Origin of the sequence: Gordonia sp. 135 (genome assembly GCF_009720185.1) — a bacterium.
Lineage (GTDB): Bacteria > Actinomycetota > Actinomycetes > Mycobacteriales > Mycobacteriaceae > Gordonia > Gordonia alkanivorans.
In genome coordinates this window covers 4,882,441-4,996,063 of record NZ_CP046257.1, presented here as the reverse complement: position 1 = coordinate 4,996,063, position 113,623 = coordinate 4,882,441, and the positions used below count along the sequence as shown (strand labels likewise).

108 protein-coding genes and 1 pseudogene (2 of these 109 running past the window's edge) are annotated in these 113,623 nt (G+C 67.2%); 55 read left to right on the top strand and 54 right to left on the bottom strand.

Annotation, left to right across the window (positions count from 1 at the left end):
- Positions 1-346, bottom strand: the 5' portion of a protein-coding gene (locus GKZ92_RS22600; RefSeq protein ID WP_035753923.1) for an alkyl/aryl-sulfatase. The gene continues 1,454 nt to the left of window position 1, outside the view; the window shows 346 of its 1,800 coding nt (coding positions 1-346); its start codon is at positions 344-346; its stop codon lies beyond the left edge, outside the window.
- A gap of 165 nt (positions 347-511) precedes the next feature.
- Positions 512-844 (bottom strand): TfoX/Sxy family protein, encoded by a 333-nt coding sequence (locus GKZ92_RS22595; RefSeq protein WP_006361133.1) that lies wholly within the window; start codon positions 842-844, stop codon positions 512-514.
- Positions 845-916: 72 nt separating this feature from the next.
- On the opposite strand from GKZ92_RS22595, the gene GKZ92_RS22590 reads away from it, so the two are divergent.
- Both GKZ92_RS22590 and GKZ92_RS22585 read left to right on the top strand, forming a co-directional pair.
- Positions 917-2,107: an acyl-CoA dehydrogenase family protein gene (locus GKZ92_RS22590; RefSeq protein ID WP_006361132.1), complete on the top strand. Its 1,191-nt coding sequence runs from the start codon at positions 917-919 to the stop codon at positions 2,105-2,107.
- A 120-nt stretch (positions 2,108-2,227) separates the two neighbouring features.
- Positions 2,228-3,469: an amidohydrolase gene (locus tag GKZ92_RS22585; protein ID WP_006361131.1), complete on the top strand. Its 1,242-nt coding sequence runs from the start codon at positions 2,228-2,230 to the stop codon at positions 3,467-3,469.
- 42 nt (positions 3,470-3,511) lie between these two features.
- Here the strand turns inward: GKZ92_RS22585 and GKZ92_RS22580 are convergent, their stop codons facing one another.
- A complete protein-coding gene (locus GKZ92_RS22580; RefSeq protein WP_075862915.1) occupies positions 3,512-4,363 on the bottom strand; it encodes an RDD family protein in 852 nt (283 codons plus the stop codon).
- A gap of 144 nt (positions 4,364-4,507) precedes the next feature.
- Between GKZ92_RS22580 and GKZ92_RS22575 the strand changes: the two genes are divergently transcribed.
- Positions 4,508-5,500 (top strand): stage II sporulation protein M, encoded by a 993-nt coding sequence (locus tag GKZ92_RS22575; RefSeq protein WP_006361129.1) that lies wholly within the window; start codon positions 4,508-4,510, stop codon positions 5,498-5,500.
- A 38-nt stretch (positions 5,501-5,538) separates the two neighbouring features.
- Positions 5,539-5,814, top strand: a complete 276-nt coding sequence (locus GKZ92_RS22570) for a hypothetical protein (protein WP_006361128.1) — start codon at positions 5,539-5,541, stop codon at positions 5,812-5,814.
- 4 nt (positions 5,815-5,818) lie between these two features.
- Here the strand turns inward: GKZ92_RS22570 and GKZ92_RS22565 are convergent, their stop codons facing one another.
- From GKZ92_RS22565 to GKZ92_RS22550, 4 genes are read right to left on the bottom strand one after another with little or no spacing between them, the layout of a single operon-like run.
- The gene (locus GKZ92_RS22565) at positions 5,819-7,111 is read right to left on the bottom strand and encodes a DUF58 domain-containing protein (protein ID WP_006361127.1); all 1,293 of its coding nucleotides are present in this window, start codon (positions 7,109-7,111) and stop codon (positions 5,819-5,821) included.
- A complete protein-coding gene (locus GKZ92_RS22560; protein ID WP_006361126.1) occupies positions 7,111-8,151 on the bottom strand; it encodes an AAA family ATPase in 1,041 nt (346 codons plus the stop codon). Before GKZ92_RS22560 ends, GKZ92_RS22565 begins: the two co-directional genes overlap by 1 nt.
- Positions 8,148-9,416 carry a DUF4350 domain-containing protein gene (locus GKZ92_RS22555; RefSeq protein ID WP_230461862.1) on the bottom strand — a complete coding sequence of 423 codons (1,269 nt, stop codon included), beginning with the start codon at positions 9,414-9,416 and terminating at the stop codon, positions 8,148-8,150. The genes GKZ92_RS22560 and GKZ92_RS22555 overlap by 4 nt, the downstream gene beginning before the upstream one ends.
- A complete protein-coding gene (locus GKZ92_RS22550; RefSeq protein WP_155225661.1) occupies positions 9,413-10,090 on the bottom strand; it encodes a DUF4129 domain-containing protein in 678 nt (225 codons plus the stop codon). Before GKZ92_RS22550 ends, GKZ92_RS22555 begins: the two co-directional genes overlap by 4 nt.
- 175 nt (positions 10,091-10,265) lie before the next feature.
- Between GKZ92_RS22550 and GKZ92_RS22545 the strand changes: the two genes are divergently transcribed.
- A complete protein-coding gene (locus GKZ92_RS22545) occupies positions 10,266-10,655 on the top strand; it encodes a nuclear transport factor 2 family protein (RefSeq protein WP_035753928.1) in 390 nt (129 codons plus the stop codon).
- Between the two features lie 15 nt (positions 10,656-10,670).
- On the opposite strand, the gene GKZ92_RS22540 is transcribed toward GKZ92_RS22545, so the two are convergent.
- Positions 10,671-11,351 (bottom strand): SDR family oxidoreductase, encoded by a 681-nt coding sequence (locus GKZ92_RS22540; protein WP_155225660.1) that lies wholly within the window; start codon positions 11,349-11,351, stop codon positions 10,671-10,673.
- A 150-nt stretch (positions 11,352-11,501) separates the two neighbouring features.
- On the opposite strand from GKZ92_RS22540, the gene ggh reads away from it, so the two are divergent.
- The 15 genes from ggh to GKZ92_RS22465 all read left to right on the top strand — a co-directional run bounded on the left by ggh (position 11,502) and on the right by GKZ92_RS22465 (position 27,124).
- Positions 11,502-12,842 carry a glucosylglycerate hydrolase gene (ggh, locus tag GKZ92_RS22535; protein ID WP_006361121.1) on the top strand — a complete coding sequence of 447 codons (1,341 nt, stop codon included), beginning with the start codon at positions 11,502-11,504 and terminating at the stop codon, positions 12,840-12,842.
- Positions 12,843-12,933: 91 nt separating this feature from the next.
- The gene (locus GKZ92_RS22530) at positions 12,934-13,269 is read left to right on the top strand and encodes a hypothetical protein (RefSeq protein WP_035753930.1); all 336 of its coding nucleotides are present in this window, start codon (positions 12,934-12,936) and stop codon (positions 13,267-13,269) included.
- A gap of 292 nt (positions 13,270-13,561) precedes the next feature.
- Positions 13,562-13,945, top strand: a complete 384-nt coding sequence (locus GKZ92_RS22525; RefSeq protein WP_006361119.1) for a cupin domain-containing protein — start codon at positions 13,562-13,564, stop codon at positions 13,943-13,945.
- Positions 13,946-13,954: 9 nt separating this feature from the next.
- Positions 13,955-14,512: a dimethylamine monooxygenase subunit DmmA family protein gene (locus GKZ92_RS22520; RefSeq protein WP_035753932.1), complete on the top strand. Its 558-nt coding sequence runs from the start codon at positions 13,955-13,957 to the stop codon at positions 14,510-14,512.
- Positions 14,509-15,522, top strand: a complete 1,014-nt coding sequence (locus tag GKZ92_RS22515; RefSeq protein WP_155225659.1) for a PDR/VanB family oxidoreductase — start codon at positions 14,509-14,511, stop codon at positions 15,520-15,522. The genes GKZ92_RS22520 and GKZ92_RS22515 overlap by 4 nt, the downstream gene beginning before the upstream one ends.
- A complete protein-coding gene (locus tag GKZ92_RS22510) occupies positions 15,519-17,048 on the top strand; it encodes a heme-dependent oxidative N-demethylase family protein (protein WP_155225658.1) in 1,530 nt (509 codons plus the stop codon). The genes GKZ92_RS22515 and GKZ92_RS22510 overlap by 4 nt, the downstream gene beginning before the upstream one ends.
- Complete coding sequence (locus tag GKZ92_RS22505; protein ID WP_155225657.1) at positions 17,045-18,034, top strand: PDR/VanB family oxidoreductase; 990 nt, start codon at positions 17,045-17,047, stop codon at positions 18,032-18,034. The genes GKZ92_RS22510 and GKZ92_RS22505 overlap by 4 nt, the downstream gene beginning before the upstream one ends.
- On the top strand, positions 18,031-19,056 hold the full coding sequence (locus GKZ92_RS22500) for a heme-dependent oxidative N-demethylase family protein (protein ID WP_006361114.1): 1,026 nt from the start codon (positions 18,031-18,033) through the stop codon (positions 19,054-19,056). The genes GKZ92_RS22505 and GKZ92_RS22500 overlap by 4 nt, the downstream gene beginning before the upstream one ends.
- Before the next feature lie 61 nt (positions 19,057-19,117).
- Positions 19,118-20,479: an ammonium transporter gene (locus GKZ92_RS22495; RefSeq protein ID WP_075862919.1), complete on the top strand. Its 1,362-nt coding sequence runs from the start codon at positions 19,118-19,120 to the stop codon at positions 20,477-20,479.
- A 216-nt stretch (positions 20,480-20,695) separates the two neighbouring features.
- The gene (gene glnT, locus GKZ92_RS22490; RefSeq protein WP_155225656.1) at positions 20,696-22,057 is read left to right on the top strand and encodes a type III glutamate--ammonia ligase; all 1,362 of its coding nucleotides are present in this window, start codon (positions 20,696-20,698) and stop codon (positions 22,055-22,057) included.
- 67 nt (positions 22,058-22,124) lie between these two features.
- Positions 22,125-23,021, top strand: a complete 897-nt coding sequence (locus GKZ92_RS22485) for a glutamine amidotransferase (protein WP_006361111.1) — start codon at positions 22,125-22,127, stop codon at positions 23,019-23,021.
- The gene (locus GKZ92_RS22480) at positions 23,009-23,791 is read left to right on the top strand and encodes a protein glxC (protein WP_155225655.1); all 783 of its coding nucleotides are present in this window, start codon (positions 23,009-23,011) and stop codon (positions 23,789-23,791) included. Before GKZ92_RS22485 ends, GKZ92_RS22480 begins: the two co-directional genes overlap by 13 nt.
- 39 nt (positions 23,792-23,830) lie before the next feature.
- Positions 23,831-25,189 (top strand): FMN-binding glutamate synthase family protein, encoded by a 1,359-nt coding sequence (locus GKZ92_RS22475; RefSeq protein WP_042376065.1) that lies wholly within the window; start codon positions 23,831-23,833, stop codon positions 25,187-25,189.
- The gene (locus tag GKZ92_RS22470; protein ID WP_155225654.1) at positions 25,186-26,382 is read left to right on the top strand and encodes an NAD(P)/FAD-dependent oxidoreductase; all 1,197 of its coding nucleotides are present in this window, start codon (positions 25,186-25,188) and stop codon (positions 26,380-26,382) included. The genes GKZ92_RS22475 and GKZ92_RS22470 overlap by 4 nt, the downstream gene beginning before the upstream one ends.
- 49 nt (positions 26,383-26,431) lie before the next feature.
- A complete protein-coding gene (locus tag GKZ92_RS22465; RefSeq protein WP_155225653.1) occupies positions 26,432-27,124 on the top strand; it encodes a helix-turn-helix domain-containing protein in 693 nt (230 codons plus the stop codon).
- Here the strand turns inward: GKZ92_RS22465 and GKZ92_RS22460 are convergent.
- From GKZ92_RS22460 to GKZ92_RS22445, 4 genes are all read right to left on the bottom strand, one after another.
- Entirely contained in the window at positions 27,113-27,823 is a 711-nt protein-coding gene (locus tag GKZ92_RS22460) for an EthD domain-containing protein (protein ID WP_155225652.1), read from the bottom strand. The genes GKZ92_RS22465 and GKZ92_RS22460 overlap by 12 nt on opposite strands.
- 35 nt (positions 27,824-27,858) lie before the next feature.
- Positions 27,859-29,127: an MFS transporter gene (locus tag GKZ92_RS22455; RefSeq protein ID WP_155225651.1), complete on the bottom strand. Its 1,269-nt coding sequence runs from the start codon at positions 29,125-29,127 to the stop codon at positions 27,859-27,861.
- 47 nt (positions 29,128-29,174) lie between these two features.
- Complete coding sequence (locus tag GKZ92_RS22450; RefSeq protein ID WP_035753943.1) at positions 29,175-29,639, bottom strand: MarR family winged helix-turn-helix transcriptional regulator; 465 nt, start codon at positions 29,637-29,639, stop codon at positions 29,175-29,177.
- 70 nt (positions 29,640-29,709) lie between these two features.
- The gene (locus tag GKZ92_RS22445) at positions 29,710-31,791 is read right to left on the bottom strand and encodes a PhoX family protein (RefSeq protein WP_155225650.1); all 2,082 of its coding nucleotides are present in this window, start codon (positions 31,789-31,791) and stop codon (positions 29,710-29,712) included.
- 231 nt (positions 31,792-32,022) lie between these two features.
- Here GKZ92_RS22445 and GKZ92_RS22440 point away from each other — a divergent pair, with 231 nt between their 5' ends.
- The gene (locus GKZ92_RS22440; RefSeq protein WP_035754036.1) at positions 32,023-33,015 is read left to right on the top strand and encodes an IS481 family transposase; all 993 of its coding nucleotides are present in this window, start codon (positions 32,023-32,025) and stop codon (positions 33,013-33,015) included.
- Here the strand turns inward: GKZ92_RS22440 and GKZ92_RS22435 are convergent.
- A complete protein-coding gene (locus GKZ92_RS22435) occupies positions 33,012-35,072 on the bottom strand; it encodes a TPM domain-containing protein (RefSeq protein ID WP_155225649.1) in 2,061 nt (686 codons plus the stop codon). The two genes, GKZ92_RS22440 and GKZ92_RS22435, sit on opposite strands and share 4 nt — an antisense overlap.
- Positions 35,073-35,148: 76 nt before the next feature.
- Positions 35,149-35,940, bottom strand: coding sequence for an LLM class F420-dependent oxidoreductase (locus GKZ92_RS22430; protein ID WP_035753946.1), 792 nt, complete (start codon positions 35,938-35,940; stop codon positions 35,149-35,151).
- A 156-nt stretch (positions 35,941-36,096) separates the two neighbouring features.
- On the opposite strand from GKZ92_RS22430, the gene GKZ92_RS22425 reads away from it, so the two are divergent.
- Positions 36,097-37,257: a MalY/PatB family protein gene (locus GKZ92_RS22425; RefSeq protein WP_230461861.1), complete on the top strand. Its 1,161-nt coding sequence runs from the start codon at positions 36,097-36,099 to the stop codon at positions 37,255-37,257.
- A 50-nt stretch (positions 37,258-37,307) separates the two neighbouring features.
- Entirely contained in the window at positions 37,308-37,901 is a 594-nt protein-coding gene (locus GKZ92_RS22420; protein ID WP_006361099.1) for a class I SAM-dependent methyltransferase, read from the top strand.
- Between the two features lie 12 nt (positions 37,902-37,913).
- Here GKZ92_RS22420 and GKZ92_RS22415 read toward each other — a convergent pair whose 3' ends face one another.
- A complete protein-coding gene (locus GKZ92_RS22415) occupies positions 37,914-38,768 on the bottom strand; it encodes an SGNH/GDSL hydrolase family protein (RefSeq protein WP_035753948.1) in 855 nt (284 codons plus the stop codon).
- 229 nt (positions 38,769-38,997) lie between these two features.
- Here GKZ92_RS22415 and GKZ92_RS22410 point away from each other — a divergent pair, with 229 nt between their 5' ends.
- On the top strand, positions 38,998-39,597 hold the full coding sequence (locus GKZ92_RS22410; RefSeq protein WP_035754037.1) for a hypothetical protein: 600 nt from the start codon (positions 38,998-39,000) through the stop codon (positions 39,595-39,597).
- Positions 39,598-39,620: 23 nt separating this feature from the next.
- Here GKZ92_RS22410 and GKZ92_RS22405 read toward each other — a convergent pair whose 3' ends face one another.
- Genes GKZ92_RS22405 through GKZ92_RS22395 form a run of 3 tightly spaced genes read right to left on the bottom strand, consistent with a single transcriptional unit; the run spans position 39,621 to position 43,031 of the window.
- Positions 39,621-40,973, bottom strand: coding sequence for a hypothetical protein (locus GKZ92_RS22405; RefSeq protein ID WP_035753950.1), 1,353 nt, complete (start codon positions 40,971-40,973; stop codon positions 39,621-39,623).
- The gene (locus GKZ92_RS22400; protein ID WP_035753952.1) at positions 40,945-41,199 is read right to left on the bottom strand and encodes a hypothetical protein; all 255 of its coding nucleotides are present in this window, start codon (positions 41,197-41,199) and stop codon (positions 40,945-40,947) included. Before GKZ92_RS22400 ends, GKZ92_RS22405 begins: the two co-directional genes overlap by 29 nt.
- Positions 41,196-43,031 carry a hypothetical protein gene (locus GKZ92_RS22395; RefSeq protein WP_035753953.1) on the bottom strand — a complete coding sequence of 612 codons (1,836 nt, stop codon included), beginning with the start codon at positions 43,029-43,031 and terminating at the stop codon, positions 41,196-41,198. Before GKZ92_RS22395 ends, GKZ92_RS22400 begins: the two co-directional genes overlap by 4 nt.
- Before the next feature lie 134 nt (positions 43,032-43,165).
- On the opposite strand from GKZ92_RS22395, the gene GKZ92_RS22390 reads away from it, so the two are divergent.
- Complete coding sequence (locus GKZ92_RS22390; protein WP_035753955.1) at positions 43,166-43,612, top strand: MarR family winged helix-turn-helix transcriptional regulator; 447 nt, start codon at positions 43,166-43,168, stop codon at positions 43,610-43,612.
- A 39-nt stretch (positions 43,613-43,651) separates the two neighbouring features.
- The gene (locus tag GKZ92_RS22385) at positions 43,652-44,074 is read left to right on the top strand and encodes an organic hydroperoxide resistance protein (RefSeq protein WP_155225647.1); all 423 of its coding nucleotides are present in this window, start codon (positions 43,652-43,654) and stop codon (positions 44,072-44,074) included.
- A 37-nt stretch (positions 44,075-44,111) separates the two neighbouring features.
- Here the strand turns inward: GKZ92_RS22385 and ilvD are convergent, their stop codons facing one another.
- Together ilvD and GKZ92_RS22375 are read right to left on the bottom strand one after the other, a co-directional pair.
- On the bottom strand, positions 44,112-45,827 hold the full coding sequence (gene ilvD, locus GKZ92_RS22380) for a dihydroxy-acid dehydratase (RefSeq protein WP_035754038.1): 1,716 nt from the start codon (positions 45,825-45,827) through the stop codon (positions 44,112-44,114).
- 97 nt (positions 45,828-45,924) lie between these two features.
- Positions 45,925-47,433 (bottom strand): acyl-CoA synthetase, encoded by a 1,509-nt coding sequence (locus GKZ92_RS22375; protein WP_035754040.1) that lies wholly within the window; start codon positions 47,431-47,433, stop codon positions 45,925-45,927.
- A 130-nt stretch (positions 47,434-47,563) separates the two neighbouring features.
- On the opposite strand from GKZ92_RS22375, the gene GKZ92_RS22370 reads away from it, so the two are divergent.
- The 7 genes from GKZ92_RS22370 to GKZ92_RS22340 all read left to right on the top strand — a co-directional run bounded on the left by GKZ92_RS22370 (position 47,564) and on the right by GKZ92_RS22340 (position 55,438).
- The gene (locus tag GKZ92_RS22370) at positions 47,564-48,001 is read left to right on the top strand and encodes a DUF309 domain-containing protein (protein ID WP_075863116.1); all 438 of its coding nucleotides are present in this window, start codon (positions 47,564-47,566) and stop codon (positions 47,999-48,001) included.
- A 66-nt stretch (positions 48,002-48,067) separates the two neighbouring features.
- Positions 48,068-49,276, top strand: a complete 1,209-nt coding sequence (gene dinB, locus GKZ92_RS22365; protein ID WP_035753959.1) for a DNA polymerase IV — start codon at positions 48,068-48,070, stop codon at positions 49,274-49,276.
- A 182-nt stretch (positions 49,277-49,458) separates the two neighbouring features.
- Positions 49,459-50,895, top strand: coding sequence for a CitMHS family transporter (locus GKZ92_RS22360; protein ID WP_035753961.1), 1,437 nt, complete (start codon positions 49,459-49,461; stop codon positions 50,893-50,895).
- Positions 50,896-50,949: 54 nt separating this feature from the next.
- Positions 50,950-52,602, top strand: a complete 1,653-nt coding sequence (locus GKZ92_RS22355) for an ATP-binding protein (RefSeq protein ID WP_035753962.1) — start codon at positions 50,950-50,952, stop codon at positions 52,600-52,602.
- Positions 52,602-53,270, top strand: a complete 669-nt coding sequence (locus tag GKZ92_RS22350; RefSeq protein ID WP_035753963.1) for a response regulator — start codon at positions 52,602-52,604, stop codon at positions 53,268-53,270. The genes GKZ92_RS22355 and GKZ92_RS22350 overlap by 1 nt, the downstream gene beginning before the upstream one ends.
- Positions 53,271-53,327: 57 nt before the next feature.
- On the top strand, positions 53,328-54,629 hold the full coding sequence (locus GKZ92_RS22345; protein WP_006361084.1) for a TrpB-like pyridoxal phosphate-dependent enzyme: 1,302 nt from the start codon (positions 53,328-53,330) through the stop codon (positions 54,627-54,629).
- A gap of 2 nt (positions 54,630-54,631) precedes the next feature.
- Positions 54,632-55,438 (top strand): DUF429 domain-containing protein, encoded by an 807-nt coding sequence (locus GKZ92_RS22340; protein ID WP_006361083.1) that lies wholly within the window; start codon positions 54,632-54,634, stop codon positions 55,436-55,438.
- On the opposite strand, the gene GKZ92_RS22335 is transcribed toward GKZ92_RS22340, so the two are convergent.
- Positions 55,365-55,949, bottom strand: coding sequence for a GNAT family N-acetyltransferase (locus GKZ92_RS22335; RefSeq protein ID WP_035754043.1), 585 nt, complete (start codon positions 55,947-55,949; stop codon positions 55,365-55,367). The two genes, GKZ92_RS22340 and GKZ92_RS22335, sit on opposite strands and share 74 nt — an antisense overlap.
- Positions 55,950-56,006: 57 nt before the next feature.
- Positions 56,007-56,621, bottom strand: a complete 615-nt coding sequence (locus GKZ92_RS22330; protein WP_006361081.1) for a TetR/AcrR family transcriptional regulator — start codon at positions 56,619-56,621, stop codon at positions 56,007-56,009.
- Between the two features lie 206 nt (positions 56,622-56,827).
- Here GKZ92_RS22330 and GKZ92_RS22325 point away from each other — a divergent pair, with 206 nt between their 5' ends.
- From GKZ92_RS22325 to GKZ92_RS22315, 3 genes are all read left to right on the top strand, one after another.
- Positions 56,828-57,937, top strand: a complete 1,110-nt coding sequence (locus GKZ92_RS22325; RefSeq protein ID WP_042376035.1) for a homogentisate 1,2-dioxygenase — start codon at positions 56,828-56,830, stop codon at positions 57,935-57,937.
- A complete protein-coding gene (locus GKZ92_RS22320; RefSeq protein WP_035753969.1) occupies positions 57,934-59,121 on the top strand; it encodes an alpha/beta fold hydrolase in 1,188 nt (395 codons plus the stop codon). Before GKZ92_RS22325 ends, GKZ92_RS22320 begins: the two co-directional genes overlap by 4 nt.
- 199 nt (positions 59,122-59,320) lie before the next feature.
- A complete protein-coding gene (locus GKZ92_RS22315) occupies positions 59,321-60,172 on the top strand; it encodes a type IV toxin-antitoxin system AbiEi family antitoxin domain-containing protein (protein ID WP_042376033.1) in 852 nt (283 codons plus the stop codon).
- 126 nt (positions 60,173-60,298) lie between these two features.
- Here the strand turns inward: GKZ92_RS22315 and GKZ92_RS22310 are convergent, their stop codons facing one another.
- The 4 genes and pseudogenes from GKZ92_RS22310 to GKZ92_RS22295 form a co-directional block, all read right to left on the bottom strand.
- Positions 60,299-61,690 (bottom strand): acyl-CoA synthetase, encoded by a 1,392-nt coding sequence (locus GKZ92_RS22310; protein WP_042376031.1) that lies wholly within the window; start codon positions 61,688-61,690, stop codon positions 60,299-60,301.
- Between the two features lie 57 nt (positions 61,691-61,747).
- Positions 61,748-62,365: pseudogene (locus GKZ92_RS22305) on the bottom strand (SRPBCC family protein).
- Positions 62,362-62,880: a hypothetical protein gene (locus GKZ92_RS22300; RefSeq protein WP_006361075.1), complete on the bottom strand. Its 519-nt coding sequence runs from the start codon at positions 62,878-62,880 to the stop codon at positions 62,362-62,364. Before GKZ92_RS22300 ends, GKZ92_RS22305 begins: the two are co-directional and overlap by 4 nt.
- Positions 62,881-62,943: 63 nt before the next feature.
- On the bottom strand, positions 62,944-63,630 hold the full coding sequence (locus GKZ92_RS22295; RefSeq protein WP_006361074.1) for a helix-turn-helix transcriptional regulator: 687 nt from the start codon (positions 63,628-63,630) through the stop codon (positions 62,944-62,946).
- Positions 63,631-63,910: 280 nt separating this feature from the next.
- Here GKZ92_RS22295 and GKZ92_RS22290 point away from each other — a divergent pair, with 280 nt between their 5' ends.
- Positions 63,911-64,654, top strand: coding sequence for a response regulator (locus GKZ92_RS22290; RefSeq protein ID WP_035753974.1), 744 nt, complete (start codon positions 63,911-63,913; stop codon positions 64,652-64,654).
- Here the strand turns inward: GKZ92_RS22290 and GKZ92_RS22285 are convergent.
- From GKZ92_RS22285 to GKZ92_RS22265, 5 genes are read right to left on the bottom strand one after another with little or no spacing between them, the layout of a single operon-like run.
- The gene (locus tag GKZ92_RS22285; RefSeq protein WP_155225646.1) at positions 64,599-65,471 is read right to left on the bottom strand and encodes an HAD family hydrolase; all 873 of its coding nucleotides are present in this window, start codon (positions 65,469-65,471) and stop codon (positions 64,599-64,601) included. The genes GKZ92_RS22290 and GKZ92_RS22285 overlap by 56 nt on opposite strands.
- The gene (locus tag GKZ92_RS22280; RefSeq protein ID WP_006361071.1) at positions 65,468-66,586 is read right to left on the bottom strand and encodes a cysteine protease StiP family protein; all 1,119 of its coding nucleotides are present in this window, start codon (positions 66,584-66,586) and stop codon (positions 65,468-65,470) included. Before GKZ92_RS22280 ends, GKZ92_RS22285 begins: the two co-directional genes overlap by 4 nt.
- Positions 66,583-67,896 carry a phosphoribosyltransferase family protein gene (locus GKZ92_RS22275; protein ID WP_042376024.1) on the bottom strand — a complete coding sequence of 438 codons (1,314 nt, stop codon included), beginning with the start codon at positions 67,894-67,896 and terminating at the stop codon, positions 66,583-66,585. The genes GKZ92_RS22280 and GKZ92_RS22275 overlap by 4 nt, the downstream gene beginning before the upstream one ends.
- On the bottom strand, positions 67,893-69,143 hold the full coding sequence (locus GKZ92_RS22270; protein WP_006361069.1) for an HpcH/HpaI aldolase/citrate lyase family protein: 1,251 nt from the start codon (positions 69,141-69,143) through the stop codon (positions 67,893-67,895). The genes GKZ92_RS22275 and GKZ92_RS22270 overlap by 4 nt, the downstream gene beginning before the upstream one ends.
- Entirely contained in the window at positions 69,140-70,252 is a 1,113-nt protein-coding gene (locus tag GKZ92_RS22265; protein WP_042376022.1) for a hypothetical protein, read from the bottom strand. Before GKZ92_RS22265 ends, GKZ92_RS22270 begins: the two co-directional genes overlap by 4 nt.
- Positions 70,253-70,521: 269 nt before the next feature.
- Here GKZ92_RS22265 and GKZ92_RS22260 point away from each other — a divergent pair, with 269 nt between their 5' ends.
- From GKZ92_RS22260 to GKZ92_RS22250, 3 genes are read left to right on the top strand one after another with little or no spacing between them, the layout of a single operon-like run.
- Positions 70,522-71,142, top strand: a complete 621-nt coding sequence (locus GKZ92_RS22260; RefSeq protein WP_042376020.1) for an AIM24 family protein — start codon at positions 70,522-70,524, stop codon at positions 71,140-71,142.
- A 14-nt stretch (positions 71,143-71,156) separates the two neighbouring features.
- Positions 71,157-71,876 carry an AIM24 family protein gene (locus GKZ92_RS22255; RefSeq protein WP_006361066.1) on the top strand — a complete coding sequence of 240 codons (720 nt, stop codon included), beginning with the start codon at positions 71,157-71,159 and terminating at the stop codon, positions 71,874-71,876.
- Positions 71,873-72,637, top strand: coding sequence for an AIM24 family protein (locus GKZ92_RS22250; protein ID WP_075863123.1), 765 nt, complete (start codon positions 71,873-71,875; stop codon positions 72,635-72,637). The genes GKZ92_RS22255 and GKZ92_RS22250 overlap by 4 nt, the downstream gene beginning before the upstream one ends.
- Positions 72,638-72,713: 76 nt before the next feature.
- Here GKZ92_RS22250 and GKZ92_RS22245 read toward each other — a convergent pair whose 3' ends face one another.
- Together GKZ92_RS22245 and GKZ92_RS22240 are read right to left on the bottom strand one after the other, a co-directional pair.
- Positions 72,714-73,868 carry a DUF475 domain-containing protein gene (locus tag GKZ92_RS22245; RefSeq protein ID WP_035753981.1) on the bottom strand — a complete coding sequence of 385 codons (1,155 nt, stop codon included), beginning with the start codon at positions 73,866-73,868 and terminating at the stop codon, positions 72,714-72,716.
- Positions 73,869-74,013: 145 nt separating this feature from the next.
- Positions 74,014-74,589 (bottom strand): TerD family protein, encoded by a 576-nt coding sequence (locus GKZ92_RS22240; protein WP_035753983.1) that lies wholly within the window; start codon positions 74,587-74,589, stop codon positions 74,014-74,016.
- Between the two features lie 339 nt (positions 74,590-74,928).
- Between GKZ92_RS22240 and GKZ92_RS22235 the strand changes: the two genes are divergently transcribed.
- Positions 74,929-76,938, top strand: coding sequence for an aconitate hydratase (locus GKZ92_RS22235; RefSeq protein ID WP_035753985.1), 2,010 nt, complete (start codon positions 74,929-74,931; stop codon positions 76,936-76,938).
- 3 nt (positions 76,939-76,941) lie between these two features.
- Here GKZ92_RS22235 and GKZ92_RS22230 read toward each other — a convergent pair whose 3' ends face one another.
- From GKZ92_RS22230 to GKZ92_RS22220, 3 genes are all read right to left on the bottom strand, one after another.
- The gene (locus GKZ92_RS22230) at positions 76,942-77,367 is read right to left on the bottom strand and encodes a hypothetical protein (protein ID WP_035754045.1); all 426 of its coding nucleotides are present in this window, start codon (positions 77,365-77,367) and stop codon (positions 76,942-76,944) included.
- Positions 77,368-77,542: 175 nt separating this feature from the next.
- On the bottom strand, positions 77,543-78,634 hold the full coding sequence (locus GKZ92_RS22225; protein WP_006361047.1) for an inositol-3-phosphate synthase: 1,092 nt from the start codon (positions 78,632-78,634) through the stop codon (positions 77,543-77,545).
- A gap of 57 nt (positions 78,635-78,691) precedes the next feature.
- On the bottom strand, positions 78,692-79,405 hold the full coding sequence (locus GKZ92_RS22220; protein ID WP_035753986.1) for a PadR family transcriptional regulator: 714 nt from the start codon (positions 79,403-79,405) through the stop codon (positions 78,692-78,694).
- 225 nt (positions 79,406-79,630) lie between these two features.
- Between GKZ92_RS22220 and GKZ92_RS22215 the strand changes: the two genes are divergently transcribed.
- From GKZ92_RS22215 to GKZ92_RS22195, 5 genes are all read left to right on the top strand, one after another.
- A complete protein-coding gene (locus GKZ92_RS22215; RefSeq protein ID WP_006361045.1) occupies positions 79,631-80,023 on the top strand; it encodes a DUF5318 family protein in 393 nt (130 codons plus the stop codon).
- A 129-nt stretch (positions 80,024-80,152) separates the two neighbouring features.
- On the top strand, positions 80,153-82,513 hold the full coding sequence (locus GKZ92_RS22210) for a transglycosylase domain-containing protein (RefSeq protein ID WP_035753989.1): 2,361 nt from the start codon (positions 80,153-80,155) through the stop codon (positions 82,511-82,513).
- On the top strand, positions 82,473-84,125 hold the full coding sequence (locus tag GKZ92_RS22205; RefSeq protein ID WP_187346490.1) for a glycosyltransferase family 87 protein: 1,653 nt from the start codon (positions 82,473-82,475) through the stop codon (positions 84,123-84,125). Before GKZ92_RS22210 ends, GKZ92_RS22205 begins: the two co-directional genes overlap by 41 nt.
- 74 nt (positions 84,126-84,199) lie before the next feature.
- Positions 84,200-85,141 (top strand): 8-oxoguanine DNA glycosylase OGG fold protein, encoded by a 942-nt coding sequence (locus GKZ92_RS22200; protein ID WP_155225645.1) that lies wholly within the window; start codon positions 84,200-84,202, stop codon positions 85,139-85,141.
- Positions 85,142-85,177: 36 nt separating this feature from the next.
- The gene (locus tag GKZ92_RS22195; RefSeq protein ID WP_035753990.1) at positions 85,178-85,621 is read left to right on the top strand and encodes a hypothetical protein; all 444 of its coding nucleotides are present in this window, start codon (positions 85,178-85,180) and stop codon (positions 85,619-85,621) included.
- Here the strand turns inward: GKZ92_RS22195 and GKZ92_RS22190 are convergent.
- Together GKZ92_RS22190 and GKZ92_RS22185 are read right to left on the bottom strand one after the other, a co-directional pair.
- Positions 85,601-86,182, bottom strand: coding sequence for a GNAT family N-acetyltransferase (locus GKZ92_RS22190; RefSeq protein ID WP_035754048.1), 582 nt, complete (start codon positions 86,180-86,182; stop codon positions 85,601-85,603). The two genes, GKZ92_RS22195 and GKZ92_RS22190, sit on opposite strands and share 21 nt — an antisense overlap.
- A 1-nt stretch (position 86,183) precedes the next feature.
- Positions 86,184-87,641 (bottom strand): membrane protein, encoded by a 1,458-nt coding sequence (locus GKZ92_RS22185; RefSeq protein ID WP_042376071.1) that lies wholly within the window; start codon positions 87,639-87,641, stop codon positions 86,184-86,186.
- A 122-nt stretch (positions 87,642-87,763) separates the two neighbouring features.
- On the opposite strand from GKZ92_RS22185, the gene GKZ92_RS22180 reads away from it, so the two are divergent.
- From GKZ92_RS22180 to rplI, 5 genes are all read left to right on the top strand, one after another.
- A complete protein-coding gene (locus tag GKZ92_RS22180) occupies positions 87,764-88,216 on the top strand; it encodes a hypothetical protein (protein ID WP_006361037.1) in 453 nt (150 codons plus the stop codon).
- A 132-nt stretch (positions 88,217-88,348) separates the two neighbouring features.
- Positions 88,349-88,630 carry a 30S ribosomal protein S6 gene (gene rpsF / locus GKZ92_RS22175; protein WP_004020660.1) on the top strand — a complete coding sequence of 94 codons (282 nt, stop codon included), beginning with the start codon at positions 88,349-88,351 and terminating at the stop codon, positions 88,628-88,630.
- Between the two features lie 116 nt (positions 88,631-88,746).
- Positions 88,747-89,271, top strand: a complete 525-nt coding sequence (locus GKZ92_RS22170; RefSeq protein ID WP_035753991.1) for a single-stranded DNA-binding protein — start codon at positions 88,747-88,749, stop codon at positions 89,269-89,271.
- Between the two features lie 65 nt (positions 89,272-89,336).
- Positions 89,337-89,594 carry a 30S ribosomal protein S18 gene (rpsR, locus tag GKZ92_RS22165; RefSeq protein WP_006361034.1) on the top strand — a complete coding sequence of 86 codons (258 nt, stop codon included), beginning with the start codon at positions 89,337-89,339 and terminating at the stop codon, positions 89,592-89,594.
- A 19-nt stretch (positions 89,595-89,613) separates the two neighbouring features.
- Positions 89,614-90,069, top strand: a complete 456-nt coding sequence (gene rplI / locus GKZ92_RS22160) for a 50S ribosomal protein L9 (protein WP_006361033.1) — start codon at positions 89,614-89,616, stop codon at positions 90,067-90,069.
- 70 nt (positions 90,070-90,139) lie between these two features.
- Here the strand turns inward: rplI and GKZ92_RS22155 are convergent, their stop codons facing one another.
- On the bottom strand, positions 90,140-90,805 hold the full coding sequence (locus tag GKZ92_RS22155; RefSeq protein WP_035754051.1) for a hypothetical protein: 666 nt from the start codon (positions 90,803-90,805) through the stop codon (positions 90,140-90,142).
- 574 nt (positions 90,806-91,379) lie between these two features.
- Between GKZ92_RS22155 and dnaB the strand changes: the two genes are divergently transcribed.
- Positions 91,380-93,632 (top strand): replicative DNA helicase, encoded by a 2,253-nt coding sequence (gene dnaB / locus GKZ92_RS22150; protein ID WP_035753992.1) that lies wholly within the window; start codon positions 91,380-91,382, stop codon positions 93,630-93,632.
- Between the two features lie 20 nt (positions 93,633-93,652).
- On the opposite strand, the gene GKZ92_RS22145 is transcribed toward dnaB, so the two are convergent.
- Positions 93,653-94,177: a hypothetical protein gene (locus GKZ92_RS22145; RefSeq protein ID WP_035753993.1), complete on the bottom strand. Its 525-nt coding sequence runs from the start codon at positions 94,175-94,177 to the stop codon at positions 93,653-93,655.
- A 253-nt stretch (positions 94,178-94,430) separates the two neighbouring features.
- On the opposite strand from GKZ92_RS22145, the gene GKZ92_RS22140 reads away from it, so the two are divergent.
- A complete protein-coding gene (locus tag GKZ92_RS22140) occupies positions 94,431-95,741 on the top strand; it encodes an MFS transporter (protein ID WP_035753994.1) in 1,311 nt (436 codons plus the stop codon).
- Positions 95,742-95,873: 132 nt separating this feature from the next.
- Positions 95,874-97,205, top strand: a complete 1,332-nt coding sequence (locus GKZ92_RS22135) for a hypothetical protein (RefSeq protein WP_035753995.1) — start codon at positions 95,874-95,876, stop codon at positions 97,203-97,205.
- Positions 97,206-97,227: 22 nt separating this feature from the next.
- On the opposite strand, the gene GKZ92_RS22130 is transcribed toward GKZ92_RS22135, so the two are convergent.
- The 10 genes from GKZ92_RS22130 to GKZ92_RS22085 are packed head-to-tail and all read right to left on the bottom strand — an operon-like array spanning position 97,228 to position 110,040.
- Complete coding sequence (locus tag GKZ92_RS22130) at positions 97,228-98,424, bottom strand: Wadjet anti-phage system protein JetD domain-containing protein (protein ID WP_035753996.1); 1,197 nt, start codon at positions 98,422-98,424, stop codon at positions 97,228-97,230.
- Positions 98,421-101,816: an ATP-binding protein gene (locus GKZ92_RS22125; protein ID WP_155225644.1), complete on the bottom strand. Its 3,396-nt coding sequence runs from the start codon at positions 101,814-101,816 to the stop codon at positions 98,421-98,423. Before GKZ92_RS22125 ends, GKZ92_RS22130 begins: the two co-directional genes overlap by 4 nt.
- The gene (locus GKZ92_RS22120) at positions 101,813-102,400 is read right to left on the bottom strand and encodes a DUF4194 domain-containing protein (protein WP_035753998.1); all 588 of its coding nucleotides are present in this window, start codon (positions 102,398-102,400) and stop codon (positions 101,813-101,815) included. The genes GKZ92_RS22125 and GKZ92_RS22120 overlap by 4 nt, the downstream gene beginning before the upstream one ends.
- Positions 102,397-103,839, bottom strand: a complete 1,443-nt coding sequence (locus GKZ92_RS22115; protein WP_035753999.1) for a DUF3375 domain-containing protein — start codon at positions 103,837-103,839, stop codon at positions 102,397-102,399. The genes GKZ92_RS22120 and GKZ92_RS22115 overlap by 4 nt, the downstream gene beginning before the upstream one ends.
- A gap of 40 nt (positions 103,840-103,879) precedes the next feature.
- Positions 103,880-104,278, bottom strand: a complete 399-nt coding sequence (locus tag GKZ92_RS22110) for a type II toxin-antitoxin system VapC family toxin (RefSeq protein ID WP_035754001.1) — start codon at positions 104,276-104,278, stop codon at positions 103,880-103,882.
- Positions 104,275-104,508 carry a type II toxin-antitoxin system Phd/YefM family antitoxin gene (locus tag GKZ92_RS22105; protein WP_035754052.1) on the bottom strand — a complete coding sequence of 78 codons (234 nt, stop codon included), beginning with the start codon at positions 104,506-104,508 and terminating at the stop codon, positions 104,275-104,277. Before GKZ92_RS22105 ends, GKZ92_RS22110 begins: the two co-directional genes overlap by 4 nt.
- A 55-nt stretch (positions 104,509-104,563) precedes the next feature.
- Positions 104,564-104,764: a hypothetical protein gene (locus GKZ92_RS22100; RefSeq protein ID WP_155225643.1), complete on the bottom strand. Its 201-nt coding sequence runs from the start codon at positions 104,762-104,764 to the stop codon at positions 104,564-104,566.
- Between the two features lie 31 nt (positions 104,765-104,795).
- Positions 104,796-106,250, bottom strand: a complete 1,455-nt coding sequence (locus GKZ92_RS22095) for a wax ester/triacylglycerol synthase domain-containing protein (RefSeq protein WP_035754002.1) — start codon at positions 106,248-106,250, stop codon at positions 104,796-104,798.
- Between the two features lie 2 nt (positions 106,251-106,252).
- A complete protein-coding gene (locus GKZ92_RS22090; protein WP_035754003.1) occupies positions 106,253-107,740 on the bottom strand; it encodes an HAD-IB family hydrolase in 1,488 nt (495 codons plus the stop codon).
- Complete coding sequence (locus GKZ92_RS22085; protein WP_035754004.1) at positions 107,737-110,040, bottom strand: glycerol-3-phosphate 1-O-acyltransferase; 2,304 nt, start codon at positions 110,038-110,040, stop codon at positions 107,737-107,739. The genes GKZ92_RS22090 and GKZ92_RS22085 overlap by 4 nt, the downstream gene beginning before the upstream one ends.
- 222 nt (positions 110,041-110,262) lie before the next feature.
- Between GKZ92_RS22085 and GKZ92_RS22080 the strand changes: the two genes are divergently transcribed.
- Positions 110,263-110,904, top strand: coding sequence for a trypsin-like peptidase domain-containing protein (locus GKZ92_RS22080; protein WP_155225642.1), 642 nt, complete (start codon positions 110,263-110,265; stop codon positions 110,902-110,904).
- A 100-nt stretch (positions 110,905-111,004) separates the two neighbouring features.
- Here GKZ92_RS22080 and GKZ92_RS22075 read toward each other — a convergent pair whose 3' ends face one another.
- From GKZ92_RS22075 to GKZ92_RS22060, 4 genes are all read right to left on the bottom strand, one after another.
- Positions 111,005-111,208 carry a cold-shock protein gene (locus GKZ92_RS22075; RefSeq protein WP_005193773.1) on the bottom strand — a complete coding sequence of 68 codons (204 nt, stop codon included), beginning with the start codon at positions 111,206-111,208 and terminating at the stop codon, positions 111,005-111,007.
- Between the two features lie 180 nt (positions 111,209-111,388).
- Positions 111,389-112,636 (bottom strand): NAD(P)/FAD-dependent oxidoreductase, encoded by a 1,248-nt coding sequence (locus GKZ92_RS22070; RefSeq protein ID WP_155225641.1) that lies wholly within the window; start codon positions 112,634-112,636, stop codon positions 111,389-111,391.
- Positions 112,633-112,953: a 2Fe-2S iron-sulfur cluster-binding protein gene (locus GKZ92_RS22065; protein ID WP_035754009.1), complete on the bottom strand. Its 321-nt coding sequence runs from the start codon at positions 112,951-112,953 to the stop codon at positions 112,633-112,635. The genes GKZ92_RS22070 and GKZ92_RS22065 overlap by 4 nt, the downstream gene beginning before the upstream one ends.
- Positions 112,954-112,998: 45 nt before the next feature.
- On the bottom strand, positions 112,999-113,623 hold the final stretch of the coding sequence (locus GKZ92_RS22060; RefSeq protein ID WP_155225640.1) for a glutamine synthetase family protein. It continues 866 nt past the right edge of the window; only the last 625 of its 1,491 coding nucleotides appear in the window; its start codon lies off the right edge, out of view; the stop codon is at positions 112,999-113,001.

Below are 113,623 nucleotides of genomic sequence, written 5' to 3'. Positions count from 1 at the left end.
GGTAGAGGGCGAGGCCGGCCGCTGCACATTCCGACGAGACCAGGGGGTCGATCACCACCACACCGGTGTCCCCTTCGACCATCGTCATGTTCGACAGGTCGTACCCACGGATCTGATAGATACCGGCGGTCACCTCGAACAACCCGTGCACTGACGTCAGCTGGGCCTGCCGCCACAGACTGGGGTTGACGGTGTCGGGGCAGTCGCCGACGGTCGCCTCCGCGAAACCCGCGGCGTCGTAGACCACTCGGCCGTCGCCGCCGTGAACGACGGCCGGGTCGAGTACCCCGATCAGACCGCGGGTGGCATTGTCGAAGTCGGTCTGGTCGGAGAAATCGGCAGACATCGGGACTCCTCCACCGGCAGGCCCGCGGGCTGCGCGGCTCAGATCGATGTTCGGTTCCCGACGCCATCACGTTCGAATCGCAATCACGAGTATCTCGCACCGGGTGCCCGGAACGTGGGGGTTCGTCAATGCCCGGCTGACGCCCGTCGCCGCCGAGCTCCCGTCTCACTTCGGCGGGAGCCTCCTGGCGTAGTCGGCACCGATGGTCACCCAGCGCGTCAGCTGCCGATCGGACGCGATCCCATCCTCGAAGACGCGCAGCCAGCCGAGTGTCTCGCGCGCCGACATGTGCATCGGCGCGGTGTGCGGGTATTCGAGCAGGGTGCTGGTCTCCTCGGGCGGCACGCGGACCATGATCCCGCCCTTGCCGCTCACGGTGACGGCCATGTTGCCGTTGATCAGGAAGGCCAGGCCGCCGAACATCGGGACCTCGTCCACGCCGACCTCCGCCGCGAGCAGCGCGCGGATGCGGAAGGCGAGTTCCTCGTCGTAAGCCACGTCTCCAGGCTATTCGGCGGGTGTGACGGGGAAAGACTTGGCAACTAACTTACCGAGCAGTAAGGTCATGCCATGGCGATCAACCTGGAGCTCCCGAAGAAGTTCGATTCGACGGTCGAGCGCACCCATCTGGCTGCCGAGCACATCTTCCGGCCGATCTCACGCAAGTACGACAAGGCCGAGCACGAATACCCCACGGAACTCGACGACCTGGCGAAGCTCGCCAAGCAGGGACGCGGGTCGGAGAAGGCGGCCGACTCGTCGAGCAGCGACGACGGACCGTCGGTCAACGGCGCCAACATGCGCGGCCTGATCTCCGCACTCGAGATGAGCTGGGGCGACGTGGGCCTGCTGCTCTCGATCCCGGGCCAGGGACTCGGCAACGCCGCCATCGCGGCCGTCGCCAACCCCGAACAGCTCGAGAAGTTCTCCGACGTCTGGGCGGCGATGGCCATCACCGAGCCCAGTTTCGGGTCGGACTCCGCGGCGGTGTCGACGACGGCAACCCGCGACGGCGACGACTACCTCATCAACGGCGAGAAGATCTTCGTGACCGCCGGTTCGCGTGCTGATCACGTCGTCGTGTGGGCGACCATCGACAAGAGTGTGGGCCGCGCGGCCATCAAGAGTTTCGTCGTCCCGATGACCACCGAGGGCGTGACGGTCGCCCGCCTCGAGCACAAGCTCGGCATCAAGGCCTCCGACACGGCCGTGATCCGTTTCGAGAACGCCCGCGTCCCCGCCGAGAATCTGCTCGGTTCGCCGGAGATCGACACCAAGAAGGCCTTCGGCGGGGTCATGCAGACCTTCGACAACACCCGTCCCGTCGTCGCGGCCATGGCGATCGGCCTGGGCCGCGCCGCCCTCGAGGAGCTCCGCCGGATGCTCGACGAGGCCGGCCACGAGATCGACTACGACCGGCCGGCAGCCGCCCAGCATGCGACCGTCGCCGAATTCATCCGCCTCGAATCGGAGTGGGAGGCCTCGTGGCTGCACACGCTGCGGGCCGCCTGGATGGCCGACAACGCCCAGCCGAACTCCACCGAGGCCTCGATGTCGAAGGCCAAGGCGGGGCGCACGGTCACCGAGATCACCAACAAGGCCGTGGAAATCGGTGCGACAGCAGGCTTCTCGGAGACCTCCCTCCTCGAGAAGTGGGCACGTGACTCGAAGATCCTCGACATCTTCGAGGGCACTCAGCAGATCCAGCAGCTGATCATCGCCCGCCGCGTTCTGGGAAAGTCCAGCACCGACCTGAAGTGAGGTGTTGGGCAGTCCTACGACGCTCGGGTTCCCAAAGCGGCACGGACGAGAACAACTGCGTGTGACGATGGAGGCTGGGCCGGCATTCGGTCCGGACGACTCCCGTCGGAAGGTCCTGACATGACCGCACCTGCAGGCATTCGCATCGATCCCTCGTTGGAGGACCTCTACAAAGACCTTCACCGACACCCGGAGCTCGGCTTTCAGGAGCACCGCACCGCCGGTCTGGTGGGCGATCGGCTCCGAGCGTCGGGGTTCGACGTGACCACCGGTGTCGGCAGGACCGGTGTGGTCGGTGTCCTGCGTAATGGTGACGGTCCGACGATCGCGATGCGCGCGGACATGGATGCCCTACCCGTCCGCGAGGACACCGGGCTCGACTACGCCAGCACCGTCACGGCCACCGACGACACGGGTAAGACGGTTCCGGTCGCACACGCCTGCGGCCACGATCTGCACACGACATGCCTGCTGGGCGCGGCGGACATCCTCGCCTCCGCTACGTCGGAATGGTCGGGCACGGTTGTCCTGGTGTTCCAGCCCGCCGAGGAGCTGGGTGCCGGCGCGCAGGCGATGGTCGACGACGGCTTGTGGGACCGTTTTCCCAAGCCCGACGTCGTGCTCGGTCAGCATGTCTCACCGCTGCCGGCCGGCAAGATCGCCGGACACCCGGGAGCTTCGTACGCCGGGTCGGATTCACTGCGGGTGAAGCTGGTGGGCCGGGGTGCACACGGCTCGATGCCCGAGGCCTCGGTGGATCCCATCGTGCTGGCCGCGGCCACGGTGCTGAGGCTGCAGACCATCATCTCGCGGGAGATCCCGAGTACCGCAACCGCGGTGCTCACCGTCGGATCGATCCACGCGGGTGACGCCGCGAATGTGATTCCGGGTGAGGCCGAGATCCAGCTGAACATCCGCAGCTACAACGAGACCGTGCGCGGCAAGATCCTCGACAGCGTCGAGCGCATCGTGCGTGGCGAGGCGGCGGCGTCGGGCGCGCCGGACGAGCCGACGATCACCGAGATCGAACGCTTTCCCGTGGTCACCAACGACCCGGACGCGCTGCGCACGACCCTGGATGCCTTCACGGACTGGTTGGGTGCGTCCAACATCCTCGACCCGGGGGCAGGTGCGGGAAGTGAGGACGTAGGCATCCTGGCCACGAGTTGTGGTGCACCTCTTTCGTACTGGCTGCTGGGCGGAGCCGATCCTTCTCTGTTCACCACCGGCGACCTGACGGACCCGGCGCTGCTGAAAGTGCCGTCGAACCACTCTCCGCATTACGCTCCGGTGATCGATCCGACGCTGGGTACGGGAGTACGGGCGCTGGTCGTCGCGGCTCGTACCTGGTTGGGCCGCTAGCCGTCTCGGTGACGAGAGGCTGAGGCAACCGGCCCGCTCGGCTCAGCGCAACAACCGTTCCCGTAGCCGTGCCTCGCGTTCCAGGCGTTCGGTATCCCGACGTCGACGTTCGGCCATGATCGCGCACAGCACGTCTTCGAACGGTGCATCCCGCGGCGGAGCAGGTGCCACGAACGGAGCGACGGCGAAGACCAGTCGGCGCGCGGCGACCGCGCGGGGCTCGGGTTTCATGCCATGTCGACCGTTGAGGAACTGGCGGATGACGACGGCGAGCTCGTCGGGAATGGCCGCGATATCCGCAGACACCGCCCACGTGGCGAGTCCGGCGGGCATCTCGATGGGATGCTGCTCCTCGATGCGGTGGCGGTCGCGGATCACATAGGTCCCGGCGAGGAGATCACCGAGACGCTTGTTCTTTCGAGAGATGGCCGCGCTGATGACCGCGGGTAGACCCAGGCAGGCGTACATCTCGACGAACCCGACGAGCGCTCGGGTCAGCGACTGCCGAAAACCGGTGGGCCCGGCGTCGTCTCGCACGGTGCGTAGCCCGACCACCAGATGGCCGACGGTCTTGCCGCGGGTGAGTGTCTCGGTGACGGTCGGTAGGGCGATCACGCTGACGATGGGCAGCAACGTGCTGACGGTGCCCCGCCACGCGTCGTTCAGGTCACCGGTCACCGTGTAGGACAGCCACCAGAGGAGCAGCCACAGAGCGATCCCCAGCGCGACGTCGAGCATCCCCGAGAGAATCCGGTAGCCAAGACCGCCCGGCGGTAGTGCGAGCGCGACCGCCTCACCGGAGACGAGGTCGTTGCGGCCGACGCCGACGGTGGCCGACACACCGCCACCCCAGACGGTCGGCGGCGGCCCGACCGGGACCGGCGCACCCGCCATCACCGGAGGTCGTGGTGGCAACGATCCGGGCGGCACCGCCTCACCATACGACGCCGACTGCGGTCCGCGCGGTGTGAGCACACGCCACGACGCCCGTCGAATGACACGCTCTGCACCGGCTCGGATGCCGGTTACGCTGGCGGAGTGGATCTCGACGCCTATGTGTCCGCGCATCGCGCGACGTGGGAACGACTCGACACGCTGTCGCGCCGACGTCGGCTGACCGGAGCCGAGGCCGACGAGATCATCGACACCTATCAGCGCGTGGCCACCCACCTTTCGGTGATCCGCTCCTCGGCCCCCGACGCCTCGCTCGTCGCGTATCTGTCGGCGTTGTTGGCGCGGGCCCGCGGTCGGGCGTCGGGCACTCGGGTGAGTACCTGGTCGACGTTCATCGACTTCTTCGCCATCTCCTTCCCCGCCGCGCTGTACCGGATGCGGTGGTGGTGGCTGACCGTGATGGGTGTCTGCCTGCTCGCAGCCGCCGTCATGACCTGGTGGGTTCTGGAGCACCCGCGCATCGAGAGTTCCTTCGCCTCTCCGCAGGAGATCGAGCGTCTCGTCACCAACGACTTCGAGAGCTACTACAGCGAATACGAGGCGACCTCGTTCGCGGCGCGTGTGTGGACCAACAACTTCTGGCTCGCCGCGATGTGCATCGTCGTCGGCATCTTCGGCCTGCCGGTGATCTGGATGCTCTACACCAACATCCTGAACCTGGTGGTCATCGCCTCGATCATGATCCGGCACGGCCGCGGCGACCTGTTCTTCGGGCTACTCCTCCCACACGGCATGCTCGAGCTCACCTGCCTGTTCGTCGCCGCGGGGGTCGGCCTGCGGATCTTCTGGTCGTGGGTGTCACCCGGGAACCGAACGCGCGCAGCCGCTCTCGGTGAGGAGGGGCGGGCCGCGATCGGCGTGGCCCTGGGACTCGTCGTCGTGTTGCTGATCTGCGGCGTCATCGAGGCCTTCGTGACCCCCTCTCCCCTTCCGACCTGGGCGCGTGTCGGGATCGGTGTGACCGCCTGGCTGCTGTTCATGGCCTATGTCTTCGTCGCGGGACGTCGTGCGCACGAGTCCGGTGAAACCGGCGACCTCGCCGAGCTGGATCGAGGCCTCACCGCGCCCACCGTGTAGGAATGGACGGAGTGCATCCACCCGAGAGGAACACCCGAATGGCCAAGAACGACAAGTCCCTGGACGCGGTCTCGCTGATCGGCGGAGGTCTCGCCGCGGTCGGTCTGACGCACTTCGTCAAGCCGGAGCTGTTCGCCCCGATCACCGCGCCGGTGTTCCCCGAGGACACCACCACCTGGACCTACCGGAACGGGGCGTGCGAGACCGCGATCGGCGTCGCGCTGGTGTCTCCCCGTACCCGCCGGCTCGGCCTGGCCGGACTCGCCGGCTACCTGGGCTTCCTCGGCTACCGCGCGGTGCAGGCCAAGAGCTGACCGCCTAGAGCAACCCGCGCGACTTGAGCAGCAGATAGTGATCGGCGAGCCGCGCGGGGAGCTTGTCCGGCGGTGCGTCCACCACGTCGACGCCGAGTCGGCCGACGGCGGTGGCCGTCCGATTCCGCAGGGTGACGGTCCGGGCCGCGGCCGCCGCGTCGTAGACGGTCGCCGGATCCTCCCGGGCCGAGATCATCTCTTCCAGTGCGGGATCCGCAACGGATCCGATGACCACCTTGTAGTGCTGCGCGAGAACCGACAGCGGCGGCAGCAGTGACTCCTCGACGGCGGCCGGCTCCAGCGGGGTCAGCAACACCAGCAGGGCGCGCTGACGGCCGATCTTCGCGACCTCCGCCCCGAGCATCGGCCAATCGGCCTCCAGCAGAGCCGGTTCGAGGTTCGCCATCGCAGAGACCAGGCTGTTGAGCAGCGTCGTCCGGCCCACCCCGACCACTCGTCGGTGAACGCGTCGGTCACCTGCGATGAGGTCGACGCGGTCGCCCGCATGCGACGCCAGCGCGGCGAGCAGTAGAGCAGCGTCCATCGCCGCGTCGAGGCGTGGGACGTCGCCGACGCGACCGGCCGAGGTGCGCGACGTGTCGAGCACGATGACGATGTGACGATCCTTCTCCGGCTGCCAGGTACGCACGACGGTCGAACGGCGTCGTGCTGTCGCCCGCCAGTCGATGCTGCGGACGTCGTCTCCTTCGACGTAGTCCCTCAGCGAGTCGAATTCGGTTCCCTGTCCGCGTATCCGGACCGCGGACCGGCCGTCGAGCTGACGCAGGTGGGCGAGCCGGGAGGGCAGCAGTCGCCGTGAACCGAACGGCGGGAGCGCCCGGACCCGACCGGGTAGCGGCACACCGCGTTGCCGTCCGGCGAGTCCGAGGGGGCCGAGCCGACGAACCGTCATCCGCACCGCGAGCCGGTCGCCACGGCGCGTCGGGGTGAGAGTGGTGGTCACAGTGCGTGCTTCGCCGGGGGGCACGGTGAGCCGATGCTCGTCGTCGGTGGCACCGGCCGACGGCTGCCAGCAGTCGCGCAGGACGCCGCGGAACGTGCTGCTTCCGTTGTTGGTGACCGCGACCGAACACGAGGTGGTCTCGCCGAGCCGGACCGGACCGGGCGCCGACCGTGCCAGGGTCACGGTCTTCGTCGACCCGGCGAGCGCGAGGTCGAGGCACATCAGGAGCACGCAGAACAGGACCCACAGCACCGGGACGGCATAGTTCGGCCATACCAGGATCGGCACTGCGCCGAGCAGCACCAGGATCAGGAACCGGCCGGTGAGGAACATCAGCGCGGGACGGGAACCGAGTTGACGGCGGCGTCGAGGACCGAGCTCACGGACACGCCTTCGAGTTCGGCCTCCGGACGCAGCGACAACCGGTGCGCCAGCGTCGACTGTGCCAGCGCCTGCACGTCATCCGGGGTCACGAAGTCACGTCCGTTGAGCCATGCCCAGGCCCGGCTGGTCCCGAGCAATGCCGTCGCGCCGCGCGGGCTGACGCCGAGGGCCAGGGACGGTGAGAACCGTGTCGCGCGGGCGATGTCGACGATGTAGGCGGCCACCTGCGGGGCGACGCCGACGCAACGGACCTGCTCGATGCCGGCCTCGACGTCGGCGGCTGAGGCGACCGGTCGGAGCCCCGCCGCGGCGAGATTGCGCGGATCGAACCCGGCGGCATGCCGGGTGAGAACGGTGATCTCGTCCTCGCGGGGCGGCAGCGGCAGCGTCACCTTGAGCAGGAAGCGATCGAGCTGGGCCTCCGGCAGCGGGTAGGTCCCCTCGTATTCGACGGGGTTCTGCGTCGCCGCCACCAGGAAGGGGCTGGGCAGCGGACGGCCGACGCCGTCGACGGTCACCTGCCGTTCTTCCATCGCCTCGAGCAACGACGCCTGCGTCTTCGGCGGGGTGCGGTTGATCTCGTCGGCCAGCAGGAGATTGGTGAAGACCGGGCCTTCGCGGAAGGTGAATTGGGAACTGGCGGCGTCGAACACGAGTGAACCGGTCACGTCGCCGGGCATCAGGTCGGGGGTGAACTGGACGCGTTTGGTCTCGACGTCGAGCGCGGCCGCGACCGATCTGACGAGGAGTGTCTTCGCGACACCGGGTACGCCTTCGAGCAGGACGTGCCCGCGGCACAGCAGTGCGATGAGGATGCCTGCGACCGCCTGATCCTGTCCGACAACCGCTTTGGCGACCTCGGCACGTACCGCACCGAGTGCGTCGCGCGCAGTGTTCGACGACGGGGCGGGGCCGCCGTGCGGATTCTGCGGCGGTGCTGCGATCTCGAACGGACCGGGGCCGAAGGTGCGGGATGGATCGACGGTCATGGCGTTTGTCGGACTTCCTTGTCGAGGGCGGTCAGTTCGCTGGTGAAGAGGACGAGGCCGGTGTCGGTGGTGGGGAGCGGTCCGGCGAGCAGGGCCCGCACCCGGGCTAGGTCCCGGCCGGTGACGGACACGACTGTGGTGATGATGGCGTGCACCGCGGGGTCGGCGGTTTCCTCATGCGCCACCATCGATTCCCATCCGGGTATGGCCAGTTCGTCGGTGGCCTTCCCGGCGTCGTACGGCAGGCCGAGATACGACGCGAGTGAGGCCAGCGTGTGGATGCGCAGAGCGGCGGCGGACCGGGCATCCGCGCGGGCCTTGTGGTACATCCGACCCCGTGCCTGGGTGGTCTCGATCGCCTTGACGACCGCCGGCAGCGGCTCGGTGACCAGCGCGCCGAACCGGCGACCCCGCCACAGCATGAGGGCCAGAACCGCGAACGCGGCCAGCACGATCAGCGGCCCGATCGCCGCCGGGACGTCGGATTCCTCGTTCTCGGACGGCACCTCGTCGGTGACGAACGGTACGTACCAGAGGATGTCGTCGGCATTGGCGAAGAGCCGGGTCGTCACGCCGGCGTTGTCGCGGAGCGCGAGGTTCTCGTTGAGCAGCATGTCGCCGCTCACGACCACGATCTCCGGACGGCCGGCGGCGGCCGGAAGGTACAGCACATTCGACGCGGCGCCGGTGGTGAAGCACGACGTCGTACCCGGTGCGGAGGTGCTGTAACCGAGCGTGCCGCCCGTGATGGTGTCGTCGGGGGCGATCTCGCCGGTCGTGCAGCGGGCGGGCACCCCGGTCGGGGCGCCGCCGAACTCGAGCCGAACGGGCAGTCCGAGAAGCGACAGCGCGTAGTCCTGCGGCGCGATCAGGATCACCCGGTGCGCCTCGGAGACCCGGTCGAGGAACTGTTGCGCCGTACCCGGGTTGAACGCACCCACCGACGACACGACGACCGTCGTGTTGCTGCCGGGGCGCGGTGCGTCGGTGAACTCGTCCAGGCCGCGAGCCTGTCGGAGGTCGCCGCTATGCTCGTCGACGATCTGAGCCAAGGCGCGGGCGCCCTGGGGTCGGGGGTTGTCGGGGTCGTAACTCACACCCGGCCCGGGCTCCGCCCCGAACACGGTCAGCGCGGATACCCCGAGCAGGCCGATCGCGCCGACCACGACGACGACCAGAACCACCACGAGCACCCAGATCCACCGCGGTGTGCCGCGCTTCGGCGGGGACAGCGCGATCGACGGGGCACGGGTAGTCGTGGTCATCGGGGCACCGCCAGTCGACGCGGACCTGAGGTGTCCGCCGCGGCCGGTTGGGCGGACGACACCGCACGCTCCAGATCGAGCACCGCACGCGCCGACCCGGCGGCCGCATGTCGGTCGCCATAGGCGATCGCGTCGAACAGATCAGCGGCGCGGCGCAGTTCGACGCCGTGGTCGGCGAACCGGAGTGCCAGTTCGGCGGCCACCTCGTGCGCGGTGAGAGACGGCTCGTCGGCGAGCAGACCCCGTTCGATGGCGCGGCGGGCGAGGGCACGGACGGCGTGGATCACGCTGCCGTCGTAGTCGCCTGCGGTGTATCGGTCCTCGGCCACGGCCCGGAGTTCCTTCGCCGAGCGCGTACCGGGCAGCACCACTTTGGCCGCGGTGGTGTCGGCCGTTGTCGGGGCCCGCGGGATGCGTCGAACCCGGCGGGTCACGAGCACGGCGAGGCCCACGACCAGAAGGATCGCGAGCACGATGACGATCGCCCGGATCGTGTCCGAACCACCGAACAGGTCGAGGACGTTGTCGGCGATCCATTCCCACACGCCGTCGCTGAACTCGTCCCACCACGACGGTTCCGGCGGCTGGTAGACGTCCTTCGACAGCTCGTCCTCGGCCCAGCGTCGGGCCTGCTCGTTGCCGGGGTCCAGAGGAGCAGCCAGGATCGGGGTCACGGATACCGGCCTTTCCGTGCTGCTGGGACTCGTCGTTTCACGGACTAGACGCCCGAGGAGACTCTTGCGGCGAACGTATCAAAGAACCCTGTGCAGGCACCGGAAACATCCACCGGTCGACGGACGCGCGTGCTACGGTGCGGAACTAGAACACGTTCCAATTTCTGGAGGATTCATGACCGTGGAGCAAGCCGACCTCGCCGACAAGATCGACGCGGCGGTCGACGCCTACGTCGAGCTGCTGAACACCGGGACCGCCGAACAGATCGCCGACCTCTACGCGCCCGACGCGACGGTCGAGGACCCGATCGGCGCCGACATCCGCAACACCCGCGAACAGCTCGTCGAGTTCTACTCGGTGATCACCGGCATGGACGAGCGCACCGCCACCCTCAAGTGGAAGAAAGTCGCCGGCGACACCGCGGTCTTCGAGTTCACCCTCGTCACCAAGACCGCGGGTCTCGCCTTCGAGATCACCCCGGTCGACATCATGGTCTTCAACGCCGACGGCAAGGTGTCGTCGATGCGCGCGGTCTGGCGGCCGGAGGATCTGACGCAGCTCTGACTCCGCTCTGAGCTGCTACCCACGCCCCGTCGGCCGCAGCACGATGTCCTGTGGATGGGCGTCGGCCGGGGTCTCGACGGCGTGCACGACGGCGGCCGCGACCGATTCCGGGCGCAGGAACTGCGAGGCGTCGTAGTCGCGACCCTCGATGGCGACCAGCTCGCGCTGCATGTCGGTGTCGATGCGTCCGGGGTAGACGGATGTGACCCGGAGCGTCGGCTCTTCGGCGCGTAGGGAGTCGGCGAGTGCGCGCAGGCCGAACTTGCTTGCCGCATAGGGCGCCCAGCGCGGCTTGGCCGACCGGCCGGCTCCGGAGTTCACGAAGACGACGTGCCCTTCTGCCTGCCGCAGCGCCGGCAGGAGGAGCCGCGTCAGTTCGGCGACCGCCACGAGGTTCACCTCGAGTACGTGATGCCATTCCTCGACGGGGGTGTCCGAGACGTGTTCGAGACTGCTGCCGACGCCGGCATTGTGGACCAGCACGTCGAGTTCGTTGATGGTCTCCACCGCGGCGGCAACCTCGTCGTAGTCGGTCAGTTCGACGGCGAAGGTGCTCGCGCCGTCGAGTTCGGTGGCGAGGTGGTCGAGTTCGGGTGAGGGACGGCCGCCCAGCAACAGGTCATGCGTGGGGGCCAGCTGTCGGGCGATCTGTGCGCCGAGGCCGCGACTGGCCCCGGTGATCAATGCGGTGGGCACTCTGCCAACCCTACTGCGGCGACCCGGATGCCGAAATCGTCATGCCCACCCTCCGTCGGCCCGGTGACGACGACCGAGGCGAGTGAGGACGCCGCGTATCGAGGCCGCCTCGATGAGCAGACGTGCGCGCCGGGGGGCACAATCGTCGGCGTGGCCAGGTACGGATTCACCCCAACGCAGCTGTCGGCACGTGCCGCTTATCTGCTGCGCGGCAACGACCTGGGCACCATGACCAGTGCGGCACCCAAGCTGTACCCGCACATGTGGAGCTGGGACGCCGCGTTCGTCACCGTCGGTCTCGCGCCGCTGTCCGTCGAGCGTGCGGTGATCGAGATGGACACCCTGCTGTCGGCCCAGTGGCGCAACGGCATGATCCCGCACATCGTGTTCGCCAACGGCCGTGACGGATACTTCCCCGGCCCGTCCCGCTGGGAGTGCGCACGACTGGCCGAGTGCGCCCCCGACTTCCCGGACACCTCGGGCATCACTCAGCCGCCGGTCCACGCGATCGCGGTGCAGCGCATTCTCGACCACTCCCGACGTCACGGTCGTACGACGCGGGCGGTGGCCAATGAGTTCATCGACCGCCGCTGGAGTTCGCTGGTGCGGTGGCATCGCTGGCTGGCCCACGCCCGGGATCCGATGGGACGCGGCCGGATCACCATCTTCCACGGCTGGGAATCCGGCATGGACAACTCGCCGCGCTGGGACTCTGCGTATGCGAATGTCGTTCCCGGACTAGACCTTCCGCCGTACCAGCGTGCCGATCTCGATCACGTCACCGACCTGTCGATGCGGCCCACCGACCTCGAGTACGACCGGTACATCTGGCTCGTCGAGCAGATGAAGCGTGCGAACTACGACGACGAGTTGTTGCCGAAGGTCATGAGTTTCGCCGTCGAGGACGTCTTCGTCAGCGCGATCTTCGCCGTCGCCTGCGACGTGCTCGCGACGATCGGCGAGGACTATTCCAAGCCGCTGGCCGACGTTCGCGATCTGCGCGCCTGGGCCGACCGGTTCCGTTCCGGCGTGGTCGCCGCGGCCAACGACCGTAACGGTGCCGCAAGGGATTTCGATCTGCGGGCGAACTCCTGGATCACCACCGAGACCATCGCCGCGTTCGCTCCGCTCATCTGCGGCGGGCTCCCCCGTGAGCGGGAACGCGCGCTGCTCCGGCTGTTCGAGGGCCCGCGCTTCTGCGGACATCCCGACCTTCGGTACGCCGTCCCACCGTCGACGTCGCCGATCTCGGCTGACTTCCGACCCCGCGAGTACTGGCGTGGTCCGGTGTGGCCGGTCATGACCTGGCTGTTCAGTTGGGCGTTCGCGCGTCGGGGCTGGACCGAGCGTTCGGCGCGGCTCCGCGAGGAGGGTCTGCGTCAGGCCACCGACGGCTCGTTCGCGGAGTACTACGAGCCCTTCACCGGCGAGCCTCTCGGCAGCATGCAGCAGAGCTGGACCGCGGCGTCGGTGCTGGACTGGCTCGACTGAGAGTGTCGTTCCGACTACCTGGGAGGTAGTGGCTTCCGCGCGTTCGGGGGCGGAGTCTGGAGTCATCGCAATCCGTCTCAGGAGGTGTCCGATGACCACGGAGAAGACCACTCACCGGAACCGGCGACCCCCACTGGGTGCGATGCCTACCGCCTCGACGCCGCGGTGGCTGGTGGCCGTGGCGCGATGCGACCGTGCGCTTTCGTCGTGGTTCATCGGGGCGGGCTTCTTCTTCGCGCCGATCCTGCTGATCCTCGACCCCTGGCCGATCGCGGTCGCCGTCGCCTGGACCGTGATCTCGCTGGCGGGACTGTGGCTCGGACTGCTCGGTGCGTTCATGGCCGCCGGACTCGCGCGCGTGTTGCGCGCCGGCGACGTGATCCCCGACGAGTTCTGGGTCGGGCTGCTCGACTATCGCCGTCAGTAGGCGCTGCGACTCTCGCTCACCCCCTCCGTTCCCGCTCACCCGATACGTTTGAGCGGGAACGGATTACGTGAGCCGATCTCACGCCGAACCTCCGACGAGGCTCCGCACCGCTTGACGTACGCCCCGTAGCACACCATTACAGAGCCGTCACACTCCGGAAACACACCACTTGTTTCATAACAGGGGACGGCGTCCACTACGAAGAGTCACCACGAACCCCCGGGTGGCACGAGGACGCCGACCACGTACCCGACGAGCGCATTCGCGCCCGAGTGAGACATGGAGGAGCATCGTGACGATCGAGAGTGCCAAGGCGTTGGAGTTCCGCGTGACCAGCGATGGTTTCAAGAATCTTCCGAAGATGCCGGAGGCGGAGTACCCGGGCACCGAGGGATTCATCGGTGACGTCTACGAGAACCCGGACGGCAGCCCGATGTGCAGCGGGTACTTCGAACTCCGCCACACCGACGAGCCGCTCTACTACGAATACGAGTACGACGAGATGAAGGTCGTTCTCGAGGGCGAGTTCCTCTTGGAGAACAAGGAAACCGGGCAGAAGACGGTCGCCAAGGCCAAGGACGCGATCTTCTTCCCGAAGGGATCGAAGATCTACTTCAGCACACCGGACTATGCGCTCGCCTTCTACACCGGTCTGCGCGACGCCACTCTCCTCTGATCGCTGACGATGTCGCAGATCACGTACTCCAGCGTGCCGGCGTGGGCACGACCTGGTGACCTGGTCGAGACGACGACCCCCACGCCGACCGGTAGTTCCTACCTGCTGGTCGGTGTCGGGGACGTCGCCGACGCACTGGGCCGCTGGGAAGCCGACCTCCCTCCGCTGGTCACCACTCGAATCCACGGCGACGCCGACACCGCCGCCGACCTGCTCGCCGGAGCGCTCGCCGAGGCCACCGTCGGGGTCCGGGTCTGGATCGTCGCCGACGCCGGTGCGGCACTGCGGTTGCGCGCCGTCGCCGTGAACGCCGGACTCGAGGACGACGAGATCGAAGTCATGACAACCGATTCCGACGGCCAGGCCGAGGCCGACGTGTTCTGTTCGCACTGCCGGTCGGTCACCCGCGTCCGAGCGGTGATCGATGACGTCATCCCGTGCGCCGGATGTCGTCGCGACCTGCTGGTGTACCACCACGTGTCCCGTCGAACGGGGCAGTACCTGGGCTTCATGGTCGACGCCGAGACCGCCCAACCCCTGTCCACCGGTGAGGAGGTCCAACTGTGAGCATCACCGTCGCAGCAGAACCCGATTCGGCCGGCGCCGCCGCCGAGTCGACGAGCCGCGTCGACCGGATGCCCACGATGCAGCTCGTCGTGACCGCGATCGACTCCACCGTCACCGGCATCCGCAGCATCACGCTCGCCGACCCCGACGGTCGGGCCCTCCCCGGCTTCGTCCCCGGCAGTCACCTGGTGGTCCACGCCGGCTCGAACACCAACGCCTACAGCTTGACCGGCGACGGCACCCATCCCACGAACTACTCGATCTCGGTCCTCGAGGTCGACGACGGCAACGGCGGGTCCCGCTGGCTGCACAACGAACTCGCTGTCGGCGACACGCTGACCGTCGGACTCCCCCGAAGCGCCTTCGCGCCGATCGCCCGCGCCCGCAAACACCTGCTGGTCGCCGGCGGGATCGGGATCACTCCCATGGTGTCCCACCTGCGCGCAGCCGTGCGCTGGGGCCGGGACGTGCAGTTGCTCTATGTCTTCCGTGAGGAAGCCGCGGCCCACCTGGCCGACGTCACGGCGCTCGCCCGGGCTCGCGCCGAACTGTTCACCGACCGTGTCTCGTTCACCGGGCGCCTCGACGAAGCGCTTCGTACCCAGCCGGTCGGCACCCACCTGTACGTCTGCGGACCGTCGTCCATGATCGATTCCGTCGTGGCGGCCGCCGCAGCAGCCGGATGGCCCGACTCCCGAATCCACTTCGAACGCTTCGGCATCGATGCACTCGACGCCGGTGACCCGTTCCGCGTCGAGCTCACCGAATCCGGCCGGAGCATCGATGTCCCGTCGGGGACGAGCATGCTCGCGGCCCTGGAAGAGGCGGGCGTCGAGGTCCCGAATCTGTGCCGTCAGGGCGTGTGCGGCGAATGTCGCATCCCCCTGTCCGGCGGATCACCCATCCACCGCGATCTCTACCTCAGCGCCGAGGAGAAGTCCGCCGGTGACGCCATCATGCCGTGCGTCTCGCGCGCCGCCGGCGGCTGCACCCTGGAGGTTCCCCTGTGACAAGCACACTCGACAACACAACCGCCGAGACCGCGGCCGACCTGGTCGCCGGCTTCCCGTTCCCGTTCCTCGAGGACCGGTACCGCTACAGCACCAACGTCGAACCGGCCGAGCAACCCGTCACGACGCCCGCGGGTCAGTGGGGCACCGCGGTCGTCGACATCGACTCCGAGTACCGCGCCGAACTCGACCAGCGTGCGGTGACCCTCGCCGCCGATCCGACCCGCCACGCCGTACTCCCCCACATGGTGCCCGCCGCGTGGGATGCGATGTTCACCCTCATGCGCGAACTCGACGCCGCGTACCCGGAGCAGATGCAGCTCCGCTCGACCGGACCCGACGAATGGTTGTGGCGCAACGACATCCTCGGCATCGAACAGCACTTCCGCTACGGCGACGCCACCACCCTGCCCGACGAACCACTGCGCTACATCACCTCTCAGGTCCAGGAGGACATCGCGCTCCTCGACCAGCGCAACGACCAGCTCTTCGTCGACGCCGGGGTGGTCACCTTCGCCGCCGACTGGAGCTTCGGCTTCGACGTCGGGATGAGCTTCCTCGAGATCCACGGGCCCGTCCCGCGGGTGCGCAAGGAAGGCGTCATCACCCGGGCGCACGAGTTCCTCAAGCGTCTTCAGCCGCACCAGCCCTACCGGCGGACCAACTGGACACTCACCATCGACCGCCGCCTCGATGTCTCGACCGAGATCTACCCCGAGTGGGGCCCCGACCGCGAGAGTATCCAGCTCGTCGACGACGCCGAGTTCGGACGCCGCGTCCACCTACGCGTGGAGGTGCAACATCTCATCCGGCTCCCGGATTCGGGAGCGGTCATGTTCCTGATCCGCACCTACATGCTGCCTCTGGAGCAGCTGGCCACCGTCGATCCGTGGCGGCGTCGTGCCGCCGAGGTCCTGGCCGAATTGCCCGAGGACATGGCCGATTACAAGGGCATCATCAAGTACCGGGACCGCGCCGCCCAGTGGTTGCGCGACGCCGCGCCCACTCCGCCGGCGCCGACCGGCCCGGGCCTGCCGGTCTGGCCGGCCACTCCCCCGGCGGTCGACACCACCGGGGCGGCCTTCCTCGTGGTCGCCGTCGGCGATCACGCCGAGACCGCACACGTGTCACGCAACTGGGTCGCGGCGGCCGAGGCCGTCGGAGCCACCCGGCTGCTCGTGCTCGACACGCTCACCGACGAGCAGGATCGTGCGTCCCTGCACGACGCCCTCGACGAAGCGCTCACCGGCACGCGCATTCTCATCACCGGCGGCCAGTACGACGTGATGACCGCGCTGGCCATCGCGCGCGAGGCCGGGGCCGTACCCGCCGAACTGTCCTCCCATGTCGTCCACCTCCGCGACCTGCCGCTCTACTGTGCGCACTGCCGCAACACCTTCCGCGTCGAGGGTCGTGCCGGCGGGACAGCCACCTGTCCCGGTTGCGCCCGCGATCTGGAGATCCACGAACACCATTCACCGACGATGGGCAGCTTCCTGGCATCGGCTGCGGGAGGTGATGCATGACGGCGGCAGCCATCCCCGCACACCTGCACCCGGGCTATGCGACGTCGACACGGCCCATGCGCGTCGTCGCCGTCCGGCAGCTGACCGCGGACATCACGCACTTCCGGTTCGCGCCGCTCGCCGACACCCCGCAGGTCCTGACGCCCTACCAGCCGGGCAGCCATCTCATCATCACCGCCGGTGAGCACCGCAACGCCTACTCGCTCGTCGACGACGGCATGTACCCCAACACCTACGGCATCTCGGTTCTACGACGCGGTGCCGGCGGGGGGTCGGACTGGTTGCACGACAACCTCTCCGAGGACGCCGTCGTCGAGGTGGAGGGGCCCCGGTCGATGTTCGCACCCGTCCTCGACCAGCGGGGAGCACTGCTGGTGGCCGGCGGTATCGGCGTCACACCGGTCCTGTCGCACGCACGGGCACTGGCACGCGAGGGGCTTCGCGCAGACATCGTCTACTCCTTCCGACCCGGCAGCGGAGCGCACCTCGACGATCTCCGTGCGCTCGCCGAGCAGCCGAACATCACCCTGCACGAGGTGTCCGGAGTCGAGGCCACGGCGGAACTGATCGCCGACAGGTTCCGGTCGCAGCCGCTGGGGACCCACGCCTACGCGTGCGGACCGGCAGCCCTGCTCGACACCTATCAAGAACTCGCTGCTCAGACCGGATGGCCCACGGCGCGAGTCCATCTCGAGAGATTCGCCGCGCCGGAGCAGGAGCCCGGTGACCCGTTCACCGTGACGCTGTCCTCGACCGGGGACCGGATCGACGTCCCGGCCGGGGTGTCCCTACTCCAACGACTACTCGACAGTGGTGTCGAGGTGCCCAACCTGTGCCGCCAGGGCGTGTGCGGCGAATGCCGAATCCCTGTGCGCGGAGGCATCATCGAGCATCGCGACCTCGTCCTGTCCGACGAGGAGAAGGCTCTCGGTGATGCGATGCTGTGCTGTGTATCCCGGGGGCAGAACATCGAGGTGGACCTGTGACCACAGAAGCGATCCCGACCGAATCCGCAGAGCTGTTCCTCAACCAGCCGGTGGATCATCTCGGTAATCTGCCGTGGCCGTTCCCGGACGACCTCGAGGAGTTCTCCTACAGCGTCAACGTCGAACCCGCCCGCATCCCCCGACGCACCCGTGGTGGTGAATGGGGTAGGCATCTGGTCGATCTCGGTGGCGCGGAGTACCCGGAGATGATGGCCGAACGCCGTCGGATTCTCGACAACGACCCCTCACGGGTGCGGGTCCGTGCCGGCATGGAGATCGCGTGCTGGGATCTGCTGCTCTACTACCTGCGCGATCTCAGCATCTCCTACCCCGGCCTCATGCACCTCGACGAACACGGCGACGGTCGGTTTCACTGGCGCAACGAGATCCTCGGCACCGACCAGGGATTCGTGCTCGGCGACCCCGAGTCCCTGCCCTACGGGCCGATGGAGTTCCTGGCGCGGGAGGTACCCGACGACCTCCTTCTCGTCACCGAACGCGACGGGCACCTGTACTTCGACGCCGGTGTGGTGACCTTTGCGGCGGCGTGGTCGGTGTCCTTCGATGTGGGCATGGACATGTACGAGATCCATGCCCCGGTCCCGCGCATGCTCCGCGAGGGCATCGTCGCCCGCGCCGAGCAGTTCCTGCGCAGGCTACCGGCAGATCAGGTGTACCGCAGGGTGAACTGGACTCTGTCGGCGTCGGATTCGCACAAGCTCGACGTCAGTCTCGAGGAGCTGCCGGCCTGGGCCGCTGACGTCCCGGGCATGGTCGCCGACGGCGATTTCGCCAGGGCACGCCTGCGAATCGAGCTGGAACACTTCGTCCGGTTGCCGATGTCGGGTGCCGTGACGTTCAATATCCGGACATTCATGGCCTCGCTGGAGGACGTGAAACGAATACCCGAGTGGGCCAGTCAGTTGGCGACCGTCATCGAGACACTCGGTGAGGACATCGCCGCCTACAAGGGATTCCTCGACTATCGCGACAGTGTCGTCGCATATCTACGCGGTCAATGACGCCCGTGAGCTGCTGGTGTAAGTAACCCGGACCTCAAGTCTCCGAACCGAAAGATCGCCCATGGAACCGATACTCGCGGCTAACGCCGACCTGGCCTGGATGCTGGCGGCCTTCGTCTTCGTCCTGTTGATGTTCCCCGGCCTCGCCTTCTTCTACGGCGGCATGGTCGGCTCTAAGAACGTCCTGAACATCATGTCGATGGTCATCTCGACCCTCGGCATCACCGCCGTGCTCTACGTCGTCATCGGCTACGGACTCGTGTCCGGGCCGTCGGTGGGCGGGTGGGGCCTCATCGGCAACCCGACCGACTTCATCGGCCTGACCAACTGGCTGACGGACGACGCCTCCGGTGCGACCCAGACGCTGTACTTCGCGGCGTGGTTCATCCTGTTCGCGGCCATCACCATCGCCATCGTGGCCAGTGGTGCCGCCGGCCGCATGAAGTTCTCCGGGTGGCTCGTCTTCGCACCGATCTGGCTGCTCGTGGTGTACTTCCCCGTGGCCCACTGGGTGTTCTCGGCCGATGTCGACGACAACTACAAGGGCGGCTTCCTGCTCAACAAGGTCGAGATCGTCGACTACGCCGGCGGAACCGCGGTCCACATGAACTCCGGTGTCGCAGCGCTCGCGCTGGCCGTCGTGCTCGGTGCCCGGAAGCGTCGCATGGAGCGACCGCACAACGTCCCGATGACCATGCTGGGCGGCGGCATCCTGTTCTTCGGCTGGTTCGGCTTCAACGGCAGCTGCGCGCTCGGCGCGAACTTCCTGGCCCAGTCGGTCATCCTCAACACGCTGCTCGCCGGGTCCGCGGGCATGATCGGCTTCGCGATCATCGAGAAGTGGCGTGAAGGCCATGTCACCTCGCTGGGCATCATCACCGGTGTGGTCGCAGGTCTGGTCGGCATCACCCCGGCAGCCAGCAGTATGGCCCCGCTCGGTGCACTCCTCGTCGGCATCTTCGCCGCCGCGGTCGTCGCCTTCCTGCTGAGCTTCAAGAGCAGGCTGAAGATCGACGAGACGCTCGACGCCTTCGCCGTTCACGGTATCGGCGGCATCGTCGGCACCCTCTGCATCGTCCTGTTCGCGACCGAGGCGGCGCCCGCTGGCGTCCAGGGCGTCCTGTTCGGTGGTCCGGTCGACATCATCTGGCGTGAACTCGCCGGTATCGCGATCACCTGCACCTACTCGTTCGTGATGACCTGGCTCATCGCGAAGGGCCTCGACAAGCTGATCGGGCTGCGCGTCGACGAGGAGACCGAGATGGTCGGCCTCGACACCGTCCTGCACGCCGAGACCGCTTACGAGATCCCCAGCGCGAGTGTGGGTCACCCGGGTGGCGGCCTCGCCTCCCTCTCGCCGGCGGCAGCTGCCGAATCGGTGGAGAGGTCGATGCCCGCCTCGACTCCACCCGCACAGGTCTGACCGCGCGGGGACAGTGAACAACGGCCCGGGGCCCACCGTGAGAACGGTGTGCCCCGGGCCTTTTTCGTCCCGTCACACGAGGCGCCGAAACGACACCGACCGCTCATCGGGCGGAAACAGCGGCGAAACAATCGATCGGTCTACTAACGGTAGACATTGATTCACGCGAGTGGACAACCCGACAAGCAACACCTACAGTCGACCCCGGAGCGCATCATGACCACCACCAACGCAGCCCCCGACACCAGTACCCTCGCCGAGCTGTGTGCGGCGACCGAAACCAAGTTCATCCTCGCCATGTTCGTCGACCTTCGCGGAAAGCCGTGCGCCAAGCTGGTTCCGGTCGAGGCGGTCGACGAACTCGCCACGGAGGGAGTAGGTTTCGCCGGCTACGCGGTCGGTGCCATCGGCCAGGAGCCAAAGGACCCCGACCTCATCGCGATCCCCGACGTCAGCTCCTTCCTCCCGATCCCGTTCATCAAGGAAGGCCTCGCCGTCGTCCAGTGCGATCCGCACGTCGAGGGCAAGCCGTGGCCGTTCGCCCCGCGCAACATCCTCAAGACCCTCATCGCACAGACCGCCGACGCCGGCTTCGAGCCCTGGGTGGGGGCCGAGGTCGAGTACTTCCTGCTCAAGCGTGCCGACGACGGTTCGCTCGTCACCGCCGATTCCGCAGACGACTCCGACCAGCCCTGCTACGACGTCCGTGGCCTCACCCGGATGTACGAACACCTCACCGCGGTGTCCACTGCCATGAACCAGTTGGGCTGGAGCAACTACGCCAACGACCACGAGGACGGCAACGGACAGTTCGAGCAGAACTTCAAGTACGCCGACGCGCTCACCACCGCGGACCGGGTCGTCACTCTCCGCTACCTCCTCTCGGCCATGGCCGCGGAGAAGGGCATGATCGCCACCTTCATGCCGAAGCCGTTCGCCGACCGCACCGGCTCCGGACTCCACTTCCACCTCTCGCTCACCAAGGGCGGCGAGCCGGTGTTCCCGCAGGTCAGCGAAGACGATCGCGGACTCGGCCTCTCCGACACCGCCTATGGGTTCATCGGCGGCATCCTCGAGCATGCGCCGGCGCTGCAGGCCGTCATCGCACCGACTGTCAACTCCTACAAGCGAACCGGCGCGACCGCCACCCGTTCGGGAGCGTCCTGGGCGCCGCGCAAGGCCACCTACGGCGGCAACGACCGGACCCACTACATCCGCGTTCCCGACGACCAGCGCGTGGAACTCCGCGGCGGTGACGGATCGGCTAACCCGTATCTGGCCACGGCCGCGCTGCTCGGTGCCGGCCTCGACGGCATCAAGCGAAGCCTCGACCCCGGCGCCGTCGGCGGAGCGCCCAGCCACATCGCCGAACTGCCCCTCACCCTGCTGCACGCGGTCGAGGCCTTCGAGGCCGACGCCGTCGTCGCGGGCGCGCTCGACGCCGCACTCCCCCAGGACTGGCCCGAAGACCAGGGCAAGGTGTCGACCTACTTCTCCGGCCTCAAGCGCGAGGAGTTCTTCAACTGGCACGCCGCGGTCTCCCCATGGGAAGTCGACCAGTACCTCACCGCCTTCTGACGCGGCCGACCCGGCCGCGCGGACCGAACCACAACCCCAACTCCCCTTCGACGTAAAGGATTCGACAATGTGCGGAATCGTCGGATTGCATCTGCGTAATCCCGATCTTCATCCCCGACTCGGCGCCATGCTCGCCGAGATGCTCGGCGAGATGCAGGATCGAGGTGCGGATTCGGCCGGTATCGCGGTCTACGGCAACCCCGAGTGGGCGCCGCCCGGCCACGGCTGCGTCTCGCTGCTTGAACTCGACGTCCTGCCCGACGAGGTCTCGTCGACCCTCGGTGCAGCACTCGGCGTATCCGTCGCCGCCCAGCTCGTCGACGCCACTCTGGTCGCGTCGGCCCCGGTCGGTGCCGAAGAACTTCTCGGCGCGGCCCGTGCCGCCTACCCGGACGCGCTCGTCGCCGGCTTCGGCTCGGATCTCACCGTCCTCAAGGGTGTCGGCGCGCCGCGTGACCTCACCGAATCCTGGGGGCTGGCAAACGCTTCCGGCTGGCAGGGCGTCGGCCACACCCGTATGGCCACGGAGTCGGCCGTGACCCCGTCGGGCGCACATCCGTACGCCGTCGGCCCGGAGCAGTGTCTCGTGCACAACGGCTCCTTCGCCAACCACGCCACCATCCGGCGCGAATTACGCGCCGAGGGAGTGGAATTCGACAGCGAGAACGACACCGAGGTCGGCGCACGCTTCGTCGCCCACCAGCTCGCCGCCGGCAGGGACGTCGAGACCGCGCTCAAAGAGGTGTGCGCCACCTTCGACGGCTTCTACACCCTGGTGGTCTCCAACCGGGACTCCTTCGCCGTCGTCCGTGATGCCATCGCCTGCAAGCCCGCCGTGATCGCCGAGACCGACGACTGGGTCGCGATCGCCAGTGAGTACCGCGCCCTCGCCAAGCTGCCCGGCGTCGAGAACGCCCGCATCTGGGAGCCCGAGCCGGAGGTGGTCTACGCATGGACGCGGTGACTCTCGAACAACCGGGGACACTCGGACAACCCGAGGCCCTCGGCCACTCCACCTACTCCCCCACCGGCACAGCGAAAGCGGAGACGATGAGCCCCAATCACCACTTCGACCTCGCGAACACCCCACTGCGAGAAATAAACTCGGCCCTTCACGGGGACATCTCCGGGGAGATCGTCATCGACAACCCGGCCGGCGCGCACAGCGTCGCGGCCGGCGTCAACGCCCCGGTCAAGATCACCGTCGACGGACACGTCGGCTACTACGCCGCCGGTATGAACCAGCAGGCCGAGGTCACCATCAACGGCAACGCCGGCACCGGTGTCGCCGAGAACATGATGAGCGGCAGCGTGATCGTCAAGGGCAACGCCTCGCAGTCGGCGGGTGCCACCGCGCACGGCGGGCTCCTCGTCGTCGAGGGCGACGCGGCCGCGCGCTGCGGGATCTCGATGAAGGGCGTCGACATCGTGATCGGCGGCAACGTCGGACACAACAGCGCGTTCATGGCGCAGGCCGGCCGCCTGGTCATCCGCGGCAACGCCGGCGACGGACTCGGCGACTCCATCTACGAGACCCGCATCTACGTCCGCGGCGAGGTCGCCTCCCTCGGTGCCGACTGCATCGCCAAGCCGATGCGCGAGGAGCACCTCGAGGAGCTCACCGGCCTGCTCAAGGCCGCCGGCTACGGCGACGACGACCTGACCGCCTACACCCGCTACGGATCGGCCCGCGAGCTCTACCACTTCAAGGTGGACAACGCCTCCGCGTACTGAGCCGTCCCTTCGCGCCACACCACCGAAAGAGACATCACCATGACCGAGAATCTCAGCGTCGAGCAGCGCGGACTCCGTGAATCCGCCACCTACGACCGCACCACCATCGCCGCCATCCAGCGGGCGGCCGAGACCGGTATCTACGACATCCGCGGCTGGGGCGCCAAGCGCAAGCTGCCGCACTTCGACGACCTGCTCTTCCTGGGTGCCTCGATGTCGCGTTACCCGCTCGAGGGTTACCGCGAACGCTGCGACACCGACGTCGTCCTGGGTGGCCGCAACGCGAAGTACCCGCTGCATCTGTCGACCCCGGTCACGATCGCGGGCATGAGTTTCGGCGCGCTGTCGGCCGGCGCCAAGGAGGCACTGGGTCGAGGGGCGTCGGAGGTCGGCACGTCGACCACCACAGGCGACGGCGGCATGACTCCGGAGGAACGCGGTCAGTCCAAGCACCTGGTCTACCAGTACCTGCCCTCGCGCTATGGCATGAACCCCGACGATCTGCGCAAGGCCGACGCCATCGAGGTGGTCCTCGGTCAGGGCGCCAAGCCGGGCGGCGGCGGAATGCTGCTGGGGCAGAAGATCTCCGAGCGCGTAGCGGGTATGCGCACGCTCCCCCAGGGCATCGACCAGCGCAGCGCCTGCCGGCATCCGGACTGGACCGGTCCCGATGACCTCGCCATCAAGATCAACGAGCTGCGCGAGATCACCGACTGGGAGAAGCCGATCTACGTCAAGGTCGGCGCCAGCCGAACCTACTACGACGTGAAGCTGGCCGTTCACTCCGGCGCCGACGTCGTCGTGGTCGACGGCATGCAGGGCGGTACCGCCGCCACTCAGGAAGTGTTCATCGAGCACGTCGGCATCCCCACCCTCGCCGCGATCCCGCAGGCGGTTCAGGCACTGCAGGAGTTGGGTGTCCACCGCCGGGCGGGAGTAGGGGCGGGCCGTGACGCAGTACAGCTGATCGTGTCCGGCGGCATCCGCAACGGTGCCGATGTCGCCAAGGCGATGGCCCTCGGCGCCGACGCGGTAGCCATCGGCACCGCCGCTCTGATCGCGTTGGGCGACAACGATCCCCGCTACGCCGAAGAGTACGAGGCGTTGGGTTCGGCGGCCGGTTACTACGACGACTTCCAGGACGGTCGTGACCCGGCCGGCATCAGCACGCAGGATCCGGAGCTCGCAGCGCGCTTCGACCCGGTGCTCGGGGGCAAGCGTCTCGCCAACTTCCTGCGGGTCATGACGATGGAGGCCCAGACCATCGCCCGTGCCTGCGGAAAGGCGCATCTCCAGCATCTCGAGCCCGAGGACCTCGTCGCCATCACGATCGAGGCCGCGGCGATGGCGCGGGTCCCGATGGCCGGCACCAACTGGATTCCGGGGAGTGGGCTGTGAGCGAGCAGGATTCGACCGCATCGGTCGTCATCATCGGCGGCGGACTCGAAGGCGCCGCAACCGCATGGGCACTCGGTCAGCGCGGCATCACCGATGTGGTGGTCTGCGAACGCGACACCGTCGGCGGCGGGATGACCGGCAAGTCGTCGGGCATCGTCCGCTGCCACTACGGCGTCAGTTCGCTCGCCGCGATGGCCGCGGTGGGACTCGAGGTCTTCGAGAAGGCCGAGGAGATCTTCGGGACCGACATCGGTTTCCGGCAGACCGGATATGTCGTCGGCGTCGGCGAGGCGAACCTCGAGAACCTGCGCAAAAGCCTTGCGGCGCAGCGTGAGGTGGGCGTGCAGACCGAGGAGATCGACGTCGCCGAGGTCGCCCGGATGTGGCCGACGGCCGATCTCGAGCCGTTTGCGGCGTTCGGCTGGGAGGAGCGCGGCGGTTACGGCGACGCCTACCAGACCGCTCAGGCCTTCGCCGCCGCCGCACGTGCCACCGGCATCAGGATCCGGCAGGGCACGACGGTCACCGAGCTCATCGTGGACGGGGACCGGGTCACCGGCGTCCGCCTGGGCGACGGGTCGACGATCTCCGCCGACACCGTCGTCGTCGCGACCGGTGTGTGGTCCAAGCCGTTCCTCGCGCCGCACGGCATCGATGTCCCGATCTCGGTCCATCGTGAACAGATCGTGATGATCCATCCCGGCGAGGATCTCGGCGCGGTGCCGGTGTTCTCCGACCTCGTGTCCCTGCAGTACGTCCGACCGGACGTGCGTGGCGAAATCCTGTTCGGCAACAGCGATCTCAAAGAGCTGCAGATCGCCGATCCGGACAGCTACAGCAACCGGGTCGACAGCGACTTCGTCGACCTGACCGTCGACAAGGTCGGCACCCGGTTCCCCGGCTTCACCGAACCGGCGATCACCAGCAGCTACGCCGGTTGCTACGACGTGACACCGGACTGGAATCCGATCATCTCGCGAGGACCGTTCGACGGCCTGGTGCTGGCGGTCGGTTTCAGTGGTCACGGGTTCAAGATCTCGCCGGCGGTGGGGCGGCTCGTCGCCGATCTGGTGGTCGACGGACGCAGTTCGGACCCCCGGATCCCCGAGTCGGACTTCCGTTTCTCCCGGTTCGCGGAGGGAGACCCGCTGAAGACGAGGTTCCCCTACGTGGGAGCAGGGGAGATGCGCTGAGCGTTCCGGAGCGGTGGGCGGGGGCAACCCGACGAGAGGACGCGAGAACATGTGTCAACTGACAGTGAACGAGCTGGCTCACTATGCTGGCGAGGTGACCGACGACCCTTTGATCCGGAACCAGTCTGGCATCGCACGGGAACGCCCCGTCGACCAGTCGGTCGAGGAACTCGAGCTCGAGACCGCGATCGCGCACAACGTGCGTCGGCTGCGTCGTCAGCAGGGATTGTCGGTGGGCGACATGGCGACCCGCGTCGGGATCTCCAAGGCGATGCTGTCGAAGATCGAGAACGCGCAGACCTCCTGCAGTCTCAGCACTCTGGCCCGCCTGGCCAACGGCTTCGACGTCTCGGTCACGTCGTTGTTCCGCGGTGCGGAGATGGAGCGGTCGGCCGTCTTCGTGAAGTCGGGGGAGGGCAACGAGATCGTCCGTGAGGGTTCGCGTGAGGGCCACGAGTACGAGTTGCTCGGATCGCTTCGCGGAGAACACAAACGGCTCGAGTGTTTGCTCGTGACGCTGACCGAGAAGTCGGTGACCCAGCCGCTGTTCCAGCACGCTGGTACCGAATTCCTGTATGTCCTCGAGGGCGTGATGGACTACGCGCACAGCCGTTCGGTGTACCGGATGCATCCCGGCGACGCGTTGCAGCTCGACGGAGAAGGCGCGCACGGGCCGGTCGAACTCGTCGAACTGCCCGTGCGCTTCCTGTCCGTCATCGCGTTCCCGGATTCAGCCGTCTGAGGCCACCCCGGCGGAGAGATCGAAACGTAGGAGATCGAAGTCGTAGCGGGAGGTCGGGACCACGTCGAGGTGTCGGTCCGCACCGAAACGTGCGACGCTGGTGAGCATCCGGGTCATTCGACGTTCCAGTTCGGCCTGGTCGCCGTTGCTGCCGTAGAAGGCGTGGATGTCGGAGACAGCCGCCATGGGGAACAGCTCCTCGACGATCGCGTCGACGGGCGGCGGGTCGTCGGTGAGTGGACGCTCGACGATGTTCTGGACGTAGCCGAACGTGGCCTGGGTGTCGATCGCGACCCGGGTGTGGTCCTCGAGCCAGCGTCGCAACCATTCGTCGCGGTCCAGTTCGACGGGGCGTCGTAGGAAAGCGATGTTCGACAGCGCGTTGATGCGCGTTCCGTCGGCAGGGAGCTCCGGGTCGAGGGGAGCGCGGGCGGTGACCTCCCACGCCGCCGGGCGCCCCTCGACGCTCTGGATCACCGCGGGAAGGACGGCGTCGACATCCTCGGCCCAGTACGTCACCACCGCGTCGATCGGCGGATCGAGCTCGTCGATCCGCATCGCGCCGGAGACCCGGTCGTCGGCGATGTTGAGCTGGACGCGCACGGCACCGGCTGCTGCACATCGTGTGACCAGACCGTCGGCACCGTCGCGCGTCAGCCCGCCGTCGCGCACCGCCACGATCACCTTCGAATACGTCATCAGGCGGACGGTACCGGGACGAACCGGTGTTCGGGTCAGAACTCCTCGACGCCGACCAGCGCGGCGGTGTCGTCGATCTCGTCGTCGTCGGTTGCCTTGATGAGGGCGACGGCGCCCAGCGCGGCGACGCAGTAGGCGGTCGCGAACCACCAGGGCGCGGCGTCGGAACCGAACCACTTGGCGAGGTACGCCACGAGCACCGCGGCGATCGCGGCCCCCATCCAGCGGAGGAAGCTGAAGCCCGCGCTGGACACCGAGCGCGGGGTGTCCGTCCCGCCGGAGGACATGGCAAGGTCGGTGAAGAGCGTGTTCAGTACACCGGACGGCAGGCCGGAGAGGACGACGGCGAGCCCGATGAGCCACACCTGATCGCTGACCGTGCCGATGCCGGCCAGCACCATGATCGAACCGTAGGCGAAGATCGCCACCAGCACACCGGCCTTCTCACCCAGGGCTTTCGCCAGCGCGGGTGCCACGAAGACACCCGCAAGCGCGGTGAGCAGACCCCACCCGAAGAAGATGAGACCGGCGTGGATCGGGCGGAGCCCCATCGCGATCGGCGCCCACGCGATGACGGTGAACAGTGCACCGGTGTAGAAGGCGGAACCGATGCCCGAGATCGTCAGGGCGCGATTGCGGAGGGCCTTCAGCGGATCGACGATCCGCACCCGGTCACGGGTGATGCGAGGTGAGTCGGCGGGGAGCATGACCGCGCACAGGATGGCACCGAAGAGCATGAGCAGTGCGGTTCCGCCGAACGGCGCGCGCCAGGTCCATTCGCCGAGTGTCGCCCCGAGCAACGGTCCGACCGCCAGACCGAGGCCGAGTGCGGCCTCGTACATCATGATCGCGCCCTGTCGGCCGCCCACGGCGGACGAGACGATGAATGCCAGTGCGGTCGCGAGGAACAGTGCGTTGCCGAGACCCCAGAGCACACGGAGGGCGATCAGTTGGTCGATGTCACCGGCGAAGGCGGACAGACCGGCGGCGACGACGATTAGCGAGAGTCCCACCGTGAGCGTGCGCTTGGGGCCGAAACGGTATGCGGCCCACCCAGTCAGGAGCATCGCCAGGCACTGCACACCCACATACACGCCGAACAGCAGGGTGACCTTTTCGGCCGGCGCCTCGAGCGCTTCGGCGATGCTGTGCAGGATCGGGTCCACGAGGCCGATGCCCATGAAGGCGATCGTGGCGGCGAAGGCGGTGATCCACACGGTACGGGGTTGCTCGCGGAACGTGGTGAGCAGTGACTTCTCCGATGTGGCGGTCCCGGTGGTCGGGGTGTTCTCGGTGACTGTCATGGGGTCCTTCTCGATCGCTGGCTGATGACGTGTCCGGCCCGCGGACGTCAGGTCGCGTTCGTCGGTTGCGTCGGGGTCTCGTCGAGTCGGTCGCGCAGTGCCTGGAGAGCCGGGCCGGCGGCGGCGAGAGCGGCCCGGTCTTCGTCGTTCAGTGCGGCGAGCGCACTGGTGAGGACGACGTCGCGCTCCTCGCGGATCTGCGACACGAGGGCGCGGCCGTGGTCGGTCAACCCGACCAGGACCGCGCGTCGATCCTCCGGGTCGGGTCTGCGTTCGACGAGCTCGTGTCTGGTGAGGCCGTCGATCACCGACGTCGCTGTCGGCATACGGATGGACTCGCGATCGGCGAGTTCACCCATCCGCATCCACCCGTCGTCGGCGAGGACGTTGAGGGCCGAGGTCTGCGCCGCGGTGAGCTCGACCCTTGGTGCGCGTCGGCGAAGCGCCAGGTAGAGCCTGGTGATCGTCGGACGCAGCGTCAGGGCGAGCTGCGCGGGATCGGAAGCGGACACGTTTAGAAACTCTAATACTTAGAGTTTCGAAGTAACATCTCGTCAGGGTGTGACGCTGCTGACACGCGCGTCAGACGCCGATCGGGCTCCCACCGTCGCGCCAGACCGCGACCACCGACGGCCGCGGTTGGGAGTTCCCGCCGTCGGGCCAGTGCGATGCCGGATTGTCCGCGGAATGGTCGTCGAGTTCTCCGGGATGCTGCACCGCGATCAGGATGCGGCTGCTGTCGATGACCGGACCGCACGTCTCGGCGCCCTTGGGGACGGTCAGGAACTGCTTGGTCTCGCCCCGACGGTCCCCGTCGAGCGCGACCGCGAACAGGCCGTCGTTGGAGTCGAGGGCGTTGCCGTCGGTGGAGATCCACAGGTTGCCGTGCGGGTCGAAGGCGACGTTGTCGGGGCAGGAGATCGGGCTGACCCGGGTCTTGTCGAAACCGCCGTAGTAGGTGTCGGCGGCGGCGGGGTCGCCGCAGACGAGCAGCAGTTCCCAGGTGAACTCCGTGCCGGTGTGGTCGTCGGTGATCTCGAGGATCTGACCGTTCTTGTTCTCGTTGCGGGGGTTGACGAGATCGGCGGCGGCCTTGCCGTCGGTGCCGCGGTCGCTGTTGTTGGTGAGGGCGCAGTACACCTTGCCGGTCTTCGGGTTCGGTTCGATGTCCTCGGGACGGTCCATCTTGGTGGCACCGGCGGCGTCGGCCGCCTCGCGGGTGAACACCGCGACCTCGGCCGGTGACATGCCGGTGATGTACGAACGGGCCGTGCCGTCGGCATTGACGGTGAGCAGGGGCTTCCACGACCCCTTGCCCGCGAACTTGCCTGCCGCAGGCAGTGCGCCGGAACCGTCGACGGGTTCGCCGGTGAACGTCGCGACGTACAGGGTCCCCTCGTCGAGAATGCGCATGTTGTGTTCGCGCGCGGTCCTCGACAGTCCGCTCTTGATCCTTCGACTCGACACGAACTTGTAGATGTACTCGAACTTCTCGTCGTCACCGCTGTAGGCGACCACGGTGCCCTCGCCGGGACCACTGCCGACGACGTAGATGTTGGCCGACTCGTGCTTGAACCGCCCCATTGAACTGTGTTTGACGGGAACGGCTTTCGGATCGTGTGGATCGACTTCGACGATGTAGCCGAAGCGGTTGGCCTCGTTGGGCTCGACGGCCAGGTCGAAGCGTTTGTCGAAGCGACCCCAGTGGTGTTCGTCGGCGTCGTCCTCGAAGGTGTAGCGCGCGAGACGTCCGGCCGTCTTCGGGTCGGTCACCGTGCTCGCGTTGCCGAAGTAACCGTTGAAGTTCTCTTCGCCCGAGAGCATGGTGCCCCACGGGGTGAGCCCGCCGGAGCAGTTGGCGATCGTACCCAGGACGGTGGTGCCGGCGGGATCGGCGCTCGTCTTCACGAACTCGGTGCCTGCGGCGGGACCGGTCAGGCGGAACGGACTCGACGCGGTGAGGCGCTGGTTACGCGGTCCGACAACGGTTGTGAGCGCGCCGGAACCGGGCTGGGCGGCCACCTCGACCACGGCGATGCCGACGGAGGCCATCGCGATGCGGGCCTGCTGTTCGGTGGGTTGCCCGTCCTGGTATCCCGTGAACATGAACGGTTCGGTGGGGTACTCCAGATTGGCGACGAGGTAGAAGTGGTCGGGCACGCCGTCGACCGGGATGAGCCCGGCGAAGTCGTTGTTGAAGCCGAACTGCCCGGCCTGGGCCTCGGGGGTCTGATTGGCGAAGTCGAACTCCGGGGCGCCGGGCAGGACGGGGTCGCCCCAGCGGATGACCACCTCCTGCCGATATCCGTCGGGGATCACCACCGCGTCTTCGGTGTTGGCCGGGACGGCCGCGAACTTCATGCCCGGCAGCGCATCTCCGGTGGCAGATCCGGTCGTCGAGGTGCCGTTTCCCGAGCCGCTCTCGCCGCAGGCCGCGAGCACCGATGCCGCTCCGCCCGCGACGGCCGTACCCGCCGACGTCTTGAGGACGCTCCGCCGCGAGACCGCGGTACGCACGACGTCGCGGAAGTACGCGTTGTCGCTGCGGTTTCCGGGATCGTGACGGCAGGCATCGCCGCATTTGTAGCGACACGTCACCTGGGCGCGAGAGGAACGGCCGGCGTCGTGACCGGTGGAGGTGAACAGCGGCAACTGGATTCGCACTCGCAGGACGCTAGGCGGCGCGAGCGAACCGGTGGAGACCCGGATGTGAACGGGAACCCAACGTGCGGTGGCCGTCCGCCGGCCGAGCTCTGTCGAAGCCGCTAGGTGTACTGCCCAGGCAGGTTGGTTGAGGGATTGCGACGACACGCGGTAGTGGGTCGTTGAACAGCGAAGGTCTCCCGTCGTGAAGTGGAGCTGCTACGACACACACTTCACAACCGGGAGACCTTCGTGGTTCACGCTAACGCACCTTTGACCCCCAAGGGCCGACTACTGCTGGCCCGTCGCATCGTCGATGACGGCTGGCCCATCGTCAGGGCAGCCGAACACTTCAACGTTTCGTGGCCGACCGCCAAACGCTGGGCCACTCGCTATGTCGAGATGGGCCCAGAGGGCATGTACGACCGCTCGAGTCGTCCTCATCGCAGTCCGAACCGCACCCCCGAGCCGATCAAACGCAAGATCGTGGCCCTGCGGTGGCGTCAGCGCCTCTCACCCCAGGCGATCGGCTCCCGACTGTCGATGCCGGCCTCGACCGTGCACGCGGTGCTGGTCCGATGCCGGCTCAACCGGCTCTCCCACATCGACATCCGCACTGGGGAAGTGATCCGCCGCTACGAGCACCCTCATCCGGGCTCGATGATCCACGTCGACGTCAAGAAACTCGGCAACATCCCCGTCGGTGGCGGCTGGCGGTTCGTCGGACGCGCCAAAGGACGCAAGAATCGGCAGGCCACGCCGGGAACCCGCCGGAGCAAGCACCACAACGAACTACTCGGACATGCCTTCGTGCACACCGTCATCGACGATCACTCTCGCGTCGCCTATGCCGAGATCCATGACGACGAAACCGCTGTCACCGCAGCCGGAGTCCTTCAGCGAGCCGTGGGCTGGTTCGCGGCCCGCGGCGTCACTGTCGAACGAGTCTTGTCCGACAACGGTGGCTGCTACCGCTCAGCGTTGTGGAAGCGCACCTGCACCGAGCTCGGAGTCACGGCGAAGTACACACGCCCCTACCGGCCGCAAACCAACGGCAAGATCGAACGGTTCCACCGGACCATGGCCGCCGAATGGGCTTTCGCCCGGCACTACCGGTCCGAACAAGCCCGACGCGCAGCGTTGCCAGGATGGTTGCACACCTACAATCACCACCGGCAACACTCCGCCATCGGCCGGAACGTTCCCTTCAGCCGCTTGACCAACGTCCCTGGGCAGTACAGCTAGAACCGTCCGCCCGTACCGATGCGGCCCGACGACCCGGAGCCGCCGAACGAGCCGGGGCTGCGTCCGCCGCTGCTGAACCCGCCACCGAACCCGCCGGGGTATCCGCCTCGGTATCCACCTCGCCCGCCGCTGATGGTGCCGCGCAGGAAGCTGTCGACGAGGATGCCGCCGAGGACGGCTCCGGCGGTCGAGGAGCCGCCCGAACGCGGCTGCTGCGACTGCTGCCAGTTCACGACGTCACCCTGGGCGGCCATCAGCGCCTGGTCGGCGAGAGCGCCGGACCGGCGTGCCGTCGAGGTGGCGGCGACCGGGTCGGCTCCGGCGGCCTCCTGGGCGGACCGGAGAAGTCGCTGGGCCTCGGCAAGACGTGTCCGGGCGGTGGACTGGACGGCGCCGCGTCGGGTGCCGATGAAGTCCGACGCCGAGGTCACCTTCGCGGTCGCCGACTCGAGGGCCGCGGTCAACACCTGTGCGCGACGGGTGCGTTCGGCCGCGGAATCCCGCGCGGCGTCGAGCGCGTCGTCGAGATCGGCGTCCGCGTCGGCCAGTGCGGTGAACGTTCCCAGCGGGTCGGCGTCGAAGCCGGTGCGGGCCGCGTCGAGCGCGGTTCGCGCGGCCGCCGCGGCAGTCGCCAGCGCGGGTCCGCCATCGGCGGTCAGTGAGGCGGCCTCGGCGAGCTCGCCCTCCACCTCCTCGATCAGCGCGGGCATACGGGACTGTGCGGCCGCGATGTTCGCGTCGGCGTGGTCGATCGCGTCGAGGAGCACGGTGGCCTGCTCGATGGACCCCTCGGCCGATCGGATCGCCGCGACCGCGGGACCCTGCTGCCCGACCGGTGCGGCACTCGCAGCACGACCCTGATCGGCGGTCGCCTCGGCGAAATCGATCTGCTGCCGGGCGAGTTCGACGTTCGGCAGGATCGATGCGAGCGTCTGCTCGCCGTGCTTCTCGGTCAACTCGGTGAGCTGCTGCGTGGCCGGGTCGAGGCGTGCGCGCAAGCCGATCAGCTGCTGGGTGATCGCGTCGAAGCGGGTGTCCGCGTTGATCAGCAGGTTGCGCATCGCATCGAAGGCCTCGACCTGGTCGTCGAGCGCGGCGTCGGCCTCGGTGCACGCGGTGATGATCTCGACGAGCATCCCGCGGCGTTCGTCGTCGGTCTCCGGGACGTTGTCGTCGAGCCGCTGCCGGGTGGTGAAGGACTGCGCGAGACCGCGTCTCGCCCGCTCGAGCGCCTTCGTGAACGGTGCGGTCTCGGCCGGCCCGAACTCGTCGACGGCCAGCCGCAGTTCCTCTTCGCTGGTGCGGATGGCGTTGTCGAGATCGGTGAGGACCTCGCGGGACCACGGATCCAGTACGTCGAGTGGCTGCTCCGCGAGTTGGTCGACGGTCAGTTCCTGCTCGCGAAGCGCTTCCACGCTGCCGTCGATCCGACGCTGCTTGCGCCGTCGCGAATAGAGGTACGCGCCGCCACCGCCGATCACCACGGCTCCGCCGACGACACCGGCGGTGATGACCCCGGTGTAGCTGGGGTCGAGGGCATTCGAGAGCCCGTTGATGGCGCCCAGCCCGGCCTGCGCCCAGTTGCCCTCGCGAAGCTGCGGGACGACGTCGTTGGTGGCGACGTCATCGAGGGTCGACTGGTCGAGTCCGCCGATGCTGTCCGGAGCGAACATGCGGTAGGCGCGGTCCTCGGTCGCGACGGCCAGCAGCGCGTCGCGGTCGCCGAGTTCGCTGGCGATGGCGGTCTGGTCGGCCCACTGTTCGCTGGTGAGGCCGTCGAAGCTGCGAACGTACACGATCCACATCTGTATGTCGTGCTCGTTGTACAGCTCGTCGAGGGCGTTCTCGAGCTCGGTCCGCTGCTCCGGGGTGATCACCTCGGCCGAGTCGACGACATAGGTGGGCAGGCGCGTGGGCGGCTCGGCGGCGGCCGTGCCGGCTCCGACGCTCAGCAGCAGGGTCATGCCGAGCGCGAGACCGACGGCTCCGAGAGCTGCCGAGACGCGGCGTGTCACGACATGCCCCCACCCACCACGAAACGCAGGTTCCCGATGCATGATCACAAATCTAACCAGCCGCCGCATTCGGGTGAGTGTATGTCCGTCCTTGACCTCGATCGGTACCGGCACGTGCTCAGCGTCGAGCGTCGCGCCACCGGCACAGGGCCTCGACGGCGGTGAGGTCGTAGTCGGGGCCCGTCACGCCGACGGTGAGCAGACTGATGCCCTCATCGGCCAGCGAGTCGGCACCGCGGAGCATGGCGTCGACGTCGCCGTCGAACTGCACCGCCGACGACCGTTCGATGGTCTCCGGATCGCGTCCCACCGCGGCGCAGTGCTCGGCGAGGACCTTCGACTTGTGGCGGTACTGCTCGACGTCGTTGAAGCCGTGCCAGGCGTCGGCATGCTCGGCGATGTAGCGCAACGTCTTCTTCTCGCCGCTGCCGCCGACGAGGATCGGGATGTCACGGGTGGGTGCGGGATTCAGCTTGCCCAGACGCGACTTGATGCGCGGCAGTGCCGCCCCGAAGTCGTTGAGGCGCGAGCCGACGGTGCCGAACTCATAGCCGTACTCGTCGTAGTCCTTCTGGAACCAGCCGGCGCCGACACCGAGGATCAGACGGCCGCCGCTGATGTGGTCGACGGTGCGGGCCATGTCGGCGAGCAACTCCGGATTGCGGTAGGAGTTGCAGGTCACCAGCGCGCCGATCTCCACCCGCGACGTCTGTTCCGCCCACGCACCGAGCATCGTCCAGCACTCGAAATGTTCACCCTCCGGAGCACCGTAGAGGGGGTAGAAGTGATCCCAGTTGAAGGCGACGTCGACGCCCGCATCCTCGGCGCGACGGACCGCGTCCCGGATCAGGCCGTACTCGGGGGCGTGCTGGGGCTGGATCTGGACACCGATACGAAGAGGAAAGGCCATGGCGACCAGTCTGCCTGGTTACGGCGTCGGCGTCGACGTCTTATGGTCCCGCGCTCCCTGAGGAGGCCCGGAGCTTGGGGGCTGACGTGTCCTCTGCTCCCTGAGGAGGCCCGGAGCTTGCGGAGGGCCGTCTCGAAGGGTGGTACCAAAGAGCCTGTGACACCCAGGCCCGCCGCTCCGTCCCTCGATGAACTCCGACGCCGCACCAGCTCGAAGTGGTCGACCCACCCCGACGACGTCCTGCCACTGTTCATCGCGGAGATGGACTACCAGCTCGCACCGGTGGTCGCGGAGGCGATGATCGACCGCATCCGGGCGTCCGATGTCGGTTACGCCGGCGACTCGGGCGGTGTGGGAACGGCTTTCGCAGGTTTCGCCGAGTGGCGGTGGGACTGGCAGCTGAGCGCCGACGACGTCACGCTGACCACCGACGTGAGCGTCGTGATCGTCGAGTCGTTGCGGACGGCGATACGTCCGGGCGACGGTGTCATCCTGATGCCGCCGGTGTATCCACCGTTCTTCGAGCTCATCCCGGAGGCCGGCGGAACCGTCGTGGAGGTGCCGCTGCTCGACGACCCGGGGTGGCGGATGGATCTCCACGGCATCGAGACAGCGCTGAAGGCGGGTGCGCGGGCAGTCTTGTTGTGTCACCCGCACAATCCGGTGGGTCTGGTCCACGACGCATCCGATCTCGCGCGGCTGGCCGAGCTCGCGGCGTCGTACGGTGCGACGGTCGTGAGCGACGAGATCCACGCGCCGCTGGTCCATCCCGGGGTGGGATTCGTCCCGTTCCCCGCGGTGAGCGACGCCGCGCGCGAGGTGGGCATCGCTGCGCATTCGGCCAGCAAGGCGTTCAACCTCGCCGGCGCCAAGTGTGCGCTGATGGTCGCCACCTCCGATGCGACCCGGGCGATCGTCGCACGTCAGCCCGACGAGGTGCAGTACCGCACCCCCATCCTCGGCCGCGCCGCGACCGAGGCCGCCTTCGCTCACGGCGACGAGTGGCTCGACGCCATCCTCGAGGTAATCGGCGAGAGTCTCGATCTGCTGGATCACCTTCTGGCAAAGCATCTTCCGGGTGTCGGCTATACCCGACCGAGTGCGTCGTACCTGTCGTGGCTCGACTTCCGCGACGCCGGGCTCGGCGATAACCCGGGCCTCCCGATCCTCGAACACGGCCGCGTCGCGCTGCACTACGGGCCCGCGTTCGGTTCGCAGGGCAACGGCTTCGCGCGGTTGAACGTCGCGTGTTCGCCGGAGGTGCTGACCGAGGCGATCCGACGGATCGCGCGCGTCGTCGACAACCCGCCCGACTGATAGCGGCGAAACCGCGCCTGCTGCCGCGGCCAACTGCTATGAATCTCCGAATGGACAACGAGCGGGCCGCAGAATGGGATGAGCGATACGGCAATGCCGAGCGGCTGTGGACCGCGGACGTCAACCCCGCGCTGATCATCGAGGCGAACGACCTGACGCCGACCACCGCGCTCGACGTCGGGTCGGGGGAGGGCGCCGACGCCCGCTGGCTGGCGAAACGCGGCTGGGAGGTGACCGCTGTCGACATCTCACAGGTGGCGCTCGACCGGGCACGCGAGATCAGTGGCGAACTGCCGATCACGTGGACACGCGCCGATCTCGTCGTCGATCCAGTCCCCGGTGCCGATTACGGTCTCGTCGCGCTGCACTACTTCCCGATCCTCGTCGAGGAGCTCGAGGTCGCGCGGAAGCTCGTCGACGCTGTCGGCCCGGGAGGTTCGCTGCTCGTCGTCGCGCATGCACCGGAGGGCGTGCGAGCGCACGGGTTCGAGCCGGACGATTACGTGCAGCCGGGCGGTTTCGCCGAACTCCTCGGCGACGGTTGGGAGATCGTCACCGACGAGACGCGTGAGCGGGGCAAAGCCGCAGGCCGCGGTCATCACACGCACGACATGGTGTTCCGGGCTCGACGAGCCGGCCGGTAGCGGGCGCGCGGGTCAGTCGAGGGCGGCGAGTACCGCTTTCGCAACCTGCTGATGCCCCTTGGCGTTCGGATGTAGCCGCAGTGCGCCAACGGGATTCGTGTACGGTTCGACCCACCTCGTGGACTGGGACTTGCAGGAATCGTGCCCGACGCTGGGGCCGTACGTGTCGACGAACGCGACGCCGGCCAGCTGGGCCTGAGTCTTCAGCATGGTGTTCAGCTCGACTTCGAGACGGTCGAGGAAGGCGGTGTCCTCGGCGGAGAACGGGTTTCGTCCGGGGCAGTTGCCCTGTTGCGGGTAGACCGCCGGATAGCCGACGACCAGGATCCGCGCGGCCGGGGCTCGGTCTTTGATCCCTGCGATGGCGGTGGCGATCTTCGCGGCCGACAGTTGGATCTCGGCCGAGTACCGACCGAGGGTGCGGGCTTCACAGGGCGCGAGTTGTGAGCCGCCCGAAGCAGTCTGCGAGCAGTCGGCGATGCTGCCCGAGTAGACGTTGCCGTCGTTGTAACCGATCTGCATGGTGACGACATCGGTCGTCGAGCTCAGGCCGTCGAACTGTGGCGGTTGGCCGGCGGTTTGGCTCGTCGTGAGGTGTCGGGTCTGGGCGCCACCACAACTCATGTCCCTGAGTCGGTAGCCCTCCTCCTCGGCGACCAGACGCGGGAAGTTGTTGGTGGACCGTCCACAGCCGCTCGGCGATCCCGGAACCGAAGAGGGAATACCGACGCCTGCCGAGAACGACGCCCCGAGCGCCACGTACTCGGTCGGATCGTCGGCGACCGCAACCGCGGTTGCCCCCGCTATCAGTCCGGCAGCGGAGGCCAACGCCAGGGCTAGTGTTGTTGCTCGACGATGTAGACGCATGGGTCGAGAGTGTCCGCCTGTGTACTCGAGTGAACTCGCGGTGACTGCTTCGTGAGGGAACCGAGATGTCCTCGACATCAAGCGACTCGGACATTGTCCCTTGATCAGACGTAATCGCTGAACACCGCACGTGTCGCTTCCCTTTCGACTTACGGTGACGTCGGCGCAGGGGGATCAAAACCGACAAACGTGCCTGCGCCTTTCGGGAGGGCTCATGAGGAAATCATCGATGCGCGCTCTGTGCGCGGCTGTGCTGGCGACTGGCGTGGCGGCCGGTGGAATTACCGGTGCCGGAACAGCATCCGCCGCTCCGGGCGGACTGACACTGCAAGGGGTCTCCAACGGAGACTGTACGGCTACCATCAAGATCACCAACTACACGAATTCCACTTATTTCCAGCCGGACTGGTGGTTCGAGCAGGAGAACGACCCGGCCATGGTGAACGCGACGAGCATTCCGGCCGAGATGTCCGCCCCGTGGCGTGAGGTGTCGGGTATCCCATGGCCGATTGCGCGGTGGGTCGGAGATTCACCGGCGTTGACCTCGGGTCTCGGTCCGGGAGTTCCGAGTTGGGGGAATGGCAATCCGTACAATCGGAACGCCCAACCCGACGGTTTCGTCACCGAGCGGACGATCGACCTCAAGACGGTGACCGGCGCGCCCGAACCCTCGTCGGACGGAACGAAGACGATCTGGTTCCGGATCAAGACCGGACCTCAGACCGCTGATCGTCTACCGACACCGCAGAAACTGGTCGTCGACGGGTGTCGCAGCTCGAACGGTTCGCTGGACTTCGGGTCGCTCGACCTCGGCACTCTCGGTCTATAGCTGTTCGCCAGCCGGGGCCGGATCTACCCGCCGAACAGCAGGTACAGCCCGAGGAAGGTGTAGCAGACCATCGTCACCATCATCGTGAGCTGGCCCGTCAGCTGGTGTCGGCGGGGGAGAAGCCGCAATGAGGCGTCGTGGGCCGCCGCGACGCCCATCATGTGGCCGCCGACCACGAAGAGCACCTTGAGTGTCACGGTGACGGTCGGGTGATCCGACATGATGTACACCGGGTGGGCGTCGCTCAGCCACAACAGGTTCCATCCCAGTCCCAGCGGATCGCCCAGGGCCAGAAGCGCTTCCTGTCCCTGTTCGACGAGTGATTGCAGGTAGTGGGCGAGGATGTAGCCGATCACGATCGGGATGAGTGAGTGCGCCATCAGACCGGGTAGGCGGCGTCGCCGGTCGGGTCCCACCCCGCCGACGGCGCGCGCGGCCGACCAGAAGGTCACCGCGACCACGCCGAAAAACACCAGCAGACCGGCGGTCGAGAGCAGGGTCGCGCTCACCTGGCTACCGTCGGACCGCTCGTCGACGAACTCCTGCCACAGCGGGATTGCCGAGAAGCTGTCGAATGCGGTGGAGCCGAGCAGGATCGCCAGGACGGTGACGGTTCCGGGAAGAACCGGCAGGGTGGTCAGCGAGTTCATCGGACTCCGCACGATCACCTTGCCGTCGGCGTTCTTCGCGAACGGGGCGAGGCGGGACGCGACGGTGCTGTACACGGCGAACGGGTCGGCGTTGTCGGTCCACCGCAGTCCACAGACGATGCCGCCGGCGAGGGTGATCACGAGATAGCACAGCAACCAGAGTCGCACGGCCGAGACCGAACCCGGCTCCGGCGAGGCCAGTTCCAGCCAGACGAAGGCGAACAGGCCGAACGCGGCCGGCCACCAGCCCAGACGACGGGGATAGACCTTCCGGCCGACAGCCCGCGGGCCGAGGGCGGCGCCCGCGACGCGCAACACCGTTCGGATCGGCGACAGGAGCCGCCAGACCGGACCGATGAGCGCCGACAGCACCGTCATCCCGACCCACAACAGCACGTAGAACGCTCCGGGAAGCGGGTTCTCGTCGGTGTCCGGGCCGAACGCGGCAAGCACCAGCCACAGGGTAAGTACCAGGGCGGCACCGGCGATCAGGCCGCGAACCCAGGAATTGTCGACGGTGGCCGTAACCCACGACGGCAGTTCGCGCCCGGCGTCAGATCGACCGTATCGCGGTGTGCGCCAGGCGAATGCGATCACCGCGAAGGAGATCGTCAGAGCCCAGGCGCCGCCGATCAGCACCGCGGTCAGCGGGACCGGCAGGTACTCCGAACCGCCCAGACCGTGGGCGAGCAGGGTGTCAGACGTCGGCCTCACGGTCGGGGTCATCGGCCTCGTTCCGGGTCGGTGGGACGGTGGAGCCGGTATCCGCGTCGGAGTGGGTGGGCTCGTCGGAGTCCGGAGCGTCCTCGTCGTCGCCACGACGACGGTCGTGGATCGCGATCGCGACGATGACGCCCACCAGGATGAACGCCGGGATCACCGCGGGCAGCGCCAGGATCAAGGGATGCGTGGCGAGGTGATGGACCATCATCTCCGGTGCGGCGGTGATCATCGTTGCGGCTGCAATTCGGGTTCCCGTGCGCCCGTGGTGGTCTCGCGGGAGTTGACCCGACCGGCTCCCCACGACAACGCGGTGATGAGCAGCAGCGAGCACACCAGCACCACCAGCGACGCGGCACCGAACAGCCACGACGGATAGTCGAAGGTGCGCTCACGCTGCAGGATCGAGATCTCCGCGACGAACGGCTTCGTCGATGTCTGCTGCGCCGGTTCCCCCTCCGCGCCGATCGCGGGGTCGGCCGGCAGATACACCGGTACACCGGCCATGGTGGTGCCGTCCTGCACACGGAGGATCGTCTTCCACGATCCCGACACCGGCATCGGTTCGGTGGACCGGAACTGGTTGGGGCCCACGCGTTCGAGCCGGTCGATGACGATGCCGCGATCGTTGTCGATGCCGCCCTGCCAGGACATCAGCGTCACCCACTCCGGGTCGCCGCTGATCGCGTCCGACGGGTCGAGAAAGACCTCGGCCGTGACGTTCTGCTCGGCCGCGTCGTTCGCTCCGGCCGGGGTCAGGACGACTCGTGCGGTCATGTCCGCCGGCACGGAGACGCGCAGACCGTTCGCGACGGCACCGCCGATCACCACCACCGAGAGCACGACGGCGGTGATGCTGATCCAGCGTCGGGGCAGGCGCTCACCGACCGAGACGATGCCGAGCAGGGCACCGCACAGACCCGCGGCCACGCCCACCGGGATGGCCATGGCCAGGGCCTCTCCCCACATGCCGGTCACCCACGGGAACGGGTAAGCGGCCGCGATCCACCAGGATTCGATCCAGAGTCCGACGGTCGCGACGCCCAGGCCCGCCACCGCGCCGAAGAGCACGCGCCGCTTGAACAGCGGCGTCAGCGCGAGCAGTTCGATGACCACGGCCGCGCCGAGGTACAGCGGGAACACGTTGATCGGCGCACCGAGCGCGGGCCCGACGACGACCGCGACCACACCGCGCAGCAGGATCGCGAACACCGCGGCGACGAGCGCACTGCCCGGTCCGAGGCTGATCCGCGCGGCGACGAGCGCGAATGCGCCGGCACCGGCGATCATCATCGGCTGCAGCACGAGCCGGAACTGCTCGACGCCGAAGTCGTACTCGATTTGGAAGACCGACATGCCGATCACAAGGCCGCCGAAGGCGAGGCAGCGGACAATCCACTGTCCTCGTCCGTCCGGCGGGAGGTCGGCGCCCATCGCGGCCCTGCCCTCGCGGTCGAGGATGACGACCGCGATGAGGGACAGTCCTGCACCGCCGATCAGCATCAGGTGGGTCGGACCCCAGAGCGTGACGTCCTGACCGAAGATGCGATGCCAGACGTCGTCCAGCGGGAAGCCCAGCAGGGCGTAGAAGCCGCAGCCTGCCAACAGGATTCCGCCGACCGGTGCGTACCAGTTGCGGGTGATCCTGATCGCGGAGCGTCCGGGCTTCTCGAAGGGCAGGAAGACCGACAGCATGCCGGAGATGAACAGCAGGAACAGGCCGACCAGGATGAAGTAGTGCGCCGGGTTGGCGAGCGGTCCCTCGTCGCGGCCGTCACCGATGTGCAGGCTGACGTCCCAGAGGAAGCCGAACAGGGCGCAGATGATGGTGCTGGTGAACAGGAAGATCGGCAGGGCCGCCCACGGTGGCCGGTTGACGCGGCGCGCGGCCCACTCGGCGAGGGTGGTCAGCCACGTGATCTTGTGCGTGCGATGCAGGTAGCCAATCCAGAGCAGTCCGATGGACACCACTCCGGCTGCTGCGGACATCAGGAACACCTGGTCGAGTGCCGCTCCTCCGCCCTCGGCAGCGAGGCGGAGGTCCGTGACATCGCTTGTTGTCATGAACGAAGTATGCACATCTTGGTCATGTCCCGGAAGGCCGTCGATCAAACTGCGACCCGGAGACGCATGGCGCTGCCGCCGCCGACAAGGAACTTAGGTTGTGCACAATTAAGTTGTGCACTACTGTTTTGGGGGTGCCCACCAATCCGGAGCCGCTCGACCGACAGCTCTGTTTCTCGCTGTATGCCGCTACCCGGGCTGTCACCGGCCTCTACCGGGAAGTGCTGTCCGAGTTCGGTCTCACGTTCCCCCAGTACCTCGTTCTGCTCGCCCTCTGGGAACACGACGGGCTCACCGTGCGGGATCTGGGCGAGCGGCTCCAGCTCGACAGCGGCACGTTGTCGCCGCTTCTACGGCGTCTCGAGCGGGCCGGGCACATCACCCGCGAACACTCGGTCGAGGATGCCCGCGTGGTCCATGTCCACCTGACCCCGAAAGGGGATGCGCTGCGTAGCCAGGGTGGCCGGATCCAAGGATGCCTGGTGGACAACCTGGACCTCACGTACGACGAGGCGTCGACGCTGCATGCGCTGGCGCACAAGGTCACCGATCAGGCGCGCGGCAGACAGCCGCGTAACTGATCAAGAGTCCGTCATCACCAACCGTCGAAGGAGACGATCATGAACACCCTCTACACCGCAGAAGCCCTGGCCACCGGCGCGGGGCGCAACGGGCACGTCCGCACAACCGACGGCTTCGTCGACACCGACCTCGCCATTCCGCGCGAGATGGGTGGTGCCGGCGGTGCCGCCAATCCCGAGTTGCTCTTCGCTGCCGGATACGCCGCCTGCTTCCACTCCGCCCTGCAGGCGGTGGCTCGCGAGGCCAAGGCCAAGCTCGGCGATTCGAGCGTCGGGGCCAAGGTCGGTATCGGCGCCGACGAGCAGGGCGGCTTCCAGCTCGCTGTCACGCTCGAGGTCGTCATCCCCGACCTCCCTCAGGACCAGGCGCAGGCCCTCGCCGACCGCGCCCACCAGGTCTGCCCCTACTCCAACGCCACCCCCGGCAACATCGACGTCAACGTCATCGTCGTCGACGACTGACCGGTTTCCCTGGGAATGCGGCTCGCCGGGGGTGCCGTCAGCGGCAGACGGCACCCTGCGACGCCGATGTGACCAGCTTCGAGTACTTCGCCAGGACCCCACGGGTGTACCGCGGCGGCAGAGGAGTGAACTCCTTGGCGCGGGTTTCGAGTTCGGCGTCGTCGACCAATAGGTCCAGAAGGCCGCGCCCGACGTCGAGCCGGATTCGGTCACCGTCGCGGACGAGGGCGATCGGACCACCGTCGACCGCCTCCGGCGCCACGTGGCCGACGCACAGTCCGGTGGTGCCACCCGAGAACCGGCCGTCGGTCATCAGCAGCACGTCCTTGCCGAGTCCCGCGCCCTTGATGGCGCCGGTGATGGCCAGCATCTCGCGCATGCCCGGACCGCCCTTGGGTCCTTCGTAGCGGATGACGACGACGTCGCCTGCGGTGATCGTGCCGTCCTCGAGTGCGTCCATCGCGGCGCGCTCCCGGTCGAAAACCCTTGCGGTGCCCTCGAACACGTCGGAGTCGAAACCGGCCGACTTCACCACGGCCCCTTCCGGGGCGAGCGATCCCTTGAGGATGGTGATGCCGCCGGTCGGGTGGATGGGTGACTTGGTGGCGCGCAGGACCTGCCCGTCGGGATCCGGCGGCGCGATGTGCGCGAGGTTCTCCGCGACGGTCTTGCCGGTCACCGTCAGGCAGTCGCCGTGCAGCAGGTCGGCGTCGAGCAGGGCCTTCATCACCACCGGCACACCGCCGATGCGGTCGACGTCGGTCATCACGTGCCGGCCGAACGGCTTGACGTCGGCGAGGTGGGGGACGCGTGCGCCGACGCGGATGAAGTCGTCGAGCGAGAGCTCGACCTCGGCCTCGTTGGCGATCGCGAGGAGGTGGAGGACCGCATTGGTGGACCCACCGAAGGCCATCACCACCGCGATCGCGTTCTCGAAGGCCTCGCGGGTCATGATGTCGCGCGCGGTGATCCCGCGGCGCAGCAACTCGACGACGGCCGCCCCGCTCTGCCGGGCGAACTGGTCGCGACGCTTGTCGGGGGCCGGGGGAGCGGCGCTGCCCGGGAGCGACATCCCGAGCGCCTCGGCGGCGCTCGCCATCGTGTTGGCGGTGTACATCCCGCCGCAGGCGCCTTCACCCGGGCAGATGGCGCGCTCGATGGTGTCGACGTCCTCGCGGCTCATCAGCCCGCGGGAGCAAGCACCCACCGCCTCGAACGCGTCGATGATGGTGACCTGGCGTTCCTTGCCGTCGGACAGCGTCGCGTAGCCGGGCAGCGTCGACCCGGCATAGAGGAACACCGAGGCGAGATCGAGGCGGGCGGCGGCCATGAGCATGCCGGGCAGGGACTTGTCGCAGCCGGCGAGCAGGACCGAGCCGTCGAGCCGTTCCGCGCTCATCACGGTCTCGACGCTGTCGGCGATCACCTCGCGGGAGACCAGCGAAAAGTGCATGCCCTCGTGGCCCATCGAGATGCCGTCGGAGACCGAGATGGTGCCGAACTCGAGCGGATATCCGCCGCCTTCGTGCACGCCGTCCTTGACGGCCTTGGCCAGGCGGTCGAGCGAGAGATTGCACGGCGTGATCTCGTTCCACGACGACCCGACACCGATCTGGGGTTTCGCCCAGTCGTCGTCGCCCATGCCCACCGCGCGGAGCATGCCGCGGGCGGCGGTCTTCTCCAGGCCGTCGGTGACGTCGCGACTGCGAGGTTTGATGTCGACTTCGTGGCCTGTGCTCGTGCGCTCGGTCATGTGGTCCACGGTAGTGGTCCCCGGACGAGATCAGGTTGCGTTTGCCCTCGGCGAGCGGGGCGAAACGCAACCTGATCTCGGTGAACAGCGGACGATTTCAGGCGCGCAGCTCCCGCTTGAGGAGCTTGCCGCTCTGGTTGCGCGGCAGTTCCTCGACGAACTTCACCAGCTTCGGGACCTTGAACGGCGCGAGCTGCTGCTTGACGTGGTCGATCAGCTCGGCCTCGGTGACCACGGCCTCGGCGCGCAGCACGACGACCGCGGTGATCGCCTCGATCCACTTCTCGTCCGGGGTGCCGATGACGGCGACCTCGGCCACGGCGTCGTGGGTGTAGATCGCGTCCTCGACCTCGCGCGAGGCGACGAGGATGCCGCCGGTGTTGATGACGTCCTTGATGCGGTCGACGACGGTGACGTAACCCTCCTCGTCGCGGGTGACCAGGTCGCCGGAGTGGAACCAACCGTCGCGGAAGGCCTCCTCGGTGGCGGTCGGGTTGTCCCAGTAGCCCTGGCACAGCTGCGGTGAGCGGTACAGGATCTCGCCGGGCTCGCCGACGGGGACGTCGTTGCCGTCGGCGTCGACGACGCGGGTTTCGACGAAGAAGACCGGACGGCCGCACGAGGCGGGGCGGGCGTTGTGCTCCTCGGGGCGGAGAACCGTTGCCAGCGGGCCGATCTCGGACTGACCGAAGCAGTTGTAGAAGCCGAGGTCAGGGTAGCGCTCGCGGAGGCGCTGCAGGACGGTGACCGGCATGATCGACGCGCCGTACTGCGCCTTGCGCAGCGACGACAGGTCGCGGGTCGCGAGGTCGGGGTGCGCGGCCAGCGGCACCCACACCGTCGGTGCCAGGAACAGCGAGCCGATCCGGTGTTCCTCGACGAGCCGCAGGATCTCGGGGATGTCGGGTGCCGGCATCAGCCGGATCGTGGCGCCGACCGCGAGGTACGGAAGCATGAACACATGCATGCCCGCCGAGTGGTAGAGCGGCATGCAGATGAGCGGGTTGTCGTCGGCGTCGAGGTCGAGCGCGATGATCGACGAGGTGTACTCGTGGATCAGCGCGCGGTGGGTCATCATGGCGCCCTTGGGCTTCGACGTCGTGCCCGACGTGTAGAGGAACTGCACCAGGTCGGTGTCCTCCACCGAGACGTCGAGTGGGGGAACCCCTCCCGCGGTCGCGATGGTGAACAGCGAGTCGTCGGCGTCGCGCAGGGGGAGCACGAACTCGGCCGGCACGACGTCGATGACGGCGTCGAGATTGTCGGTCAGAGCGGGGTCGACGAGCACGGCCCGGGCGCCGGACTGCTCGAGCAGGTAGCTCAGTTCGCCGGCGCGCAAGGCGTAGTTGATCGGCACGTGGACGAGCCCGGCACGCGCTGCGGCGAGGTAGCCGATCACGTAGGCGTGCGAGTTGGTGCCGTAACCGGCCACGCGATCGCCCTTGGCCAGACCGAGGGAGAGAAGGTGCGCGGCGGCGCGGGTCACGGCGTCGTCGAGCTCGCGGTAGGTGAGGGAGTCGTCGCCGAAATGCAGGGCGGCGCGGTCGGGGAATCTCGCGGCAGTGCGGCGCAGCACTCCGTCGACGGTGTTCGAAGTGGGGGTCATCACCACATCAGGATGACGGTCGAGGGGGGTTGTGATGCAAGCACCCCTGCCGCGTCCGGCACCTGCCCAGGGCGTCTGTCAGAGTCGAAGGACAGCACGAATCGGAGATCGACGCGATGGAGATGTGGCCATGGGAAAAGACCGAGATCGGGATCCCGGCGGTCGCGCCCGACAGGCTCGGCCGCGTGACGAACTGGGTCGCCCGCTGCCGTACGGTGCGGCGGGCGTCGAGCCGGTGCCCGAGGAGCCGTTGCCACCGCACGAGACGATCGCATTCGCGCGGCGGCTGCTCGAGGACGGCCGGCCGTTCTCCGCGCACGAGGTGTTCGAGACGCGATGGAAGTCCTGTCCGGTCGAGGAACGTCCCCTGTGGCAGGGGCTTGCCCAGCTCTGCGTGGCGCTGACGCATCATCGACGCGGAAATGCTGTCGGTGCCCGCCGCCTCCACGATCGGGCCGCCACGCGACTCGTCGAGTACGAGAACGCCGGCGGAGTGAGGTACGAGATGGATCTGAAGGCGATCCGCGACTGCGTGCTCGACGAGATCGACGAGTCCGAACCGACCTGAGGTGGCCCGGCCGAGTGTCATCGCCGCAGGGCCGAGTTGTCGGACCCGTATGCGAACATATGTTCTATGTGGATCGAGCGCCGGGAGCGCCAGGAGGCGACGATCCTGCATGCCGATCTCGACTCCTTCTACGCATCGGTCGAACAGCGCGACGATCCGTCCTTGCGCGGACGTCCGGTGCTGGTCGGCGGGGGAGTCGTGCTGGCCGCGAGCTACGAGGCCAAGGCCAAGGGGGTGCGGTCGCCGATGCCCGGGCACGAGGCGCGCGCCCTCTGTCCGGACGCCGTGGTGGTGCGTCCCCGGTTCGATGCCTACATGGAGGCCAGCCGCGAGGTCTTCGACATCTTCCACGACACCACTCCGGTCGTCGAGGGAATCTCGGTCGACGAGGCGTTCCTCGACGTCGGCGGTTTGGGCCGGATCAGCGGCACCCCGCACGACATCGCCACGACGATCCGCGAACGCGTACGGGACGAGGTCGGGTTGCCGATCACCGTGGGCGGCGCGCGCAGCAAGTTCCTGGCCAAGGTGGCCAGCGCCGTCGGCAAGCCCGACGGTCTGCTGATCGTCGCGCCCGGCACCGAACTCGCCTTCCTTCATCCTCTTCCGGTGCGTCGGTTGTGGGGCGTCGGGCCGGTGACCGAGGCCAAGCTGCACGACGCCGGGGTCGAGACGGTGGGTCAACTCGCCGAGATGGGTGAGCGGTCACTGAGTGCGATCGTCGGATCAGGAGCGGGTCGCCACCTCTTCGCGCTCTCGTTGGCGCAGGACCCGCGTCGCGTAGAAACCGGAAAGCGCCGTTCGTCGATCGGTTCACAGCGTGCGCTGGGTCGCCGCCCGAAGTCCGAAGCCGACCTCGAGGCGACCATCACCGCGATCGTCGAACGTCTCGGCAGGCGACTCAGGTCCGCCGAAAGGGTCTGTCGCACAGTCATTCTCCGGCTCCGCTTCGACGACTTCACCCGCGCGACCAGGTCGCGCACCCTGGTCGAGGCCACGGACCGCACCGACCTCATCATGGCGTCGGCGCGCGGCCTCCTCGCCGACGCGATGCCGATCATCCATGAGCGCGGCTGCACCCTCGTCGGGTTGTCGCTGACCAATCTCGACGACCACGACAACATCCAGCTGACGCTGCCCTTCGACACTGATCATGCCGAACAGCTCGACGCCACGATGGACTTGTTGCGGGATCGCTTCGGCCGGGACTCCGTCACCCGGGCCGTACTCATCGGCCGTCATCACGGCGACGACGCACCGATGCTCCCCGATTAGGAATCTCGTAGAGAACATGCGCGCCATGTCCCCACGCTTTCTACCGATCGCGGAGGTGAGCAAAACGCGCGAAACGATACTTATGCGCTCAAGCGTGACTGTGTCGACGTCTGCCCCAACACTTCTGATGTGGCCACCGAAATGTGGTCGTCCTCACATCCACATCAGAATCGAGCTAGACAATGTTGGTAGCACTCGGCCTCGGAATGGTGGCCACCTTCATGGTCCTGATCATCACCAAACGGGCCACGCCCGTGGTGGCGCTGATCCTCGTCCCGGTTGCGTTCGGCCTGTTCGCGGGAGCCGGCCTCGACATCAGCGACATGATCACCGACGGCATCAAGGACCTCGCACCCACCGCGGCGATGCTGTTCTTCGCGATCATCTTCTTCGGGATCATGATCGATGTCGGGCTCTTCGACCCGGTGGTCCGCCTCGTCATCCGCGCGGTGCACGACGACCCGGCCCGGCTCGTCGTCGGCACCGCGGTTCTGGCGATGGTCGTCTCGCTCGACGGTGACGGGTCGACGACCTTCATCATCACCACCGCAGCGCTGCTGCCGCTGTACGTGAAACTCGGTGTCAGCCCGGTGGTCCTGACCGTCGTCGCCGGTCTCGCCAACGGCACCATGAACATCCTCCCGTGGGGTGGTCCCACCGCCCGCGCCGCGAGTGCGCTCAACATCGACACCAACGACGTCTTCGTCCCGATGATCCCTGCGCTCGGCGCCGCGCTGGTCGTCGTACTCCTCTTCGCCTACCACCTGGGAGTCCTCGAACGTCGCCGCATCGGCACCCTCGAGATGAAGGAGTCGCTGCTGGCTCCGCGTGAAGAGGTCCTGGTCGCCGCCGGCACCGGCACGACCCTTCCGCCGACCCCGCCCCGACGCAGCACCGGCGGATCGTCGGAAATCGATTCGACGGCAACGGGTTCCGAAGCCGACGAGACCCCGGGTCGTGACCAGTCGTTCTCCGGCGTCCTCGACCCGAACCGGGAAACGCTCCGGCCCAAGCTCTTGTGGCTCAACGCCGGCCTCACCGTCGCCCTGCTGGCGATCCTCGGCGCCGACATCCTCGCCATCCCCGTGCTGTTCATGGTCTTCGCCGGCATCGCCCTCGCCGTCAACTTCCCGCACGTCAAACAGCAGCAGGCGGCCATCACCCGGCACAGCTCGAGCATCGTGTCGGTGGTCGCCATGGTCCTCGCCGCCGCGGTGCTGACCGGAGTGTTCAACGGCACCGGCATGGTCGACGCCATCGCACACTGGCTCGCCGACGGCATCCCCGACTGGATGGGTCCGCACATGGCCGTCGTCATCGGCGTCCTGTCGATCCCGTTCACCTTCCTGATGAGCAACGACGCCTTCTACTACGGTGTGCTGCCCGTCCTGTCCGAGACCGCGACGCGCTATGGCATCGACCCAACCGAGATGGCTCGCGCGTCCATCACCGGTCAGACGGTCCACATGCAAAGTCCGCTGGTCCCGGCGATCCTGCTGCTCGTCGCGCTGGCCGGCGTCACCCTCGCCGACCATCACAAGAAGGTCCTGTGGCGGGCGACGGTGGTCTCCCTGGTCATGCTCGGTGCGGGTGTGCTCGTCGGAGCCATCCCGTTCTGAGCGAATCGATGTCGGTGGCGGCGCTGCATTCAGCGCCGCCACTAGGCTGACGTCATGCGTTTACGGACGCAGGTGCTGCTGCTGCAGCTCGCTGTCCTCGCGGTCAGCCTCGCGGTCGGGTTCGGTCTCGTCATCGCCGGGGCCGACGATCGTGTCCGCGACGAGTACGCCCAGCGAGCCCTGGCGATAGCTCGTTCGGTGGCCGCCGACACCGGGGTCCGCGTGGCGGTGGCGGCTCAACAGGGTCGAGCCGTGGAAGCGGACGAGCTCGTCGACGGCCCGCTGCAACGCCAGGCGGCCGCGGTTCGGGAACGGACCGGCGCATTGTTCGTCGTCATCGGCAACGACCAGGGCATCCGACTCGCCCACCCTGAGGTCGCGGAACTGGCGAAACCGGTGTCGACCGACCCGTCGAAGGCGCTGGCCGGCTCCGACGACGTCGCGACCGACCGGGGCACCCTCGGCGAGTCCGTCCGGGCGAAGGTCCCGATCTTCGACCCCGGCGGTCGCATCGTCGGCTTCGTCAGCGTCGGCGTCTCGACGGAACGGATCGCGAAGGAAACGCGCAGCGACATCATCGCCACGACGCTCCTCGCGCTGACCGCACTGGGCATCGGCGCACTCGGATCGGTCATGCTGGCCCGGCGCTGGCGCAAGCTCACCCTCGGCCTCGAGTCCGACGAACTCGCCGAACTCGTTCGTGAACAGGGCGCGGTACTGCACGCGATGGCCGACGGAGTGCTGGCCGTCGACGCCGACGGCATCGTCCGGGTCGTCAACGACAAGGCCCGCGCGCTTCTCGACATCGACGCTCCGGTGGGGACGAAGGCCGCCGACCTCGGACTCACCCCCCGCATCGCGGCCGTTCTGGCCACGCCCACCGACGAGCCGCTCGCCGCCACCGTCGGCGACCGCGTCGTCCTGGTCAGCTCCCATCGGGTGCACGCCGACGGTCGCGACCTCGGCATGGTCCTCTCGGTCATCGACCGCACCGACGTCGAAGCGCTCAGTCGCGAGGTCGACTCCATCCGGTCGATGGGCGCCGCCCTCCGCGCTCAGCGTCACGAGACCGCCAACCGAATGCATGTCCTTGCCGGCCTCCTACGCCACGGCCATGCCGACGAAGCGCTCGACTACCTCGAAGAGCTGTTCGGGAGCGGCCCCGGCGGCGCGCTGCTCGCCGGACTGGGCAACGTCCGCGAACCCCACCTCCACGCCTTCCTCGACGCGAAAGCCGCCCACGCGCGGGAGCGTCGCGTCACGCTCCGCCTCGGCGACCAGACCTGGCTGCAGGGCACACTCACCGAACCCGTCGTCGCCACCACCGTCGTCGGCAACCTCATCGACAATGCACTTGAGGCAGCAAGCGGGCAGGCCGACGGGATCGTCGAGGTCGAGCTGATCGCCGACGGCGACACCCTGTTCGTATCGGTCGGCGATTCCGGTCCGGGAATCTCCTTCGACGATCCCGACGAGGTCTTCGCCGAGGGAGCGACCACCAAACCCGGCGACCACGTGCCCGGTGGTCGGGGGATGGGCCTGTCCCTCGCGCGGCAGGTCGCACGCCGGATCGGGGGAGACCTGTGGGTCGCGGACCCCGGCGGCGAACGGTCCCCGGCACCGGAGCATGATCCGCCTGGCGCACTGTTCGTCGCCCGGCTCCCGGGCATCATCGCGCCCGAGCCCGACGAGGAAGTGCAAAGGTGATGACAGGGGATCTGGGCGTCCTGATCGTCGACGACGACTTCCGGGTCGCCGCACTGCATTCGACGATCGTCGACGCTGTGCGCGGCTTCAGCGTCCGTGCGCGGGTCGGCAGCGTGGCCGAAGCACGACGAGCCCTCGTCGATCATCCCGACATCGACCTCGCACTCCTCGACGTCTACCTCCCCGACGGTTCCGGCATCGACCTGGTCGCCGAACTCGACTGTGACTGCTTCATCGTCGGCGCCGAGAACGACGCGAGCGCTGTCCGCACCGCGATGCGCGCCGGTGCGCTGGCCTACCTGATCAAACCCTTCGACGACGCCGACCTCGCCCGCCGCCTCGCCGGCTACGCGCAGTACCGTCGCGTCCTCAGCGGCGAGAACGTCGACCAGCACGCGGTCGACGCCGCGCTGTCCGCGCTGCGCTTCGGCACCCGCGCGGCGGAACGGTCGGAAGCCGGGTCGCCGACCGAGCAACGCATCCTCGACCTCTTCGTCGACCCCGACACCGCACTGTTCGCCGACGACGTGTCACGCGAGGTCGGGATCGCCGCTCCGACTGCCCGGCGACACCTGGCCAATCTCGTCGCCGCGGGCCGCCTGCGGATGTCGCTGCAGTACGGAACCACCGGCCGACCCCGTCAGGAATACCGGCGCCCCAAATCGTGACCTGATAATGCCGCGGGCGGGGTACGCCGCCGACCTCGCGCACTAGAGTGTCAACCCATGACGACGCAAGTAGACGCCACCAATCCCGATCTGGTGACGGTCGGTGTGCCGACGCACTGGTACAACCTCGCCGCCGAGCTCGAGACACCGATTCCCCCGCACCTGCACCCCGGCACCAAGGAGCCGGTGGGCCCCGAGGACCTCGCCGCACTGTTCCCCGCCGGGCTCATCGCGCAGGAGGTCTCCAGCGAGACCTACATCGAGATCCCCGAGCCCGTCCGCGAGATCTACAAGATGTGGCGTCCCTCGCCGCTGATCCGCGCCCGCCGCTTCGAGGAGGCGCTCAACACCAAGGCGCGCATCTACGTCAAGTACGAGGGCGTCAGCCCGGTCGGCAGCCACAAGACCAATTCCGCTGTCGCACAGGCTTACTACAACAGCCTCGACGGCGTCACCAAGCTGACGACCGAGACCGGCGCCGGCCAGTGGGGCAGCGCACTCGCCTTCGCCGGCGCGCAGTTCGGCATCGACGTCGAGGTCTGGCAGGTCCGCGCCTCGTACAGCTCGAAGCCGTACCGCGGCTTCCTGATCCGCACCTACGGCGGCACGATCCACCCGAGCCCCTCGGACCTGACCGAGTCGGGCCGGGCGATGCTCGCCAAGGACCCGAACACCAGCGGAAGCCTCGGCATGGCCGTCAGCGAGGCGGTCGAGGTGGCCGCTGCGAACGCCGACACCCGCTACGCCCTGGGTAGCGTGCTCAACCACGTCGTGCTGCATCAGAGCGTCATCGGTCAAGAGGCTGTCGAGCAGCTGAACGCCGTCGAAGCCGGCGGTGCGGATGTCGTCTTCGGTTGTGCCGGAGGCGGTTCGAATCTCGCCGGACTCTCGTTCCCGTTCCTGCGGGAGAAGCTGCACGGACGGTCGAACCCGCGCGTGGTCGCCGCCGAGCCGGCCGCGTGCCCGTCGATCACGCAGGGCGAGTACCGCTACGACCACGGCGACGTCGCCGGTCTCACCCCGCTGCTCAAGATGCATACGCTCGGAATGGATTTCGTCCCGGACCCGATCCACGCCGGTGGCCTGCGCTACCACGGCATGGCGCCGGCGCTGAGCCACACCGTCGAGCTCGGACTGGTCGAGGGCGTCGCCATCACACAGCACGACGCGTTCGCCGCGGGCGTGCAGTTCGCCCGGGCGCAGGGCATTGTCCCGGCCCCGGAGTCCACCCACGCGATCGCGGCCTGTGCGGCCCACGTCGCCGACAGTGACAAGGAAGAGGTCGTGGTCATCGGCCTGTCCGGTCACGGCCAGCTCGATCTGCCCGCCTACGCCGAGTTCCTCGACGGCAACATCTGAGCATGACCGCGGCGATGCGGACGGTCGGTGTCGACCTGTCCGCATCGCCGGCCAAGACCGCGGTCGCGGTCCTCGACTGGTTCGACGACCGGACCGAGCTGGTGGACCTGGTCGTCGGAGCCGATGACGCCGAGATCCGACGCCTCGTCGACGGCGCCACGCGCATCGGGATCGACTCGCCGTTCGGCTGGCCCGATGACTTCGTGGAATTCGTTGTCGCACATCACCGCGGCGGTTTGGTTCCCGGCCGCAAACTCGACGACATCGCCAATCGACGCCCGCTCGCGCTGCGTCGTACCGACCGGTGGATCGCCGAATCCGGCCTCGGCCGACCTCTGAGTGTGTCGGCAGATCAGATCGCCCACGTCGCCTTCCGCTGCGCGGGACTCCTCGCCGACCTGGGCGTCGAGGATCGTGTCGAGGGCTGGGCCGTCGAGGCGTATCCCGCCGGCGCACTCAAACGCTGGGGACTGACCTCTCGTGGTTACAAGCGCGCAGCCGATCGAACCGTGCTGACCGAACTCGTCGATGCACTCCGGACTGCAGCACCGTGGCTGGAGCTCGGCGAGCGAATCGGTCAGATGCGGAGCGACGACGACGCATTCGACGCCGTCATCACCGCGTTGATCGCCCGCGCTGCGGAGTTGGGCTCCACGACGCTTCCCTCCCCGGACGACCGGCCGGTTGCGTTGCGCGAGGGGTGGATTCACGTCCCGGACGGTGAGCTGGACACCCTCACCCCAACGACTTCCGCATCAGCACGCGTGGGAATCCGTTCAGTACCGAGCCGGTGTCGGCGGCCTTGGTGAAGCCTGCCTTGTCGAACAGTCCCCGGGTGCCGACGTACGCCATGGTGAGATCGACCTTCTCGCCGTGGTTGTCGACGGGATACCCCTCGATGGCCGGCGCCCCGTTCGACCGGGCGAACTCGACCGCGCCGTCGAGGAGCGCATGTGCGATCCCCCGCTTGCGGTGGCCCGGTCGGACGCGGATGCACCAGACCGACCACACCGGGAGGTCGTCGACGTGCGGGATCGTGCGGCTGGTCGCAAAGGTCGTGTCCGCTCGCGGTGAGACCGCCGCCCAGCCGACCACGTCCTCGCCGTCGTCCGTCGACTCGTAGGCGAGGACGCCGAGTGGAATGCCGCTGTCGCACAGTTCCTTCACGTACTCGCCGCGCTGTTGGCGGACCAGCGCCTGATTCTCCTTGCTCGGAATGCGGTAGCTGAGACACCAGCACACGTTGGAGGTCGGCTTCTTGGGGCCGAGGATCGTCGCCATGTCGGCGAAGACCGTCGCGGGCCGGACGTCGATCGTCATGCGTCCCAGCATCACAACCGTCGCCGACGTGGCGCAAGGGCCAGAACCTGTCCGCGATCAGCGTCGGATGCGCGGAGCGGACCGGTAGACCGTACGGAACCAGATGGTGGTGAGGATGTCGATCGCGGTGTCGTCATCGGGGATCGACCCGACCACGCCTCCGCGGACGGCGAGCCAGGACCAGCAGGAGGACTCGAGCGTGTTCACCAATGCCGACGCGAGTGGCTCGAGGGGGAGGCCGACGTCGTATCCGGCGCGTTCCGCGCTGTGCAGACCCGCCAGCACCTGTTTGATCCCCGACGCCCGGTTGGCGTGCCAGCGATCCCGGAACTCGTCGTCGAGCATGGACATCTGGAACAGGCCGATGATCTCGGGCAGGTATTTCTTGTAGGTCGTCCAATAGGCGGTGACCGCGGCACGCACGCCGGCTTCGGGATCGCTGTGTCGTGTCGCTAGGGAACCCTCGACCACCTCGTCGCTGAACTGATCCAGCAGTGCCTCGAGGAGCTGATCCTTGTTGTCGTAGTAGTTGTAGAACGAGCCGGTGGAGCGTCCCGCGGCCTCCGCGATGTCGGAGATCTTGGTGTTCAGATAGCCCTTGTCGGCGAAGCAACGCCGCGCCGCGTCGAGAAACGCGGCCTCGGTCTGACGTCCCTTGTTCGTCGGCGGCACCGAGTACTCCTTCCGGGGACTGATCAGTTCATCGAACCACGCATTCACGTTGGTCGGAGAAGGTCCGGATGAACGGTGTGGTCCTTGTCATATTCTGAACCTGAATCTAGCATCAGAAAAGCTGCACGGGAACCGTCGGGGAGTGTTCCCGTGCAGGTGATCGCGCCTGCCCGTCGCTCTCCCGATACTCACACAGGAGTCAGCCAGTGGAATCGTTCATCCAGCACCGGAAAGGTCGCACACCGCGACAGGTCCACCGCGACCTCGAGGGCCTCAAAGACGACGAGCTCGGTCGTTACGGGTTCACCGGACGCACTGCGCACCTCTACCGCCGCAACGATCCGACGCAGTTCCGCGCGGTCGGGACGCACACGGGCGTCGACCGGTTCGTCACCGAGCTGACCCCGACCGACCAGATCGACCCGTCGGGTGAGCCGCTGCTGATGTTCTACAACGACGACTGCCGCATCTCGCTGAGTCGTCGAGGCCAGGCCGCGCCGTTCTGGTTCCGCCCGGTCGACGGCGACGAGCTGATCTTCGTCCATGAGGGCAGCGGTTACTTCGAGACCGAGTTCGGTCGGCTGCCCTACCGGCCGGGCGACTACATCTACATCCCCAAGGGGTGCACGTATCGGCAGATCCCCGACGACCAGTCCCTGCTGCTGATCATCGAGGCGGTCGACGAGTACCGGGTGCCGGAACCGGGCGTCCTCGGACGGTTCTTCCCGTTCGATTCGTCACTGGTCGGCGTCCCGGAAGCCGAGGTCTTCGAGGGCGACGGACGCGACGAGTACGAGGTCCGCTTCCGTCAGCGCGAGGGACAGACGACGCTGTTCTATCCCTTCCACCCGCTCGACGTCGAGGGCTGGCGCGGAGATCTGTTCCCGTTCACGTTCAACATCTCCGACTATGACGTCATCACCTCGGAGTCGGTGCACCTGCCGCCGACCGTGCACCTGTTCATGCAGGCCACCGGGGTGTATGTGATGAACTTCTTGCCGCGCCCGGCCGAGGCCCGCAAGGGTGCCGAGCGCCTGCCCTGGTATCACCGCAACACCGATTTCGACGAGATCGCGTTCTTCCACGGCGGCAGCCTGTTCGGCGCCGGCATGCCGCCGGGATTCATCTCGCATGCGCCGCAGGGCATCCACCACGGCATCCCCGAACGCGCCCGCGAGCGGTCGCGCCGCAAGTTCGACGAGTTCGACCGCGTGGAGTGGAAGGTCATCGCGATCGACACGCGTCGTCGTCTCATCGCGACCCCCGTCATGACCGAGTCGACGCAGGCCGAGGTCCAGGAAGAGGCACAGGTATGACGTCACCGAACACGTTGCCGCGCCACGAATACGAGCGCATTCCCTACCTCGTCGTCTTCGACGACACGTCGGCGTACAAGGACACCTATGGCGGTGTCACCGAGAGCGTCGTCCTGGAGAGCTACCTCCTCAAGCCGGTCGGCGTGGCGTCGAAGAACGTCATCATCTTCATGCACCCGATCGGCGGTGGTGCCTACCTGCCGATGACCAACGCGCTGGCCCGCGCCGGGCATCACGTCATCTACTGCAACAGCCGGTATCGCGGCGTCGACAGTGCGCTGATCATGGAGAAGGTCGTCCAGGATCTCGGCGCCTGCGTGAAGGACGCCAAGGAGCGCCTCGGCTACGAGAAGGTGATCCTGGCCGGCTGGAGTGGTGGCGGTGCGCTGTCGCTGTACTACCAGCAGCAGGCCCAGCATGCGACGGTCACCGAGACCCCGGCGGGCGAACCGCCAGACCTCACCCGGCTCGACCTCCCGGCCGCGGACGGCATGATGCTCCTCGCCGCCCACGTGTCGCGGCACGGGACGCTGACCGAGTGGATGGACCCCTCGATCCTCGACGAAACCGACCCGGAGAAGCGCGATCCCGAGCTCGATCTCTACAACCCGGCCAACCCGAACCAGCCGCCGTACACCGCGGAGTTCCTGGAGCGGTACCGGGCAGCGCAGATCGACCGCAACCGCCGGATCACCGCGTGGGTGAAGGAACAACTCGCCGACCTTCGCGGCCGTGGCGAGCCGCTGATGGAACGCGGTTTCATCGTCCACGGCACCATGGCCGACCCCCGGTGGCTGGACCTGTCCGTCGACCCGAGCGGCCGCAAACTGGGCTGCTACCTGGGTGATCCGCGCATCGTCAACATGGGTCCGGTCGGCCTGGCGCGCTTCACGACGCTGCGAAGCTGGTTGTCGCAGTGGAGTTATGACGACGCCCACGGCGACGGTCCGCGCTGCGCCGCCGATCTCGAGGTCCCGACCCTCGTCATCGGCAACTCGGCCGACAACGCGTGCACGCCCAGTCACACCCACCGACTGTTCGACGCCGTCGGACACCCCGACAAGACGCTGCACACCATTACCGGTGCGACGCACTACTATTCGGGGCGCGAACAGATCCCGCACCTCAAGGAGGCGGTCGGCATCATCACGGGCTGGATGGGTGAGCGGGGTTGGGCCAACTGATCACCGGGTTCTCTGAGATCCGCCCTGAAATGCGCCCCTGAGATCCGCCCCCGGAATGCGCCCTCCGTAGCGCCGCCGGCGACATAGTGTCATCGAGTCGGTTGTGGAAGGTCTATTCCAGGGGCGGTTTCCAGCGGAGTTATCCACAGCCCCCGGGACGCCACGCTCGATCGAGTCCCCAGCACCTGACACTGAACCGATGGACTACGACCAGCTCATCGAGCGCTTCGGGGGTGTGGTGTCGACCCGCCAGCTGCTCGAATCCGGAGAGACCACGCCGGATATTCGACGTGCCGTCGAAACCGGTGCGATCCAACGGATTCGGCACGGATGGTTTCGGGTTTCCGATGCCGACCCCGACGTGGTTGCGGCGGTGGCCGACCACGCCGTCGTGTCGTGCGCGAGTGCGCTGCTCCGCCACGGATTGTGGATTCCCGACCATCCCGTCGAGTCCCATGCGCGCGTGACGCGGTACGAACGACGTCGGTCCCCCGACCGTTGCCGACGCCACGGCCGCCCGACTCCGGCTCTGGCCGCCGTCGACGATGTCGCGACCGCACTGCAGTACGCCGCACGGTGCTTCGACGAGGAGGGCTTCGTCATCCTGTGTGACTCCGCACTACATCACGGCAAGCTGACCCACGACGATCTCCGTTCCGAGTTCCGACTCGCCCCACTCGCGATCAAGAACGCAATCGAGAGGTGCAACCGGCTCGCGGCGTCGGGAACCGAGACGGCGGCACGCCTGAGGCTGAGGAGTGCCGGGCTACGCGTCGAGGTGCAGCATCACGTGCCCGGGGTGGGTTGGATCGACCTGCTCGTCGGTGAGCGGCTCGCGATCGAACTCGACAGCCGGGCCCACCACACCGGCGAGGAGGACTACGAAAGCGACCGCGTCAGGTCCCGCAAGCTCATCCCGCTGGGCTATCTACCGATGCGACTCACCTACGCGCAGGTGTTCAGCCACTGGGAGGCCACGTACGCCGACATCGCGGCCGCGGTCCGGAAGGGGTACCACCGCAACCGCGCCGCCGCCGGAAACCGCCCCTGAAATCGACCCCTGATCTCCACCCTCCACAGCCCGCCCGACGACACTATGTCGCCGCCGGCACCGCCACCGAGGGTGCTTTCCAGGGGCGCTTTTCGGTGCGGGCCGCCGGGCATGACCCGCAAGCCCTCAGCCGAGCAGCTTCTTCTGCACCTTGCCCATGGCGTTGCGGGGGAGGGAGTCGACGAACCGGATCTCGCGGGGGCGTTTGTGGTTCGACAGTTCGCCGGCGACGAACTCGATGAGCTCGGTGTCGTCGACCTCGTCGGCCACCACATACGCGACGATCCGCTGGCCGAGATAGTCGTCGGGGACGCCGATCACCGCGGTTTCACGTACGGCCGGGTGCGCGAGGAGCACGGTCTCGATCTCCCCGGCGCCGATGCGGAAGCCGCCGGACTTGATGAGGTCGGTGGACCGGCGTCCGACGATGCGGTGCATGCCGTCCGGGTCGATGACCGCGACGTCGCCGGTGGCGAAGAAGCCGTCGTCGAGCCAGGATTCGGCGGTCGCGTCGGGTCGGTTGAGGTAACCCGACGCCATCATCGGTCCGCGGACGTGGAGGTCGCCGACGGATTCGCCGTCGTGGGGCACGTCGGCGTCGCCCTCGCGAAGGCGAGTCTCGACTCCCGCGAGGGGAAGTCCGACCCAGCCCGGGCGACGCTCGCCGTCGACCCGGGTGCTGACGGTGATCAGGGTTTCGGTCATGCCGTAACGTTCGACGATCTCGTGACCGGTGAGTTCGCGGACACGGTCGAAGACGGGAACCGGCAGTGGGGCACTGCCGGACACGAGAATGCGTGCGCTGGAAAGCGTTCGGGCGGCTTCGGGATCGGCGCCGACGCGACTCCACACGGTCGGGACCCCGAAGAACATCGACGCACCGGCTTCGGCGGCGGCGGCATACCCCGCCGCGGTCGGCTTCTCGGTGTGGATCAACCGGCCGCCTCGGCGGAGCGGCCCGAGAACGCCGAGGATGAGCCCGTGAACGTGAAAGAGCGGAAGGCCATGCGCGAGTGTGTCATCGGCGGTCCACAGCCAGGCATCCGCGAGTGCGTCGAGTCCCTCCGCGATGGCCTGACGGGTGATCGGCACGCCCTTGGGGAGCCCCGTGGTGCCGGAGGTGTAGAGGATCAGTGCCGTCGAATCGGCGTGGGGTTCGGGATGCCGATGCCACGACTTCGCGTAGCGACGGACCGGGACCACCGGCAGTGTGGCGTCGGCCGGCCCCTGTCCCAGCCAGGCCTGTGCGCCGGAATCGGCCAGGATGTGGGCGAATTCGCGCGGACCGGAGTCGGGCGGCACCGGGACCACCGGCACACCGGCGATCAGACCGCCGACCACCGCGAGAACGGTCTCGACCGTCGGCTGCGCCAGAACCGCGACGGTGCGCGCACCGGCAATCCGTTCCGCGACAGCGGTGGCCGCACCGACCAGGTCTTCCCGTGACAGTCGATTTTCACCTATCCGGATCACTTCGGGATCGTCCGGGGCAGTGGGGGTCAACGTCGGCAGGAGCACCCTCTCACTGTGCCACGACCGGCGCGCCGTCCCGTGGACCCGGCGCGACCTGCGAGGTCACCCGGCGTGCGCGAGAGCCTCGGCCCGCTCCTTGATCCCGTGGAGCATCTTGCGTTCCATGATCAGCGACCCGGGCTCCATCGGGATCATCGCCAGCTTCTTGCCCAGCCCGGGCAGCCGAAAGCGGTTCCGGCTGATCAGCCGCGTCGAGTCGCCGTCGGGGACCAGGGTGAACGACCACACCCAGTCACCGTCGGTGGTCCGGGTGACGAATGCGCGGCCGGGGTCGGCGATCTCGATGCGGGAGGCCTCGGGTCCGACACCGATCGTCTCGCCGACGACCGGATGCTGGAACTCCTCGAGCACCCGGTCGGTGCTGTGCATGTCGAGCCCGAGCAGGTTCTCGATCCAGTCGTAGGTGTAAGCGCCGCCCCGCGGCGACGGTCCCATCTGAGCCAGCCACGGGTAGATCGCGTCCGGTGGTGCGTCGATCGTGATCGCGCGCGTGGCCACACCGTCGGCGTCGGGCAGGAACTCGTCGCCCGGGAGTGCTGCGGCCACCTCCTCGTCCGTTGCGCCCCAGGTCATCACCCACGGCCGGACCTAGGCGCAGTACGCAGCGGCGGAACACGCGGTCGAAGCCAGCAGACCTGCGATGATCGGGCCGCTCCTCATTCCGGGTCCCGGTTCGACGCGGCGGACAGGGGGCGAGTCGGATACGGGTCGTCGGGCCGCGGTACCGGGCGGCGCGACAGCGTGCGCCGCCATAGGATCGCCAGGCAGATCTCGATGATCCCGAGTACGACGATGACCGGTTGCAGGAAGAAGAAGATCTGGAGCAGCGCGATCTGGATGCCGATCCATGCCACCAACGACGCGCCGCTCAGCAGACCCCCGAGAATGCCGAGCCGGGCGTCGACAGGCAGGACGACGACGGCCAGTGCCGCGAGCGCATGTGGCACGCCGATCGCTGCGATGAGTACGAGGCCGGGGCCGGTCCAGTTGTCGAACGGCGTGTGTTGCAGCCACTCCCGAGGCATCTTCCACCGGTCGTCGGCGAGCGCCAGACCACCGTCGATCGCCTGATACGCGACGAGCAACTCGACGACAGCCAGCAGCGCAGCGGCCCAGGTACGTCGGTATCCGGCAGCGATGGTGAGCGGGCGGCGGAGGCCCGGTGTTGACCTCATACCTCCAGTCTGCGCGCCCGGCGAGTCGGCGTCGAGGGTACTAGGTCCCTGACCAGGACGTTCTCAGGGGCGAACCCAACCGTCGGCCATGAACTCGAGGAGGAGCTGGGCCTTGTTGCCGATGGGTCGCCCGGCTTCTTCGTAACGACGCACGACGCGGCGGTAGTGCTCGCGGACCGTGCTCTCCGCGATCTGGTGTGCCTGCGAAGTCTCGCGGAGTGTGGCGCCGAGGGTGTAGGTCTGCAGGATCTCTCGCTCGCGTTCGGTCACCCGCACGCGGTCGGCGGGCGCGTGCGGGGTCGACTGCTGATCGGGCGGGCCGACGATCGCGGCAAGGGCCTGACGCAATGCGGATTCGGCGCCCGGCGAACGGGGTGAGATGCGGATGTGGTCGCGGGAGGCGATCCCGTCGCCGAGGAAGACGACGCGCACATTGCGCAGCATCGACGCACGCCGGACCTTAGCGAGCGAGCCGGGCGACCTGACCAGGAGGACGGCGGGATTGCGCAGGGAGGGAATCTGCCCAGGCTCGACCAGGGTGGCGCCGTAGCCGGCCCCCTCGATGAGGGCCACCAGTGCGGCGTCGAACAGATCGCCTTCGGCGACCACGACGGCGAGGCGTCTCAGATGGGAGTGGGGCTGCGACCCGGCGGATTGCGGGACGGTCCGGCCGACCGAATTGAGTCGGGACACGTTGGGCTGCGGGTTTGTCTCGTGCTGGCGGTGAAGTTCATCCAGAGGGGCTGACATCGGTACCGTCCTCCTGTCGACAGAATCCTGCTGCCGGCCCCGCGTGCCGCCAATTCTCTCGACCCGGCGGCATGATGGGAGCCGTGATCGACCTTGCTCGCGATCGGTTTGGCAGGCGGAGAGATGAACTGCTCTCAACGTCTACTTCTCTAGGGTTACGAACATTGCTCGATAAGTCACTGCCTTTCCGGCCCGATTGATAAGTAATCGAGCCATAATTGGCTCGAATGACTCCAGTAAATGCGTGATCACGCACGGATGGCCCGCATCAGGCAAAATCATGCACGTGCCGAATCGTCTTCGCGTGCTCGTCGCCTCCCCGCTCGGCCACGTCGTGGCGGGCCCTCTCCAAGGCGCGCTCGAACACGCTGTCGTCACCGTGGCGACCAGCGAGGACGAGTTCACCCGCTCGGTTGCCGGCCACGTCCGCTTCGACGTCGTGATCGCCGACCTCATCTGGAACCGCCCTGACCTGGAGTGGCGCTTCGACGGGCTCGACGCCATCGACGCCCTGAACAAACACGACCGTCAGGCGCCGGTCATCCTCGCGACCCAGGGCCATGGGCTCGAATCCGATCATCTCGATGAGGCGCGACTGCGCGACGAGGTCGCGGGCGTCATCTCGAAGTCCGACGGGTTCGCGACACTCATGCGCGCGGTGCGCGCGGTGGCGCTCGGTCAGGTGCTGGGGGAGAAGCCGGGGCCTCCGCGTCGGAGGCCTCTGTATGAGTTGTTCACGGGCCAGCGGGGTCATACCGCGGGACGCCTGGCGGGCGCGATCGCCTCGGGCAACGCGTCCGACGGTGCGAGTCTGGCGCGCGCGGCCAAGGTGTCACCCAACACGGCCAACAAGGTGACGAGTCACTACCTCGGCCCGATCATCTCCGAGCGTGGTGAGGCACCGACTTCGTCCCCGATGTCGCAGGCCGCCGTCTACCGCTGGTGCGGTCTGCACGCGCGGTACCTGATCAGCTGGTGCCGACGGCACGGGCACTCGGACGTGCTGGGTCCGATGCCGGCCTGACCGAACACCGGGCGTGGAGCCATTCGAGGATCTCCACCCCGGCGAGAGCGCCGGTCTCGGCGGTGACGGTGAGACCTGGCGTCGTCCAGCCGAGGAGCTCGAGCTCGCCGTGGCGTGGGCGGATCGCGTGGTCGGCGATCTCGAGAAGGTCGGCGTCCAACCACCCGTCACCGGCCGCGTACAGCTGCGCGTCCGTCCCGATCGTGCCGTCGTCGACGAGGCGCCGACGCACCTCGGCGATCGCCGCGGACTTGGTGACCGACCGGGGCGTCGCGTAGATCTTGCGACCCTGCTGCGAGGCCGTCCACCCGTGCGCCGCGCACCAGTCCTGCCACGCGGGCAGAAACTCATGCGGCTGGGCCGCGGGTTCGACGACGAGGTAGCAGAACAGGTCGTCGGCGATCCGCAGCGACTTCACCCAGGAATCGTCGATGCGGGTGCGCAGTTCGGTGAGTACCTCGTCGAGGCCTGCGCCTGAGGCGGACACCACGCGTTCGATCTGGTGACGCCAGGCCGGGTCATCGGCTCCGTCGACGAGGATTCGTCCGCCGTTGCTCGCCACGGCGTACCGAAACGGTCCGCCGGGCAGAGCGATTCGCTCGTACTGGTCCGGCGTCCGAGTCGTCGTCGGGATCACCGGCACCTCGTCGGCGAGGTGGGCGAGGAGCTGGACGGCGGTGGTCGTCATGTACGACAGCGGGGCGTCGCGGTAGATCTCGACGCAGACGGTGTCGAGGGCGGCGAACTGTGCCTCGCCCATCGCCGGTTGCGAATAGATCATCGTCCGGTCGAGGTCGGTGGCGACCAGCACGCTCACGCGTCCTCCTTGATCAACCCGACACACGAGTAGGCGAGATCGGGCGAGACGTCCACCGGCACTCCGCGTTCGGTGGCGAGGAGTCGGATGTGGCGGTGCTCGGGCAGGTCGTCGGCGCGGACGAGGACCCGCCACGGAACGCGACGCAGCAGCACGCGGGTCGTCTCGCCCACGCCCGGCTTGACCAGGTTGATCGACGACAATCCGTAGTCGAGCTGAATCCGTTCGACCGATCGCCATCCCGACCAGGTCGGCGTCCGATGCTCCGCTGTCATGGCGGCCAGCGTGGCGGCGACGCGGTCGGCGACGGTGGGGAACTCGGCGCTCACCGCATCGAGAAGCCGACCGGAGACGTCGAACTCGGCCAGATCCCGATAGAACTTGGCGCCGTGGAACTCTCCCGGACCGATGTGGTCGGCGTTGAGGACCGTGCGCGACACCAGCCCCGACACGGTGGAGTTCAGGCATGCCGACGCGATGAGGAAGTCGTCGCGAGTACCGAACAGGGTGGTGCAGGAGCCGGGATCGGCGAGCACCGCCAGCTCGTCGTGCAGTGCCGGGCGGCCGGGAAGCTGCGCGTACTCGGCCAGCGCCGCGGTGAGTTCGCGCTGGATCGCACCCTTTCCGGTCCAGCCGTCGACGAAGACGATCGACTCAGCGGGATGGCGTTCGACGATGTGGTCCAGGGCGACCGTGTCGATCCCGCGACCACGCACGATCGAGATCGTGTAGTGCTGGGGCTCGATCCCGTGAACCGCCTGCATCCACCGGCGGATCAGGATGCCGACGGGTGTCCCGGCTCGCGCGAGTGACACAAGTGTCGGCGACGAATGCCGTTCGGTGAGAATCAGTTCGGAGACGACCCCGACCGCCTCGGCGAGTCGCTGTGCTGAAGACTGCAGCGTTGCCTGGAAGAGGTCCTGGTATTCGCGTCCCGGCTGGTACTCGATCGGCAGGGACTCGGCGTAATGCGCCTTACCCGACTGGATTCGACGTTCCCGCTCGTGCAGGTCGCCCTCGAGCGCGATGTCGGAGAGATCCTTGAGCAGCCACGTCACCTCGTCGGGTGCGTAGGAACCGAAGTCGGGACCGCGGAGCGGGGGTGTGGACGTCACGGGTTGACCGCCTGTCGTGATGCGCGGAGTTGCGTCTGGTCGGTTGCCGGGAGGATTGCCAGTGTGACGGGATGGCCTGCGGTGGTGAGGACGTCGAGAAGGCCGCCGGGGGAGCGGAGTTCAGGGGTGTCGGCTGGGGTGTCGATCACGACCACCACCTGGGGATCGGGCAGGGCGTCCGACGAGACGTTGTAGATGTAGCGCGGTGTCTCCGGATCGGATTCGGGTGCGAGGAAACGGAATCCTCGACGCAGCGGGTAGCCGGGCACGTTGTGGACCTGCGCGGGCGACCGAGTGGTCGTCTGATAGCCGGTCACGAAGCCTCGTTGCTCGAGGCCTTCGGCGATGCACAGCGGCGCGTACATCAGCTCCTCGTGTCCGACCACCACGACGGGACGCTGCGGATCGAGATGTTTCGCGATGGTCGCGGCGGCGGCCTCGGTCGCGTCGCGGAACGGCCCCGCATCGGATCGCGCGAACCCGTGGCGGCCGCCGTCCGGCGTCCCCTTCGGCCAGTCGAGGTCGAGTGTGGTGACGCCCGCTCTTTCCGGCACAACGGGGTTGAGCGTGTCCGAGGTGAGTTCCCACACGTCGTCGAGCAGAGTGGGCGGCAACGTGACCGAGCCGTGTGCCAGTGCGACGTAGGAGACCTCCACGCCGAGGTCGGCGGCGGCCTTGGCGCAGATGGCCCGCTGATCGGCGCTACGCATGTCGACGAGTGAGGCGACGACGAACCGTGCGCGCGGGCGTGTCGCGACGATCGTCTCGATCGCGCCGAGCGCCGTGGTGCCGGTGGAGATCTCGTCGTCGACGAGGATCAGCGTCTCGTCCGGGGTGGTCGCGTCGAGAAAGCGCGGATCGCTGGGTTGCAGCAGGTGGGTGGTGGCGTGCGAATGCCCCTCTTCGAAGGTTCCCGACACGACTACGCCGGGAAGCCGACGACGCGTCGAGTGTAAGTAGCGGGACGCGGAGATCCGTTGGGCGACACAGTGTCCGAGTCCGGTGGCGGTCTCGGCGAAGCCGAACACGATGGAGTCGCGCGCGGCGTCGGCGCCGATCTGCTCGATGATCGCCGCACCGAGGTCGTCGGCAGCACGGCGAACCACGTGGGGAGGCGTGGGGATGTGCTTGCCGAGAACGGTCGAGACCAGGAGGTGGGCCCGCCGCTTGTTGTGGCGCAGACCGAGGACGACGAGGTCACGCACTTCGTGCTCGGCATGACCGGTGCCGTCGGACGTCACCTCCACGCCGAAGCGGGTGGTGACCCAGTCCGGTTCGCGGTCTGAGGGATCGTGGCTCACTGCGTTCACCGGGCGGTGGGTCCCGGGGCGGCGAGGGCGGTCAGGAGATCGACGAAGCTGACGCCTTGCCGGGTCACGCCGAAGGCGGCGGCTCGGTCGATCACGCGTAGCGCCCAATTGCGATGTGGTTTGAGCTCGTTCATCTTGTTCCGGTACGACGACGCCCGGACGCCGCCGGCTTCTCCGGAGAGGATGTCGAGCGCATCGTGATACTCCTCGTGGGTCACCGCGGACAGCGCATGCACGGCGGCGACGTGTGCCGGATGGATCACCGTCTTGCCGTGGAGGCCGTTGGCGCGGTCGAGCGAGATCTCGCGCAGCAAGCCGTCCATGTCCCGGCTGACCAGCTGCTGCCGGAAATAGACGGCGTCACTCTCGCGAAAAGGTGTGTGCCGCAACATCGGCTGGAACATACGCTCGTGGTCGGCGAAGTATTCCCACACCGGTCCGGTCACGATGAAGCCGGATTCGTCGGTGCGTCCGAGGTGGTTGACGATGCCGGCGATGACGTCGGCGGCGACCCGGACGTCGTAGATCGTGAGGTCGCGGTCCCGGCGGATTCCGAAGTAACCGCAGATGTCGGTGGCCCCGATACGAACGGCGAGCACGCTGGCGCGGTGTGCGCTGAGATGCGCGGCCAGGGTGGTCAGTTCCTCGTCGCGTGTCTCCCGGTGGACCACCGAGGCGGACTCCAGGACCGGCATCACCCACAGATGTTGTCCCAGAAGTTCACTCGCCTCGGCGACGGCGCCAAGCGCCTCTTCGGCGTTGGCGGAGTTGAACTTCGGGATGACGAAACCGGTGAGCGCTGATGGGGTGCTCGCAGACGGTGCACCTGCGGCCGACGGGCCGGCGAGGGCGGTGGCGATGCGCAGAACGCGGTCGGCCGATCGCGGCCGGACGAACAGGAGCATCGGCTCGCCGGGATTCTCCCCGATGTCGCGCAGGGCGGCGACCGCGTGATCGATGGCATCGGCCTCCTCGTGGTCGGCGACCGCGTCCTCGAGGTCGATGACCATCGAGATCACGCCCTCGGCCCGCCGCTTGCGGATGACGTCGGCGAGATCAGGACGGGTGGCGGGCACGTAGAGGGTGGCGCCGAGCGCGATCGCCAATCTCTGTGCGGGCCAGGTCCGATCGATCGACTCCGGTTGCCGGAAGAACAGTTGTTCGCGCGTAGCAAGTCCCAATTGACCGAAATGCCGGATTGTTCCGGGTTCGAGCCCGGGATCGTCGTGGCGTGCCGTGGTGGTCATCGTGCGGCCACCTGTCCTCTCATCCGGGAAACTATCTCGCTGATCCGGTCGTCCACGGCCCGCAACTGGGTCAGATATCCCCAGTAGTCGGGGTGGACGCGATCGAGCTCCCCCTTCGCACGCTCGATCCGGTCGGCCTGAGCATCGAGTACCGAGCCCCATTCGTCAACCAGAGAATGGTTGACCGCGAAGCGTTGGGCGTCGCGGAGTCGGAAGCGGACGCCTCGTTCGGCGTCCTGCGGATCGGCGCGCACCTCGCGCAGGAGCCTCAGCCGATCCAGGGCGGCGTCGACCGCGGCCTCCGCGACGGACAGATCATCGCGGGCGGCGTCGGCCTGTTCGATTGCCTGGTCGGGTGCGTCGGCGAGCATTCCGCGCGCCGTCGAGATCGCCGTATCCGCATGGGCCAGACGCTCGTCGACGATGGTCTCGGTGCGCTCCAGGTCGGTGGAACAGTCCGCGCTGAACTCCCGGCGCAACGTCGAGAGCGTGTCGGGAACCTGTGCGCTGCGGGTCGCGATGGCGCTGCGTCGGGTTTCCACCGACCGGATGACCCGACGGGCGCGGTCGGCGAACGCGGGCGCCTCACGGAGGAGGCTCTCGAGCCGCTGTGCCGACGTGATGACCGTCGCAGCCGCCGGCTGCCGCTCACGGAGGGCTGAACTCTGCTCGAAAACTCTCAACGCCCGGTCGAGTTCGTCGGTGGCCCGGGTCACCGACTGCAGCCGGCCGATCGCCGGACCGGCGTTCTCCAGGGCCGTCATCGCCCGATGCGAGGCGACGCGCGCCTCGTGGTCCTGGGCGTTCGCGGTCTGCACCGCGGAACGGGCGCGTCGGAGTGCGCCGGCGTTCGCCTCGGCGAAGCCGCGCATCGACGCCGTGACCGCCCGGAGGGCCTCGGTGGTGCGGTCGTAGTCCTGTTGCCGGACGCGCGTGCCCTCGGGCGGGGAGACGAGTTGGAGGTAGTCGGCGGTCACCTGGGCGTGCTGATCCCGGATCGCCGACCACGCCTCGCGCAGCTGCGAGCGCGGGTCGGTGGCGGCGACCACCGCGACCGCCGGATCGATTTCGGCGAGGACCGTCTCGGACTCCAGGAAGGTCGCTGTCATTTGTTCCGATGATGCAGGTGAGGCGGAACTCGTGCGTGAATCGTTGCCGAACCAACGACGTACGAAGTTTCCGGGCACGACACGATGCTATCGGCTAATTTCAACTCGGTATGAGGCCGGACCGATCGACTCACAGCTGAGCTCATCAGCCACCTCATGGCGCAGATGGATGCCGATCGGCGGCGGTGCCGTGATTCGGGGACGGCGTCGGGGAACACACGAGGGGGGCCGAGCGGCGGCCTCCCGGCGGCGCGAGAGAGGCACGTCGAATGCAGTTGGTACAACGATCCAAACGCGTGGTCGAGGCCAGGCTGAACAACACCGCGGTCCGCGCGATCAGCGGTTCGATGGTGGCTTACGAGGGGCAGGTCGCGTTCAAGTCGGCCGGCTTCGGCGGTGGTGACGACGTGCTCGCCGGTCTCAAGCAGCGGGCGACCGGTGAGGCGTTGTCCTTCATGGAGGCCTCGGGCAACGGCATCGTGTACTTCGCCCACAACGCGGCCGAGACGACGATCATCGAACTCAACAACGAGACGCTGCAGGTCGAGTCCCAGCAACTCATGGTGCTGAACGGGAACCTCCAGACCAACGTGACGTTCGCGGGTCTGCGCGGCGCGTCGTCGGGACAGGGACTGTTCACGACGACGGTCAGTGGACACGGCCAGATAGCCCTGCTGTCCAACGGTGGCCCGCTGATCCATCTGGAGGTGTCACCCCAGTACCCACTGGTCGTCGATCCGGATGCATTCGTGTGTGCCCGTGGGCAATTGAGCCAGTCCTTCGTCACCGACGTCTCCTGGCGCTCCGCCCTGGGGCAGGGTGGCGGCGAGGCCTTCTCGCTGCGGTGGGACGGCAGCGGAGTCGTGTCGATCCAACCGGCCGAGCGGTGAGGGTGAGGTAGCGAATGTTCACCAAGGTCAACAGCAAGATCGTCTCGGTCGACATCGGCCGCAGCGGACCGGTCATCGCCCGCAAGGGGGCGATGATCTTCTACAAGGGCAACGTCTTCTTCCAGCCGCATCAGATCGCCGGTGCCGGAATGGGCGGCGGCATGCCGGGATTGGGTGCGATGGGCGGCATGGCCGGCCGCATGCTCGCCGGCGAGCACGAGTCGACGATGATCGCACAGGGGCAGGGCGAGGTGCACTACGGATTCCTCGGCATCGAGGTACACGTCGTGGATCTCGGCGCGGTCGGCGGAACCATCCGAGTCGAGGCCTCCCGACTACTCGCATACGGCGCGAACCTGCAGGCGTCGGTCGTATCGGTGGCTTCCCAGGGAGGGAGTGGCGGAGGTGGCGGAGGCGGGGGTCTGTTCGGTGCCCTGCGGTCGGCGGCGGCCGGCGCCGTCACCGGCCAGGGCATGTTCACGACGCAGCTCTCCGGTCCGGGCTCCGCGGTGATCCTCGGCCACGGCGGGGTCTTCGAGCTCGAGGTGACGCCGAACAAGCCGCCGGTGACCGTCGACCCGCAGGCCTTCGTCGGCTCCGCGGGACAGGTCAACACCAACCTCCGCTCGACGGTCAGCTGGCGCAACGTCGGCCGGACCGGCGGCGAGGCAATGCAATTGGAGTGTTCCGGGCAGGGCATCGTCTACGTGCAGGCATCGGAGGAGAAGCTGTGAGCCAACTCAACACCGTGTGGAATCCGATGACTCTGCCGTCGGACGACAACGTTCCGGACAACAACTACTCGTTCTGCATCGACCTGAACCAGCCCTGGTTCATGTCCAAGGGCGCGATGATCGCCTACTACGGTCAGATGCAGTTCACCTCACTGCAGCAGGGCTTGCAGGGCCAGCTGCTGCAGATGGTGGCGCAACAGTTCTCCGCCCCGCTGTACCTCGGCGACTACGTGGTGGCCGAGGGGCAGGGCAAGCTGATCATCGGCGACCGCGGCTACGACATCAACGCCTACGACCTGGAGGACGGCAATCTCACCATCCGTGCGTCGAATCTACTGGCGTTCCAGCCGAATCTGTCGCTGAATCAGTCGATCGTGCCCGGCTTCCTCACCCTGATCGGCACCGGCAAGTTCCTGGCGTCGTCGAACGGTCCGGTGATGTTCGTCGAGCCGCCCGTGCGCGTGGACCCCGAAGCGCTTGTCGGCTGGTCGGATTGCCCGTCCCCGAGCCATCACTATGACCAGGCCTGGGTGAACAGCTTCATCGCCGCCGCCGGCCAACGGTTCGGTATCAGTTCCGGCGAGGAGCGGCAGTTCGACTTCACCGGCGCCGGAACGGTTCTGGTGCAGTCCAGTGAGAAGGTGCGCGACGACTCGTCGGTCCTGCGCACCATCCAGGGCCAGCTGCCGGGTCTCTCGGTGCCGGGCCTGCAGCAGATCAACCAGCAGATCAGTCAGCAGCTCACACAGCACCAGGGCTGACACCCGCGGAAACGAGAACTGCGCCGCAGATCCGGAAAGGATCTGCGGCGCAGTTGTGTGTGCTGTGTGCGGTGCGCTACACCTCGACCTTTTCCTGCTCGCCCTTCGCAGCGAGGCGGTTTCGGCGAACCACACTGGAGATCAGGGCCGCGATGATCAGTGCGACACCGATCAGGCCGGTGATGATCTCCGGCACGTGGGTGCCGATCGAGTACAGCAGGATGAACGCCAGCGCGCCGATGGCCCAGTGCGCGCCATGCTCGAGGTACACGTACTCCGAGAGCGTGCCCTTGCGGACCAGGTACACGGTGAGCGAACGGACGAACATCGCTCCGATGAGGCCGAGGCCCAAGGCGATGATGATCGGGTCCGCGGTGATGGCGAACGCGCCGATGACGCCGTCGAACGAGAACGACGCGTCGAGCACCTCGAGGTAGAGGAACAGGAAGAAGCCTGCCTTGCCGGTGGCCTTCGCCAGGTTCGACGGACCGGAACGCCCGTTGTCCCCTTCGGCCGCGGCCTTCTCGGCCGAGTCGGTACCCGGTTCTGCCGACTCGTCGTGCTCTTCGACCTCGACGTTGAAGTACTCACCGAGGCCGTTGACCAGGATGTAGGTGACCATGCCGAGCGCGCCGGCGATCATGACCGTCGACCGCTCGTCGGCCGGCGCGATGAACGTCGCGGTGAGCACGAGGAGAGTGATCGCGATGACGACCTCGAGCATCTCCAGCTTGCCGATCTTCTCGAGCGGACGCTCGATCCACGACAGCCAGGTGATCTCCTTCTGTTCGAACACGAAGCCCAGGAACAGCATCAGGAGGAACATGCCGCCGAACGCCGCGATCTGCGGGTGGGCGTCGGTGATGATCGTCTCGTAGCTCGGGTCACCGTTGGCGAAGTAGGCCGCGTCGTTGGGCGGCGGGTTCAACGCGAGGTCGAGTGCGTCGACCGGGTTGAGTCCCGACGCGAGCCACACGATGACCAGGGGGAACACCAGACGCATGCCGAAGACGGCGATCAGGATGCCGATGGTGAGGAAGATCTTCTGCCAGAACTCGCTCATTCTGCGAAGGATCGTGGCGTTGATGACCGCGTTGTCGAAGGACAGTGAGATCTCGAAGACGCCCAGGATGGCCGTCAGGATCAGCGCTTCGACACCGCCATAGAGGAACGCGATGATCAGCGACACGACCGTCACGACGACCGAGAGGCCGAATATTCGTACTACCACTAGCTGGTGGCCTTTCTGAGGTGTTCAAGGGACCGCTGCCGACGGCGACGCCGGAGGGTGAAGACACGAGGATGCCGCACCCACTCTAGGAGAGGTGCGGCATCCTCGCGGAATCTGCTGCGGGAACAGCAGGCGAAGACCGGACTCAGACGTTGACGCCGAAGTCGCGGGCGATGCCCGCGAGCCCCGATGCGTAGCCCTGACCGACGGCGCGGAACTTCCACTCCGAGCCGTGGCGGTACAGCTCACCGAAGACCATCGCGGTCTCGGTCGAGGCGTCCTCGCTGAGGTCGTAACGTGCGATCTCCGAGCCGCCCGCCTGGTTCACGACGCGAATGAACGCGTTGCGCACCTGGCCGAACGACTGTGAACGAGCGTCGGCGTCGTAGATCGAGACGGGGAAGACGATGGAGTCGATGTTCGGGGGAACAGCGGCGAGATCGACCTTGATGACCTCGTCGTCGCCCTCACCCTCACCGGTCAGGTTGTCGCCGGTGTGCTCGATCGAGCCGTCGGGCGAACGGAGGTTGTTGAAGAAGACGAAATGCTGATCCGAGACGACCTTCTTGTCGGTACCGAGCGCGATCGCGCTGGCGTCGAGGTCGAAGTCGGTGCCGGTGGTGGTGCGGATGTCCCAGCCCAGCCCGACCGACACCGCGGTCAGTCCGGGGGCCTCCTTGGTCAGCGAGACATTTCCGCCCTTGCTCAGGCTCACGCCCATGAGATTGTGCCTTTCTGTTGGTACGTGGTCTGGTGATGTCCGATTCGTCCGGGGTGCAGCCGATCGGAGCAACCGACAACACTCTATGTGAAGGGGGTGTCGGGGTCACTGGGTCGGATAGATGACCTGCGGGTTCCCGGATCCACGACACCTCGGGCCGGGACACATGTGCGCATCCAGGAGGGGACGCTGGCATGTGATGGGCATCACTGCGACCATGGAGGTCAGTCCGAGCGTGAGCGCCAGGCGTGTCGCGGTGTCGACATCGGCGGACGGTTTCTGACGTCGGTTCAGTCCCGAGCCAGTGTGGCTCGGGCGTGAGCCGATCAGGAGTGTGCGATGCCCGCCCAGAACGTTGCCCGCAAGCTCATCGAAGCCCACCTCGAGGCCGGGGAGATGACGCCCGGCGACGAGATCGCGATCCGCATCGACCAGACCCTCACCCAAGACGCCACCGGGACGCTGGTCATGCAGGAACTCGAGTCGCTGGGTCTCGACCGCGCCCGCACGGAGGTGAGCGTCCAGTACGTCGATCACAATCTGTTGCAGACCGATGAGAAGAATGCCGAGGACCACGAGTACCTGCGCACCGCCTGTGAACGGTTCGGGCTCTGGTTCTCCAAGCCCGGCAACGGCGTCTCCCATCCCACCCACATGCAGCGGTTCGGCATTCCCGGCAAGACGATGGTCGGGTCCGACTCGCACACGCCCGCCGCCGGATCCCTCGGGATGCTCGCGATCGGCGTCGGCGGTCTGGAGGTGGCACTGGCCATCACCGGTCGCCCGTTGAACATCCGGATGCCCGAGATCTGGGGCATCAAGCTGGAAGGTGAACTGCCGCCGTGGTGTTCGGCAAAGGACGTGATCCTCGAGATGCTTCGACGGCACGACGTGAAGGGTGCCGTGAACCGCATCATCGAGTATCACGGGCCCGGGCTCGGGAGTCTGACAGCGATGGACCGACACGTGATCGCGAACATGGGTGCGGAACTGGGTGCGACGACGACGGTGTTCCCGAGCGACGACGCGGTGCGTGAGTTCCTCCGCGCCGAGGGTCGCGAGGACGACTGGACCGAGCTCGTCGCCGACGACGGCGCGACCTACGACGCCGAGGAGACCATCGACCTCACCGGGATCGTCCCGCTGATCGCGAAGCCCTCCTCACCGGGGGACGTCGTGCCCGTCAGCGAGGTCGCCGGCGAGGAGATCTCGCAGGTTGTCATCGGGTCGAGTGCCAATCCGGGTCTCCGCGACTTCGCGATCGCCGCGGCGATGGTGGCGGGGCGGCAGACGTCGTCGAGTGTCAGCTTCGACATCAACCCGACCTCGCGCGAGATCCTCACCGATCTCACCAAGATGGGTGCCACGACCAACCTGGTGATCAGCGGCGCACGCATCCACCAGGCCGGTTGCATGGGCTGCATCGGCATGGGACAGGCGCCTGCGACCGGCCAGAACTCCCTGCGCACGATGCCCCGCAACTTCCCCGGGCGGTCGGGCACCAAGGACGACAAGGTGTGGCTGTGTTCACCGGAGACGGCGGCCGCGTCCGCGCTGACCGGCGTGATCACCGATCCCCGCGACTGGGCGGCCGGAAACGACGTCCCATATCCCGATCTGGAGCTGCCGCAAGAGCATTCGGTCAACACCGCGATGCTGGTGCCGCCGCTCCCGGCGGAGGAGGCAACGCAGATCGAGCCGGTGAAGGGGCCCAACATCTCCGACCTGCCGGACCTCGATGCGCTACCCGACGTCGTCGAGGCGCCGGTGCTGCTGAAGGTCGGCGACAACATCTCCACCGACGACATCTCGCCGGCTGGTGCGAAAGCGCTGCCGTATCGGTCGAACATCCCGAAGCTCGCCGAGTTCTGCTTCACCCGCATCGACGACACGTACACGGAGCGTGCCCGATCCACGGACACCGGCCACATCATCATCGGCGGTGACAACTACGGACAGGGCTCGTCGCGCGAGCATGCCGCCATCGCGCCGCGCCATCTCGGCCTGCGGGTGGTGATCGCCAAGTCGTTTGCGCGCATCCACTGGCAGAATCTCGCGAACTTCGGTGTGTTGGCGGTGGAATTCGTCGACCCCGCCGACTACGACGCCGTCGAGCAGGACGACACCCTGCGGTTGGAGAACCTGCGGGACGCCCTGGGTGCCGATGACGTCCTCACCGTTCACAACCTGACCAAGGATCGCAGGTTCGAAGTCCGGCACCGACTCTCGAAGCGTCAGGTCTCAGATGTCCTGGCCGGTGGCCTGATCCCGCGGCTCGCCGCCGAGGAACACCCCGACGAACATCGAGCCGAGGAGACCGTGCTGCAGGACAGCGGCGAGATCAGCTGAGCGTCAGCGGACGTACCCCGTGAGCTGGTAGGTCTCCGGCGGACCGGTGATCGACGAGTAGAGCGAGACCTGAGTGAACGCGCCCTTCTTCGGCGCGAACAGCCAGATACCGACCGGGTACTTCGCGATCTTCCCGGCAGCGCAGTTCGGGTCACAGAGCTTGCGGTTTTCGGTGCCGAAGCCGACCGCGAAGGCGTCGGTCCATGCGAGCCAGGTGATGTCGGAGACGATGACTCCCACATCGGCGCAGAAGATCGACGAGAGAGTGCGGGGCTGAACAAGTTTCGCGCCGTCGCAACCGCCCACGACCGTCACTGCGGGGGCGGGCGCCGGAGCGGCAGCGGCGGTCCCGAGGCCGGTGGCGCCCACGATCGCGACCACCGCGGCGACCGCAGCGGTCACGCAGGTCCTGATGATGTTCCGTCGCATGAGATCCGCCTTCCGGTCGGGTTCCGGCACGCGAACATTCTCGGACACCCGGACGGGCCGCGGACGCCAAACCGCCGATCCCGGCGCCCATATGGGGGACACGACGAAGCCCCCGCCGGATCGGAGTGAACTCTCGACCCTGGCGGGGGCTGCGTACGTGGTGTTCCGAAGAGGATCAGGCCTCGACGATGAACGCCTCGAGCTGCTGACGCGCGACGTCGTCGGCGAGCTGCTTCGGCGGGGACTTCATCAGGTAGGCCGATGCCGGGAGGATCGGTCCGCCGATGCCGCGGTCCTTGGCGATCTTCGCGGCGCGCACGGCGTCGATGATGATGCCGGCCGAGTTGGGGGAGTCCCAGACCTCGAGCTTGTACTCCAGGTTCAGTGGCACGTCACCGAAGGCACGACCCTCGAGGCGGACGTAGGCCCACTTGCGGTCGTCGAGCCAGGCGACGTGGTCCGACGGGCCGATGTGGACGTTCTTGTCCTCGACCTTGCCGGCGAGCGCGCCGGTCAGGTTGGAGGTCACGGCCTGGGTCTTCGAGACCTTCTTGGACTCCAGGCGCTCGCGCTCGAGCATGTTCTTGAAGTCCATGTTGCCGCCGACGTTGAGCTGGTAGGTGCGGTCGAGGGTGACGCCGCGATCCTCGAACAGCTTCGCCATCACGCGGTGGGTGATGGTGGCGCCGACCTGGCTCTTGATGTCGTCGCCGACGATCGGGACGCCGGCGTCGGTGAACTTCTTCGCCCACTCGGGGTCCGAGGCGATGAATACCGGGAGTGCGTTGACGAAGGCGACACCCGCGTCGATGCAGCACTGTGCGTAGAACTTGTCGGCCTGCTCCGAGCCGACCGGCAGGTAGCTGACGAGGACGTCGACCTCGGCGTCCTTGAGGGCCGCGACGACGTCGACACCCGAGCCGTCGGCCTCGGTGATGGTCTCGAGGTAGTACTTGCCGAGACCGTCGAGGGTGTGGCCACGCTGAACGGTGACACCGGTCGGCGGCACGTCGGCGATTTTGATGGTGTTGTTCTCGCTCGCGAAGATCGCGTCGGACAGGTCGAAGCCGACCTTCTTGGCGTCCACGTCGAACGCGGCGACGAACTCGACGTCGCGGACGTGGTACGGGCCGAACTTCACATGCATCAGGCCGGGAACGCTGGCGTTCTCGTCGGCGTCCTTGTAGTACTGCACGCCTTGCACCAAGGATGAAGCGCAGTTTCCTACGCCCACGATGGCAACGCGCACCTTATTGGGCTCACCCATGGTCGGGCTCTCCTTCTTGTTGCGGCGTCGCAGACCTTCGCTGCGCCACCGGTGTTTTCACTTGCTCGGGTGCCCGAGCTGTTCGTCCCGGCTCTGCGGCGAGTCCGGTTCTGGCAATTCGTCATCGGCTCGTCCGGTGCCGGCGTCCGGCCCCGGATCGACAGGTGACTGTTCGGTTCCGGCGTCGTCCCGAGCGGTGTCGTCGGGATCAAATGTGTCGGAATCGAACGGACTTGGAGTCCCGTCTCGCTGCTGGGAGCTCTCGGCGGCGATCAGCTCGTTGAGCCAGCGGACCTCCCGTTCGCTGGACTCGAGGCTGAGCTGATGCAGCTGACGGGTGTAGCGATCGACCGCCCGGTTGGACCGTCCGACGATCTCCCGCAACCCTTCGCGGCGCTCCTCCACCTGCCGACGACGACCCTCGAGGATGCGCATGCGCGCAACTGCGGGAGTCCGGCTGAAGAACGCCAGATGCACACCGAAACCGTCGTCGGTGTAGTTCTGCGGACCGGTGTCGGCCACGAGCTCGGCGAACCGAGTGCGGCCGGCATCGGTGAGTTGGTACACCCGACGCCCACGGCGAACCTTCATGCCCGAGGGTGCGTCGGCTTCATCGATGAGACCGTCGGCCTGCATCCGACGCAGGGTCGGATACAGCGAGCCGTAGGAGAAGGCACGGAAGGCCCCGAGGAGCCCGGTCAGCCGCTTGCGCAGCTCGTAACCGTGCATGGGGGCTTCGAGAAGCAACCCCAGAATCGCGAGCTCGAGCACTTCGTCACCCCCTCCGGTCCGTCGATGTGTCGAAAGGTGCTGACAGCGCAACACCTCGCTCCGATGTGTTTGCCAATGTATCGCACCGATATAACCGGTGTCCACGACGAGGTCGATCGAGGAAGATACGTCGTGCGTTGGGCGGTCTCGGCAGCCACCCGGTTCCGTGGAGCGCGCGGACCCGTCGCGCCGACGACAAAGGTGTGACCACGTACGCTTGGAACCGTGCAACGCCAGATCGTCGACTACGCCCTGCAGCGGCGCGCTCGGCTGTCCTCGGTCCACGCGGGCCGGACCGCCGTGGCCGACGTGTGCGATGCGAGTCCGTACCTTCTGCGCGCGGCGAAATTCCATGGTCGGCCCAGCGAGACGATGTGCCCGATCTGCCGAAAAGAGCAGGTCACACTTGTGTCCTGGGTGTTCGGTGAACGGCTCGGCCAGGTGAGCGGCTCAGCGCGGAGTACGGACGAGATCGCCCGGCTGGCGACCACCGCCGAGGAGTTCTCGGTGCATGTCGTCGAGGTGTGCCGGACGTGCAGCTGGAACCATTTGGTGCAGTCATACGTTGCCGGGCTGCCGCCGCGGACCACGCGTCGCACCCGACGTGTGGCCAAGTAGTGCGCTGGCCTGCGGTTTTTTGCCGAGGCCTCATGCGTGCTGTCAAAGTGGAGTGGCACGAGGCTAGAGAATGAGCCCGAGGTCAGCGGTGCGTGTACGTGCCGCACGGCCCGGTAGGAAAGGTGGACGATGAGCGAGGCGTACGGTTCTTCGCCCACACCGCGCGGTACCGGACCCCGTCCCGGTCGCAACGGTGGCGGTAACAACGGACGAGCCAGCAGGCAGGCCACGGAGGCGCGGCAGAAACGCTTCGCGTGGGCGCTCGGCGCAGTGGGTGCGATCGTCCCGGCCATCGTGCTGGTGCTGATCATCGCGTTCGCATTCACCTACTTCACCGCGGAGATCCCCGAACCCGAGGTCAGCCAGAAGGCGACGATCGTCGACACCTCCGGCCGCACCCTCGCCGACATCACCCAGCCCGACGGCAACCGCACCGTCGTCCCGTTCGACGAGATCCCCGAGACGATGATCCAGGCGATCGTCGCTGCCGAGGACCGCGAGTTCTGGACCAACAACGGCTTCTCGCCGCGCGGCCTGTCCCGCGCCATGATCGGTCAGATCACCGGCAACCAGTCCGCCGGCGGTGGTTCGACGATCACGCAGCAGTACGTCAAGAACGCGATCGTCGGCGACGAACGCAGCTTCGACCGCAAGTTCAAGGAACTCGCGATCGCCGCCAAGATGAACGAGCGGCACGGCTGGTCGAAAGAGAAGATCCTCGAGGCCTACCTCAACACCATCTACTTCGGCCGCGGAGCCTACGGCGTCGCCGTCGCCACGCAGAAGTACTTCAACAAGTCCATCACCGACAAGGCGCGGGCGAAGAAGAACCCGCTGACCTTCGAGGAAGCCGCTCTGCTCGCGGGCGTCATCCGCGCGCCGTCGTACTACGACCCGGAGAACAACCTCGAGGCGACCGAGGCCCGCTGGCGGTATGTGCTGAGCGGCATGGTCGCGACCGGAGCCATCACCAAGCAGCAGGCCGACAACGCGGTCTTCCCCAAGACCGTCAAGGCGCGTGTCAGCGGAAGCGACGAGACGCCCGGCCCCAACGGTCTGATCAAGCGTCGGGTGCTCGAAGAGCTCACCAGCGTCGGCATCACCGAGAAGCAGCTGCAGACCGGCGGCCTCAAGATCAGCACCACCATCGACCCCCAGGTGCAGAACGGTGTCGTCCAGGCGGCTTGCCGCAAGAACAAGATCTACAAGTGTCCGAACGGTCAGCTGAACGGTGAACCCGACGACCTCCTGGCGTCCGTGGTGTCCATCGACCCGCAGTCCGGAGCCGTGCGCGGCTACTACGGTGGCGACAACGCCGGGGGATGGGACCTCGCGCAGGCGGGTCTCCAGACCGGCTCGTCGTTCAAGGTCTTCGCGCTCATCGCAGCCCTCGAACAGGACATCCCGCTGTCGAAGACCTACAGCTCGGCGCCCTTCGAGGCCAGCGGTGGACTGACGGTCGAGAACTCCGACGGTGAGAGCTGCGGCTCGTGCAACCTCGCGACCGCGATGAAGATGTCGCTGAACACCGTCTACTACCGCCTCATGATGGACCTCAAGCGAGGCGCCCAGGACGTCGCCGACGCGGCGCACCGGGCCGGTGTCGCCGAGTCCTTCGGCAACATCGAGAAGACCCTGGAGGAGGCGAACGGCTCCCCCGAGGGCGGCGTGGTGCTGGGCCAGTACCAGTCCCGCGTCATCGACATGGCCTCGGCATATGCGACGCTCGCGGCGTCCGGCGTCTACCACGAGCCGTACTTCGTGCAGAAGGTCACCGACTCCGAGGGCCAGGTGCTCTTCGAGCGCAAGAACGAGGGCAAGCGGGTCTTCCCCGCCAAGGTCGCCGACACCGTGACCGCGGCACTCGAACCGATCGCCGCGTACTCCAACGGCAACTCGCTCTACGATTCGTCGCTGGGCGCGCGTCCGTCGGCTGCCAAGACCGGCACCGTGCAGCTCGGCGACACCGGAAAGAACAAGGATGCCTGGATGGTCGGCTACACGCCGCAGCTGTCCACCGCGGTCTGGGTCGGCACCAACGACGGCACGGCGCTCACCAACTACAGCGGCGCGTCGATCTACGGCAGCGGCCTGCCCTCGCAGATCTGGAAGGCGGCCATGAACTCCGCCCTGGAGGGCAAGGAGATCAAGGAGTTCCCCGAACCCGAAGAGGCGATCGGCGGACAGGTCGGCATCCCGTACGAGGCGCCGGCGACGACATACGCCCCGTCGACGCGCTCGCGCGGACCCTCTGCTCCCACCTTCGAGATCCCCGATCAGGGCAACGACGGCAACCTGACCCTCGCACCGGGCGTGACCATCCCGATCCCGGGAGCCCCGCGCGGCGGCGGCAACTCCGGTGGCGGCAATTCCGGCGGCGGGAACTCGCCCGGTGGCGGAGGCACCGGCGGCGGGAACACCCCGGGCGGCGGAGGCAACCAGCCCGGTGGTGAGGACGGCGGAGGCGTCCCTGAACCGCCTGTCGGCTGACCAGGACACCTCGGCTGACACCGACGACGCAGCCGACCCTGCCTGGGACAGCCCTGCACCGTTGGCGCGTGACGAACGCGTCGACGCAGAACGAATACTCCCCGACAACCTCGTGCGCGAGGCGAGTTCACTCATCGGCGGCCCGGCGGGCGCGCATGCCGTCATCGGCCGCAGCCGCCACCTGACACCGCTGCGCGTGCTGTTCGCACTGGCTCTGTGCGGTCTGGCCCTCGGCTGGTTCGGCAAGGCGAGCTGTCTGCAGCAGGCTCCGGCCGACGACGGTTCGGCGAGCCGGCCGGGTGCCGAGATGCGACTCGACTGGGACGACCAGCGGCAGTTCACCAATCTCTGCTACAGCGACGTCATCAGCTTGTACGGCGCGGAACGACTGAACATCGGGGCACTGCCCTACCGCGATTTCTGGTTCCAGGAGGATGCCCGGGGTCAGACCATCAAGCGCTACATGGAGTACCCGGTCCTCACCGGGATGTTCATGTACGGCGCCGCGCAGCTGACGCGCGGTTGGGTGTGGGCCGAGGAGAACTGGGGTGTCCCCGGTGCGCTCGACGTCGTGCTGTTCTTCACCATCGTCGCGCTCGGACTGGCGCTGTTCTGGCTGGTCACGATCTGGGCCACGGCTCTGACCGCACGCACCCGGATGTGGGCGGTCTGGCTGGCGGCGCTGTCGCCGCTGGTGTTCGTCCACGCCTTCACCAACTTCGACACCATCGCGACGGCAGCCGTCGCGGTCGCCCTCCTCGCCTGGTCGCGGGACCGGCCGTGGATCGCGGGCGTGGCTATCGGGGTCGGCGCCGCCGCGAAGCTCTATCCGGCGTTGCTCCTGGTGGTGCTGGGAGCGTTGTGTCTGCGGTCCGGCCGGGTTCGGGAGTTCGGGGCCACGGCTGCGGCCGCGCTCACCGCCTGGCTGCTGGTCAACCTGCCGATCCTCATCCCGTATCCGACCGGGTGGTGGGAGTTCTTCCGGTTCAACGGCGACCGCTCCGCCGACGCCGACACCATCTACCGCATCCTCGCCGACACGCTTGGTTTCACATGGAACATCAACCATCTGAACGCGCTGTCGGTGGGGTTGACCGTCCTCGTCCTGGTGGCGGTCGCCCTCATCGGTCTGTGCGCGCCGTTCCGTCCCCGGGTCGCGCAACTGGCGTTCCTCGCGGTGGCCGGCTTCCTCCTCGTCAACAAGGTGTGGAGCCCGCAGTACTCGCTGTGGCTGGTGCCGCTGGCGGTCCTGGCGATCCCGCACACCCGGCTGCTGCTGACGTGGATGACGATCGACGCGCTGATCTGGATTCCGCGGATGGGCCTGTTCCTCGACCAGGAACGTCGTTGGCTCCCCGACCAGTGGTTCACCACCGCGGTGGTGCTCCGGGGATTGATCGTCATCGTGCTGTGTGCGGTTGTGATCTGGCAGATCTGGCATCCGAAGGACGACCTCGTCCGGGCCGGGAACGACGGCCGCTGGTACGACGACCCGGCCGGTGGGGTGCTCGACGGCGCACCGGACCACATCCGGCTGCGCCTGCCGTCGAGGCGTGTGCGGCGACGTACCGAAGACGAAGTGGCCGAGCCGGTTTCGGCCGGGTGTCGGTGAGCGGACAGCGGCTGCGCCGCGGTCCGACGCGTATCCGAGGGAACCGAACGCTGCGCCGGCGCGTCCAATCCATCATGAATCCCTCGCAACTCGCACTCCCCGACGACCTCACCGACTGGCTCGCCGAGGGCGACCGTACGGCCGAGCTCCTGTCCGATTCCGTGCTGGTCGACCAACAGTGGTGGATCGACACGCTGGCCGAGTTCAAGATGCCGAACACGTTGCACGGCAGTCGAATCGGCCGACAGGAGTTGTTCGCTCTCGGTGCGGTCGCCGGCGAATCCCCGGAAGATGCGATCGCGCTGCTGTGGAATGTCGTCGCGTTCTGCCTGGGCCGGCAGAACTCCGACGGCAAGAAGCGGATCGCCGCCGTGGCCGCGGACCGCAAACGCCTCGGAAGGTTGCTCCAGGAGGCCGCCCTGGCCAGTCGAGACGACCCGGGCGCGGCGTACGCGATGCTGCGACCGGACAAGGGCGGCAACACCATCGATCGGCTTGGCCCGGGCGGGTTCACCTGGTTTCTGTACTTCGCGGGTGCCGGCGACCCGAAACACCCGAGTCCGGTGCTCGAGGCAAAGGTCGGCCGGTCGCTGCGACGTGCCGGGTGGAAGGGTCTGCGCGACGGCGTCTGGACCGCCGCCGACTACGTCGCCTACTCGCGGATCGTGGATCGCTGGCGCACGGAAGCCGGGGTCGATCGCAACGACGTCATCGTGCGCGGCCTGTTCGCGATCTCGCCCCCGACCGGATGGGACCACCCATGGCAGGCCTGGGAGCGTCAGACGTGGGAGAAGGCGAACTGGGTGCGCGGCCCGCTGTCCACCGACGATCTGCGCGTCGTCCACCGCTGGTTGTGCACTCTGTCCGCATTGGCGCCGAGATCCGCTGAGGCGCAACACGAATTCAGGGACCTCGGTCGCAAGATCAGCCAGGCGCTCAATGGCGAGGTCAGTGAGATCAACAACGGATTCGACGAGGACCACGTCTACGGCAGCTATCTCGGTCGACGATTCTGAGGGTTGAGGCGTGCTTGCCGTGGGTATGGCCTGGACATGGCTGAGCGTGGCGAGAACATCCCGGACAGCACCGCGGAGGCGGTCGGCAAGGTGGGGGAGGCGCTCGAGTACGTCGAGCGCGCCCGTGGCCACCTCTACAGTTTCCATCAGCTCATCGGGCATGCAGACCTGCTGCTCGGCGAGGCCGTGGACGCACTGCGCGAGGACGGGCACACCGACATCGCTGACGCCCTCGCCACCGAGATGGTCGGACGCAATGTCGTCAACGGCCGCTGGACATTCCAGGTCGTCGAGGAGTTCGACTCCACCTACTGGCAACCGCTGCGCGACCACGTCGATCGGGCACGGACCGAGCTGACGGACGGAATCGCACACCTCCACGAGGCGCGGATGAAAGAGGACCGACGGACGCACGGTCACCCCGACCACACCAAGGAGCCTGAGGGCAGAGAACCCGGATCAGGTGGACATCCGCTGTAGCAGTATGTCTTTGGCGACCGGCCAGTCATCATCGGTCATCGAGTAGAGCGCGGTCGTGCGCCAGCCGCCGCCGAACCGCCGGTGTTTGCGGAGCAAACCCTCGAATCGGGCGCCGAGCTTCTCGATGGCGGCGCGGGACTGCGCATTGTGCTCGTGGGTGTGCCAGGTGACTCGTACAGCGCCGCAGTCCTCGAAGGCGTGCCGCAGCAACAGGTACTTCGCGGTTGGGTTGACCGTCGTCCCCTGCACGCGTTCGGCGTAGAACGTGTACCCGATGCAGGCACTCCGGTGGGTGTGGTCGATCTCGTAGAAGCTCGTCGACCCGACGATCTCGCCGTCTACGTTGTCGACGACCGCGAACGCAACGCGTGCGTCTGGGCCGACGTTGGCGGCATCGATGAAACGTTGGGCGGAGGTGAGGTCGACCGGTACACCAGGAGACCAGCGGAACCGGGCCGGATCCCCGACCACGCGGGCGAGCGCCGGAGCGTCGTGGACGGTCAACGGCCGCAGGGTGACCCGCTCGCCGACGAGCGGGCCAGTGCCCAACCAGGAACTCACGTCAGGCTCGATCCGCGGCCGGTGCAGCGGGTCGAGTCGCGGGATTTCCGGGGAGATCACGCGGTCCCGTGTCGCGGATCGTCTTCGACGCGAGCGGTTCCCGCAGCGGTGTGCGGGCGAGCGTACCGATCAGGTAGACGAGCAACACCGCGTGCACCCACACCGAGCCGGCGACTCCGGTGAGCACCCACCAGGGCAGGGGATCGCCGGCGTCGCGGATGGGGAACAGGCGGAAGATCGTGAGGTCGAGGGCGATGTCGGTGAGCAGGTAGACGGCGATCACCTGCCAGCGGACTCGCATGAGCACGAAGAACGGGAGAATCCAGAGCGTGTACTGCGGTGAGTGCACTTTGTGGAACAGCATGAACCCGGCGAGCATCGCCCCGCTCACGCCGATCCAGGGGAAGACCCCGATCCGCTCGTAGCGGCGCCACCCCAGGTACATGGCCACGGCGAAGCTGACGAGGATCAGCACCGGCGACGCCACTCCGACGACGGAGTGGTAGGTGTCTGTCGTTCCGGTGAGATAGCGCAGACCCCAGTACCAGATGGAGTTGGTGTCGACGTCGGCTCGCCGCCGCCCCTGGAAGGTCAATGCCGCCTTCCAGCCGTCGAATCCGAGGACCATGAACGGCAACTGGATCGCGACGACGGTCACCACCGCGGCGCCGGCCACCCATGCGGCACCGACCCAGTCGAGGCCGCGACGCCCCGCTTGTCCCAGACGAGCGGCGTCCCCGGTCAGGACATAGGCGGCCAGCGGCAGCACGAAGATCCCGGGATAGAGCTTGAGGCAGAAGCCGATGGCCAGCAGGACGGCCGCCACCACGGCACAGGCGCGCAGCGGGAGTCTCCGTCGGTCGGTGGCGGGATCGATCGAACCGCCCCACGCCATCACGGCGATCGCGGCGACCGCGGTCGCGACCACCGGCAACTCCCAATTGTGGAAGGAGTACAGGACCAGCGGGGGAGTGGCCGCCCACAACAGCGCCCACCAGCGGACCATCAGCGCCAGCATCACGGTGATCGCGAAACCGAACGGCGCCAACAACAATGCGGACTGGGTGAAGAACGCGGTGTCGGTGTCGGCGCCGATGGCCCCGACGTACATGAGCAGGCCGGACAACACCGGGTACTCGACCACGCCGCCGAACAGGGTGCCGTCCCCGGCGATCCCACCGTGAATGTAGGGGAACACGTGGTTGTTGATGTCGCGGCCGAGCCACAGGTACATCAGGTCCGAGTAGCAGGGGATGAGGCCGCCGGGATCGCCGGAGGGCCAGTTGGCGCTGCGGCCCTCGGCGTCGAACGGCGCCCCGCCGCAGCGGGCCTTCGCCTGGAAGCTCCAGAACATCGTCGCCGCGGTGGCCAGTAGCGAGACCAGCACGATGACCGCGGTCTCACCGCGTCCGGACAACCACGGGATCCGCCGAGGCGTACTGATCCGCGGCTCCGACATGGCCAACAGAGTAGGTCGTCGCGTCTGGATCGTGTTCCCTGAGGTGTGACGAGCCGCGAACGCCGAACCGACCCGATCGTCGATCAACGGCCACCGGTGTCTCTCCGACTTACCCTGGGTCGATGAACGTGCTGACCGTCGCAGGCATCGTCCCGGGGCCGCGCTACAGCGTCGAGGCGACCCTGGCGACCGGAATCGGGCACGACGGCACCGCGGGACGCGAACTGCCGGTGCGGGTGTGGCGCTACCAGGGCGTCGTCTCTCTCGATCACAACCGGGAGTTCCGCGGGATGATCCGCCTCACCGACGTCACGTCGATCTCGTTCTTCCTCCCCGACAGCCTCGATCACCGCCGCGACCCGCAGGCGATCCACACCGAGCTCGGCGTGCGGCAGTACGTGAGCAACCCCGGGCCGGCGGCGATCGGGATCGGGCCCACCTGGGCGGAGACGACCGTGGTCGACGATCCCCGTGGTGGCGAGGGCCGGTGGCTGCAGACCCAGGCGCACATCCACGGCTACGGCGTCGCGACCCTCGAGCTGAACTACCGCATCGAGGTCGTCACCAGCCGCTGAACCGGTGCTCACGACCTCGGATTTCCGGGAGAACGTCCTGGTCATGTATCTTGGACCGGTTGCCGACGCAGGCGACCCTCCTGCCACGGACAGTCCGTGGCCGACCTAGCCCATAGGAGGTGATGTGGTCTTATGCGTCACTACGAATTGATGGTCATCCTCGATCCGAATCTGGACGAGCGCACCGTCGCACCCTCACTCGATACTTTCCTCAATGTTGTCCGCAAGGATGGCGGTTCGGTGGATGGTGTCGACATCTGGGGCAAGCGCCGCCTCGCTTACGAGATCCTGAAGCACAACGAGGGCATCTACGCCGTCATCGATCTCAATGCCGAGCCCGCCACGGTCACCGAGCTCGACCGTCAGCTGAAGCTGAACGAGTCGGTTCTGCGCACCAAGGTCCTGCGGAAGTAATCCACAGGGTTTCTTGAACGTCTGAAGACGTCGGTACCGGGTTCTAGGGTTGACCCAGAAAATCCCGGTGCATGTCGATCAGCGAGTGCCCACCTACGACCCAAGGGGAAACACACATGGCAGGCGACACGGTCATCACCGTCATCGGCAATCTCACCGCCGACCCGGAACTGCGGTTCACGCCGTCCGGTGCAGCGGTTGCCAACTTCACGGTGGCTTCCACCCCGCGCACGTTCGACCGTCAGACCAATGAGTGGAAGGACGGCGAAGCGCTGTTCCTCCGCTGCAACATCTGGCGCGACGCCGCGGAGAACGTGACCGAAAGCCTGACCAAGGGTTCCCGGGTGATCGTGCAGGGACGGCTCAAGCAGCGGTCCTACGAAACCAAAGAAGGCGAACGACGCACGGTCGTGGAACTCGAGGTCGACGAGATCGGCCCCTCGCTGCGTTATGCCACCGCCAAGGTCAACCGCGCCTCGCGCGGCGGCGGCGGCGGTGGTGGCGGCGGATTCGGATCCGGTGGCGGCGGCGGTAGCCGCGGCGGCGGATCGAACCAGCAGGTCGCCGACGATCCCTGGGGCAGCGCGCCTGCCAGCAGCGGCGGATCGTTCGGTGGCGGGGACGACGAACCACCTTTCTGATATCTCACGGGACGACACTCACATGTGAGTGATCCCGAAGAAGCATTGACTGGAGCAATACACACATGGCAAAGGCGAAGCCCAGCCGGAAGCCTCGCGTCGAAAAGGTCACCAAGACCAAGGCGTGCAGCTTCTGCAAGGACAAGAAGGCCGACATCGACTACAAGGACACCGCGCTTCTGCGCCGTTTCCTGTCCGACCGTGGCAAGATCCGCTCGCGTCGCGTGACCGGTAACTGCGTGCAGCACCAGCGCGACGTCGCTGTGGCTGTCAAGAACTCGCGTGAGGTGGCCCTGCTGCCCTTCACCTCGACCAGCCGATAAGCGGAAAGGATCAGTTGACATGAAGCTCATCCTCACCGCCGCCGTGGAGAACCTCGGCGAAGCCGGCGACATCGTCGTGGTCAAGGACGGCTACGGCCGCAACTACCTGCTGCCCCGCGGCCTGGCCATCAAGGCCACCCGCGGCGCCGAGAAGCAGGTCGAGGGCATACGCCGTGCGCAGGAGGCCCGCGAGGTTCGCGGTCTCGAGCACGCCAACGAGCTGAAGCAGGCCCTCGAGGGCCTCGACGCAGTCTCGCTGGACGTCAAGACCCACGACTCGGGCAAGCTGTTCGGTTCGGTCACCGCGGCTGACGTCGCCGGTGCCATCAAGACCGCCGGCGGCCCCGTCGTGGACAAGCGCACCGTCGTGCTGCCCAAGGGCCACATCAAGGCCACCGGTAGCTACCCGGTCACCGTCACCCTGCACCCGCAGGTCTCGGCAACCGTGCAGCTCGCCGTCGTCGCCGCAGGCTGACGCACCGCATCACACGAAACAAGGCCGGGTGGAAGAGATTCCACCCGGCCTTGTCGTATGTGCGGCCGCCCTACTTCGGCGCAGGCGGGTTGGCGGGCAACTGATTCCAATACTGCAGCCGTGGAGGCAGGTATCGCGGCGCCGGGTTTGCGCTGTGCGCGACGGCGTTGTTGCCCGGTCCGAGGGTGTCCCAGGACGGGAAGAAGAACTTGTGCCACGCGGGGGTGAAGATCAGCGCCCGTTCGCCGGTGCGGCAGGCGACGACGTCGCGCCGCGGCACGGTGCACGTGACCCCGGCGATGGTGACGCGCTTGCCGACGCCCAGAACCGGCGGCCGGAACCCGGTCTTCGAACCGAAGCGGTACGTCTGGTCTCTGTTGACCCACCACGGGCCCTGCTGGTCCGCCGTGATGGCGGCGCCCGTCGCGGTGGGCGGGGCGGTCGCGGGACGGCCCTGACAGCCCACGTAGCGGTAGGCCTGCCCGATCTGGCACATCCAGCGGCCGGTGGTGAAGAACGAACGCCCGTTGTCCCCGTAGGCGAGCGAGCGGAAGGTCGTCGGGTCGACCGGCTGGTAACGCGCCAGGTCGAATTCGACGGGCATCGTGGGACCGGGCGCGGCGTGCGCCGGCGGCGCACCCAACGCGATCCCGGTCGCAACCGTCAGCGCGGCCACCACCCCGACCGTTCGACGGATGACCCCGGTTCCCAACCCCAACCTCGACACGATCGACATTGCATCACACGGATTCGGGTCGTCGTCGTCGATCCAGCGATAAGTCATACGACTGATCACTGTCGTGACTAGCTGTTACGTAGATCACTCGGGAAATTCACCAAATTGTTTGCCACACGTACTTGAACAGTCGGTCGCAACACGCCCAACTGACGACGCGCCGAAGAGTGTCGAAGGATTTTCAGTTTCTTGATTGTGGAAATTAATAGGTGTTCTGACCTGGGCAAACAGAGTTGTTCACACCCGAATTCCTCAGGTTGTCCACAACGGGTGCACAATCGCTCCCCCGCTCATTCACACGTCGTCCACAAGTCCTCCCCAGATTCATCAACAGCCCGGTTTGAGTCGTCGTGTCGGAGGTCTTAGTGTCACGGCTCAGGTCTCAGTCCTGTTTTCGCACGCTCGGCGGCAGTCGTTGTCGGAGCGTCCCGATAGGAAGAGACGGACAGAGCAAGAGACAGAGCAGTACGTCGACACCGGAGACTCGCGAGGTGGCCTGCCGGGGCCGACACCACAGAGGTCGATTCACTCGTCAGGGCGAGCGGATCGAGCGTATGCGAGAGGTTAGACACACGTGGCTGTTGTGGATGACCGCGGGCACGGTCCTGCCGCCGGCGATCGGGATAAAGAACGAGGTCGGGGTCGAGGTGCGGACGATGCACCGCCCACCGAGGACTTCGGTAGGCAACCCCCACAGGATCTCGCTGCCGAGCAATCCGTGCTCGGCGGCATGTTGCTGTCCAAAGACGCGGTCGCCGACGTCGTCGAGAAGATCCGGACGGCCGACTTCTATCGGCCCGCTCACCAGGCGGTGTTCGAGGCGATCCTTAGCCTCTACTCCAAGGGTGAACCCGCCGATGCGGTCACCGTCGCCGCAGAACTCGAGCGGTCGGGCGAACTCAAACGCATCGGTGGCGCACCGTATCTGCACACGCTGATCTCGACGGTGCCCACGGCCGCAAACGCCGGCTACTACGCCGAGATCGTGGCCGAGAAGGCCATCCTGCGCCGTCTGGTCACCGCCGGTACCCGCATCGTGCAGTACGGCTACGCGGGCAACGACGGCCAGGACGTGGCCGAGGTCGTCGACCGCGCACAAGCAGAGGTCTACGAGGTCACCGAACGCCGTCAGGCCGAGGACTACCTTCCCCTCGAAGAACTGCTGCAGCCGACGATGGACGAGATCGACTCCATCGCCTCGCGCGGCGGCATCTCGTTGGGCGTGCCGACCGGCTTCGCGGACTTCGACAAGCTGACCAACGGTCTCCACCCGGGCCAGATGATCATCGTGGCCGCGCGACCCGGCGTCGGCAAAGCGCTCGCCCTCGACACCCCGCTGCCCACGCCCACCGGCTGGACGACGATGGGCAAGGTCGGGGTGGGCGACAAGCTGCTCGACGCGCACGGCCGGCCCACCAAGGTGGTCGCCGCGACCGACGTGATGACCGAACGTCCCTGCTACGAGGTCGAGTTCAACGACGGCGCGGTGTTGGTCGCCGACGAGCAGCACCAGTGGGCGGCCGAGATCGACGGTGAGCGCCAGGTCGTCACAACGGCGGGCCTGCGTGCGCACGTGGGGTGTGCGGTCATCCGCAACACCGCGCCGCTCGAGTTGCCGCGCAAGCGTTTTGCCTACGGCCCGTACACGGTCGCGGCGCTGGCGGGGATGGCGTTCGACGATCCCGAGATCAGCATGCGCATCGACGCCGAGGGGCCCGTCGACGTGATGACGCTGATGGCCGACCTCGGCGGCCGGATCCCCTACGAGTACCTGCGCGGTTCGATCGCGCAGCGTCGGTCGTTGCTGGCCGGTCTGCTCGATGCCCGCGCCAGCGTCGACGACGACGGCTGGATCACGGTGCCCGCCGCGACCCGGCACATGACCGCGGTCGTCGCCGATCTGGTCGCCGGTCTGGGCTTCAACTACAAGCGCTCGGCCACCGGTTGGCTGCGCGTCGACGCCGACGAGGACGTGTTCACCGTCCACCACAAGGCAATTCGACACAAGGAGCTCCGACGCAAGGCCGGCGTCCGCCGCGTCGTCGCGGTGCGTCCGGTGGATTCGGTGCCGGTGCGCTGCGTCGAGGTCGACAACGACGAGCACCTCTACCTCGCCGGCGAGGCGATGGTCCCGACGCACAACTCGACGCTGGCCATGGACTTTCTGCGCTCGGCGGCGATCGGCCACGGCCTCACCGCGGCCATGTTCTCGCTCGAAATGAGCAAGACCGAGATCGTCATGCGACTGCTCTCGGCAGAGGCCAAGGTCAAGCTCGCCGACATGCGTGCCGGCACCATGAGCGACGACGACTGGACGCGTCTGGCCCGCCGAATGGGTGAGATCTCGGATGCGCCGTTCTTCATCGACGACTCGCCGAACCTCACGATGATGGAGATCCGCGCCAAAGCGCGTCGTCTCAAGCAGCGCCACGACCTGAAAGTCGTTGCGGTGGACTACATGCAGTTGATGACCTCGGGCAAGAAGGTCGAGTCCCGTCAGCAAGAGGTCTCGGAGTTCTCGCGTCAGCTCAAGCTGCTGGCCAAGGAACTCGAGGTGCCGGTGATCGCGATCAGCCAGCTGAACCGTGGTCCCGAGCAACGTACCGACAAGAAGCCGCAGGTGTCGGACCTTCGTGAGTCCGGTTCGCTGGAGCAGGACGCCGACATGGTCATCCTGCTTCACCGCCCCGACTCGATCGAGCGCGACGACCCGCGCGCGGGTGAGGCCGACATCATCGTCGGCAAGCACCGTAACGGACCGACGGCCACGATCACCGTCGCGCACCAGCTGCATCTCAGCCGGTTCGTCGACATGGCGCGGGGTTAGGCTTCGCGAGGTCGGCCCTCTCAGGAGGTCTCGAGTGCACCAGCCGGGGGCCGGCACCAGACTTTCCTTCCCTCATCAGTGAGGTTCGTGTATTCGTTCACGCGGATCAGGAGATTGCCGTCCGAATCGTCGCGTTGACGGTAGGCGAACCCTCCGTGAGCGCATATTCCCTTGGTGGGTGGGATGTTCGGGTCGAACTCGACAACTACAGCCTCGCGTTCGAGTTTTCGCCACCACACGCGAAGTCTGTCCAGTTTGTCGGCGTTCATACCGGCACCGAAGGTTGCCATGTACTCCCCGTGGTCACGAAGTCGCCGGTAGGGAATCGCCTTGTCGTGGCCCTTTGAGGTCTCCCAGGGCCAGCAGTCGTTAATCAGCTGGCGCGTCGATTTCTTTCCGCCGTAGGTCTTCAGATGCCAGGAGACTGCCTGCCGCGTTACGCCGTACATCTCGGCGATCTGGGTTTGGTTGTAGCCCTTCGACTTCAGATCCTCGATTACCTCTTTGGAGAGCTCGCGATCAGATGTTGTGCTGGGTTGATCCATGACCTTGCTCTTTTTCGACGGGTCGGATCAAGAGAACCCTTGCTTCCGCGCCCTGGTACCGGGCTCGGATGCCCTGCGTATACCTGATCATCATAGGAAGGAACGTCCGCGCGTCCCTCAACCGCAGGTACACCCGGGCGGCTTCCGGACCGGGAGTACCGCGCGGAGCAGGGCCCTGGTCAAACCGGTTGCGCGCACCCCGACAATGGTGAGGTGACCGAACGAATTCTGCGCGCGTGAACGTCGGCGACCGATGACCGCACCCGCGCGCTCGAGCCAGGCCATGGTCGTCTGGCTGGTCGGTCTCACGGTCTACTTCGTCGCGGTCCTGCAGCGGTCCTCGCTGGCCGTGGCCGGTTTGCTGGCGGCCGAACGCTTCGACATCACCGCGTCGCAGCTGTCGACCTTCGTCGTGCTGCAGATCCTGGTCTATGCGTTGATGCAGGTCCCTGTCGGACTTCTGGTCGATCGGTTCGGGCCGCGGCGGGTGATGCTCACCGGGACGCTGATTCTCGTCGTCGCGCAGGTCAGTTTCGCTATCGCCGACAGCTACCCGTGGGCGCTGTCGTCCCGGTTCTTCATCGGCATCGGTGACGCGATGACGTTCGTGTGCGTTCTGCGGTTGGTCACCAGTTGGTTCCCGACGAAGCGGATCCCGTTGATGACTCAACTCACCGGGGTGCTGGGTCAGTTGGGTGCGGTGGCGGCGGCGATCCCGATGACGTGGGCGCTGTCGACCCTGGGATGGACGCACGCGTATCTCGCCACCGCAGCCATGGGCGCCGCTCTGCTGCTGGCCACCTGGCTGGTGGTGCGCGATTCGCCGACGGCGCGCTCGGTGTCGGGTCCGGTCCTCGGGTGGGCGGGTATCCGGCAAAGCCTGAGCGCGTCGTGGGAACATCCCGGTACCCGCCTGGGTTTCTGGATGCACTTCTCCACACCTTTCAGCGCCAACGTCCTCGGACTCCTGTGGGGCTATCCCTTCTTCGTGGAGAGCCAGGGCCTGAGCGCCGGCGCCGCGGGTCTTCTGTTGACGATCATGGTGCTCGCGATCATGGGCTTCGGCCCGGCATTCGCCTGGCTGATCACCCGATCACCTTGGCACCGTTCGACGTTGGTTCTCGGGGTGATCGCGAGTATCGCGACCGCCTGGGCCGTGGTGCTGGCGTGGCCCGGCCCGGCGCCGTTCTGGCTGCTCGTCATCCTCGTGATCATCTGCGGGATGGGTGGTCCGGCGTCGATGGTCGGCTTCGATCTCGGCCGCACCTCCAACCCCGCCTCTCGCACCAGCACAGCCACCGGGCTGATCAATCAGGCCGGGTTCCTCGCGACCCTCGTCACCGCCGGCTTGATCGGTCTCATCCTGGACTGGCGCACCCCGGATGGCGTCGAAGGCTATCCGGCCGAGGCATTCACCTGGGCCATGGCCGCGCAGTTCCTGCTCTGGGGACTCGGTGCGATACAGATCTGGCGGTACCGCCGGAGAGGCCGCGCACGGCTGCTGCTCGACGACCCGGAGCAGTGGGCGCGCCAGTCCGGCCGTCCGGTTCCCGAGCAGCCCTGAAACCCTTCAGACCCTCTCGATCGATGTGGTCGTCAACCCCGGATGACCCGGAGGTGACTCACCCGGAAGTAGGGGGTGATCTCGGTCCTTTCACCGATGTGGCGGCCACCTTCGCCGGCTTAGCCTCGCGATATGACTGTGATCGACACGGCCCAGGACGCGGAGGCCGCCCCCACCAGAGAACCTTCGACCCCGATCCGTCGTTGGGGTCCGGCCAGGAAAGTGGCGTTCCGGTTCGCCTTCATCTACACGGCACTGTTCTGCCTCACCTTCGCGCAGATCACCTTCATGTTCTTCGGCCTACTGGGAAACCTGCTGCCGGAGAACATGATCGTGTGGCAGATGAATGCTCTCGCACCGGTGATGGAGTGGTTCGGCCGCAACATCTTCGGGGTCGAGGCAGTGCTCGATCTGGACTCGGGGAGTGGCGATCAGACCGCGATCTGGGTCTATCTGTTCCTGATCGCCGTAGTCGCGGTGGTGGCCACAGCTCTGTGGTCGGCCCTGGATCGTCAACGGCCAGAATACATCCGCTTGTGGTCGTGGACGGTGCTGTTCCTGCGGCTCGCACTCGGCGGGCAGATGCTGTTCTACGGATTCGCGAAGCTCATCCCGTCGCAGATGGGCCAACCCCCACTGGCGACGCTCCTCGAACCGTACGGCGACTTCAGCCCGGCGTCGGTGCTGTGGATGCAGGTGGGGAGTTCACCGGTCTACGAGATCCTGCTCGGCAGCGTCGAGGTACTCGGCGGTCTCCTGCTGTTCTGGTCGCGCACAGCCACGCTCGGCGCGATCGTGAGCTTCGTCGCGATGGTCCAGGTGTTCATCCTCAACATGACCTTCGACGTCCCGGTCAAGATCCTCTCGTTCCACCTCGTGGTCTTCTCGCTCATCCTGTTGGCACCGCAGATGCGAAACCTCCTGGATCTGTTCGTATTCGGACGATCAGCGAATCCCGTCAACCCGCCCGCACTGTTCACACAGGACAAGCTCAACCGGTGGGCGGCGGGAATCCAGGTGGTCCTGGGCATCTGGGTGGCGATCGGAGCGGCCCAGATCAGCTGGACCGCGTACCACGAGTACGGCGGTGGTGCACCCAAGCCCGAGCTGTACGGCATCTGGTCGGTCCAGGACTTTCGCGCCGACGGTAGGTCGGTGCCGCCACTCACGACCGACGAAATCCGTTGGCAACGGCTCGTGTTCGACACCGGTGGCGCGACGACTCTGCAGATGATGAACGGTGCACTCGTTCCGATACCGGCCGAGATCGCCGACGGCACACTGCGGCTTCAGCAACCAGCTGCGGTCCTCGATATCGATCGTCCCGACGATGACACCCTCGTGTTGAGCGGCGACCTCGACGGCACTCCGACCACGATCGTCGCGCACCGGATGGACCACGACGCCATGACGTTGCGGAGCAGGGGATTCAACTGGGTCCAGGACGAGCCGTACTTCCGGTGAGATCCTGCAGCGCCATGTTCGATCAGCGGAACCGGCCCGAGGCTCGTCCGGCACTCTCAGCGCACCGCAACGACGTCGACGAGAACCGTGCGAGAACCCATTCCCAAGCGACTCGCTCCTGTTCGAGGCGCACACGCGTGCCGAGTGAGTCTTCCACGAGGTCGGTGTAGAGGGCTCGCTCGGCGGGAGTGAGCCGGGTGAGTGCAGACGTCGCCGGACGATCCTCGGTGACCCAGCGACCCCGGTGTGCGAGAAGAGTGTCGCGATCCATCAGGATCGACTCGGTCTGGGGGAGCCAGGCTCGTAGTCGGTCGAGAATGGCAAAGCCGTGTGTATCGATGTCGCCCCAGTACAAGACCGGAACATCGGTGAGCCATGGGAGCCGGCCGATGCGATCCACTTCGAACCCCTTGCCCCACAACACCATGCCGTCCTCGGGGACATCCACACTGAGATAGGTGATCTCGTTCTCGACGACGAGGACACGTCGCGGTCTCAACGCCACCTGCGCGAGTTCGTCGGCCCGGACGCTGAGCTCGGTCAGAAGCTCGGGCAATCCCAACGTCGATGACGGCCGAAACCGCACGAACTCGGGCTTCGCGCGCAAGCCCAGCCCGGCGAGGAAACCGGCGGCGGTCGAGGACACACCGAGCATCGACGCCAGTACCGACCGGTAGCGTTCGGCGAACTTGGTGTCGACGCCGGGGGCGGTGATCTCGCGTAGGTAGCGGCCCGATCCGCGTTGTGCATCGAGCCACTCGTATGCCGCGATCAACCGCGGGAACTCCGAGCTGAGCTCGACTGCGCGGAGCGGATGCCGGAGGACCCAGGCGCTCACCGCCGGCGTGTCGGCAGACAGACGCATTACATCGTCGAACTGTGCGACGTCGCTCGCCACGCCGAGCAGCGACCATGCCTGCTCGAACGAGTCGATGACCGCTCGCACCGGAAGCTCGTTCCGCCCGACCTGCCGTCCACCGATCGACTGCCAGCACAGCGTGTAGTGCCCATCGTGGCATCGCCCCCGGTCCAGTGCGAACACCCATTCGCGGGCCGCGCCGAGGTCCTCGGCGATCTGCGATGGGGTGGGGCCGCGCAGCGGGATCTCGATGGGCTCGAACAGACCGTCACTTGCATACGCGCGCAACAGGGTTCCGTCGATCCACCGGCGTCGGACCCGGGCAACGATGTCGTCGGGCGAGGTCCAGCGACCGCTCACCGCAACTGTCCGTCTCGGCGGGACCGGTACTCCTCGATCGTCATCGTCTGCAACCGTGAGAACGTGCCGGTGGGGTTGTCCACGAAGCCGATCGCCTTCACATACGGCTCGATCACATGCACCTTCTGCAGCGGCGTGACGATCAGCAACTGCAGCCCGAGCTTGGCGAACAGGTCCAGCGCGTAACGAGTGGACACGTCCGATCCCCGCCCGAACGCCTCGTCGATCACCGCGAACCGAAAATCACGAGACTTCTGCACGCCCCATTCCAAACCGAACTGATATGCCAGCGAGGCGGCGAGAATCGTGTAGGCGAGCTTCTCCTTCTGACCGCCGGACTTGCCGTCGGAATCGCTGTAGTGCTCCCACTCGATGTCGGTCTCCACGTCCCGCTCAGAGGCGGAGAACACGAACCAGTTCCGCACATCGGTGACCCGGCGCGTCCAGTTCTTGTCCGAGTCGGCGTGCCCGTCCCGACCGCGGAATCGTTCGATGATCCGCTTGACGTCCAGGAACCGCTGCTCCGAGTACTGGTCACCGTCGACCGCAAGGCTGTCGTTGGTCAGGTTCCGCAGATCGGATCGGAACTGCACCACTTCCTGATTCGTGGTGGCTTCTCGCTCCAGCCGGATACAGCGGCCCGGGTTGTACGGCACCGCGCCCAGCGCCTCGTTGATCCGGGCGATGCGCTCGTCGATCGACGCGGCCTGCCGGTTGAGCCAGTTGTTGAACCCGGCGAGCTCCTGGATGGCGTTCTTGTTCAGCTGGTCCTTGAACTCGGCCTCGAAACGTGGGAGGTCGTCGGTCGCGACGCGCTCGCGGAAGGCGACGAAGTCTGCTCGGGACCCGACGTCGGCGTCCATGTCGGCGCGCAGGTCGGGCCATCGTCGCAGGACCTCGGCCATGTACTGAGCGAGGTTCTGGCCGTGACCACCGAGCTCACGGGTGAGTCGTTCGATCCGCTGATGCAGCACGGACGAGAGTGTCGATTCCGCCGCGGGGCAGTCATCTGCCGTGGTCGGCATGACGTCGAGGCGTTGTGCCAGAGCGTCATACGACGCCCGTGCGGTCGTGAGGTCGGCCTCGGCGTGCTGTGCGATGAACGCGTCGGTCCCGGCACGAAGTTGCTCGGCCTGGTGTCGGGCCGCCGCAGTGGTTGCCAGTTTGCCGGTCAGCTCGTTGATCGTCGCGTTGAGGGCCTCGGCGTGCTCGGCATTGCGTTCCAGCGCCACCGTGATCTCCTGCAGCCGTGAGGAACCCGATTCGAGACGGGCCCGCTCTGCGTCGTGCGCCTCGACGCGATGACGGGCCTCGTCGACGTCGAGTTCGGTCCAGGAATGGAATCCCTCTAGCCGGGCGAGTGCTTCGCTGCGCTTCTGCACGACGTCTCGCTGTTCCGACATCGTGGTGATCTCCGTGGCGGCGGCCGACTGCAGACGCTCGAACTCATCGAGATCGTCACGCAGCGCGGCGATCTTGCGTTCGTTGGCCCAGCCGAGGACCCATCGCCGGGGATCGTCGACGCGGTGCCGGTCGTCCTTCTCATGACGACCACCGGAGCGCACCTGGCCTTCGCGTGTGACGGCGCGCGTGGCCGCCCGGAACTCGGCGATGTTCTCCGTGCGCCGGTGGTCGGCTCGTTTGAACACCTCGGCACGCAGGTAGTCCTCGAAGGGCCCGTCCTTGATCTCCAGGCACTCGGCGAGCACGGGAACGTCGGAAGGCTGGCGCTGTAACGGAATCTGTCGCCCCGGCACGCGCTCATATACCAGGCGCGCACCGACGTTCCGGCCGGCGCCTCGAAAGGTCAATCGTCGGCCGTTGACCCACTCCGCGACCGAATCGTAGTGTTGCTGCGGCACCAACAGCGAGAGCGCGAAGCCGCGCAGAACCCGCTCGGCCGCGCCGCGCCACTCACCGTGCTCCGCGGCGACATCGAGAAGTTCGCCGGCATAAGGAAGATCGGTGTGGGTGAGCCCGAGGTCGGTGGTGAGCTGATCGCGCAGTTGTACCTGGTCGGGCGGCAGATTGCTGGTGCGGTTGCGGAGGTCGTCGAGTTCGTCGCGGATCGCATCCGCCCGTCGGACCGTGTCTTTCTCGCGTCCGATGGCGTCGGCGATCGTGGTGTCCAATGCGCGTTTGGTCGCCAGTAGCCGGGAACGTTCGTCGTCGATGAGGCCGCGCAGAGCGCTGAACTGCTCGGCGGAGGTCACCGGATCGAATCCGGCATCGGCGATTGTGGCGTCGAACAGTGCCCGGCCGTGCCGGCGTTTCTGCAGATCGTCGCGCGCCGCGGCGGCGAGCCGTTCGAGTTCGCCGACGCGGTCACCGCCGGCCCGCGCCCGCTCCTCGATGAGCGACTCGCGTTCGCGAGCCAGGTCGCGCTGGCGTGCGGTGGCTTCGTCCTGGCGGCGTAATAGGCTTTCACCTTCGGCGGTGTACGTGACGATCTCGCCGGCGAGCAATCCGGAACGGTGCTCGGCGATGAACAGCCGAACGGCCGCGCGCTGCAGGTCCAGCTCATCACGTTCGGCCAGTGCGGCGTCGTACTTGCGGCTGGTGGCGACGATGGGCTCGAGTGCCTCGAGCTGCTCGCGGGCTCGCTTGACGGCGTCGAACGCCTTGGTGAGGTCGTCGAAGTGGCTGATGATGTCGCGGACACGCTCGGAAGCGTCGCTGGGTTCGAGCATGTGTCCGCGCACGAACTCGTTGAGGTTGCCGACCGACTTCATCGACACCGTCTGGTGGAGCAGTTCGAGCGCTTGCTCGGACCGTATGCCGAGCAGCCGTCGCATCGAGGTGGAGTATTTCGGGAATTCGTCGACCACCTCGGCACCGCCGGACCGGAGTCGCTTGCGCAGGTCGCGGAGGTCGGAACCGAAGTCCGCGAAGTCGGTGGCGATGGTGAGTTGTTTGGTCGCGGTCACATAGAACCGGTAGGGCTGCCCGACGGTGTCGCGTTGCTGGAACACTTGAGCGAGGGTCACGGTCTCGTCGTAGCCGCCGTTTCCGAACACACCGAGGATGACCGAGTAGGTGTTGCGGTTCTGCCGGAGGCCTTTCGCGCGGGATCGCCCTGTCGATTCCTGTCGTTCGGACTTGTAGTGGCCTTCGACGTAGGAACGAAGTGTGCGTTCCTTGACCTCCGCACCGGCGGCCTTGTTGTAGGCGATCTTGTGGGCGGGCATAAGCAGGGTGGTGACCGCGTCGACCAGGGTCGACTTGCCCGATCCGATGTCTCCGGTGAGCAGTGCCGTCTCCGTGCCAGGGGTGAGTCGCCACACCTGTCGATCGAACGTGCCCCAGTTGAGGACCTCGACGTACTGCAGACGGAATCCCGCCCCCTGGGCGGGCCCGCCGAGTTCGACCGATGAGAAGAGTCCCTCGGTCATCGGCTTCCTCCGTCATCGGCCGGCCGTCCGGCGTACTCGCGGAGCTTGCCCGCGAAATCCGACAGTGTCTGCGCGTCGATGTAGGCCTTGATGATGCGCCGGACCTCCCACTGGTCGGTGTGGCCCCGCAGTTGGCGCAGGAATCCGAGTTCGACAGTCTTCTTGATGGTGCTCTCGGCCTGGTCGACGAGGCGTGCCTCGTTGGTCGACTCGGCCTGGAACAGGCGCAGCATCTCGACGATCTGGTCGGTCGACAGGACGAGTCGGCCCTCGCCGCCGGTGATCTCGAACTCCAGCAGGCGTTTGCGGAGGAGTACCAGTAGCAGGCTGACGTTGTAGGTCAGTGCGCGGCGTCGGACCAGCCGCGGAAGTGGTTCCTGTTCTGCTTGTTCCGGCCGTGAGCGGAGGTAGGCGTAGCCCTCGGAGTCGTCGACGACGACGTCGACTCCGATCGTGGCGAAATGGTCGCGTACGCCGGCCCCGGATCGCTCGAGCGTGGCCCAGGCATCCGCGTCGGATTCGCGGTAGACCACGCCCTGCATCAGCCGGATGATGGTGCTCGCGACGGCGCGTTCGTCGGTCATCGTCGCCTCACCGTGACTCTCGGAAGCCGGGCACGCCGGATGGTGTCCGGATCGTTGGGATCGGGGTATTCCAACAGGGTCTCGTCGGAGGCGTCGATGTCGATGCTGACGTCACCGTCGTCGAGCGCGAGATAGCCGACGATCTCGGCTGCGCCCTGCTCGATCGGGTACATGCCGACCACATCGGACAGGAGCGCGGACGACCGCTCGGGCAGGATCGCGCGGATGTTGGCAGCCAGACGGGCCTGGTCGACGAAGGTTTGGGTGAACAGCAGCTCGGCGTCGAGGTCCTCGGTGGCGTGCTCGATGTGGCTCTCGACGGTCGCCGAGGCGGGCTGCTGGTAGAGCGGCCGTTCGAAGGGCAAGGCGATCTCGATCCCGGGCTGGTCGACGTCGAGACCGAAATCCAGTGTGTCGCCGCGGAGCTCGAGCGCGGTGCTCTCCACGGCACGGACGAGGTCGAAGACTCGGCGGTTCTCGAGCCACACCTGGTCGTCGAGGAAGCGGCGAAGTTGTTCGGAGATCTGGCGGACGGTGCGCTGGGTGCGGTCGGCTGCCTCCGACCAGTCGTGGTGGATGCCGCGGATGCGGTGGTCGACTTTCACGAAGTCGAGCGAGGACACCTTGTCGAGCAGGGCGGACAGTTCGGTCTGCCGAGAGTCGGAGAGCAGGAACTCGAAGAACGACTGGAAGCTGCGCCCCTGGTCGGACGAGGCGATCTCCGACCGACTGCCCACCAACTCGGCGAGGAGTTCGCCCTTCGGGCCGTCCCAGGCGGCGATCTTCTCGCGGGCGGCGCGGTCGAGGAGGCGAAAGTTGTCCTCGACCTCGCGGAAATCGGAGAGCAGCTCACGCGCGGTCGACGACAGCTGCTGGTAACGGTCTCGGACCCCTGTCTGGTCGAGAACCGCGATGTGGCCGGACTCGACGGCGTCGATCTCGGCGTCGATCTCGGCACGACGACGCCGCAACTCCGCGAGTCGGACCCCCGGGTCGGATTCGACGCCGTGCACGATCTGCCGGAGCAGTTCGACGACGGTGTGCAACCGCGACTCGGTTCCGACGAAGGCTCTGCCCTGGAGGGAGACGACCCAGGAGTATGCCTTCTCGAAGGCCGGCGTCACCTCGTAGTGGACTTCGTCGTCCCCCGGCGGGTAGAAGCGACGGAGAAAGCCCGCCTCCGTTGCGGCCCAGTCCTCGAGGTACGCACGAGGTTCCTTCGGGAATCGAGCCTGTCCGTCTTCCGCTGCGGCTGCGGTGTTCAGGTCGTAGAGGAGGTCGTCCAACGCCGCGGCGAGGTCGTTGGCCGAACTCGCACCCCGGTTACCCTCGACGAAGTAGTTCCCGAGGAACGTCAGGATGAGCGGGGAATGGTGAGCACGCAGCAGCCGCCATGCGGGATGTCGTTCCCACAAACCGGTGAACGCGTGGAAGTCCATGGGCCAAGAGTAGGCAACCCGTCGGACATCGTCGTCTCGATCACCGGCGGGTGTCGATGACGGGGACCAGTGTGCCCCGGCGGATGGCCTTGTCGCTGGTGGCGATGGTCAGCCCCCGGCGAGTGGCCTGAGCGACGATCATGCGGTCGAACGGGTCGCGATGGTCCCACGCGAGTTGTCCGGCAAGTACTCCATCGATCGCGTCGATGGGTAGATCCATTGCTGCCATCGCCGCAATGGTTTCACTCCACGAGGACAAGAGGGGGCCTGCATCCAGGCGGCCCAGCCTGGTCTTGATCGCGATTTCCCAGGCCGATGCTGCCGAGACGTAGAGGTTGTTGGCGGGATCGCCGAGGATGTCCAGAGCTGACGGAGCGAGGCGGTCTGGGTCGGTCACGAGCCAGAGGAGAGCGTTGGTGTCGAGCAGGATGTCGGTCACGGCTTCGGTTCCCAGGCCTCGAGCTCGTCGTCGGGCAGCGGATCATCGAAATTGTCGGGAATCCTGATGCCAGGGAACTGTCCGAACCGGCGCGCCCGCGGCGTAGCGGGGGCGAGCACTGCCACAGGCCGACCATGGTTCGTGATGGTGACCGACTGTCCCGTCCGTTCGACTTCGGCCAGGACGGCGTTCAACCGGGCTTTGGCTTCGGTGCTGCTGATGTACTTCATGCCCGAGTGTAAGCCCATTCTGACTAGTGCAACCAGTCCGAAGGCCTTGGCGCCTTCAGAGCAGCAACAACCACACGAACCGCAGCACGATGGCACTGATCCCAAAGATCGCGGTGGCGATCAGCCATCGGCGGGCGAGACGGTCGGCGACCAACGGTTCCTGTCCGCGACGCAGATAGGTGAACGCCGACATGATCGCGCACACCGTCGCAGCCACGCCGCCGACGAGGACCAGCGTCAGCATCACCGTGTTCACCGTTGCACCCCATCGTCTGTGAGTGGTGCCCTCACACCACCCGCTTCAATTCGCCGGGTGTGACGTCGTCGTCTGCGGCCAGTGCCAGCACCTCACCGAACCCGGCGACCAGGCACTCGGCGAACAACTCCTGGTCGGTGATCGCGGCTCCGTCGGAATTGATTCCGAGGCAGGCGGTTCCGTTGTGGGTGATCATCGTGGCCATCATGGCGCAACCGGGGAGCGGGCCGAAGGGGAACATGCGCTCGACCTTGGCGCCGGCGACGTAGGTCTCCCAGGGGATTCCGGGGACGTTGCTGGCCTGGAGGTCGTTCTGGCTCGTCGTGCCGCTGAACCGCATCAGGACTGTGCCGGGCATCCAGGCCATCACCGATCCGAGGGTGTTGAAGATGTCGACCGCCGGTTCGTGGCGGGCTTGTCGGACCTGCTCGCGGATGGTGAGGACGCGCTCGAAGGGATCGGCGATGCCGACCGGACCGGCGAGGCGGCCCACGGCGATCCGGTTGCCGCCGGCGGGATCCTCCGGACGGCGCACCGAGATGGGGATCGCGACCGGGATGCTCTCGACCGGTGAGCCCATCTTCTCGTGATAGAGCCGGAATCCGCCGATCAGACCGGCGAGGTAGACATCGTTGACCGAGGAGCGGGCTGCGGTCGCGGCCGCCTTCAGATCGGCGAACGGCACCTCGAACGCGCTGAACCGCCACGACAGACTGCGGTGGGCCAACAACGGGGAACCCGGAGGACTGACGAGTCCGGCCACCCGCGGCACCGAACGGCCATAGCGCAGAGCGGTACTCAACGCCTGGCGCGGATTGGTCAGCGCGCGGACCCCGCGGAACGCGGTGTCGAGGCGGTGTGGAATTCGGCGAACCTCCTCGGCGATCTGTCGCTGGATCAGGTCGAGCGGTGTGATGTTCACCGGGTCGGGGCTCGGAGGCTGTGGCTTCTTCGGATTGTGGTCCCGGGTCGGCGAATGCAGTTGTGCCAGTCCGATGATCGCGCCGAGTCCGTCGGTGAGGGCGTGGTGTGCTTTCAGGAAGTACGCGGCTTTGCCGTCGGGCAACCCTTCGATCAGGTAGCCCTCCCACGGCGGGCGTGCCGCGTCGAGTGCAGTCATGGCCAGCTGTTCGCAGGTGGTCAGCAGTGCGCGTATGCTCCCGTCGCCGCCGAGGCGGATCCGGCGCAGGTGGTAGTGCAGGTCGAAGTCGGGATCGACTGCCCAGCTGGGTGTCCCGGTCCCGAAGGGGGAATCGACGACCCGCTGACGGAAGCGCGGAGCCATCCGGCTCGCCCACTCATGGGCGGCGACCAGGCGGTCCCAGTCGGGATCGCAGTCGTAGATCTCCAGCATGCAGATCGTGCCGCGCATACGACGGTCCGTGTCGCCGCGCCACATGATGGTGTCCACCGAGCTCATGTGCGGGTCGCTCGCCCAGTCCAGGGGACGGTCGACGCCTTCGGTGAGATCAGCCTCGTCGGCCATCGTCAGTTCTCCTCGGACGGTGTGTGCAGGGATTCCACCGAATCGTCGACGAATGACTCCAACGGCCAGTCGGCGAGCGCCGTGACATACATCTGGCGTACCTCCTCGGCGCGGGTGCCGATCTCGTCGGCCGTCCACTCGCTGGTGTCGATGGGTGGCAGGACCATCACCTCGACCGTACCCGGGCGAATGAGTTGCGCACCGCGCCACATCAATTCACCGGTGTTTCGTAGCACGACCGGGACGATCGGCACGCCGGCCTGCATGGCGATGTGGAACGGACCCTTCTTGAACTTCCCGATCCGCGGCGTCGGGGACCGCGTCCCCTCCGGCGACACGACCAGGGACATCCCTTCTTCGCGCAGCGCTTTCACCGCCGGTGCCAGTTGCTCGATGGCCTTGCCACGGTCGGCTCGATCGATGAAGACGAGCCCCGCCTGACGCAGGATCTCGCCGAGCACCGGGACGCGTTGGACCTCTTTCTTGGCAACGCCGGTCGCATCCGAGCGGACCAGGCTGATCATGACCGGGAGGTCAAGCTTCGACTGATGGTTGAACAGGAAGACGCACGGCCGGTCCGAGAAGAGGTACTCGCCGCCGTCGAGCACCTGTACGTGAACGCCGGCCAGGGACAACCCGACGTCGTTGCCGGTGGGCAGCGCCTCCACGAGCGCGTGCGGGTCGCGACGCACCAGACCGGCGGCGGCACCGACGGCGGCGGACGCGACGAACGAGCCGTAGAAGGCCCCGGTCCGGGCCAGCATCCCGAGACGGTTGTAGGTGGGGTTCTTCAGGTCGATGATCGGCCAGCCGCGGGACTCGGCCTCTGCGCGCAGGATTCGGCGGGGCGAGATCGCCGCCGGGTTGCCCACGGACTCCAAGTAGGGGATGTCCTCGTTGCCGTCGCTGTAGGCGAAGGACGCGTCGAGGTCGATGTCGTTCGCACGGGCCAACTCTCGGACCGCGGCTGCCTTACCCGGTCCCCAGAGCGGTCGGCCTTTGATGTTTCCGGTGACGACGCCGTCGACGACCTCGACATCGGTGGCGAGCGCGAAGTCCGCACCGATCTCGCGGGCGATCGGCTCGATCTGGAACCGGGTGGCCGACGACGCGATCACGATGGTGTGCCCCATCTCCCGGTGCGCACGCAGGATCTGCCACATCTGAGGACGCAGCTTGGCTGCGGTCTCGTACTTGAACAGGTGCTCGCCGAAGGCGATCAGCTCTGCGTAGGTCTTGCCCGCGAATGTGGGCCGCGTGGCCGCCAGGACCTCGGCGTAGTCCTGCTCCGATACGACGCCGCGCAGGCCGATCACCAGGAAGTCGGCGAGCTCGCCGAGTCCGAACTCCATGCTGCGCAACCGCGCCCGCATGATGGCGGCGGCGGAGAAGCCCTCGATCAGCGTGCCGTCGTAGTCGAAGAGCGCGGCCACCTTCTTGCCCGTCGGCGCGGAACGGATGGCCCGCATCCGGTCGGTGAACGCGCTCACCGCTCCTCCTCCCCGACGACGATCGGCTGCAGGTCCTCGATGGCCGCGATCCGTGCGAGCCGATCCCGCATCAGTTCGACCTCGTCGAGCCAGTTCTGGCGGGCGACGCGGAGATCGACAATGTCCTCACCGTGGATCAGGCCGCGGTTGTCGGCGAGACGATAGGCGCCGTCGTAGAGATCCTTGGACACCGAATCCTTGCTCCGCAGAACAGCTTGCAGCGCGAGCTGCCGACCCAGACCGAGGCAGTCCGCGATCAGCGCATCCTTCTCCTGGGCGGTGTTGCCCAGTTCCACCAATTTGGTCGCGACCACCAGCTGGGCGTCGAAGAACGGTTGGAGGGTGCGTCGCGCGAACAGTGCTCCGGTGTGGCCGTGCAACACCTCGTAGGTCCACTCCTGCGTGGGGGTGACCGCCCGCCAGCCAGGAGCGAGGAGGTCGAGTTCGATGCCGAGCCGATGCAGGAACTCGGTTTTGGGTGGGAAGAAGAACTCGAACTTGAGGAGGTCGCGGATGCGGAGGGCCTCGCGCTGTGCGGCGGTCAGCAGCGCCTCGTCGGGTGCCGGTGGGGAACCGACGTGGCTGCTCCGGATGGGGGTGCTCCCGGCCTTGACCTCGCCCTCGGCCAGCGCCAGCAAGCCCATCTCGACGATCGCGCGGTCGACGAAATGGTGCAGCGCGCCGTTGCGGTAATACGCTGCGACGGCCCGGTTCTCGGGAACCACCGACCAGACCTGTTCCGAACCGCCCTCGTAACAGCTGACCACGCCGTTACCGGCCAGCACGCGCAGCGTCCGGACGAGTCCGACGCCGCGGCAGAGCGCGGGATCGGGTCCGGGTAGGCCACGGCGGTCGATGTAGTCGAGCAGCGGAGCGAGGACGGCCTCGATCTCGGGCAGGGTGTACGCGCGGTCCTGTGCACCGAGCGCTGCGAAGCCGACGAGTGAGGTCGCGGTGATCGGTGTGGCAGAGTTGATCTCGTCCATCACGCGGAACGCGACCTTCTCCAGCTGCGCGGGCCCTTCGCCGACCTCTTCCAGCGTCTCCCGCAGCGAGATCGGGGTGCCGAAGCGGACTCTGGCCTCGCCGAGGTAGCTGCGTTGGGCCTTGGCGTAGCGCAGCAACCAGCCGACGCCCTCGGGCTTCTTGACGCCACCCGCGTCCTCGTCGGCGATCGCGCCGACCTCCTGCAACTGGTCGTAGACGATCGACGTGGGAACGATCGTCACGTCGGCGTCGTCGAGCTGTCCCGCGGCGTCGACGACGTAGTTCAGGAGTCCGAGCATCGGCTTGCGCAGCTTGCCCGTCCGGCTCCGGCCGCCCTCGATGTACCACTCGAGGTTGAACCGCTTCTCGATGATGTAGGCCAGATAGGAACGCATCGCGAACTTGTAGACCGGGTCCGACCCGAACTTGCGCCGGATGAAGATCATCCCCGCGCGCCGGGCGACCGGACCCACCGGCCAGAACGACAGATTGTTGCCACCCAGCACGAGGTTCGGCGGAAAGTCGTTGTTGCGCAGAACCGTTGCCAAGACCAACGGGTCCACGTAGGAACGGTGGGAGGGCAGGAAGACCAGGCCGGTCGACTTGTTCAGCGTCCTTAGCGAGTTCAGGGTGTCGACGTCGACGGCGACGTTCCAGGCGCGTTCGTGGAGACGGTTGAACGTCGCGGAGAAGATGTCGTCCATCAACCTGCTCTGCGTGGCGACGAATCCGGACAGTTTGTCGGTGGCCTCGGACACCACCGCATCGGTGGGTCGGCCGAGTTCGGCGGCGAGCTTGGCCGCGCCGCTCTGGAATCTGGCCGAGCTGCTGATCTGTTCGGCCACCAGGCGCGGAACCTTGTACCGGTCGCCGACGATCTGGCGTTCGGCACGTTCGGCCGAGACCGACGCCGCGATCCGGACGTACCGGTCGAAGGGTTCGCCCTCGGCCTGGTCGCGCGCATGCCGTTCGCGGAGCTCGGCGATGGTCGCCGGTTCTCCGGCCACCACGCGAAGAGCGTCGGGCCGGCGTCTGCGGATTATCGGCTGCATGAGGCCGAGCGGTCGACGCGGATTCGACAGCACCAGCACGTCGCCGAGGGTCACGCGACGCTCGCCCTGGCGCGCCGCCGGTAGCCAGACCGGCCGTACGGGCACGAGGAGCGTGTTCGGCGAGAGGGCGTCGAAATCGACGTCGGCGCCCTGCCGCACCTCGGCGTCCGGGTAGGCGTTCGCGGCCCAGTCGTTGACCGCGCGCATCTCACACGAGGTGCGGGCCTTGGTCAGGACCAGAACGGGATCGGACATCTGCATCACCCTCACGTCTCATCGTCGACACCGTGGCGCGCTTCTCCGCGGCGCGGTGTTCCCCATGTCCGTTGTCCGCAGGCGGCGATCGCCGCCCGGCAGACGCCGGCCCGCATGCCCATTGTGACTTGGCACACATCAGGCGGGGCCGGTTTCGGCGACGGCGCACTCTGTGGAGCCCGCACCCGCCCGCACGGCTAGGCTGTCCGTACTGCCTGGGGAGGAAACATGGGGATTCGAGGTCGTGCGGTGATGGCGCTGGGCGCGTCGGCCGCGATGATTGCGACGCCCGCGGTGGTGGCGGATGCGGCTGCGTTCACCGTGCGATCGGGAATGGCGATCAGCATCGACGACACGGTCGTCACCTCCAACAGCTGCACGCTCGGCGCGGTGATCTCCCGGACCAAGGCATTGACCGCGGGGCACTGCGGTGATGTGGGCCGCCCCGTGTTCGACCGCAAGGGGAACCGGATCGGGACGATCACCGCCAATCGCGTTGCGCAACGGCTCGACATCGCGGTCATCGGATTGGCTCCGCGTACCGCGGCGCGTATCGACCCGGTGGATTGGAATGCGAAGTTCGACCGGGGACAGCTGGTCTGGAAGTCGGGGATCACCACGGGTTACGGAACGGGCAAGGTCACCGATCCGGCCGAGGTGCTGCGGACGTCGCACGGCTTCTCGCTCGCACCGCCGTTCCTGACGAGGCACGACTCGTATTCGATTCAGACGAGCCTGCGTTCGGAGTCGGGAGACAGCGGCGCGGGTGTCCGGGACAGCCGGGGCCGGGTCGTCGGCATCCTGTCCTCGGCGACCCTCGAGGGCACGGTCGTCGTCCCGGTGTCACGTCTCCCGCGCGCACTCCGGTAACTGCAGGGCCGTGCGAAACCGATTCGATGCCGAACCCGGAAACGACGAAGCGCCCCATCTGGCCGGAGCCGGATGAGGCGCTTCGTGAAGTCAGGTGTGCTTAAAGCGCGCTGACGTTGGTTGCCTGCGGGCCCTTCTGGCCCTGCTCCACGTCGAATTCGACGCGCTGGTTCTCTTCGAGGTTGCGGAAGCCGCTACCGGTGATCGAAGAGTAGTGGACGAAAACATCGGCGCCCTGATCGTCGGGTGCGATGAAGCCGAAGCCCTTTTCGCCGTTGAACCACTTGACGGTTCCCTGTGCCATACTGCTGTACTTCTTTCTTCAGTTCAGCAGCCACCAAAACTGATGACCGCCCGCCAAGTGTGGCACAGAAAACCCGTCCTGGGAAACGGGGAGTGCGAAATTCCACAAAACAGGTGCGCAATGGCGGGTTCCGGGTGCCGACTCGGCGCGTTCAACCGCCGATCACGCGGAGCGCTTCACTCAGCTGGTCGGGGTCAGGGGCGTGACGAGCGACCTGAGTGGCTTCGACGTGTCCGACGCCACGTCCGGATCGATCGCGGCCCCCTGTGCCAGCGCCCTTTTGATGGCCATGTGCTCACGAGGATCATTGACGGTGTCGCCGGCGATGAGCACGTCGTCGCGGTAGTAGAGCACGGTGAGCCGATCCTCGGCGCCTCGGCGCACGACAAACCGGTCGTGGCCGTCCGAGATTCCGGCGATCTGGATCTTCAGCGCGCCCTGGTTGGACCAGAACCACGGCACTCCCCGCGCCGGGGGTTCCCGGTCGAGCAGGGTGTGGGCGGCGGTCCTGCCCTGTTCGACGGCGTTGTTCACCGACTCCACGGCGAGGAGTTCTCCCGGCCGATGCGGATGCGGTTGTAGGGTGCAGTCGCCGGCCGCCACGACGTACCGGTCACTGGTCCGGGCGTGGTCGTCGACGACGATCCCGGGGCAGCACCGCACGCCAATGAGTGTCGCGAGCTCAGTGGTCGGAACCGCGCCGATCCCGACGACGACGAGGTCAGCAGGGATCGATCGACCGTCGTCGAGGATGACGGAGTCGGCGCGTCCCCCGGTGACGCCGATGGCGGTCACCCCGCGGCCGGTCTCGATCCGGATGCCGGCGGTTTCGTGACTGTGCCGAACAAACGCCGATATGGGCTCGGCCACAACACGTCCCAGGACTCTGTCGGCGGCCTCGATGACCGTCACCGTCGCGCCGCGAGCTCGCGCCGCCGCGGCGACCTCGAGACCCACGAAGCCGCCGCCGACGATGACCACGTCGCGGGCGGTGTCGAGACCCGCGCGGATGACGTGCGCGTCGTCGATGGTGCGTAGTGCCACCACACCTTCGCCGTCGGCGCCGGGTACGGGCAACCGCCGGGGGACGGAACCGGTGGCCAGGGCGGTTCGGTCGAACGCGAGGACGGTGCCGTCGTCGAGGGTCGCGGCACCGCCGCCGTTGTCGTCGTCACAACGCTCGACCGACGCCACGGAACGGCCGGTGATGAGCCGGATGTCGTTGGCCGCGTAGAACTCCGGCGCACGCAACACCGCCGGCTCATCTCCGTCGACGAGAAATTCCTTGGACAGCGGAGGCCGCTGGTAGGGAGAGAAGGGTTCCGCGCCGACCAGGCAGATCTCGTCGCTGTGGCCCAACTCGCGAAGGGTCACCGCGATGCTGAGACCCGCCTCGCCGCCGCCGACGATCAGGATGCGCCCGCTCACTGCTCGGGTGCGATCGTCAGGACGAGCCCGTCGAGCTCATCGGTCATCCGGATCTGGCATGACAGCCGGCTGCACTCGGTCGCCGGGGTGAGTGCGTCTTCGAGCATCTCCTCCTCGAAGTCCTCGGCCGTGCCGGTGCGGTCGATGTCGCCGGGCTCGACGAACACGTGGCACGTCGCACAGGACAACCCACCCCCGCATTCGCCGATGATGCCGGGTACGCCGAACTTGACAGCCGTCTCCATCGCGGACGCGCCGGCTTTCGCCTCCAGCTGATGCTTGGTGCCGTCGGGGCTGATGAACGTGATGGTGGGCAACGCCAACTCCTCTATCCCTACCTGTTGCGATCTGTCGGTCCGAACTCAGAAGAGTTCGAAGTACTCGCGGTGCTCCCAGTCGGTCACGCCGTTGACGTAGGTCGACTCGTCCGGGTTCTCGGCGACCCACGCGTCGTACCGGCTGACCTCGCTGCGCTTCATCGTGACCAGGTAGTCGATGAATCCGTCCCCGAAAGCCTTGCGGTAGAACCCGTCCTGCTCGAGCACGTCGATGGCCTCGGCCAGCGAACCCGGCAGCTGGGGAACGTCGGCGCTGTACGGGTCATCGCTGACCGGACCGGGGTCGGTGCGGTTGAGGATGCCGTCGAGACCGGCGGCGGCCTGGGCCGCGATGTAGAGATAGGGGTTGGCCGCGGAGTCCCCGACGCGGTTCTCCACGTGAGAGGCCATGTCCCCCGGGGCGCTGATGACGCGCATCATCGCGGCACGGTTGTCCTGCCCCCAGGCGAGGCGGTCCGGGGCAAGCGAGTACGGCCGACGACGGCGGTAACCGTTGATCGTCGGGGTGGTGAACACCGACGCCGCCGCACCGTGGGCGAGGGTGCCGCCGACGTAGTTGGCACCGAGTTCGGAGAGGGGGGTGTCGCCGGTGGGGACCATCAGGTTCGCGCCGGTCTCCTTGTCCGCGACCGACGTGTGCAGGTGCCAG

Excerpts from the sequence above, each read along its gene's own strand:
- GKZ92_RS22590 (WP_006361132.1), top strand. The coding sequence starts at position 917 with ATGGCGATCAACCTGGAGCTCCCGAAGAAGTTCGATTCGACGGTCGAG.
- GKZ92_RS22585 (WP_006361131.1), top strand. The coding sequence starts at position 2,228 with ATGACCGCACCTGCAGGCATTCGCATCGATCCCTCGTTGGAGGACCTC.
- GKZ92_RS22580 (WP_075862915.1), bottom strand. The coding sequence starts at position 4,363 with ATGGCGGGTGCGCCGGTCCCGGTCGGGCCGCCGCCGACCGTCTGGGGT.
- GKZ92_RS22570 (WP_006361128.1), top strand. The coding sequence starts at position 5,539 with ATGGCCAAGAACGACAAGTCCCTGGACGCGGTCTCGCTGATCGGCGGA.
- GKZ92_RS22565 (WP_006361127.1), bottom strand. The coding sequence starts at position 7,111 with ATGTTCCTCACCGGCCGGTTCCTGATCCTGGTGCTGCTCGGCGCAGTG.
- GKZ92_RS22560 (WP_006361126.1), bottom strand. The coding sequence starts at position 8,151 with ATGACCGTCGATCCATCCCGCACCTTCGGCCCCGGTCCGTTCGAGATC.
- GKZ92_RS22555 (WP_230461862.1), bottom strand. The coding sequence starts at position 9,416 with ATGACCACGACTACCCGTGCCCCGTCGATCGCGCTGTCCCCGCCGAAG.
- GKZ92_RS22545 (WP_035753928.1), top strand. The coding sequence starts at position 10,266 with ATGACCGTGGAGCAAGCCGACCTCGCCGACAAGATCGACGCGGCGGTC.
- GKZ92_RS22530 (WP_035753930.1), top strand. The coding sequence starts at position 12,934 with ATGACCACGGAGAAGACCACTCACCGGAACCGGCGACCCCCACTGGGT.
- GKZ92_RS22520 (WP_035753932.1), top strand. The coding sequence starts at position 13,955 with ATGTCGCAGATCACGTACTCCAGCGTGCCGGCGTGGGCACGACCTGGT.
- GKZ92_RS22505 (WP_155225657.1), top strand. The coding sequence starts at position 17,045 with ATGACGGCGGCAGCCATCCCCGCACACCTGCACCCGGGCTATGCGACG.
- GKZ92_RS22495 (WP_075862919.1), top strand. The coding sequence starts at position 19,118 with ATGGAACCGATACTCGCGGCTAACGCCGACCTGGCCTGGATGCTGGCG.
- glnT (WP_155225656.1), top strand. The coding sequence starts at position 20,696 with ATGACCACCACCAACGCAGCCCCCGACACCAGTACCCTCGCCGAGCTG.
- GKZ92_RS22485 (WP_006361111.1), top strand. The coding sequence starts at position 22,125 with ATGTGCGGAATCGTCGGATTGCATCTGCGTAATCCCGATCTTCATCCC.
- GKZ92_RS22480 (WP_155225655.1), top strand. The coding sequence starts at position 23,009 with ATGGACGCGGTGACTCTCGAACAACCGGGGACACTCGGACAACCCGAG.
- GKZ92_RS22475 (WP_042376065.1), top strand. The coding sequence starts at position 23,831 with ATGACCGAGAATCTCAGCGTCGAGCAGCGCGGACTCCGTGAATCCGCC.
- GKZ92_RS22465 (WP_155225653.1), top strand. The coding sequence starts at position 26,432 with ATGTGTCAACTGACAGTGAACGAGCTGGCTCACTATGCTGGCGAGGTG.
- GKZ92_RS22460 (WP_155225652.1), bottom strand. The coding sequence starts at position 27,823 with ATGACGTATTCGAAGGTGATCGTGGCGGTGCGCGACGGCGGGCTGACG.
- GKZ92_RS22455 (WP_155225651.1), bottom strand. The coding sequence starts at position 29,127 with ATGACAGTCACCGAGAACACCCCGACCACCGGGACCGCCACATCGGAG.
- GKZ92_RS22435 (WP_155225649.1), bottom strand. The coding sequence starts at position 35,072 with ATGCATCGGGAACCTGCGTTTCGTGGTGGGTGGGGGCATGTCGTGACA.
- GKZ92_RS22430 (WP_035753946.1), bottom strand. The coding sequence starts at position 35,940 with ATGGCCTTTCCTCTTCGTATCGGTGTCCAGATCCAGCCCCAGCACGCC.
- GKZ92_RS22420 (WP_006361099.1), top strand. The coding sequence starts at position 37,308 with ATGGACAACGAGCGGGCCGCAGAATGGGATGAGCGATACGGCAATGCC.
- GKZ92_RS22415 (WP_035753948.1), bottom strand. The coding sequence starts at position 38,768 with ATGCGTCTACATCGTCGAGCAACAACACTAGCCCTGGCGTTGGCCTCC.
- GKZ92_RS22410 (WP_035754037.1), top strand. The coding sequence starts at position 38,998 with ATGCGCGCTCTGTGCGCGGCTGTGCTGGCGACTGGCGTGGCGGCCGGT.
- GKZ92_RS22405 (WP_035753950.1), bottom strand. The coding sequence starts at position 40,973 with ATGACCCCGACCGTGAGGCCGACGTCTGACACCCTGCTCGCCCACGGT.
- GKZ92_RS22400 (WP_035753952.1), bottom strand. The coding sequence starts at position 41,199 with ATGATCACCGCCGCACCGGAGATGATGGTCCATCACCTCGCCACGCAT.
- GKZ92_RS22395 (WP_035753953.1), bottom strand. The coding sequence starts at position 43,031 with ATGACAACAAGCGATGTCACGGACCTCCGCCTCGCTGCCGAGGGCGGA.
- GKZ92_RS22385 (WP_155225647.1), top strand. The coding sequence starts at position 43,652 with ATGAACACCCTCTACACCGCAGAAGCCCTGGCCACCGGCGCGGGGCGC.
- ilvD (WP_035754038.1), bottom strand. The coding sequence starts at position 45,827 with ATGACCGAGCGCACGAGCACAGGCCACGAAGTCGACATCAAACCTCGC.
- GKZ92_RS22375 (WP_035754040.1), bottom strand. The coding sequence starts at position 47,433 with ATGACCCCCACTTCGAACACCGTCGACGGAGTGCTGCGCCGCACTGCC.
- GKZ92_RS22370 (WP_075863116.1), top strand. The coding sequence starts at position 47,564 with ATGGGAAAAGACCGAGATCGGGATCCCGGCGGTCGCGCCCGACAGGCT.
- dinB (WP_035753959.1), top strand. The coding sequence starts at position 48,068 with ATGTGGATCGAGCGCCGGGAGCGCCAGGAGGCGACGATCCTGCATGCC.
- GKZ92_RS22360 (WP_035753961.1), top strand. The coding sequence starts at position 49,459 with ATGTTGGTAGCACTCGGCCTCGGAATGGTGGCCACCTTCATGGTCCTG.
- GKZ92_RS22355 (WP_035753962.1), top strand. The coding sequence starts at position 50,950 with ATGCGTTTACGGACGCAGGTGCTGCTGCTGCAGCTCGCTGTCCTCGCG.
- GKZ92_RS22350 (WP_035753963.1), top strand. The coding sequence starts at position 52,602 with ATGACAGGGGATCTGGGCGTCCTGATCGTCGACGACGACTTCCGGGTC.
- GKZ92_RS22345 (WP_006361084.1), top strand. The coding sequence starts at position 53,328 with ATGACGACGCAAGTAGACGCCACCAATCCCGATCTGGTGACGGTCGGT.
- GKZ92_RS22340 (WP_006361083.1), top strand. The coding sequence starts at position 54,632 with ATGACCGCGGCGATGCGGACGGTCGGTGTCGACCTGTCCGCATCGCCG.
- GKZ92_RS22335 (WP_035754043.1), bottom strand. The coding sequence starts at position 55,949 with ATGACGATCGACGTCCGGCCCGCGACGGTCTTCGCCGACATGGCGACG.
- GKZ92_RS22320 (WP_035753969.1), top strand. The coding sequence starts at position 57,934 with ATGACGTCACCGAACACGTTGCCGCGCCACGAATACGAGCGCATTCCC.
- GKZ92_RS22315 (WP_042376033.1), top strand. The coding sequence starts at position 59,321 with ATGGACTACGACCAGCTCATCGAGCGCTTCGGGGGTGTGGTGTCGACC.
- GKZ92_RS22300 (WP_006361075.1), bottom strand. The coding sequence starts at position 62,880 with ATGAGGTCAACACCGGGCCTCCGCCGCCCGCTCACCATCGCTGCCGGA.
- GKZ92_RS22295 (WP_006361074.1), bottom strand. The coding sequence starts at position 63,630 with ATGTCAGCCCCTCTGGATGAACTTCACCGCCAGCACGAGACAAACCCG.
- GKZ92_RS22290 (WP_035753974.1), top strand. The coding sequence starts at position 63,911 with ATGCACGTGCCGAATCGTCTTCGCGTGCTCGTCGCCTCCCCGCTCGGC.
- GKZ92_RS22270 (WP_006361069.1), bottom strand. The coding sequence starts at position 69,143 with ATGACCACCACGGCACGCCACGACGATCCCGGGCTCGAACCCGGAACA.
- GKZ92_RS22265 (WP_042376022.1), bottom strand. The coding sequence starts at position 70,252 with ATGACAGCGACCTTCCTGGAGTCCGAGACGGTCCTCGCCGAAATCGAT.
- GKZ92_RS22260 (WP_042376020.1), top strand. The coding sequence starts at position 70,522 with ATGCAGTTGGTACAACGATCCAAACGCGTGGTCGAGGCCAGGCTGAAC.
- GKZ92_RS22255 (WP_006361066.1), top strand. The coding sequence starts at position 71,157 with ATGTTCACCAAGGTCAACAGCAAGATCGTCTCGGTCGACATCGGCCGC.
- GKZ92_RS22240 (WP_035753983.1), bottom strand. The coding sequence starts at position 74,589 with ATGGGCGTGAGCCTGAGCAAGGGCGGAAATGTCTCGCTGACCAAGGAG.
- GKZ92_RS22235 (WP_035753985.1), top strand. The coding sequence starts at position 74,929 with ATGCCCGCCCAGAACGTTGCCCGCAAGCTCATCGAAGCCCACCTCGAG.
- GKZ92_RS22230 (WP_035754045.1), bottom strand. The coding sequence starts at position 77,367 with ATGCGACGGAACATCATCAGGACCTGCGTGACCGCTGCGGTCGCCGCG.
- GKZ92_RS22225 (WP_006361047.1), bottom strand. The coding sequence starts at position 78,634 with ATGGGTGAGCCCAATAAGGTGCGCGTTGCCATCGTGGGCGTAGGAAAC.
- GKZ92_RS22210 (WP_035753989.1), top strand. The coding sequence starts at position 80,153 with ATGAGCGAGGCGTACGGTTCTTCGCCCACACCGCGCGGTACCGGACCC.
- GKZ92_RS22200 (WP_155225645.1), top strand. The coding sequence starts at position 84,200 with ATGAATCCCTCGCAACTCGCACTCCCCGACGACCTCACCGACTGGCTC.
- GKZ92_RS22195 (WP_035753990.1), top strand. The coding sequence starts at position 85,178 with ATGGCTGAGCGTGGCGAGAACATCCCGGACAGCACCGCGGAGGCGGTC.
- GKZ92_RS22185 (WP_042376071.1), bottom strand. The coding sequence starts at position 87,641 with ATGTCGGAGCCGCGGATCAGTACGCCTCGGCGGATCCCGTGGTTGTCC.
- GKZ92_RS22180 (WP_006361037.1), top strand. The coding sequence starts at position 87,764 with ATGAACGTGCTGACCGTCGCAGGCATCGTCCCGGGGCCGCGCTACAGC.
- rpsF (WP_004020660.1), top strand. The coding sequence starts at position 88,349 with ATGCGTCACTACGAATTGATGGTCATCCTCGATCCGAATCTGGACGAG.
- GKZ92_RS22170 (WP_035753991.1), top strand. The coding sequence starts at position 88,747 with ATGGCAGGCGACACGGTCATCACCGTCATCGGCAATCTCACCGCCGAC.
- rpsR (WP_006361034.1), top strand. The coding sequence starts at position 89,337 with ATGGCAAAGGCGAAGCCCAGCCGGAAGCCTCGCGTCGAAAAGGTCACC.
- rplI (WP_006361033.1), top strand. The coding sequence starts at position 89,614 with ATGAAGCTCATCCTCACCGCCGCCGTGGAGAACCTCGGCGAAGCCGGC.
- GKZ92_RS22155 (WP_035754051.1), bottom strand. The coding sequence starts at position 90,805 with ATGTCGATCGTGTCGAGGTTGGGGTTGGGAACCGGGGTCATCCGTCGA.
- GKZ92_RS22145 (WP_035753993.1), bottom strand. The coding sequence starts at position 94,177 with ATGGATCAACCCAGCACAACATCTGATCGCGAGCTCTCCAAAGAGGTA.
- GKZ92_RS22140 (WP_035753994.1), top strand. The coding sequence starts at position 94,431 with ATGACCGCACCCGCGCGCTCGAGCCAGGCCATGGTCGTCTGGCTGGTC.
- GKZ92_RS22135 (WP_035753995.1), top strand. The coding sequence starts at position 95,874 with ATGACTGTGATCGACACGGCCCAGGACGCGGAGGCCGCCCCCACCAGA.
- GKZ92_RS22125 (WP_155225644.1), bottom strand. The coding sequence starts at position 101,816 with ATGACCGAGGGACTCTTCTCATCGGTCGAACTCGGCGGGCCCGCCCAG.
- GKZ92_RS22120 (WP_035753998.1), bottom strand. The coding sequence starts at position 102,400 with ATGACCGACGAACGCGCCGTCGCGAGCACCATCATCCGGCTGATGCAG.
- GKZ92_RS22115 (WP_035753999.1), bottom strand. The coding sequence starts at position 103,839 with ATGGACTTCCACGCGTTCACCGGTTTGTGGGAACGACATCCCGCATGG.
- GKZ92_RS22105 (WP_035754052.1), bottom strand. The coding sequence starts at position 104,508 with ATGAAGTACATCAGCAGCACCGAAGCCAAAGCCCGGTTGAACGCCGTC.
- GKZ92_RS22095 (WP_035754002.1), bottom strand. The coding sequence starts at position 106,250 with ATGGCCGACGAGGCTGATCTCACCGAAGGCGTCGACCGTCCCCTGGAC.
- GKZ92_RS22085 (WP_035754004.1), bottom strand. The coding sequence starts at position 110,040 with ATGCAGATGTCCGATCCCGTTCTGGTCCTGACCAAGGCCCGCACCTCG.
- GKZ92_RS22080 (WP_155225642.1), top strand. The coding sequence starts at position 110,263 with ATGGGGATTCGAGGTCGTGCGGTGATGGCGCTGGGCGCGTCGGCCGCG.
- GKZ92_RS22075 (WP_005193773.1), bottom strand. The coding sequence starts at position 111,208 with ATGGCACAGGGAACCGTCAAGTGGTTCAACGGCGAAAAGGGCTTCGGC.